Consider the following 115,343-nt stretch of genomic DNA (forward strand, 5'->3'; position numbering starts at 1 on the left):
GTGCGCTTGCACGCCAGCACCTCGGCGACGACGACGCGGCGCTGACCGATTACGCCGACGCATGCCGGCGCGATCCGAATCATGGCGCCGCGCGCCGCTCGGAGGCGTTCTGCCGGCTGCTGACGGGCGATTTCGACGCGGGCTGGCGGCAGCACGAGGCGCGCTGGGAGGCGGCCGACGTGATGCTGCACCGGCGTCATGCGGACCGGCCGCGATGGACCGGCGACGAACCGCTCGCGGGTCGCACGCTGCTGCTGCATGCGGAGCAGGGTTATGGCGACACGCTGCAGTTCTGCCGCTACGCGAATCTGGCGCACGACGCGGGCGCGACCGTGATCGTCGAGGCGCCGGCCGCGCTCGGCGAGCTGCTCGGCACGCTGCGCGGCGTGAGCCGCGTCGTCACCGAAGGGCAGCCTATGCCGGCGTTCGACCTGCACTGTCCGCTGATGAGCCTGCCGTACGCGTTCCGCACGACGCTCGATACGGTGCCGGCCGACGTACCGTACCTGCGCGCCGATGTGTCGCGGCGTGCCGCGTGGGCACGGCGCATCGACGCGATCGCGCCGCCGGGCCGGTTGCGCGTCGGGCTCGCGTGGTCCGGCAACCCGCGCCACTCGAACGACGAGAACCGCTCGATACCGTTCGCCATGCTCGCACCGCTCGTCGCGAGCGAGGCGCTCGACGCGACGTTCGTGAGCCTGCAGCCGCAGGTGCGCGCGCGCGATGCCGACGCATTCGCCGCGAGCGGCGTGCTGTCGTTCGCGGACGCGTTGCACGATTTCGCCGAAACGGCGGCGCTGGTCGACACGCTGGATCTCGTGATCAGCGTCGACACGTCGGTCGCGCATCTGGCCGGCGCGCTCGGGCGGCCGGTCTGGGTGCTGCTGCCGCGCGTGCCGGACTGGCGCTGGCTGCTCGAACGCGACGACAGCCCGTGGTATCCGGCCGCGACGCTGTTCCGGCAGACGCGGCCCGGCGACTGGCCGGCCGTCATCGGCCGCGTGGCCGACGCGCTCGGCAGGGCGCGCCGCGACCGCCCCGCGGCGGCGTGACCGGCCTTCCATGACAAAAGCTACGGACCTTTTCACGGCGGCCGGAATGGTCCGTAACAGTCGCCACGTCGCTGCCATTCGCGCTTCGTATGGTCTTCGGATTCCAGCGGCCCGTTTCGGGCGCAACGACATGTGCGGTGCCGGACCGGCGCCGCGCGCAAATTCCTAGCATCGGGGTGGCAAGAATGGCAGCACGCGCACGTACGGAACGGCAACTTCGCGCAACGGCCTCGCGGTCGGTCCTGAAATCGGAGCTGAGCCCGCTTTACCGGGCGGTCGTGCTGATGCTCGCGGCGGGCGTGTCGGCGCATGCGCACGGGGCCGGCATCATGAACCTCGGGCAGGTCGCACGTGTGTCCGGTGGCGGCGCGGGCGGCGCCGCCGGCATGCCGGGCGTGCCGAATCTCGGCGTGTCGCCGCAGCAGGCGCTGCAGGCGAGCCAGCCGTCGATCCGCAACCTCGGCTATGCCGCGCACGCGATCGCCGCGCAGATCGCCGCGCAGCAGAATGCGGCGGCGGCCGCGGCGAAGTTGCCGTCGACCGTGCCGAACGGGCTGGCGCCGGGCGGGCTGCAGGTGGCGGCGGGCGCGTCGGGCGATACGAACAATCCGGTGCTGTGGTTCAACGCGAATGCGCCGACGCAGAACACCGACGCGAGCGGCCACGTGAACGTCGACGTGAAGCAGACCGGGCAGAACGCGGTGCTGACGTGGGAGACGATGAACGTCGGCCGGCAGACCACGCTGAACTTCGACCAGTCGGGCGGCACGCAGACGAACGGCGCGAACAACTGGGCCGTGCTGAACCGGATCAACGATCCGAGCGGACGGCCGAGCCAGATTCTCGGAAACATCACGGCGCAGGGCGCGGTGTACGTGATCAACCGGAACGGCGTGCTGTTCGGCGCCGGGTCGCAGGTGAACGTGCATTCGCTGGTTGCGTCGTCGCTCGACGTGCTGAACATGAACAATTACAACCAGACCTTCGTCAACAGGGTTCCGGTTGTGACGGACAGCAGTCTTGCGCAGGATGCCGCGGGGATCGTCGCGAGCAACAAGCAGTTCCTCAGCCTGCCGGCCGGGACGACGGGCGGGCTCGCGTATGCGGAGTCGGGCAGTTCGGCCGGGGTGAACGGCAACAGCCGGGTTCCGAACGAGGTGCTCGGCCTGGGCAACCAGGTCAATCTCACGTCTGCCGGCCAGTATCAGCCGTGGGGTGATGTCACCATCGAGCAAGGCGCATCGATCACCACGCACGCGAACGGCAATGTGAGCGATGGCGGCTTCGTGATGATCGCGGCGCCGAACGTGACGAACGCAGGGCATATCAAGGCGACGGACGGGCAGGTGGTGCTCGCGGCGGGTGTCGGCGTAAGCCTGCGACCCAACAGCGGCGCCACGACGAATCCGCAGGTGCTGCTGCCGGAGCTGAGCGGCAAGATCACGCTGCTCGGCCCGAACGGCCAGATGACCGACATCACGCCGGCCGGCACGCTGACCAATACCGGCATCGTGGAGGCCGCGCGAGGCAACGTGAACCTGCTCGGTAGCCGCGTCGCGCAGAACGGCGTGGTGGGCGTGACGACGAGCGTCAATTCGCCCGGCACGATCACGATTTCCACGGTCGACGAATATCAGTCGAACAATCCGAACGGAGTGGCCTATCTCGGGCAGGGGCTTCAGACGACGGACAGCACCGGTGGCGCTAACGACACGCACCGCGCTGGCCTCCTGAGCTTCGGCCCCGATTCGGTGACGACGGTGATGCCGGACGGCAACGGCCAGACGACGCCGTCGACGCCCGGCGCGACCTTCACGCCAGGCAGCATCGGCATGACGGCCGGCTCGGTGTGGTTCCAGGGCGGCTCGCTGATCGAGGCACCCGGTTCGAAGGTATCGGTCGGGGCGCTCGCGCCGTCGGCATCGGGCGCCCAGGCGCCGGCCGGCCAGACCGCCGTGCCGGGCCGGATCTATGTCGACAGCGGCGCGACGATCGACGTGTCGGGTCTCGCGAACGTCGAGGTGCCGATCGCGCAGACGCTCGTGACGGTCGACCGCATCGGCCAGAACGAACTCGCCGATTCACCGCTGCTGCGCAACGGGTTTCTGCTCGGCTACAAAAATCTCGTGTTCGACAGCACGCTGACGGGCGCGCGCAGCGACGGCGTGTCGTGGGTCGGCAGCCCGATCCTGAACCTGTCGGGCTATGTGAACCTGATTCCGCGCACCGTCGACCAACTGCTGACCAACGGCGGTTCGATCATGTTGTCGGGCAACGAGGTGATGACCGCGACCGGTTCGTCGATGAACCTGAACGGCGGCTACGTGCACGTCGACGGCGGCATCGTCAACACGACGCGGCTGGTCGATGCCAACGGTGCAATCGTGCCGATCGACAAGGCGAGCCCGTACGACACCTATGTCGGCATCGCGGGCCAGTTCACCGAATCCCATCCGCGCTGGGGCGTGACGAAGTCCTGGTACAACCCGCTGCAGACGGCGGGCACGTATCAGGGCGACTACATCGTCGGCGGCAACGCGGGCACGCTCGATATCTACGGGCGGCAGTCCGCGGTGCTGGACGGCGACATCAGCGCGCAGGCGTTCGGCGGCGCGAAGCAGATGCAGGGCAACAGCCTGCCGAGCGGCGGGACGTTCAACCTCGGCGCCGATCCGAAGCTTGACGGCGCCGCGCTGGTGCACCTGACGTCGAACAACAACGAGGTTGCGTCGGGCACCGCAGGCCTGGTCGTGCTGCAGGACAAGGCGCCGCAACTCGCCGACATCGCGCCGGGTTTCTCGATCGATACGCCGCTCGACCAGACGGCGCTGCAGGCGCTGCCGGCGACCGATCCGCGCAATGTGCTCACGACCACCGTGGTGCCGGTCGCGACGTTGAACAACGGCGGCTTCGCGAACCTGAACGTGACCGAGGACAAGGCGGGCGGCAAGGGCGTCGTGGTGCCGCAAGGCACGCAGCTGAACCTGCAGCCAGGCGGCTCCATCACCATCAATAGCCCGGTGGCCGGTACCGACGTCAACGTGGCCGGCCGCCTGTCCGTGCCGTCGGGGGTGATTTCGATCACGAGCGGCGGCAACGTGATCGTCGGCCCGCAGGGCGTGATCAGTGCCGCGGGGCAGTGGGTAAACAACGACGTGCAGGCGGCGCCGGGTACGACGCCGGGCAACAGCCAGTTCATCAACGGCGGCAGCATCACGCTCTCCGCGTTGCTCGGATCGAACGTGATCGGCGGCGGGCTGGTGGGCGACACCTCGGGTTCGGTGCTGCTGCAGCCAGGCAGCGTACTGGACGTATCGGGCGGCGGCGAGATGCTGTCCAACGGCCAACTGCTGATGCAGAACGGCGTGCCTGCCGGACGCGGCGGAAATGTGACGTTGCAGGCGTATTCCGCGACACCGCTGAAACAGTTTGGCGGGTCGGACAGCGGGTCGACCTTGCCCAGCGTGCAGCCGACAGCCGGCACGATCGCACTGGGCGGCACGATCCTGAGCGAAGGGTTTTCGGGCGGCGGCACGCTGACGCTGCAGGCGCTCGGATTCCGGATCGGCGGCGCTGAAGCCGCCGCGTCGCCCTGGGACGTCTATCTCCCGGAAAGCTTCTTTGCACGGCAGGGCTTCGGCAAGTATGTGCTGAATGCGTTCTACGACACGACGGTCGCGCCCGGCGCGTCGGTTGCCGTCACGCAATTGAATCGTATTCCGGACATGGTCGCGCTTCAGCAGGCGGCTACGGGTGCGAACCTGGCGGCAGGCGGCCTGACCACGATCGGGCAGCTTGATGCGTATCACCGGCACGCAACGGATCTCGTTTTGACCGCCGGCAACGATACGTCGTGGCGGCAGGGCCAGCTTGCCACCACGCCGTCGTATCCGGGCGTCACCGGCGCAGTCACACTGTCGGAAGGTGCGTCGATCCACGCGGATGCCGGTGCGAGCATTGGCCTTGGCTCACCGGCACAGGTCACGGTACTCGGCTCGATCGTCGCGCCGGGCGGGTCGATCACGCTGAGCGCGGACGGGAACGGCACGAACGCGCAGGCCGGGCAGTTCAGCACGGGTTTCATGAGCGCGAGCCAGTCGGTCTGGCTCGGCGCGGATGCTTCGCTCGACGTATCGGGCACGGCATTGGCCAATCCGCTTGCGGCGCCGGTCAAGATCGGCGCGACGACGGTCGTGCCGAACACGGGCAAGGTGCTGGCGGGCGGCTCGGTCACGATGTCGAGCGATACGGGCTACGTGGTCGCGCAGTCGGGCTCGAAGATCGACGTATCCGGCACGTCGGCGACATTTGACCAGTTGCAGCCCAATGGCACATACGCGTCGCAGCCGGTGTGGAGCGATGCCGGCTCGATCACGCTGTCGGCGGCGAACGGGTTGTTCGCGGATGCGACGCTGGCCGGGCGTCCGGGCGCCGTGCAGGCACGGGGCGGCACGCTGACGATCCTGCCGCGCCAGGCGGACCCGCATAGCAACGGTTCGACCGCCACCGCGCTCGTGGTGCGGCAAGACGGTACATTCGTGCCCGCGGGCCTGATGCCCGGGCAGAGTTTCTCGTCGGCGATCGATTCGACCACCGGCTTGCCGATCGGGCAGTCGAGCGGCGTCCTTCAGTTCGCGGCGGACCGGCTCGACGGGTCCGGCATCGCCAATCTGGTATTGGGCAGCGGCATACCGCCCAACGGTGCGCCATCAATACCGATCCTGTTTGCCGGCAACGTCACGCTGTCGTTGCCGGAATCCGTGACGTTGAACACGGGGCGCGTCGCCGCCATCGGCATGGGGCAACTGTCGTCGCTGCTGTCGACACCCGCGCGCACGGCCGACGGAACGCTTGCGGCGGCCGTCGACGGCTTGCTCGCGCAACCGCAGCCGTCGTTGGGCACGACGGTCGAGATCGATGCGCCGTACGTCGCGTTGTCGGGGCCACCCATCCAGTTGCAGTCGCCGCAGTTCAAGCCGATCGCGGCACTGTCCGACGCGACGCTGAACGTGAACGCATCGTTTATCGATCTGAAGAACCAGGCCCAGCTCAACAATTTCGCTCATGCGAACTTCACGAGCAGCGGCGATATACGTCTGAGTTCGACGAACGCGGGTCAGTCCGCGGCCGGCACCGCGCCGGGGATGCTTTATACGCCGGGCAACCTGACGTTCAACGCGGCGGATCTGTATCCGTCGACTGGTAGCACGTTCGTCGTCGCCGCGGTGGGCCCGACCGATTCGGCAACGGGCAAACCGGCGCCGACGACGGTCACGTTCGCGTCGAACGGCGTATCGGGCACGCCGTTGTCGGCGGGCGGCGCGCTGCTCGTGGACGCGACGAACATCGTGCAGGGCGGTACGGTGCGAGCACCGTCCGGCACGATCGTGTTCGGCGTGGGCGATCCGTCGAATGCGGCGACGCAGGCCCAGTTTGCCGGGTTGCCGCTCGTCGCGACGGATACGGTGAAGCTCGTGAACGGCAGCGTGACGTCGGTTTCGAACGGCGGCTTGGTCATTCCGTACGGCGCGACGATCGACGGAGTCGAGTGGCAGTTCAATCCGCTTGCCGGCAACACGACGTCCGACCTGACCGCACCGCCCGCGAAATACGTGGGCGTGAACGGCAGCAATGTCGCGCTCGACAAGGGCGCGACGATCGACCTGTCCGGCGGCGGCGACCTGCAGGCAATCGAATGGGTGCCGGGTACCGGCGGCACGCGCGACGTGCTGTCGCAATACAACGTGAGCTATGCAAGCGGCAAGGGCGCGACGGCCGTGCCGGTCAACGTCGGAGCCGGCAACGTCTATGCGATCGTGCCGGGCAAGCAGTCACCGGTCGCGGCGTATGACCCGACCCTTGCGCAGACGATACAACCGTCCACCAATGACAACGGCACGGCAACGACTGCGACCGCGACGATGGGCGTCGGGCGGGCGAGCCTGACCGACCCGGTCGGCAAGGCTGTATATCTGTCGGGCGTGCCGGGGCTGGCGCCCGGCTACTACACGCTGCTGCCGGGCAAGTACGCGACGCTGCCGGGCGCGTATCGCGTCACGGTGTCGAACACGGCCGGCAATCTCGTGCCGGGCGCGAACCAGGTGCTGCAGGACGGCACGGTCGTGACGGCCGGCTACTTCGCCGACGCGTTGACGGGCAGCCGAAGCGCGACGCCGACGCTGTTCAACGTGCAGTCGAACGGTGTGTGGCAGCAATACTCGCAATACACGCTGACGGGCGCGAACGCGTATTTCACGAAACTCGCCGCGACGAAGGGCAACGTGACGCCGCCGTTGCCGGTGGACGGCGGTCAACTGGTGCTGGCGGCGACGAAGGCGCTGTCGCTCGGCGCGACGCTGAATGCGGCGGCCGGTGCGGGCGGCGCGCCGGCCCAGGTCGACATCGCGTCGCAGGACATCCAGATCACCGGTAACGGCAGCGCGGCGCTGCCCGGCTATCTGCAGATCGGCAGCGACGCGCTCGATTCGCTGAATGCGGGCAGCCTGCTGATCGGCGGCACGCGCGCGGCGACGACGAGCGGCGTCACGATCACGCCGATCGCGAACAGCGTCGTCGTGTCCAACGACGGAAACACGGCGCTGAAGGGCCCCGAGATCCTGCTCGTCACGAAGACCGACGGCAGCGGCACTGATCCGAACGCGGCGAACGGCCTGCGCGTCGATGCCGGTGCGTCGATCGCCGCGCAGGGCGATTACCCGGCAGCCAAGGATCAGCCGATCGCGATCGCCGGCGACGGTGCGTTGCTGCGCGTGTCGAATGGTGCGATGGCGCCGCTGTCGCGCACCGGAGGGACGGGCACGGGATTGATGACGGTCGGCGCGGGCGCGACGCTCGCGGGCGGCCAGGCGTTGCTGCTCGATTCGTCCGGCGACTTGAAGGTCGATCCGTCCGCCGTGCTGTCGGCCAAGGCGATCACGGCGGACGGCTCCGCGATTACGTTCACCAACGCGAGCGGCGCGTCGGCGGCGAGCCTGCCGGGCTTCGTCGTCGATCCGGCCGGCCTCGCGCAGTTCGCGAACGCGCAGCAGGTCACGTTGCGCAGCTACGGCGCGATCGGTTTCGTCGGCGACGTGAACGCGACGTTCGGCAACAGCGTCGATCTGAGTGCGGGCACGTTCACGAGCGATGGCGGCCACGTCACGCTGAATGCGCAGCAGGTCGCGTTCACGAACGAGATGGGCGCCGCGCCCGGCACGACGACGGCCGGAAACGGCACGCTGACGGTCAACGCGAAGGAAATCGACTTCGGCACGGGCACGAAGGCGGCCAGCGGCTTCGGCTCGGCGGTGATGAACGCGACGGCCGGCATCGTCGGCCAGGGTACCGGCACGTTCGACTTCGGTGCACTGCCGGTCACGCTCAATGCGCCGGTCTACCTGGCCGATACGAGCTCGGCCGCCATCGTGAAGACGACAGGCGCACTGACGCTGAACGGCGCGTCGGGCACGGCATTGAAGCCCGATGCGGTTGGCGGCGCATGGACCTTCACCGGCGGCACCGTCGTCGACAACGGTGCGACGATCAGCGCGCCGGCCGGCAACGTGACGCTCGAGGCGACGACCGGCAACCTGACGATCGGCGGCGGATCGACGGTCAGCGCGGCAGGCGTGTCGAAACAGTTCTTCGACGTGACGCGCTACGCGCCGGCCGGTTCGATTGCGTTGACGGCCGATGCGGGCACGGTCGACGTGCAGGCGGGCTCGACGCTCGATTTCTCCGGCGCCAGCGGCGGTGGCGCGGCAGGCAGTCTTTCGCTGTCGGCGCCGCAACAGGTCGTGAACCTGAACGGCACGATCAAGGGCGGCGCGGCGAGCGGTTATGCGGGCGGGTCGTTCTCGCTGAATACCGGTGGTGCTGCGGACCTCGATGCGCTGTCGAAGACGCTGGCATCGAGCGGCGTGAACCAGGCGATCACCGTCCACACGAAGACGGGCAACCTGACGCTGTCGCCGGGTAACACGCTGACCGCGCACTCGGTGCTGCTGACGGCCGACGGCGGTTCGGGAAGCTCGGCCGATACGGCGAACGGCAACGTGAACGTGCTCGGGACGATCGACGCGTCCGGCAAGGCAGGCGGCGAGATCGACCTGTACGGCCGCAATGGTGTGGACATCGAAGGTTCGCTGCTGGCGCGCGGCTCCGATCCGAACCAGCGCGGCGGCAAGGTCAACATCGGCACGACCGCAATGTTCGATCCGACGATCGTCGACGCAAACGGCAACCCAGTCGCGTACAACGCAACCTATGGGTACGAGAACATCCTGCGTGCGAACGCGGGCGCGATCACGCTCGGCGCGAATGCGCTGATCGACGTGTCGGGCGGGACGGCAGGTGGTTTGTCGGGCGGCACGGTGAATTTCCGTGCGCCGCTGCTTGCCGACAATGGTGTGAAGGTCAACCTGCCGGATACGTTCAACGACGGCAAGGGCATCGTCGGCTCGCGCGCGACGACGCTTGAGGCGTATGCGGTATGGAGCACGACGGACGCGACGACCGGCGCGCAGCACTTCGACGGCGTCATCGACCCCGCGGGATGGTATGACAAGAGCGGGCATCTGCTGGCAGGCACGTTCACGGGGCAGAGCACGTCCGGCACGCCGGCGACGTTCTCGTTCGCACCGGACGGCTCGGGCGGCGGCACGTTGACGAATCAGGCGACGGGCGTGGCGACGAGCGTCACGCAGGTGCAGCTTCAAGGCGGTGATAAAGATATTGGTTTCGGCGGGCTGAACAACATGTACTTCGCGCCCGCGAGCGGCGGCGCGAATACGGATCACCAGACGTTCTACGGATATCAGAACGGCGATGCGTCGACGGCGGCGCCGGGCACGCTGATGGGGTTCGTACAGCACGGGCTCGATACACTGGTCGATCCGTTTGCCGGCAAGAACGTCGCGAACGCACGCATCGTGCCGGGGATCGAGCTCGACAACCCGAGTTCGGCGATCAACGGCGGCGATATTCAGGTGCTGACGAACTGGAACCTCGGCGCGGGTACATCGCCGACGAATCTCGCGTTCCGGTTCGATGGGCAAGCGCCGGTCGTGACGCTGCGCGCCGAGAACAACGTGAAGGTGAAGGCGAGCCTGTCGGACGGATTCTTCCAGATCGCGAACCCGCTGGGCGGCGGGGGGACGATTCCGGTGCCGCCGTTGTCGACGTTGGCTGCGGTACAAGCGATCTACAACATGCCGTCGGGGTATTACGCGAGTATGGGCATTGGACTGTCGTATTTCGCGGGCAATGGCCTGGCTTTTGGTCCGGGGCAAGTGACCGGCGGTACGCCGGACGAGATAGCCGAGTACTACGCGCTATATTCGGCGTATGCGAATTACCTGGTCCAGCCTGCGGGGGGGCTTGCGTCTTCGTTGCAATTGGCGTCTAAGACGAATATCGACACTATCGAGATCATCTACAACTTGCGGGGAACCAACTCGAGCACAATGCAGCCTGGGCAGCCTGTGGCACCGATTGTGCCGACGGCGGCCGAGCAGGCATCGAATCCTGGTTCCTATCTGATCTATCTGAATCAGTACCAGAAGTATCTGTCCGATTCTGTTCAGTATGTTGTCCAGCACAACCAGCAATGGCCGCTAGTGGCGATTCTCGCGGCTCCGGCCGTTCAGCCCGTTTCGGTGATCGCGACCCCGACAATCAGCATTCCTGCCCTGACGGACAATACTCCGTCGCCGACGTCGGTTGCGACCGTTCCAATTCCTCTTGTGTCTGCTTCGCTGACGGGCGGCCCGAGCAGTTCCTTCCGCGTAGTGGCAGGGGCGGATCTGAACAGCACGAATCCGCTGGCGCTTCAGGCGCGGACTGCAGGAAGCGGACCGAACGACAAGAGCGTGACTTTCGACGGGCATACGACGTTCGTCGACAGCAACGGTCTGGCAATTCTGGCGCCGACGATGATACGCACCGGTACCGGTTCGATCGATATCGCGGCAGGCAATGACATCGCGCTATTCGACAGCAGTTCGATTCAGCCGAACAGTCCTGACATAACCGTTCCTGGTGTGATTTACACAGGCGGCGCGCCTGCGACGGGGGCGCCGGCCGGCACGGGTCTTTCGATCATTCATGGCTTGAACAACAATCCGGATATTCTGGTCACGTCCGCCGTCAATCCGGACTCGGCCGGCGATATCACGATTCATGCGCAGGGCGATATCAAGGGCGCGGAGTATCTGATCGACGTGAATGGGACGGTGACCGGGCGGCAAGGCGCCAACATCAGCCCGTTCTGGTGGCAGTGGATGCAGATCGGCAATCCGACCGGGATGGTCGGGGCGACCAATCCCGTATCGCAGACCGTACAGACGTCGATCAACTTCGGCGCATTCGATCAAGGCGTGTTGAGCGCGGGTGGCAACGTGTCCGTGTCGGCTGGCGGGAATATTTCCGACCTTTCGGTGTCGCTGCCGACCACGTGGTATTTGACCGGCGCCAATACCGACAATCCCACGGTCAATACGGTCGGGGGCGGCAACCTGTCGGTGCGAGCAGGACGGGACATTCTGAGCGGAGGCTATTTCGTCGCGAAGGGATCCGGAACGATCACGGCGGGCGGGAAGATCGGGGCGGACATTGCGGTGCCTTCGTCAGTCGACGGCCAGCCTGCCGTCACGATGGATACGCTGCTGGCGACACAGGATGGCGTGCTCGACGTAAGCGCGCGACAAGGCGTCAGCATCGGGCGCGTGTTTGATCCGTCGTATGCGCAGAGCAATGCGCTGTTGAGTGCGTACCAGCAACAGGCCGACATGAAGGGCTATTCGTCGACGTCCGCCGTCAATATTGTGTCGACGACGGGCGACGTCTCAATTGGTACGCTCTCCAACATCAGCCTGATCGGCGGTGGCAATTTTAGCCCGCCAACACCGGGCAAACTCGACCTGTCGTCCATTCTACCGGCGTCGCTAGATCTGACCGCTTTCACTGGCGGCATTACGGTTGCAGCGAGCGGCGAGCTTTACCCGTCGGCATCGGGCAATCTGAATCTGATTGCCGACCAGACCGTCACTCTGTCGACCATCAACGGCATGGGACCGCCTGACGGGCAGCCGTCATTCGGCATGCTCGATGTCGATCCGTCCGCGATGCCGTCACCGGCGAAGCCGAATGTTTTCGTCGTGAACCCGACGACGGCATCGGCGGCGGCGCATGATCCGGTTGCCCTGCATGGCGACGATACCGTACCGGCGCGAATCTACAGTCTGAACGGCGATATTGTCGATAGCGTACCGGGAAATACATCAACCTTTAATGTCGTGGTTCCGGTGGTGATCGACAAACCGGCGTTGATCCAGGCCGGCCGGGATATCGTCAACTTGTCCTTCCTGGGACAAAATCTGCGCAGATCCGACGTGACGCGGATCGTGGCGGGGCGCGACATCTACGATACGCACGCGTCGGGCTTGCCCGCGCTGAATATCGGCGGTCCCGGCACGTTCGACATCGAAGCCGGCCGCAATATCGGACCGTTGACCAATCTGTCGGGCGTAACGAACGCGGCTGGCATAACCACCGGTATCAACGCGATAGGTAACGCAAACAATCCGTATTTGCCCCACGAGAGCGCGAACATCAATGTACTATTCGGTGTCGGGCCGGGTATCGATACCGCTTCGTTCGTCTCGACGTATGTCGATCCGGCGAAGTCCGTACCGGGTGTTTCCAGCGCGACGCCCGCGCTCGTTACGTTCATGGAGCAATACGAGGCGGGTCTCTCGGTCGACACGGGGCTGGTCAACGATCAGCCGGCGATCAAGCCGTTGAGCGCGGACGAGGCCTGGTCGAAATTCAAGGCGCTGCCGCAGTATGTCCAGCAGCTCTTTGCCGAGCAGGTGCTGTTCAAGGTGCTGACCAGCGTCGGTGAGGATTACAACAACCCGGCCAGTCCGTACTATCAGAAATACGCGCGCGGCTACGAAGCGCTCAATACAATGTTCCCGGCTTCGCTCGGCTACACGGCCAACAATCTCGGCGGCGGCAGCAACGGTGCAAACAAGCTTACCGACACGGGCGATCTGGATATTCGCAGCACGACGATCCAGACCCAGCAGGGCGGCAACGTGTCGATCCTCGGCCCGGGCGGGCAGGCGCTGATCGGGAGTACTTCCGCACCGCCTCAGATCGTCGACAGTACGACCGGCAAGACGATTGCCGGGCCCGGAACGATGGGTGTTCTCACGCTCGAGAAGGGTGACATCAATATCTTTACGGACCGCAGCGTGCTGCTCGCCCAGAGCCGGATCTTCACCGAGCAGGGCGGCGACATGACGATCTGGAGCTCGAACGGCGACATCAACGCGGGCAAGGGTGCGAAGTCGTCGGCCGACACGCCGGCGCCGCAATACGTGTGCGACGCGAACCACTATTGCACGGTCGACGCACGAGGGCAGGTCACGGGCGCGGGCATTGCAACGTTGCAAAGCGTGCCGGGTGTGCCGACCGGTACGATCAACCTGATCGCGCCTCGTGGCACGGTCGATGCGGGCGACGCAGGGATTCGCGCGGGCAACCTGAACGTCGCTGCGTTGCGCGTGGTGAATGCCGACAACATTCAGGTGACCGGCAAGGCGACCGGCATCCCGCTCGTGCAGGCGGTGAATACCGGTGCGTTGACGGCCGCGAGTGCTGCTGCATCGGCTGCCACGCAGGTGGCGCAGGATATCGCGAAGAACAACGCGTCCGGCAGTGCGGTGCGGCGCTGGACGATCTCGGTGCAGGTCGAAGGCTTCGGCGATGCGGGTGGCGCCGGCGAGAAGAAGCACAAACAGCAGGTTGGCTACGATTCGTCGAATGCGGTGTCGATTCTTGGTTTCGGTCAACCCGGAGCCACGCAACGGGCCACGTTGACATCCGAGGAGCGGAACCGGTTGGGCAAGATCTGATCGAGGTGAAGCGTGGCTCGACGCGGGCCGCCGGTAGTATCGGCGCTCGCGTTTTTTGTATGGCTGCACGGACCGTTCGATCAAAGATGGAATGAGTGTCCCCCGTGATTCGAATCCTTGCTCTCCGATTGCAATGATGTGGGTCAGGAAGTTACGCGTCACCTGATGAATAGGTTGATGGCTATCAAATAAAGCTGCGCCCCTGGTAACCCTGGGGCGCAGCCAGTTTAGATCTCGGTAGTCAGCGTATCGACTTAGCGACCGACCACCGTGCCCGTGCAGACGCTCGTATTGCCGATGTCGAGGTTCAGGCCGCTCGTGTTGCTCAGGAAGTCAGCCGAAATCGCCGTCTGGAAGTTCGACGGCACGGTGTCAAAGCCGTTGCCATGAACGATCGACGCGAAGCTGGCGTTCGTGTAGTGGCTGTTCAGGAAGTCATGAACGGCGGTCTTGACCGTCGAATCCTTGTAGCACTGGCTCAGGATGATCTGGCTCGTGCCGGAAACCGGATAGCCCGAAACCGGGTTGCCGGCGGCGGGTACCCAGGCTGCCGGGTTGTTAGCCGTGAGCTTGCTCGGGGCTGCAACGGAACCGAGCGCGGTCGTCGCATTCGCATACGTCGGCGCGTAGTACGCGCCGTTCGTCTTGTTCACGAGGCTCGCCACCGGCAGTTGCAGCGCGCCGGCCGGCGTCACGACCGTGCTCGACGGGGCGAGGAACGTGTTTGTGTAATCGGGGCTCAGGTATGCAACGGCGGCACCGGTGGAGGACGACAGCGCATTGCGCACGCCGCCGCTGCCCGAAACGCCGGTGAAGTTCGACGGCACGACGCCGCCCGGGAACGAAGCCGTGAACGTCAGCGAATCGACGAACGTCACGCCCGTGGCCGTGTTGGTGGCCGAGCAGACGGCTGCCAGATGGCGCGTCAGCAGTTCGGTCGTGCCGCTGCCATCCGAGCGGTAGATGACCTTGATCGGCGAGCTGGTCGTCGTGTACGCCGAACCCGTTTGCGGGTTGATGACCTGGTTCCAGTCGGTCAGCTTGCCCGAGAAGATCCCGCACAGATCGTCGTCGTTCAGTGCAATGCTGTGCGCTTGACCCGGCGTCGTTTGCGGCGTCGTCGTGCTCGTCACGGCCGGGCCGTTGACGACCGGCACCGTGATCGGCGTGACGATGTACGGGATCTGGATCAGCGGGCCGTTGGTCGCGCCGAGGCCGGCCTTGTACGACGTGAGCTGGGCGGTCGACAGCGCCGCATCGCTGTTCGCGAAGTGGACCGTGCCCGTGACCGTCGAGCCGAAGAACGTCGGCTGGTTGTTCAGGAATGCGTTCTGGCCGGCGCCCGAGCCAACCGAGTAATACGTGAACGAGCCTTCGGCCGTGCCGAACAGGCCGATTTCGGTCGCGGTGTTGCCGATCGCGCCGATGGTCGGGGCGACGAGCGACGAACCGCCGCCGTGGATGTCCGCGGCCATTGCGGCCGTGGCGCCCAGACCGGAAACAACGAGAGCGAGGACTTGACAGATCTTGCGCTTGCTGGATTTCATGAGAAATTTCCTTGAACGAAGATAAACGGGAACCCCTGCTGTTGCGGTTGGAATGCTTATGGACCGCCGCGTAAATGTAGGGGGTAATTCGAATGACGCGTGTGAATTTTTCATAACGAATGGTGCGTAACATTTTTATCGAGCAAGCCATTGCGTTATTCGAATTGATAAAGTGCGGAGCGGAGCGTCATTCGGCACAGGTTGGAACGTTCAGATATTGAGATTTGGACGGAATCGTTCGGCGGATCGCGCGCGGGAGCCCGCATGAGGCTTGATGGAAGACGTCGACGTAGCATGCGAGCCCGCGCGGCGCTATCCCAACTTCAAGACGGTTTCGTGGCGGATGTTACGGAACATTGTGCACGTCGATGAATATCTTCCGTTTTGACGTATTTCTTCCGTTTTTTTTGCGCGAATATGAAAATTGAAGGCCGATGAAGATCGCGAGTATTTAATGTATGACCGGTTAATTGATTGGGTAAGAATGAAATCGTTCTTGTGTTATAAGAATAACGACGCCGGGTAATAAGATCCGCGAAAAAAGGTAGCCCAACATCCGTCACAAATTTGCGCCGGTTCGCTCCGTAGTCTTCTCCGGCGACTCCGTCCGGCACATCGCGCGCCGTCGCCGAAAAAGTCGCACGCGTGACACGAGGGCACTGACATGTCGGCATTCCGCTACGAAGCGATCGATCTCACCGGCCGCACGCTGAAAGGCGTGCTCGAAGCCGACAGCGCGCGGGCCGGCCGCAGCCATCTGCGCACGCAGGGCCTCACGCCGCTCGTCGTCGAACTCGCCGCGCAGCGCCTGCACGGCGAGCGCCATCAACGCTTGTCGCTCGGGCGCAAGCTGTCGCAGCGCGAGCAGGCGATCCTTACGCGCCAGCTTGCGAGCCTGCTCGTCGCAGGGCTGCCGCTCGACGAATCGCTGTCGGTGCTGAGCGAGCAGGCCGAGCGCGAATACGTGCGCGAGCTGATGGCGTCGATCCGCGCGGAAGTCGTCGGCGGCCATTCGTTCGCGAATGCGTTGAGCCAGCATCCGCGCGATTTCCCCGAAATCTACCGCGCGCTCGTCGCAGCCGGCGAGCACACGGGCAGGCTCGGCATCGTGCTGTCGCGTCTCGCCGACTACATCGAACAAAGCAACGCGCTGAAACAGAAGATCCTGCTGGCGTTCACCTATCCGGGCATCGTCACGCTGATCGCGTTCGGCATCGTCACGTTCCTGCTGAGCTACGTGGTGCCGCAGGTCGCGAACGTGTTCACCAGCACCAAGCAGCAACTGCCGACGCTGACGGTCGTGATGCTCGCGCTGTCGGATTTCGTGCGGCACTGGTGGTGGGCATCGCTCGCGGCGACGGTCGCGATCGCCTATGCGATCCGCAAGCTGCTGTCGCGCGACGCGCCGCGGCTCAGGTTCGACACGTGGGTGCTCACCGCGCCGCTCGCGGGCAAGCTCGTGCGCGGCTACAACACGGTGCGCTTCGCGAGCACGCTCGGCATTCTCACGGCGGCCGGCGTACCGATCCTGCGCGCCTTGCAGGCGGCTGGCGAGACGTTGTCGAACCGCGCGATGCGCGCGAACGTCGACGACGCGATCGTCCGTGTGCGCGAAGGCTCGGCGCTGTCACGCGCGCTGGCCCATACGAAGACGTTTCCGCCGGTACTCGTGCACCTGATCCGCTCGGGCGAGGCGACCGGCGACGTGACGACGATGCTCGATCGCGCATCCGAAGGTGAATCGCGCGAGCTGGAGCGCCGCACGATGTTCCTGACGAGCCTGCTCGAACCGCTGTTGATCCTCGCGATGGGCGGCGTGGTGCTCGTGATCGTGCTCGCGGTGATGATGCCGATCATCGAGCTGAACAACATGGTGCAGTGATGCGCCGCTCAGCGCACGAACGCGTTGGCCTTCTCTGCGGCGGGCAGCGCGATTTCGCGTTGCAGGCCGTTGCGGTCGACGACGATCGAGCGCGCGCGAACCTCGGCGAGCTTCGCGGCTTCGCCGATCGCCGCACCGAGCGACACGACGCGCGATGTCTCACCGCCGACGCTGACGATCGCCGCCGCACGGCGCGCGTCGAAGGCGAGCACGCCGAGCAACTGGATGGCGTCGTGGCCGTCGTCGGGTTTCGCGCCGAATAGCCGTGCGCCGGCCGCCACGTCGATCGGCGCGGGCGGTGGTGCAAGCGCCGCGACCGGCGCATCGGCGGCGCTCAATACGCGCACGGCCCACAGCGACACGGCAGCGAGTGCCGCGGCGGCGGCGAGGGTCGCCGCGAGCGGCACGAGATCGGCGCGGGACGGCGCGATGCGAAGCAGGTCGAGCGGTTTCATGGCGACAGGTCGGTGCGATGGACAGAAGACGTTTTCCATTCTTTGCCGCGAGGGTGAATGCATGATGACGGGCATCAACGAAACCCGAACGTCGTACGCCGGCCAGTCGCGCGGATACGCGCGTCGCCGCACGCAACGCGGTTTCACGCTGCTGGAGATGCTCGTCGTGCTCGTGATCGTCGGGCTGCTGGTCGCGGTCGTGACGCTCGCGCCGTCGCGTAATCGCCGCACCGATCTGGCGGAGGAGGCGCAGCGTCTCGCGAACCTGCTCGAATCGGCCGGCGACGAAGCGCAGGTGCGCTCGATGCCGATCGCATGGCAGCCGGTCGGCGGCGGCTATCGCTTCGTGCAGCGCACCGAAAGCGGCGGCTGGGCGCCGCTGACCGACGACCTTTATCGCGCACGCCGCTGGGGTACCGAGGTAACGGGCGTGTCGGTGCGCTACACCGGCGGCGGCGAAGTGCCGTCGCGCGTGGTGCTCGGCAGCGAAAGCATCGACGTGCCGGTGACGATCACGCTGTGGTCCGGCGACGTGCGGATGGCCGTCGTCGGCACGGGCATCGGCAACTTCGTCGTGCGCCGGCCTTGAGCGGCGCGTGGCGCCGCGCGCGAACACGATGGATGAACACGTCTGGATTGAATCGCGCCGCTGCATGCTTCACCTGACTGTCACACAGCCCGCTCACAATCTGTCGTTCGCTTGCGACGGAGCCGCTCCCGGGGGGGCGCGCTTCGGCACGCGGCGTGCAACTCCACTTCCGTCCAGGGATTCATGACTCGTTCACGGGCGCCGACCGGTGTCCTGGCGCTCGTCGCGTGGCTCGCGCTGGTCGTGCTGTGCATGCGCGGCGTGCACGCGCAGGAGACCGGTTCCATCGGCCGCCAGCCGGGCCGCGCGGTGCATTTCGATCTGCCCGCGCAGCCGCTCGCGAAGACGTTGCAGGATTTCGCGCGGCTCACCGAGCTGATCGTGCTCGCGCCGGCGCCGCTGCTCGACGGGCGCACGAGTGCGCCGGTCCAGGGCGATTTCACGCCGCGCGACGCGCTCGAGCGGATGCTGGCCGGAACGGGGTTGCGTGCGGAATTCTCGCGTCCGGACGAAGCGATCATCGTCGCGCAGCCGGCCGCCGAGACGCCGCCCGCGACGGCCGACACGCCGGCGGATCCGGCGCTGCCGATCGACGGGATCGGCGATTCGGGCGATCGGCGCGCGTTCGCGGGCCTGCTGCAGGCGCATCTGATCGATGCGCTGTGCGCGCAGCCGGCAGCCGTGCCGGGCAGCTATCGACTCGTCGCGCAGGTGCGCATCGACAACAGGGGGGCGGTGGTGGCGGTCAACATGGTGGCATCGAGCGGTTCGGCCGCCCGCGACGCGGCGGTGATGCGCGCGCTGCGCGCGCTGAAGCTGGACGATGGGCCGCCGGCAGACCTGCCGCAGCCGGTCACGATCCTGCTGCGCCCGGCCGGCAACGGCGTGCATTTCCGTTGCCCGGCGCCGCAGCCGGCCGTCCGGGGCTAGGCCGCCATGTCCGACAGCAACCGCTCCGGGCTCAGGCATCTGCTGGCGACGCGCTACGCGTACCTGGTCAGGCGGCTCGAACGCGTGACGGGGTCGAAGGACGGCGCCGCCGATGCGCTGCACGAAACCTGGCTGCGCCTCGAGAACGCGAACGTCTCCACGCAGGTGACGAACGCGGACGCCTATATACTCGGGATGGCGAACAATGTCGCGATCGACCAGCATCGGCGCGAACGGCGGCATCTGCACGACGACGACGTCGAGACGCTGCTGGAGGTGCCCGACGAACTCGCCGATCCCGAGCGCATCGTCGCGGCACGCCGCAAGGTCGAGACGCTGAAGGACGTGCTGCGCGGCCTGCCGCCGCGGCGCCGCGCGATCCTGCTGGCCGCCCGCGTGGACGGCCTGCTGAACCGCGAGATCGCCGAGCATTTCGGTATTTCGCTGCGGCTCGTCGAAAGCGAGCTGAGCGCGGCGATGAAGTACTGCCTGCAGCGCATGCAGGAAGACGGTGATTCGTACACGGGCACGCGAGGCGGCCCGCGCAAATTTTGAGCATCCGGACGATGACGAAAGCCCAGGCCCAACCTGCCCACGACGAACTCGACGAAGCGAGTGCGTGGCTGCTGCGTCTGCGCTCGGGAGAAGCGGGCCAGGCCGAAGCCGATGCGTTCGAGCGCTGGTGTGCCGATCGTCCGCAAGCCGCCGATCTGCTGCGCGATACGTGGAGCTCGCTGCGCACGGCGGCGACCGAACTCGCGCATGAAGAGCGCGCGGCTGCTGCCTGGGCAGATGTTGCAAAGCGCGAACGCACGATGCGCACCGGGCGCCGCGCGTTCATCGGCTTCGCGGTCGCGGCCGGCGCGTCGTGGCTCGCGGTGCGGCCGCCGATGCAGCTGTGGCCGTCGCTCGGCGACATCGCGGCCGATTACCACACGGGTACCGGCGAGCAGCGCAGCGTCGCGCTGTCGTCGCGCGTGACGGTCGAACTGAATACGCAGACGCGTCTCGACGTGCTGCCCGCGAGCGATGCCGCGCATGGCGTCGAAGTCGTCGCGGGCGAGGCCGAGATAGATGCGGCCGCACCGCCGGCCGGCCGTGCGACGCCGATCCAGCCCGTTACCGTGGTGGCGGGCGGCGGCCGCATGCAGGCGACGGTCGCGCGCTTCAACGTGCGGCGCACGGGTACGCAGGTCTGCGTGACCTGCCTGTCCGGCACGGTCGCGCTCGAGCATCCGCGCGGCGCACGCATGCTGAACGCCGACGATCAGGTCGTCTATGACGATCGCGGCGTGCAGCCGGTGTCGCGGATCGATCCGGGCGCCGTCAGCGCGTGGCGGCGCGGGATGCTGGTGTTCAACGGCGTGCCGCTGTCGGACGTCGTCGACGAGATCAACCGCTACCGGCGCGGCAAGGTCATCCTGCGCAGCGCGTCGCTCGGCGCGAACCGGATGCAGGCGCAGTTCCCGATCACGCGGCTCGACGACGTGATCGACATGGTCGGCCGCCTGTACGGCGCGCACATCACGCGCCTGCCCGGCAACATCGTGCTGCTGAGCTGACGAGGCTTCCCGCGTCTTCCGCTTCCTTCCCTTTCCTCCTGTCTCCGCCAGGCGGCGCGTTCGCCTGCTTTCGGGCTACCCGCGCTGCGGGTTACGGCCATTCGATACGACTTTATCCATGAGGGCCGGCAAACGCCGGGCTGTCGTTCGCGACGGCCCGGCGGGGCGTCGTCGGATCCGAGGCGTGGGTGGCAAGCGCCCCGGCCGCGCAGCGATGCGCGGGGTGGGGAAGGTGTGTCGAATGAGCTTCGGGCGGTGGCGTGATCATGAACGAATCGCAACGGGAGTCGGATTCCGGCGACGCGGACACGCGCGCCGATGCGATCCGCGAGGGCGCGGTGCGCTGGCTGCTGTGGCTGCGCGCCGGCGACACGACGGAGCAGGAACGCGACGCTTTCGGGCGCTGGCGCGCGCAGAGCGACGAGCATGCGCGCACGGTCCGCGAACTGATCTGGATGTGGGCCGTGCTGGAGACGGTCGGCCGCCAGGAGCCCGGCGAGCCGGGCGGGTCGACGCGCACGCATTGACCGGGTGCAGGGGCATCGCAAGAAAGTCTGCGGGTTAGCCGGGCCCGCTTCGACCTTGTATACGAGAGAGCGAGGGGGCCGTGCAGAGGGGCCGAGAGGCGGAGACCGGGACCGGAAGCCTGAACGGGCTTCCGGATCGCCGTTCACGCGCGGTGGCCGCCGTGTGCGCCGCTCCAGGCGGCGTCGAGCGGATCGCGGGTGTCGCGCAGCGGCTCGCGCAGAAACGGAAAGCGTTCGACGAACGGTGCGGATTCTTGCAGGGACACGATATGGCCGACCATCCATTGCAGCAGTTCGCCGCCGTGCCGGACCTGTTCCGGGCGCCAGTCCGGCATCGTCGAGAAGAGCGCGGAGAAGCCGCTCCAGCGCGACGGCCGGTCGTTGTCGCCGGGCCGGAGATAGGTGTTCATCGCGACGTCGTGCGCATCGGTCAGCGTGCCGACGAACAGCCCGTGCGGCGTCGGCACGCCGATCTGCTGCCAGCCTTCCGCGAGCGCGAGCGAACGCATCACGCGCGCCGCGACGAACGCGATGCGTGTCTCATGCTCGATTTCCGCCAGCGACATCACGCCGTTGCGCTGCATGCAGCGCGCGACCGCGTGCGGCCGAATCACGTTCGATGCGAAGCTGCGCAGCACGAGGTCGGGCACCGTCAGCTGAAGCTGGAATTCGCGCAGCCCGTGCTCGGCGCTCATCGTCGAGAAATTGACGAACAATCCTTCGGCATGACCGAGCACGCCGACGTACGGTTCGAGCCCGAGGCGCGCGAGCTTCGGCGCGATCTGGCGCTCGAGCAGCCGCATCAGGTTGCGGCGGTTGCGCACGCCCGTGAAATCGTCGATGCCGCGCGTGACGACGTCGCTGATCTCCCAGCGGCGCTCGTCGGCGACGAGCCGCGGGGAGCCGCTCAGGTCGAACCGGGCGCGGCCGTGCGCCACGCGGGGATCTACGTACATGCCGGTGCCTCGTGCATCGATTGCGGGCGGACCGTCGCGACGGCGCGGCGTCGCGCGGATCGGGTCGCCCACGATGCTGCGGTGTCGCCGGCGCGCCGTCAAGAGCGAACGCATCGCGACGCACGCATGCGCATGCCGTCGCGGCGGCCCGCGCGATCAACCAGACAGTGTGGGGTATCCCGATGATGCGCACGATCGTGGAACGCTTTGTCGAGCAGAGCCCGATGACGATCATGGCGCGGCTCGTGCTGCAATGCGCGCTGCACGACGACTGGGTCGGCGCCGCGGCGGATGCCGGCGACGAGCCCGACGGCGAGTCGATCCGCGAGGCGCTGTTTGCCGTCGCCGTCGACGCGATCGCCGCGATTGCCGCGCGGCAGCGGACGCCCGATGCCGCCGCGGCCGTCGCGCCGGGGTTGGGTGCGGCCGTGACGGCGCTGCACGATTGCATGAGCCGGTGGCGCTCGGGCTGGGGGCGCGCGCTGGCCAGGGACAGCGTCGACCTGCTGCTGCCGGTTGCGTCGGTGTGCAGCGTCGACGGCGCGCGCGCAGTCGACGGGATGCGGCTGCGCGTGCTGGACGGGTTCGGCGAGGCCTGCGCACCGCGGGCCGACGGTTGCGGCTGCGGGCGTGCGTGCGACGACCCCGCGCGCGATGCGGCGGCGGGCGGTGTGCGCGTCCTGCCGGTCTACGATCCGGATCTCGGGATGATCGTCGATCTGCTGCCTTGCGAACGCGGCCGGTCGCACGAGCGTGCCTTCGTCGGCGCGCTGCTCGAGACGGTCCGGCCCGGCGAGCTGTGGATCGTCGACGGGCGGTTCGATACGGACGCGATCCTGTCCGGCTGGCCGCGCCGCGGCGGCGCATTCGTGCTGCGCGAATACGGCCGCTCGGCCGCATGCCGGCCGCTTGGCGACTGGCAGGAAGCCGGCGTGTTCGGCGGCGGCTGCGTTCGCGAACAGTCCGTCGGGATGGCCGGCGAAGGTGGCGTGTCGGGCGCGTTTCGGCGGATCGAATGGCACGGTGACGAGACGCCCGGCGACATCGTCACGCTGCTGACCGACCTGCCGGCCGAGCGGTTCGATGCGCCGCAGGTCGTGGCGCTGTCGCGCCGGCGCTGGCGCGACGCGTTGCCGCTGTCGCTCGAGCCCGTCACGGGCGGCGCGCCGTTCGGCGCCGTGCCCGCGCGCGCGGCGCTGCTGGCGTGCGGGATCGCCGCCTTCGCATACAACGCGTTCAGCGTGATGGCGCGCGTGGTCGGCGGTGCGCTCGATCTCGACGCGCGGGACGTCGACCGCCTGCCGTCGCTGATCGCCGACGGCGTGACGGCCACCTATGCGGGCATGATGATCGCGCTGCCGCCGGAGTGGTGGGCGCGCTACGACCAGTTGCCGGCGGCGACGCTGGGGCAGATCGTGCACATGCTCGCCGTGCATGTCGACCCGCGCAGCGAGCGGCGCCGGCGCCGCGACAACCGGCTGTCCGCGAAGTCGCAGGCGTTACTGCGCGCGGCGACGCTCGAGCGCCTGATGCACGACGACGGCGACGATCCGGCCGCGAACGTGTTCAGCCTGCGCACGATCGCGATGGCCACGCGCGACTTCAGCAGCAATCCGTCGAAGGCGCTGCGGCACGCAGGCGAGGCGCTCGTGATGGTCACCAAGTACAACCGGCCGATCGCATTGCTCGTGTCGATCGACGACTGGAACCGGCTGCTCGGCGAAGTGCGCGAGACGAGCTTCACGCGGCTGACGTTCGATGCGGCGGCGCAGGGCCCGCGACCGGTGACGTTGAGTGAATCGTCGCTGAATTAGCGGGCGCCGATCGCACGTTGGCGACCCGGCCCGCAGTTCGAACTGCTTCGGCACAGCCCGCATCCAGCTTCAACTCGTCAGCCGCCGCACCCAGATGACCGACGTCCACGCGAAATTGCCGCTGCCGTAGCGCGCGATCAGCGTGTCGATGCGTGCGTTGATCCGCGCCGAATGCACGCGGCAGTGCACGATGAAATAGCCGCTGTTCACGCCGACGGCCGAGCCGTCCGGCAGCGTCGGGTTGCCGCCTTGCGCGGGCAGCAGGTATTCGGCGATGTCGCCGGTGCTGACGAAATACGCAGTCGCGCGCCGGTCGACGAGCCGCTTGGCCTGGCTCGCCGACAGCGTCGGGATCGCGGCGACGAGCACGGGTTCGGTCGCGGTGTTCGCGTTGACGACGGTCAGGTCGGGCAGGATCGTGACGAACGGCGCAAGCGTGTCGATCGCATGCGCGTCGTAGCCGGGAATGCGGGCGAGATCGTCGACGGACACGAGCTGCAGCGGCCAGCCGCCCGGGCCGTTCGCGTCGCGCAGCGAGCGCAGCATGTAGTCGGCCGTCGGTTGCGCGAGCGCCGGATCGAGCGACAGCTGGACGAGCAGGCGCCGGTACGCCAGTACGCCTTCACCATTGGACTGCCACGGCTTGCCGGGCGCGACGCGCGACACGAGATTCGTCAGGTTGAAGCGCGCCTGCGCGTCCTCGACGCTGCCCGAGATCCACGCGCGCGACAGCTCCGCATTGACCGCCAGTGCGTCGGACGGCAGCAGGTCCGAGAGCGGCACGTCGGCGACCGGCGCCGACCACGGCTGGCCGACGAACGTGACGTTCGACGTCGCGCTTTGCGCGCGCAGCGTCGCGCGTGCCCACTCGACCGCGGCGCGTTCGATCCACATCGTCTGCGTCGCGAGCCGCTGGTTCTCGACGTCGCGTGTCGCGACCTGCTGGCGCCACAGTACGCTGGCCGCGAGCGTGGCCGCCAGCGCGACGACGAGCAGCACCGTCACGATCGCGATGCCGCGTTCGCGCCGTGCGTGCGCCGTCCGTCCTGTCCCGTATCGATGCATCCGCGTGCCCCCGCAGTATCGGCGCGGCGCGCTCACACCTCGAACGCCAGCCACGCATGCGCGATGCTCGCATGCGCAGATGACGTGACGCCGAACAGCGCGGCGAGCCCCGCGACCCAGCACGCGAGCGTCGCGGGCCGCATGCCGTCGGCCGCCAGCGGGCCGACGAGGCCGCCGATCGCGTGCGAGCGCCACAGCAGCAGCACGAACAGCGTGCAGCCGACGGTCATCGCGATCGCGAACATGTGCGCCGCGATCGCGGGGCGCCGCGTGAACGGCGCGCGGTGATGCCGCTGGTTGGTCGCGACGATCGCGACCCCGTTCGCGACGGGCACGATCGCCATCGCGAGCGCCCAGAACAGCGGCTGGTCGCTCGACGAATTGATCAGCAGCAGCGTGCCGATCATCCAGATCGGCGGCGCGAGCAGCGTGAGCACGGACCACGACAGCAGCTGCCACGCGAGCCACGGCGTGCGCCAGCGCAGCGGCGGATCCGACGCGGCATGAGCGGCGCGCGGCCGCAGCCGGCCCGGCATTCCGGCGGCGCCGGCCAGCCGTCCGGCGAGCCACCGTACGAGCATCGTGGCGAATGACATGGCGTGTCCTGTCGTTGACATGTTTCGTTCTCAATAGCTAGGACGAAGCGGACAGCCGAAAACCGCAGGATTTCGCGCGTGCTAGCGATGCCGCGGTGCGGTGTAAACGGTCCCGCGTGGGTTTCGCGCGAACGCGTGCCGTGTTTTCGCGAGCGTTTCGTGAATATCTTCAGCGGAATGTCACAAAAACTTCCAGGTTGAAACCGGAGGATTGTCGGGCCGCACGCTGGCCGGCCGCGTTTTCGCGAGCACGTCGGCCGGGCGACGATACATATACGAAAAAGGGGGCCACGCAAGGTCATGCGCCGCGTCTCGCGAGTCTCGCGCGAGGGAGCGGCTGCGCGCATTGCAGGCCGCTTGCGTCGACCGCTCGCCGGTGCCGGCGGATCGGTCGACGTCACGCGAAAAAAACATTGCGGCAATGCGCGCTTCGTTCCGTCTAGGTAGGTGGGAGCTGCGACTTGGTGCGTCGTGCGCGGCCCCGTTCGCGACCGACGCGCGCGCGTCGGGCCGGCGGGCGGGAGTACGCAAGCGCGCACATTTTTTCTCATCAGGCGGCGTGAAGCCGACAGGTGCATGACAGTGGAACAGTTCGAGGAAACCCGGCTAGCGGGCGAAGGCGTTGCACCGACGGACGACGTATCGGCGCGGCAGGCGGAAGCGCTGTCGCCGGTCATCAACCTGCGCGACACGGGGCGCTTCCTGCAGGTGCTCGAGGCGCTCGAGTGCTCGCTGGCCGTGAGCCGCCGCCCGTCCGGCGTGGCCGTGATCGGCGTCGACGACGGCGTGCCCACGCTGTCCGCGTGCCTGTTGCCGCGCTCGATGGGGATGGCCGTGTCGGGCAAGCGGCTCGCGGTCGCGACGATGCACGAGCTGATGGTATTCGCCAACGTGTCGACGCTCGCGCCGCACTATCCGGCCCGCCCGGATCACTACGACGCGATGTTCGTGCCGCGCATGTCCTACTACACGGGCGATCTCGACCTGCACGACATGGCGTTCGACAAGCACGTGCTGCTCGCGGTCAACACGCGCTATTCCTGCATCAGCGTGATCGACGGCTATTTCAACTTCACGCCGATCTGGCAGCCGCCGTTCGTGACGGAGACCACGCCGGACGATCGCTGCCACCTGAACGGCATGGCGTTCGCCGACGGCAAGGTGCGGTTCGCGACGGCGCTCGGCATGAGCAACGAGCCGTTCGGCTGGCGCAGCGGGATGGCAGGCAGCGGCATCGTGATGGAGGTGCCGTCCGGCCGCGTCGTCGCTTCGGGGCTCTCGATGCCGCACTCGCCGCGTGTGATCGGCGGGCGCCTGCATGTGCTCGAAGGCGGCCGCGGCCACGTGCTTCAGATCGATCCGCAGTCCGGCGCGCGGCACGTGCTCGCGAAGCTGCCGGGCTTTACGCACGGTCTCGCGGCGTACGGCGGCGTGTTGTTCGTCGGGCTGTCGAAGCTGCGCGACAAACGCGGTCCGCAAGGGTTGCCGATCGAAAGTGAATCGGATGGGTTGGTCGCGGGCGTCGCTGCGCTCGACGCGAATACCGGCGACGTGCTCGGCATCCTGCAGTTCTTCAACGGCGTCGACGAAATCTTCGACGTGCAGGTGATCCCCGACGTGCGGCGTGCCGAAATCCTGAGCCCGCACCAATGGGCTGAGACACCGTCGATCATGACGATGCAGGGCGGCTTCTGGCAGACGCGTCCGCGCGAGGACGACGAACCCGCGAAGGCGGCGGAGCACACGTGATGAACGGCGATCGATGCGGGTTTCCAGAGGTCGTTTCGTCCTTATCGGTAGACGTGGCTCGCGCATGGCGGGGCGTGTCGCCGCAACGGGCCGGCGGCGTGTTGTGGCTCACGGGGCTGTCGGGCGCGGGCAAGACGACGCTGGCCGACGCGGTGGCGGCGCGACTGCGCGACCGGCGCGTGCATCCGGTCGTGCTCGACGGCGACCGGCTGCGGACCGGGCTGAATCGAGACCTCGGTTTTACGGTGCAGGACCGTTTCGAGAACGTGCGGCGCATCGCCGAAGTCGCGGCACTGACGAGCGAATCCGGCGCGCTGGCGATCGTCGCGGTCATTTCGCCGCTCGCGGCGATGCGCGATGCGGCGAGAGCGATCGTGGGGCCGGCCTTTCGTGAAGTGTATGTGAGCACGACGCTGGCCTGCTGCGAGGCGCGGGATCCGAAAGGGCTGTACGCGAAGGCGCGACGCGGTGCGCTGCCGGAATTCACGGGCGTTTCGGCGCCGTACGAACCGCCGGTGCGAGCCGATCTCGCGATCGATACCGGCAGTGCATCGCTCGCGACGTGTGTCGATACGCTGATGCAATTCGCGATGGCGCAGTTCGGTTTCCAGGCCGGTGTGCAGGCTTCGCTGACGCATCACGGCTGAGTTCGGATCGGCAGTAGAGGAAAGCATTGCGCAGTTCATGATAAGGATGGCGAATCAATCGTCATCAAAGTGAAACAGGCAACTGATAGCGGAGCGAGCGGCTGGTGCAGTGCGGCTTCGCTGCGATCCGGAACAACAAAGGGGAATGGCGCATGCCGCCGAGAGTAGACCGCAAGTCACGCGAACGATGGCGGCTGAATGGCCGATGCCTGGCCGGCGCCGTGCTGGCCGGAGGGTTGAGCGTCGCGCCGGGCATTCATGCGCAGGAAGCCGCGCCGGCCGCGAAGGCGGCACCGGCCGCGCCGCAGTCGTTCGACGTGAATGCCTTCGTGGTGCGCGGCAATACGGCTTTGCCGACGCTCGAGATCGAGAAGGCCGTGTATCCGTACGAAGGGCCGGGCCGCACGCTCGCCGACGTGAATGCGGCCCGCGATGCGTTGCAGAAGGCGTACCAGGACCGCGGCTACCAGTCGGTCGTCGTCGAGCTGCCGCAGCAGCAGGTGAAGAACGGCGTGATCCTGCTGCAGGTGACCGAGGCGAAGGTCGGGCGCCTGCGCGTGGACGGCGCGAAGTACAACTCGCCGCAGAACATCCGCGACGCGGTGCCCGCACTGGCCGAGGGCCAGGTGCCCGATTTCAACCAGGCGCAGCAGCAGCTCACCGACCTGAACCGCTCGGCGGACCGGCAGGTGATTCCGGTGCTGAAGCCGGGCGCGCTGCCGCAGACGGTCGACGTCGACCTGAAGGTGGACGATCACAGCCCGCTGCACGGCTCGCTCGAACTGAACAACGACAACAGCCCCGGCACGTCGACGCTGCGCACGACCGCGAGCCTCAGCTATTCGAATCTCTGGCAGCTCGGCCACGTGATTTCCGGCACCTACGTGATCGCGCCGCAGCATCCGAACGATGCGCGCGTCTACGCGTTCTCGTATCTCGCACCGATCAAGGATTCGCGCTGGAGCTTCCTCGCGACGGTCGTGCATTCGGACAGCAACGTCGCATCGGTCGGCAACACCAACGTGCTCGGCAAGGGCACCACGTACGGCTTCACCGCGATCTATTCGCTGCCGGCGACGGAGACCTACGCGCACTCGGTCAGCATCGAGATCGACCGCAAGCATTACGACGAAGACGTGTCGCTGCCGGGCCAGGGCGGCTCGACGGCACCGCTCACGTACGTGCCGGTCACGCTGTCGTACAACGGCCAGCTGAGCCTGAAGAATTCGCAGACTTCGTTCTCCGCGTCGCTGACGACGAACATCCGCGGCCTCGGCAGCGACTGGGGCGCATGGGACAACAAGCGCTACAACGCGACGCCCGATTTCGTGTACGGCAAGTTCGACGTGAATCACACGCAGCGCTTCGCGAACGACATGCAGGCCAATGCGCACGTGAACGCACAGATCTCGAACTCGCCGCTCGTGTCGAGCGAGCAGTTCGCCGCGGGCGGGATGAACAGCGTGCGCGGCTACATGCAGGCCGAGAACACGGCCGACAGCGGCGTGATCGCGTCGCTCGAGCTGCGCAGCCCGTCGCTCGCGAAATGGCTGGGCGGCGCGGTCGGCAGCCGCCTGAACGAGTGGCGCTTCCACGCATTTTTCGACGCGGCGCATCTGTGGCTGCTGAGCCCGCTGCCGGAGCAGACGTCGCGCTTCAACCTGATGAGCGTCGGCGTCGGCACGCGGCTGCAGCTGATGAGGTACGCCAGCGCGGATTTCGAGGCCGGCTGGCCGTTGAAGGCGGGCGTCTATACGCGGCAGTACAGCCCGCGGTTCGATTTCTACGTGAGGCTGGGGTTCTGACGGATTTTCTATCGTGGCGGGGCGATGCGACGAGCGCGGCGCCCGCCCATTCGGGGAGTGGATCGTGAAGCGAGTCTTGTTTTTCCTGTTGGCGGTGATGCTCGGCGTGCTGCCCGGCATCGCGAACGCATGGTGGCAGAACGACTGGTCGTACCGGAAGGCGATCACGATCGACGCGAGCGCGAAAGGCGCGAACCTGGCGGAGTCGGCCGGCCGCGTGCCGCTGCTTATCCGCCTGCATTCCGGCAACTTCCAGTTCGACGGGCTGGCCGACAACGGCGCCGACATCCGCTTCGTCGCCGCCGACGACAAGACGCCGCTGAATTTCCACGTCGAGCAATACGATCCCGTGCTCGGCGTCGCATTGATCTGGGTCGACGTGCCGAAGATGCCGGCCGGCGCCGCGGAGTCGATCTGGATGTACTACGGCAACAAGAAAGCGCCGGACGGCGGAAGGCCGGCCGAGACGTTCGATGCCGACTACACGCTCGTCTACCACTTCAACGGCGCGGCCGGCGTACCGCCGAAAGATGCGACCGCGTACGGCAACCACGCGCAGAACGCGTCGTTCCGCACGGTCGAGGACGGCATCGTCGGCAAGGGCGCGCGGTTCGACGGTACGGGCTCGCTGACGCTGCCTGCCAGCGCCTCGCTGAATGTGCCGGCCGGCGGCAGCTTCACGTTCAGCGCGTGGGTGAAGCCGTCGGCGCTGGCCGCGAACACGCTGTTGTACAACCGTCGTGACGGAGCGAACGCGTTGCTGATCGGCCTCGACAACGGCGTGCCGTTCGCGGAAGTCGCCGGCGCGGCCGGCAATCCGGCGCCCGTGCGCACGCCGGCCGCGCCGCCAGTCGCCGCGAACCAGTGGACCTACCTCGCGGTCACGGCCGACGGCAAGAACCTGACCGTCTACGTGAACGGCAAGCAGGCCGCGCAGGTCGCGGCGACGCTGCCCGCGCTGAACGGTGCGGCGACGATCGGCGCGGACGTCGGCGGCGCGCCGGCCGGTTTCGCAGCCTATTCGGGTGCACTCGACGAACTGCGCCTGTCGAAGATCGCACGCTCGCCGGCCGCGATCGCCGTCGACGCGCTCGCGCAGGGTTCGGAATCGAAGCTCGTCGCGTACGGCGCCGACGAGAAACAGTCGGGCTTCGGCTTCGGCTACTTCGGCGTGATCGTGCAGTCGGTGACCGTCGATGCATGGGTCGTGATCACGATCCTGCTCGGCATGGCGCTCGTGTCGTGGATCGTGATGTGGACGAAGGCGCGCTACGTCGGCACGGTCGACAAGGCCAACCAGTATTTCGTGCAGCGCTTTCGCGAAGTGGCCGGCCGCCACCTGGTCGGTCTCGCGCATGTCGACGAAGCGAGCGCCGACGGCCGCCGGCTGTACCAGTCGTCGCTGTACCGGCTGTACAAGGCCGGCGTGCATGAAATCCACAGCCGCGTGGACGGCAACGGCCGCACGGTGATCACGTCCGAATCGATCGAGGCGATCCGCGCGTCGATGGACGCGACGCTCGTGCGCGAGAACCAGCGGCTGTCGAAATCGATGGTGCTGCTGACGATCGCGATCTCGGGCGGCCCGTTCCTCGGCCTGCTCGGCACGGTGGTGGGCGTGATGATCACGTTCGCGGCGATCGCGGCGGCCGGCGACGTGAACGTGAACGCGATCGCACCGGGTATCGCGGCCGCGCTGCTCGCCACCGTCACGGGCCTGTTCGTCGCGATTCCGGCGCTGTTCGGCTACAACTACCTGCTGATCCGCAACAAGAACGTGACGGCGAACATGCAGGTGTTCGTCGACGAATTCGTCACGCGCCTCGCCGAAGCCCATCGCGCGCCCGATCACGCGGTGCTGGCCGACTGACCGCACGCAGGAGACCACCATGCAGGTTCAGGACGACGACAAGCCGTACGACGACATCAACATCACGCCGATGCTCGACCTCGCGTACGTGCTGCTGATCATCTTCATCATCATGACGACCGCGTCGGTGCAGGGCATCAAGGTCGACCTGCCGAAGGCGAGCTCGTCCGCGAGCCTCGCGAAGCCGAAGACGAAAGCGATCACGGTCGCCGATTCGGGGCAGGTGTTCCTCGACGCGTACCCGGTGACGATGGACGAGCTCGAAAGCCGGCTGCGCACCGAGAAGGCGACCAATCCGGAATTCCCGATCGTGCTGAAGGGCGACGCGGCCGTGCAGTACCAGAAGGTCATGGACGTGCTCGACCTGCTGCGCCGCCTCGACCTGTCGCAGGTCGGGCTCGTGACCGGCAAGGCGAAGCAGGGCGGCTAGCGCGATGGAAATGACCTATAACGGCGGCCCGCCGCAGAAAGGCCCCGGCCGCTTCGTGAAGCCGCTGGCGATCGCGCTCGTGCTCGCGGGGCTGGCCGCGCTGATCTGGCATTTCGCTGGCGATACCGCGGGCGTGAAGCGCGTGAGCGCGCCGCAGGTGACGACGGTGATCCCGTTGCCGCCGCCCCCGCCGCCGCCGAAGCAGAAGCCGCCGCCCGAGAAGGTGAAGGAAGAGGTCAAGACGCCGGTCGAGCGGCCGACGATCGCGCCGAAGCCGTCCGAGGCGCCGAAGCCGTCGGACAACCAGCCGAAGCAGATGACGATGAATGCCGATGCGCAGGCCGGCACCGACAGCTTCGGCATCGGCGCGGGCGACGGCTCGGGAATGATCGGCAGCGGCGGAGGCGGCAAGTTCGGCAATGCGAGCTACGCGCAATACATGGTGTACGTGCTGCAGCACGCGATCGAGCAGGACAAGGGCGTGCAGGACGCCGGCGGTGCGCGCTTCGCGGGCAGCCTGAACCTGTGGATGGATGCGTCGGGGCGGATCACGAAGGTGACGATCGCGCAGTCGACCGGCGACGCGAAGATCGACACGGCCGTCGTCGCGGCGGTGGAGGCGCTCGGCCGGGTCGATGAAGTACCGCCGCCGGCGACGACGTATCCGGTGCTCGTCAGGCTCCAGGGCCGCAAGCCGGCATGACGATGCGCGAGAGAGACCACGCAAGAATCATGGGGCAGCGCCGTCGCACGGATGCTGCCGGAAAAGAAACGAAAATTGTTCGGAGTGCTTCGATGATTCGGAAGATGAACGAACGGGGTGGGGTGCCCCGCAACGGCGCGCTGCCCGCGCGCCTGTCGCGTGTCGGCGCGGCGGTGCTGACGCTCGGGCTGACGTGCGCGTCTGCCGCGCACGGGCAATCGCTCGAGGCGCAGGCGGCATCGGGGAAGGCCGCGCCGACGGAAAGCGTGGTGATCAACCTGATCAACCTGCTCGTGAAGCGCGGCGTGCTCACGCAGCAGAACGCCAATGAGCTGATCAGCGAGGCGCGCACGGAAGCCGTGCAGGCGAGGTCGGCGCGCGCGTCGGGCGCACCGGTCATGGCGGGCGGCGTGGTCAACCCGCCGACGCAGCCGGGCGACGTCGCGGTGCCGTACGTGCCGCAGCTCGTGCGCGACCAGATCCGCGACCAGGTGAAGCAGGAAGTGATCGCGCAGGCGAAGGCCGAGAACTGGGCGCAGCCGAACACGTTCCCCGACTGGGTGTCGCGCATCAAGCTCGACGGCGACCTGCGCGTGCGCGACGAATATCACTTCTACGGCAGCCGCAACGCGAACAACGTCACGAATTTCGCGGCGATCAACCAGGGCGGCGGGTTCGACATCAACCCGAACACCAACACGACGCAGCTGCCGACGCAGAACACCACGCAGAACCGCAACAACCTGCTGCGCTACCGCGCACGGCTCGGCGTGACGGCGACGCTGTCCGACGAAATGACGGCCGGCCTCCAGCTCGCGAGCGGCAACGACAACGGCCCGGTTTCCACCACGGGAACGGCCGGCGGCGGCTGGGGCAAGAAGAACATCTGGCTGAACAAGGCGTTCTTCGCGTACAAGCCGACGTCGTGGCTGAACCTGACGGCCGGCCGTTTCGACAACCCGTTCTTCAAGTCGGACCTCGTGTTCTCCGACGACCTGATGATGGACGGGCTCGCCGCGAACCTGCGCCATGCGCTGCCGTGGAATCCGGACGTCACGCTGTTCGGCACGCTCGGCGTGTTCCCGATCCAGTACACGAGCGAGAACTTCCCGTCGAACAGCACCGAAAAGGCCGGCAGCGACACGAAGTGGATGTTCGGCGCGCAGTTCGGCGCGGACTGGAAGATCGACGCGAAGAACCGGCTGCGCGGCGCGGTCGCGTACTACGACTTCCAGAACATGCGCGGCACGCTGTCGTCGCCGTGCGCGCTGGGGCAAGGCCCGACGAGCTGCAGCACCGACAACGAGGCGCCCACGTTCATGCAGGGCGGCAACACGCTGATCGCGCTGCGCAACATCGTGCAGAACCCGAACCTCGCGCCGGGAATGACGCCGCAGCCGCAACTGTTCGGGCTCGCGTACAACTACCGGCTGCTCGACCTGAAGGCGCAGTGGGACACGGTGGTGGCCGACCGCTTCAAGCTGCGGCTCGACGGCGAATACGTGCGCAACCTCGCGTACAACGACAACAAGGCGTTCGCGGCGGCGTCGCTGCCGGTCAACAACTACGAGTCGACGTCGGTGAACGCGACGCGTGCCGACTATCGCAGCGGCCCGAACGGCTTCCTCGCGAAGGCGACGGTCGGCGAGCCGGAGCCGCGCGAGAAGGGCCAGTGGAATTTCTCGATCGCCTACAAGTACCTGCAGCCGGACGCCGTGCTCGACGCGTTCAACGATCCTGACTTCCACCTCGGCGGCACCAACGCGCGCGGCTACGTGATCGGTGCCGCGTATGCGGTCGCGCGCGACACGTGGGTGTCGGCTCGCTACCTGAGCTCGAAGGAAGTGTACGGGCCGCCGGTTTCGATCGACGTGCTGCAGATCGAGCTCAATGCTCGCTTCTGACCGGAGCCGCGAATGAACACCACCACTCGCACGATGCTGGCGGCCGCCGTGGCCGGCGCGCTGCTGTTCGCGGCCGGCGGCGCGCATGCGCAGAGCATCGAGGACAAGCTGCGCAGCCAGTTGCGCTCGACCGTGCAGGAGCTGCGCCAGCTGCAGGACGGCCAGGCGCAGTTGCAGAGCGACAAGGCGGCGGCCGAGAAGCAGCGCGACGACGCGCTCGCGCAACTGAAGGCGATGCAGGGCCAGCTTGCGGCGGCCCGCGGCGACTCGGGCGCCGAGGCGGCCGCGAAGCGTGCGCTCGCGCAGGAGCGGGCGGGCCGCGAGCAGGATGCGAAGTCGCTCGCGAAATACAAGGCGTCCTACGAAGACCTGCTCGCGGTGTCGCGCGCCCGCGATGCGCAGCACACGCAACTGCAGAAGGACGCCGCCGCGCGTGACACGCAACTGAAAACCTGCCAGGCACACAATGCCGAGCTGTATCGCGTGGGACACGAGATTCTCGACGCGTACGAGCATGTCGGGATCGGCACGTTCTTCTCGTCGCGGCAGCCGTTCGCGCAGTCGGCGCGCGTGAAGTACGACGATCTCGCGCAACGCTACGGCGATGCGCTGTATGCGGGCAAGTACGACCCGGCCGCACGTGCGGCCGCCGCGGCACCGGCATCGGCTGCAAGCGCACCGTGAGCGGGCAGCCGGGCACGTCATTGAAATTCATCGATTCGTCGAATACGGGGGGCACCGACATGCAAGACAAGCAACCGAACGCCGGCGACGAACGCACGGCACACGATGCGCCGATCGAAGCGATCAGCGCCGACCGCCTGGCCGACGTGCTGCGCCGCGCGGGCTACCGCGTGACGGCGGCCGAGCAGAACGGCACGGTGCAGCTGATGAGCGCGAGCCAGGGCATCGGCTTTGTGGTGCGCTTCGGCAACCCGGCAGCGCCGCTTGCGCCGCAGGGTGCCGACACGCCGCTCGCCGCACTGCCGTACATCGACTACACGCTGTCGTGCGTGCTGCAGGTGCAGGGCGACCTGCCGGCCGAACTCGTCGCGGACTGGAACCGCACCAAGCGCTTCGCGCGTCTCGCGAGCCACGGGCAGTTTCTCGCGCTGGAGATGGACGTCGTCGTCGCGGGCGGCGTGTCGGAACGCTACCTGCGTTCGACGATCGAGCTGTGGGACCGGCTGATCCAGGAGTTCCTGCTGCACCTGCGCAATCGTCCCGCGATGGCCGAGCAGGAAGCGGCGGCGCGTGCGGCGGCGGGCGAGCGGCGCGGCGAGGCGGCAACTTCCGCCGCGGCCGGGATCGAGGCGGCCGCGCAATCATGATTGTCGCGCGCCGGATCGGCGCCGCGCTGCGCGCGTGGCTGCCGGGCCGCACGCGATCCGGCGCGACGGCCGCGCATGATGCGCCCGCCGCGTGGGGCGACTATGCGCAACATACGGCGCGCTGGTTTCAGACGGCGCTCGATGGCGACGATGCCGCCGCGAGCCGCCTGCGCGGCGATGTCGAGCGTTGGGCCGATGCGCTGGCCGATGCCGGCGACGCCGAGCCCGTGCTGCCGGTGCGTGCGTGGCTCGACCGGCGCGGGCGGGTGACGCGCGTCGACAGCGCGGCGGCCGGGCCGGCGGCGCTCGACGCCGCGCTGCACGCTGCGCTCGTTGGCAGGGCGGTCGGCCTGGCGCCGCCGCGCGGGATGGCGCAACCGCTCGTCCTGCGCGTGACGCTGACGGGCGCGCGCTGATGCGGCGTCTGCATTTCAAGAGAGCAATCCAGAGGGCACTCGAACGATGATGACGAAAATGAAGATGCGGGCGATGGTGGCAGGCAGTCTCGTGCTGGGCGCACCGTTCGTCGCGCATGCCCAGGACGACGTGATCGCGAACGCCGCGCAGGCGTCCGTCACGCAGGCCGACTTCGCGGCGCTGTTGAAGACGGTGAGCCCCGAAGGGCGCGAGCGCCTCGCGGCCGATCCGGCGGCGCTGGACCAGGTCGTGCGTTCGACGCTTGCGCAGAAGGCCGTGCTGGCCGAGGCGAAATCGAAGGGCTGGGACAAGCAGGCGCAGGTGCAGGCGGCCGTCGAGCAGGCGCAGCGCGACATCGTCGTGCGCAGCTATCTGGCGTCGGTGAACACGCCGGCGGCCGATTATCCGTCGGACGCGGAGCTCCAGTCCGCGTACGACAAGAACCGCGCGGCGTTCATGGCGCCGCGCGCGCTGCATGTCGCGCAGATCTACATCGCGGTGCCGCCGAACGCGGACGCCGCGACGCTCGACAAGGCGCGCAAGCAGGCGGCCGATCTCGCGAGCCGGGCACGCAGCGGCGATTTTGCGGTGCTGGCGAAGGCGAATTCGCAGGACAAGGCGAGCGCCGCGAACGGCGGCGATCTCGGCTTCGTGCCCGATCAGCTGATGGTGCCGGCGGTCCGCCAGGCGGCCGACGCGCTGAAGCCGGGCCAGGTCTCCGCGCCGATCCAGACGCCGTCCGGCTTTCACGTCGTGAAGCTGATCGAGATACGCGCGGCCGCGCCGCGCCCGCTGGCCGACGTGAAGGAGCAACTGCGCGCGATGCTGCGCGCGCAGCGCACGCAGCAGAATGCACAGGCGTATCTCGCGAAGCTGGCCGCGAACGCGCCCATCAACGAAGATGCGCTGAAGAAAGCGCTCGCGTCCGCCCGGTAGGCGCGCCCATGGCAACCGTCCGTTCGACGCCGCGCGTCGAGGTGCCCGACGCGCGCACGCCGGGGCGGCGTCGCGCGGCCGCCGCCGACCGTCCGCGCATGCCGAAGGCGAACCCGTGGCCCGGCCGGCCCGGCGAGTGGCCGACGCATTGCCCGCTGTGCTTCGGCGCGCTGGAGCCGCTGCCCGGTGCGGGCGGCTATGCGCGGCACCGGAGCGCGCGCTGTTCCGCGCAGTGCGTGCTCACGACCCGCCAGTATCAACCGGACGAGCTGACGATCCGCGGGGCGCGCGACGTGCAGGTCGCGGCGTTGCATCGCGAGCGTTTCGTCGCGCAGTGGCCGCGTCATTACGCGCTGATGCGGCGCGCGTGGCCCGCGCTGACGATCGGGCGTTTCATCGCGGTGATCGCGTGCGTGGATGTCGCGGATCTCTGGTCGTACCGGATGCTGCGCGACGACGATCTCGCGGCCGTGCTGCTCGTGCTGGCCGGCTTCCTGCGCGTGCCGGAGGTGTCGGGCGCCGCTGCGCCGGTCGACGACGCGCGCGCGCCCACGGTGCGATGGGTGCGGTTCTGGTTCGACGCGAGCGTGCGCGACGTCGGCGATCTGTGGACGGCCGGCAGCACCGCGCCGCCGCTGTTTCGCGTCGACTATCGGGAGCCGCTCGTCACGCCGTATCCGACCGGTGCGCAGGTGCACGCGTGGCAGCCGGTCGACGGCATGCGCGACGCGTGGGCGCAGCACGCCGACGCGCATGAACCGGCCGTCGACGCGGCCGAGCGCGCGGCGTTCGAGCGTTTCCTCGCGCGTGCGCAGGCGCCGGGCGCGAGTGTATGAGTGCGAGTGCGGCCGCCGGCGCGATGACATCACTGAAGGAGGCGCGGATGAAGGTGCGACGTAACGGATTCGCGACGATCGTCTGCCTGCTGCTGGCGGCCGGCGCACACGCGCAGGGCGGCCACGCACCGGCACCGGCCAGTCCCGGATCGGCGGCGAAGCCGGTGTGCGTCGATGCGGAAGTCGACGGCAAGCGCGCGCTGTCGTACGACTGCCTGAGCCAGCAGCTGAAGCCGACGGCCGAGCCGCAGGCGGGCGCATCGCAAACGGATTCGGAGCGGTTGTCGAAGCAGCCGTCGAACCGTCTCGGCACGTTCAACCTATCGACCGAACGGAACCGCTTCGGCACGAACTGGGGCCGGTCGATCACGCCGCAGCGGCCCGATGCGCCGGTCGCGGTGCCGCCGAAGTGATGCCCGCGCCGCGCGATTGGCCGGAACCGACGAGGAACAGCGACATGAGAGCGGTCAGGCAGACGGGCCGGGCGATGGTGCTGCGGGCAATGGCAGGCATGCTCGCATTCACGTGCGCTTGTACTTGTGCGCCGGCACGGTCGGCCGAGCGCGCCGCGCAGCCCGGTGCCGCACCGCCGACCGTCGCGCTGCCGAACTTCGCCGCGCTGGTCCGGCGTGTCGGTCCGGCCGTCGTCAACATCAGCGTCACGCGCGAAGTCACGCAGATGGGCATCCAGTTGCCGCCCGGCATCGCTCCCGATCATCCGCTCGCGCCGTTTCTCGCGCGGCGCGTGATCGGCAACCGTGAGGAAGTGAGCCTCGGCTCAGGCTTCATCGTCAGTGCGGACGGCGTGATCCTGACCAACCGGCACGTGGTCGGCGACGCCGTCGCCATCGACGTGAAGCTGACCGACAAGCGGCAGTTCAAGGGGCGCGTGATCGGCAGCGATCCCGTGTCCGATGTCGCGGTGATCCGCATCGACGCGCACGACCTGCCGGTCGTCGCGACCGGCGACCCCGCGCGCACGGAAGTCGGCGACTGGGTGATGGCGATCGGCTCGCCGTACGGGTTCGCGAACACGGTCACGCAGGGCATCGTCAGCGCGAAATCGCGTTCGTTGCCCGGCGAGCGCGCGATCCCGTTCATCCAGACCGACGTGCCGATCAATCCCGGCAATTCGGGCGGCCCGCTGTTCGACCTCGGCGGCCGCGTGATCGCGATCAACTCGATGATCTTCTCGAAGACGGGCGGCTACCAGGGGCTCGCGTTCGCGATTCCGATCGATATCGCGCTCGACGTGAAGGACCAGTTGCTGCACACCGGCAAGGTCACGCGCGGCCGGCTCGGCGTCGCGTTGCAGGAGGTGAGCCAGGCGCTCGCGCGCTCGTTCGGCCTCGCCAGCCCCGACGGCGCGCTGGTCACGATGGTCGAGCCGGACGGCCCGGCCGCGCATGCAGGATTGCAGGCCGGCGACGTCGTGCTCGCAGTCGACGGCAAGCCGGTGGCCGAATCCGCGGACCTGCTCGGCACGGTCGCCGGCATGCGGGCCGGGCGGCAGGCCGACCTGCTCGTGTGGCGTGCCGGCCGCGCGATGCACGTGATCGCGACGGTCGGCGCATTCGACAGCGGTACGGCGTCGGCAGGCGGCGAACAGGGGCCCGCACGGTTCGGGCTCGCGCTGCGCGCGGCGACCGAGCAGGAGCGCGCGCGGCTCGGCGTCGGCCAGGCGCTCGTCGTCGAACAGGCGAGCGGCCAGGCCGCGCGTGCCGGCTTGCAGCCCGGCGATGTCGTGCTGTCGGTCAACGGCACGCCGGTTGCGAGCATCGGCGCGTTGATGACCGAGATCGACGCCGCGCACGGCAACGTTGCGCTGCTCGTCCAGCGCGGCGGCACGCGGCTGTATGTGCCGATCGAGATCGGGTGAGCGGGCGCGGCCGGGCGGCGCGCGCGTGATTGAAATCGGAGGCGGGATGAAGCGAATGCAGGAGCGGGGCGCAACCGGATGGCTGCGGGGAATCGTCGTGGCGTGTGCGCTGGTCGCGGGGGCCGCGCCCGCCGTCGCGCAAACCGTCGGCGTGCCGGCCACGTGGATCCGTTATGGCCAGCTCGCCGGGCAGCAGTTCCAGGCGTGGCTCGAGGCGGACGGCGCGGCAGCCGACCGGCTGCACCGCTATCTCGAAGCACGCGTGCTGAACGCGCGTGCCGATGCGCCGCCGCCCGCGATCGTCGTGCGCGCGTGGATCGGTGCGAACGGCACCGTCACGCGCGTCGAGTTCGCGTCGCTCGGCGATCCCGATGCGGACGCGACGCTGCGGCAGCTGCTCACGGCCGGCCCGCTGGCGGAACCGCCGCCGCCCGACATGCTGCAGCCGCTGCGCGTGCGCCTGCGGCTTGCGCCGAATCCCGATGCGCAGGCAGTCGATCCGGCGTCGTCACCGGCGGCGGCACGCGCGCCGTAACGAGACGTGACGTGACGCCCGGAGCCTGGTCGACGCTGGTGGATATCGTAATAAGATATGAAGTTATTGCGTTGGCGGGACGATGGTGTCCGTCTTCCTCACAAGGAGCTATCCATGCAACTGACCCAGCTAGGCGGGCATGTCGCCCAATCCGGCCTCGGCGAACGGCAAAAACACGCGCAAGCGCTGATGTTCGGGATGGCCAACATCAACGAGTACGTATCCGGCGGTGTCTGCTATGACGCCGCGGCCTATGTCCGGTATCTGCTGCGCGCCGACGCGCTGATCTCGCCCGGCACGCTGCTCGACACGATCGGCCAGCTGTGGAAGCCGCGCTTCAATTTCGAGACCGGCGATCAGTGGGACGGGCGTGCGAGCATTCCGGCGGGCACCGCGGTCGGCTTCTCCCGGAACGGCAACGTGTTTCATGCCGCGATCGCCGTCGGCGGCAGCCGGATCCGCGCGATCAACGGCGGCCTGCTGGGCAGCGGCTGGATGTATGCGGTCGATCTTGCGCGGGTGCTGGAGCGGGACCCGGCCGGCGGCTTCACGTACGACCGCGCGAACCTTCGCGTCTACCTGTCGCGCCTGTAGGCACACCGGTGCACCGGCGCGCCATGCCGGGCACGGGCCGGCCGCATCGTTCGGCCAGGCGGGCGTCGGCCCGTCGTCCGGCCATTTCCGCATGGCGTCGCGCCGTCCAACGCTGCTATCCTCTCGACCTTGAATGACACCGCATGGCGGCGTGGCAGCGCATGCTGCGTCGCGGCGATGCGTGCCGGTGCGATCCGGCGCGCGCGCTGAGGTAGCATGACTGAATATCCACGATGATCCATGACCTGTTCCGTGACTGATTTCCTTTCGTCCATGTCCACATGGTCAAGACAACGATGAGCGGCGCACCCGATCCGGCGCCGCCGGGCGACGACGAATCGTCCGGCGGCGCGTCCTCCTACCTGGTGCCGGGGCTCGAACGCGGGCTGCGGATCCTCGCCGAATTCTCCGCGCGCGAGCCCGTGCTCGGCGCGCCGGAGCTGTCGAAGCGCATCGGCATTCCGCGCACGACCACGTTCCGCCTGCTGCAGACGCTCGAGGCGCTCGGTTTCCTCGAGCGCGTGAACGGCGACCGCTATTTCCGGCTCGGCGTCGGCGTGCTGCGGCTCGGCTTCGAATACCTGAATTCGCTCGAACTGACCGATCTCGGCACGCCCGTGCTCGAACGGCTGCGCGATGCGACCGGCCTGTCGACGCACCTGCTGATCCGCGACCAGCGCGACGTCGTGTTCGTCGCGAAGGCGCAGAGCAATACGTCGATGTTCGGTTCGGTGAAGGTGCACGTCGGCACGCGCCTGCCCGCGCACGCCACCGTGCACGGCCACGTGCTGATGGGCGACCTGACGCGCGATGCGCTGCGTCAGCTCTATCCGGAGAAAAAGCTCGAGCAGTTCACCGAGCGCACGCCGGGCAGCGTCGATGAATTGTATGAACGCGTGCGCCACTACGCGCGGCTCGGCTACGCGGTCAGCGAGGCGGCGTTCGAGAGCGGCATTTCCGCCGTGACGGCGCCCGTGCGCGATCAGTCGGGCTCGATCGTCGCGGCGATCACCGCGACGGTGCCGCGTTCGGAGATCGGCGAGGCCGGCGAGAAGGAGCGGCTCGTCGAAGCCGTGTGCGGCGCGGCAGTCGACCTGTCGCAGCGGCTGAACTACCGTCCGCTCGAAAGCGACCCGACGTTCGCGCATGCGCGCCACAAGGTCGCGATGTTCTGACGCGCGCTCATCGGACGGGCCGCTGCACGCGGCATCGCAAACGAAAAAGAGCGGCCCGCGGGCCGCTCTTTTCATTTCCGGCATCGAATCCCGGCACCGCTCAGAACGAGTGGTGGATGCCGGTCAGCACGATCACCTGGTTCGCGGTGCTCGACACGCCGGCCGTGAAGAACGCAGCCTTGGCGCCGCCCGAGCCGTGTTCGTAGAGCACGTTCGCATAGAGCTGCGTGCGTTTCGACAGCGCGTAGATGTCGCCGAGCTCGACCTGCGTCCAGCGGCGGCCGGCCAGTGTCGTCGTCGCCGCACCGCCCGCGATCGTGTTGAACGCGCTGCTGCGGTAGTTCACGCCCGCGTCGTAGCTCTGGAACGTATCCGAAAAGCCGTTCGACTGCATCTTCGTGCGCGTGTAGAGACCATGGACGAGGAAGTCGCCGAACTGGTAGGACGCGCCCGCGCCGATGTTCTCGACCTTGCTCGCGAGATAGCCGTTCGCGGTGTTCTGCCCCTGGAACGACGTGATACCGGTCGTGCCGATCAGGATCGAGCGGTCGTGCTCGTTCGAGTACACGGCCGACGCCTTGAACGGCCCGTTCGCGTAGTTCAGCGCGACGCCGACCGACTTGCCGGTCGAGAAGTTCGTCGTGTTGCCGAGCGCCAGCGTGGCCGCGGCCGAGAAGCCCGCGAAGGTCGGCGAACGGTACTTGATCGCGTTGTTGTACGGCACGTTGCCGGTCGCGGCGAGCCCGTCGATGTTGCCGGGGTGGAACGCGTACCAGCTCAACGCGAGATAGGCCGTGCTGAGCGGATCGAGATAGTCGAACGACAGCGGCGTCTGGCGGCCGAGCGTCAGCGTGCCGTAGCGGTCCGAGCTGAGGCCGACGAATGCCGCGCGGTTCCAGATCGTGTTCGCGGTCGCGAACTGGCCGTTGTTCGTATAGAAGCCGTTTTCGAGCTGGAAGATCGCCGACAGGCCGCTGCCGAGATCTTCCTTGCCCTTCAGGCCCCACCGGTCGGGCTGGGTGTTGCCCTGGATCATCGCCCACTTTGCATGGCCGCCGACGTTGTTCACGTAGGCGACGCCCGCATCCAGGCTGCCGTACAGCGTCACGCTGCTCTGCGCCCACGCGCCCGACGCGGCGCCCAATCCGATCACTGCTGCTGCTACCGCATGCTTGATCATTTGATCTCCTGAATCTCCAACCTGATGAAAACGTGCCGTGGCGTCGTGCGCGGGGACGGCCGTCCATTGCGCAGGGATTCGCCACTTGGCGGGCATTTGTTTGTTCCATATAAGGAACAATGTGCCTCTGGTGGAATGAAGTATAGATGCGTCAAGCGCCGGATCAAAAATAATTTTTTCGGGACGGAAGGGTTTCGTGCCGATGCTCGACGGCGGTGCAGCGTGTCTCGAAAAAGACGATAAATCCCCGCCACACAACAAAAAATTACATTCGACAAGGTAGTCGAGAGCGATTGCCGACCGGGTGGTCAGTGTTTTCCCTAGGACATGCAGCTTTTTGTTTTACTCGTGGAAAGTCACTTCTATAATCACCATCCATAAACTGATGTTCCGGATATGGAACAAATCGGAACAAACCGAGAGTCGATCAGAAGGAAGGGTGTGAGATGTCTGAGCAATGGATTTGCGCCGGTCACGCCGGCGCGCTGTCGGAAGACACGCCGATCGAGTTCAAGCGGACCGACGGCGTGGAAATCGGGATCTACCGCGTCGGCGACGACGTGTATGCGCTCGAGAACGTATGCCCGCATGCGTACGCGCTGCTGACGCAGGGCTTCGTCGACGAAGGCACGGTCGAATGCCCGCTGCACGAGGCCGTGTTCGACATCAGGACGGGTGCATGCCTGAAGGGTCCGGGTGGACGCGCGCTGAAGCAGTACGCGGTGCGCCTCGCCGGTGAAGAAATCCAAGTAAAGGTGGAATGACATGAAAGAAGCGACGGTCAACTTCAATCCCTTCCTGAAGCCGTGGGTGGCACCGCAGCCGAACAACGTCGCGGGCAAGGGGCAGATCGAGATCCCCGGCCAGGTCGAGAACCAGGTCTGGCAGAACCGCAAGGCCGCACCGACGCAGTACGAGAACGACCTCGGCGATGCGCTCGAACGCGTGTTCGAGAGCGGCGCAACCGAGCTGGACGATGTCGTCGCGGGCCTGAACCGCATCGGCTTCCGCGCGCCGGACGGCTCGGTTTGGACACCTGAGCGTTTCCGCGCCGAAATGGCCTCGCTCGCGGAATGAGCATACCGACCGCGCCGCGCGCCTGAGCGCCGACCCGACAACCGCATCCGGAGCACACTGATGACGTCCCCCGTAGAACACGCAGTCCAACACGACCCGGTCCGTGACTATCTCGACCGCGGCATCAAGAACTACTGGTATCCCGTTGCACCGAGCTGGCAGGTGTCGAACGCGCCCGTCGGCCTCACGCGCCTGTCCGAGCAGATCGTGCTGTGGCGCGATCACGACGGCAAGGTCCACGCGCTGGAAGATCGCTGCCCGCACCGCGGCGCGCGCCTGTCGCTCGGCTGGAACCTCGGCGGCAACATCGCGTGCTGGTATCACGGCATCGAAGTCGACGGCGGCGGCACGGTCAACCGCGTGCCGGCCGTGTCGAACTGTCCGCTCGAAGGCACGAAGTGCGTGAAGTCGTATCCGGTCGAAGAGAAGGCCGGCGCGATCTTCCTGTGGTTCGGCGATGAAGCGCACGGCGAGCCGGCGCCGCTGAACCTGCCCGAGGAACTGGTCGCCGACGAGTACGGCCACTTCCTGTGCGTGTCGAACTGGAAGTGCAATTACCAGTACGCGATCGACAACGTGATGGATCCGATGCACGGCGCGTATCTGCACGCCACCTCGCACTCGATGGCCGAAGGCGACAAGCAGGCCGACATGCGCGTGCGCAAGACGGAAACGGGCCTGATGTTCGAGAAGATCGGCCAGCGCGACGTGAACTTCGACTGGGTCGAGCTCGGCGAAACGGGCTGCCTGTGGATGCGCCTCGCGATTCCGTACAAGCAGAAGTTCGGCCCGGGCGGCAACTTCGGGATCATCGGCTTCGCGACGCCGGTCGACGGCGACAACTGCCAGGTCTATTTCTGGCGGACGCGCAAGGTCAGCGGCTGGCAGCGCGACGTGTGGCGCTTCATGTACCGCAACCGCCTCGAAGGCCTGCACTGGGACGTGCTCGAGCAGGACCGCTACGTCCTCGAAAGCCTCGCGCCGCACGCGCGCGATCACGAATACCTGTACCAGCACGACGTCGGCATCACGCGCGTGCGCCGGATGCTGCGCCAGCGTGCGCAGGAACACCTGTCCGCACTCGATGCGCATCGCGCGGCACAGGCCGCGTCGGAGCCCGCGAATGGCTGAGCTCGCTCCGGTCGTGTCGCTGCCGGGGCGCCGCGTGCTCGTCACGGGCGGTGCGCGCGGGCTCGGTGCGGCGTTCGTGAAGGCGCTCGTCGAAGCCGGCGCGCAGGTCGCGTTCGGCGACGTGCTCGTCGACGAGGGCCGTGCGCTGGCCGCCGAACTCACGCAAGCCGGCCACGTCGCGCATTTCTTCGCGCTCGACCTCGCCGATCCGGCCAGCATCGACGCGTTCGTCGCGCAGGGCGCGGCGGCGCTCGGCGGCATCGACGCACTGATCAACAACGCGGCGATCACGAACTCGGGCGGCAAGCTGTCCACGGAGCTCGACGTGTCGACGTGGGACGCCGTGATGAACGTGAACGTGCGCGGCGTGTGGCTCGTCAGCAATGCAGCGCTGCCGCACCTCGCGCAGTCGGGCCGCGGCGCGATCGTGAACCTCGCGTCGGACACCGCGCTGTGGGGCGCGCCGAAGCTGCTCGCGTACGTCGCGAGCAAGGGCGCGGTGATCGCGATGACGCATGCGCAGGCACGCGAGTTCGGCGCGCACGGCGTGACGGTCAACGCGATCGCGCCGGGGCTCACCGAAGTCGAGGCGACCGCCTACGTACCGGCCGAGCGTCATGCGTTCTACCTGCAGGGCCGCGCGCTGACACGCGCGCAGGTGCCCGACGACGTTACGGGCCCCGTGCTGTTCCTGCTGTCGGACGGCGCGCGCTTCGTGACGGGTCAATTGCTGCCGGTGAACGGCGGCTTCGTAATGAATTGATGTTTTCACACTGAATGAAGGAGAGGACGATGGCGGACGCCGATCTCGAACGCAAGTCGTGGGACCAGCCGGAAGGCGCAAGCTTCGACGACTGGATGGAAGGGCGCGTCGCGCGTTACGCGACGCGGCGCTACGACTGGGACGCGCTGAAGTTCCAGGCCGACTACGACCCGAAGTACCGCCGTGCGCAGATGCGCTACGTCGGTACGGGCGGCACGGGCGTCGCGAAGGACGTCAACACGGTGCCGGCCGGCGGCTTCACGTTCTCGACGATGGTCATCCCGGCCGGCAACATCGGCCCGAGCCACATCCACATGGACGTCGAGGAAATCTTCTTCGTGCTGCGCGGCAAGATGAAGGTGATCTGCGAGCGCGACGGCGAGACCTGGGAAGCGGTCCTCGGCGAGCGCGACCTGATCTCGGTGCCGCCGGGCGTGTATCGCACGGAAATCAACATCGGCGAGGAAGATGCGCTGATGTGCGTGATGCTCGGTTCGCCGAAGCCGGTCACGCCGACGTATCCGCCCGATTCGCCGCTCGCGAAGATCAAGCGTTGAGACGGAGCCGGTGAAGCAATGAGTGTCATCGACAAACGTGAACGCGACCGCACCGCGGCGTTCGCCGCGCTGCTCGGGCGGTTTCCCGAGCAGCGTTGCGCAACCGGCGCGGCGGGCACGATCGGCTACCGCGAGGCCGGCGCGCAGCATGCGGGCCGTGCGCTGCCCGTCGTGCTGCTGCACGGGATCGGCTCGGGCGCCGCATCGTGGGTCCGCCAGCTCGACACGCTCGGCGCGTCGCGCCGCGTGCTCGCGTGGGATGCGCCCGGCTACGGCGTGTCGACGCCCGTGCACGGCGCGTCGCCGGCCGCCGCCGATTACGCGGCATCGCTTGACGCGTGGCTCGAGGCACTCGGCATCGAGCGTTGCGTGCTGGTCGGTCATTCGCTCGGCGCGATCATTGCGGGCGGTCTCGCCCGCGTGATGCCCGCGCGGATCGCCGGCCTGCTGCTCGTGTCGCCCGCGGGCGGCTACGGCAGCGCACCGGCCGAAACGCGCGAATCGCGCCGCGACGCGCGGCTCGCGATGCTCGCGGAACTCGGCCCGGCCGGGCTCGCCGAGCAGCGCAGCGGCAACATGCTGTCCGGTTTCGCGAACGAGGATGCAAAGGCGTGGGTGCGCTGGAACATGGCGCGCGTCGTGCCGGCCGGCTACGCGCAGGCCACGCATCTGCTCGCGAACGCCGATCTCGCCGCCGATCTCGCCGGCTTTCGCGGCCGTACGGCCGTGGCCGTCGGTGCGAACGACGCGATCACGCCGCCCGCCGCGTGCGAGCGGATCGCCGCGGCCGCGCACGTCGCGCTGCAGGTGATTCCGCAAGCCGGTCATGCCGGCTACGTGGAGGCACCGGCCGTTTATTCCGCGCTGATCGAAACGTTCTGCCGCCAGTGCGACCAACAGCGGGGGCAGGCATGAGCGAACCGCTGGAACAACCGGTTTCCGACAACGCGAAGTCCGACGCCGGCTATGTGGTGCCCGGCCTCGAACGCGGGTTGCGGATCCTCGCCGAATTCTCGCCGCGCGAGCCCGTGCTCGGCGCGCCCGAATTGTCGAAGCGGCTCGGCATTCCGCGCACGACGGTGTTCCGTCTGCTGCAGACGCTGGAATCGCTCGGCTTCCTCGAGCGTGCGGACAAGGATCGCAACTACAAGCTCGGGATCGCCGTGCTGCGGCTCGGCTTCGAATACCTGAGCTCGCTGGAGCTGACCGATCTCGGCCTGCCGGTGATCGAAAGCCTGCGCGATGCGACCGGCTTCACGACGCACATCGTGATCCGCGACGGCCGCGACGTGGTGTTCGTCGCGAAGGCGCAGAGCCAGTCGCCGGTGTTCAGCTCGATCCGCGTGAACGTCGGCACGCGCCTGCCCGCGCATGCGACGACCCACGGCCACGTGCTGATGGGCGACCTGTCGCTGAAGGAGCTGCACGCGCTGTATCCGGAAGGCGCGCTGAACCGGATGACGAACGCGACGCCGGAAACGGTCGACGCGCTGTACGAAGTAATCCGCGAGGATGCGCTGCGCGGCTACGGCGTCAGCAATTCGTCGTTCGAGCGCGGGATTTCGGTGGTGACGGCGCCGGTGCGAAACGAGACGCAGAAGATCGTCGCGTGCATCACGGTGACGGTGCCGCGTCCGGAAATCGACGCGGCGCTGATCGCGGACGGACTGATCGACAAGGTGCAGCGCGCGGCGGCGGAACTGTCGCGGCGGCTCAATTACCGCTCGGATGACGAGCACACGTTTCTGAAAGCATTAGGACTCCGATGATCCAGATCGATCTGACCGGGCAGGTTGCGGTAGTGACGGGCGGTTCGTCCGGCATTGGCCTCGCGACGGCCGAACGGTTCCTGCAGGCCGGTGCGTCGGTTGCCATCTGCGGCCGCGACAGCGACCGCCTTGCACGCGCCGAAGCGATGCTGCGCGACAGGTACGCCGATGCGCAACTGCTGGCCGCACGCTGCAACGTGCTCGACGAAGCCGACGTGACTGCGTTCGCACAAGCGGTATCCGCCCGCTTCGGCCGCGCCGACATGCTGGTCAACAACGCCGGCCAGGGCCGCGTGTCGACCTTCGCGGATACGACCGACGACGCATGGCGCGAAGAACTCGAACTGAAGTACTTCAGTATCATCCGCCCGACGCGTGCGTTCCTGCCGCTGCTGCGCGACGCTCAGGCGCCGACGATCACCTGCGTGAACTCGCTGCTTGCATTGCAGCCCGAGCCGCACATGGTCGCGACGTCGTCGGCGCGCGCGGGCGTGCTGAGCCTCGTGAAGTCGCTCGCGACCGAGCTGGCGCCGCAACGCATCCGCGTGAACTCGATCCTGATCGGCATCGTCGAGTCGGGGCAGTGGCGCCGTCGCTACGAAACGCAGGCACAACCCGGCGAAAGCTGGGAAGACTGGACGGGCGCGCTCGCCCGCAAGAAGAACATTCCGCTGAATCGCTTCGGCAAGCCTGACGAGGCCGCCTGGGCACTGTTTTATCTCGCAACGCATCTGTCGTCGTACACGACGGGCAGCCATATCGACGTTTCTGGAGGCTTTGCACGCCATGTCTAAAAAAACCACGGTTGGCGAGCTGATTGCCGCCTTTCTCGAGCAGTGCGGCGTGAAAACCGCATTCGGTGTCATCTCGATCCACAACATGCCGATCCTCGACGCGATCAACTCGCGCGGCAACATCCGGTATGTCGGCGCGCGCGGTGAAGCCGGTGCGTTGAACATGGCCGACGGCCTGGCCCGCGTGTCGGGCGGCCTCGGCGTCGCGTTCACGAGTACGGGCACGGCGGCCGGCAACGCGGCCGGCGCGATGGTCGAGGCACTGACGGCCGGCACCGCGCTGCTGCACGTGACGGGGCAGATCGAGACGCCTTACCTCGATCAGGATCTGGCGTACATCCACGAAGCCCCCGACCAGCTGTCGATGCTCGACTCGATCTCGAAGGCCGCGTTCCGCGTGCGGACGGTCGAAACCGTGCTGCCGACAATCCGCGAAGCCGTGCGCATCGCGCAAACCGCGCCGACGGGCCCCGTATCGGTCGAGATTCCGATCGACATCCAGGCGGCTGAAATCGAGTGGCCGGAGGACCTCGCGCCGGCGCATGTCGCGGTGCACGAGCACGATTCCGCACGCGTCGCGAAGCTCGCCGACGCACTCGCGGCGAAGCGCCGCCCGCTGCTGTGGCTCGGCGGCGGCGCGCGCCATGCACGCGCGGAAGTCGAGCGTCTCGTGAAGCTCGGTTTCGGCGTTGTGACGAGCGTGCAGGGCCGCGGCGTGCTGCCCGAGGATCACCCGGCGACGCTCGGCGCGTTCAACGTGCATGCGGCCGTCGAAGCGTTCTACAAGACCTGCGACGCGCTCGTGGTCGTCGGTTCGCGCCTGCGCGGCAACGAGACGCTGAAATACAAGCTCGCGCTGCCGCAGCCGCTGTTCCGCGTCGATGCCGACGCGCTCGCCGACAACCGCGGCTATCGCAACGAACTGTTCGTGCATGGCGATTCGAAGCGCGTGCTGGCCGAGCTGGCCGACCGCCTCGAAGGCCGCCTGTCGGTCGAGCCGCAATTCGCGGCCGATCTCGCGGCGGCGCGCGAGCAGGCCGTCGCCAGCGTGGCGGAGGGCCTCGGGCCCTACAAGAAGCTCGTCGACACGCTGCAGGGTGCGATCGGCCGCGACTACAACTGGGTGCGTGACGTGACGATCTCGAACAGCACATGGGGCAACCGCCTGCTGAAGATCTTCGAGCCGCGCTCGGGCGTGCATGCGCTCGGCGGCGGCATCGGCCAGGGCATCCAGATGGGCATCGGCGCGGCGCTCGCGGGCGCGGCCGCGAAGACGGTCTGCCTGGTCGGCGACGGCGGCCTGATGGTCAACGTCGGCGAGCTCGTCACGGCCGTGCAGGAAAACGCGAACGTGATGATCGTGCTGATGAACGACCAGTGCTACGGCGTGATCCGCAACATCCAGGACGCGCACTACGGCGGCCGCCGCTGCTTCGTGCAGCTGCACCAGCCCGATTTCGCGCAGTTCTGCGCGAGCTTCGGCCTCGCGCACTACCGGATCACGTCGCTCGACGACGCAGAAGCGATCGTGCGCGAAGGAATGGCGCAGGAAGGGCCGGTGATGGTCGAAGTCGACATGCTGTCGGTCGGCTCGTTCGCATCGAACTTCGCGGGCCCGCCGGTGAAGAAGGAAGAACCGACGGAGCGCCAGTATGCGTAACGGGCAAAAGCGGGACCACGCACCTGTCGACGTCGCGATGATCGGTTTCGGTGCGATCGGCGCGGCCGTGTACCAGGCGGTCGCTCACGATGCGTCGCTGCGCGTCGCGCACGTGATCGTGCCGGAACACCAGCGCGCGGCGGTGCAGGGCGTGCTCGGCAGCGCGGTGGAGGTCGTGTCGTCGGTCGACGCATTGGCCCGCCGCCCCGAGTTCGCGCTCGAATGCGCCGGTCACGGCGCGCTCGTCGATCACGTCGTGCCGCTCCTGAAGGCCGGCACCGACTGCGCGGTCGCCTCGATCGGCGCGCTGTCCGATCTCGCGCTGCTCGACCTGCTGTCGCAGGCGGCCGAGGAAGGCGGCACGACGGTGACGCTGCTGTCGGGCGCGATCGGCGGCATCGACGCGCTGGCGTCCGCGAAGCAGGGCGGGCTCGACGAAGTGCTGTACGTCGGCCGCAAGCCGCCGCTCGGCTGGCTCGGTACGCCGGCCGAGGCATTGTGCGACCTGCATGCGATGACCGGGGAACAGGTGATCTTCGAAGGCACCGCGCGCGACGCCGCGCGGCTGTATCCGAAGAACGCGAACGTCGCGGCAACCGTCGCGCTGGCGGGCCTCGGCCTCGACGCGACGCGCGTGCGCCTGATTGCCGATCCGGCGGTCGAGCGCAACGTGCACCGCTTCACCGCGCGCGGCGCGTTCGGCGAGATGTCGCTGGAGATGAGCGGCAAGCCGCTGCCCGACAACCCGAAGACGTCCGCGCTGACGGCGTTCAGCGCGATCCGTGCGCTGCGCAACCGCGCGGCCCGCTGCGTGATCTGACCGGGCCTTGGACCGTCCGCCCGCGCCACGGCGAGGGCGGACGCGCAGAGACAGATTTGTGGGACTTGTGACATGACTCCTTTCGATACGAGCCTCGTACCCGACGGCAACATCCTGATCGGCGGCGAGTGGCGGCGCGGCCGTGGCGCGCCCTACGCGAGCATCTATCCGGCCGACCAGTCGCTGAACATGGAAGTGTCGACGGCGAACGCGGAAGACGCGGCCGAAGCCGTCGAGGCCGCCGACGCCGCGTGGCGCCGCGCCGACTGGGCCGGGCTGAAGCCGCACCAGCGCGCGCAGGTGCTGTACCGCATCGCCGACCTGATCATGCAGCGCCACGAGGCGCTCGCGAACCTGCAGCGTCGCGACAACGGCAAGCCGATCGGCGAGACGCGCGTGCTGGTGGCCAGCGCCGCGAACACGTTCCGCTATTTCGCGGCGTGCCTCGAAACGCTCGACGAGGAGCTGACGCCGTCGCGCGGCGACTACCTGACGATGAGCGTGTACGAGCCGATCGGCGTGATCGCGGCGATCACGCCGTGGAATTCGCCGATCGCATCCGATGCGCAGAAGCTCGCACCGGCGCTCGCCGGCGGCAATGCAGTCGTGCTCAAGCCGGCCGAGGTCACGCCGCTCGTGTCGCTCGCGCTGGCGCGCATCTGCGAGGAAGCCGGCGTACCGAAGGGCGTGCTGAGCGTGCTGCCGGGCAAGGGCTCCGTGATCGGCGACGTGCTCGTGCGTCATCCGCTCGTGAAGAAGGTGTCGTTCACTGGTGGTACCGAAGTGGGCCGCGGCATCGCGCGCATCGCGGCCGAGAAGCTGATGCCCGTGTCGCTCGAGCTCGGCGGCAAGTCGCCGACGATCGTGTGCGACGACGCCGATCTCGATCACGCGGTCAACGGCGTGCTGTACGGCATCTTCAGTTCGTCGGGCGAGGCGTGCATCGCAGGTTCGCGGCTGTTCGTGCAGCGCGCGGTATACGACGAATTCATGAAACGCCTGGTGGCCGGCGCCCGCAAGCTGCGCGTGGGCGACCCGACGCGGCCCGACACGCAGATGGGGCCGCTGATCACCGCGAAGCATCGCGAATCGGTCGAGCGCTACGTCGCGCTCGGCCTCGAGGAAGGCGGCCGCCTGCTGTGCGGCGGCGAGCGGCCGTCGGGCGACGGGCGCGAGCACGGTTTCTTCTATCAGCCGACCATTCTCGAAGGCTTGCCGAACAGCGCGCGCATCTGCCAGGAGGAAATTTTCGGGCCCGTGCTCGTCGCGATGCCGTTCGACGACGAAGCGTCGCTGATCGTGCAGGCGAACGACAGTGTGTTCGGCCTGGCAGCCGGCATCTGGACGCGCGACTACAAGCGTGCATGGCGCATCGCGCGCGCGCTGGAGACGGGCACCGTGTGGATCAACACGTACAAGCTGTTCTCGATCTCCACGCCGTTCTCGGGCTGGAAGGAGAGCGGGATGGGGCGCGAGAAAGGGCGCCTCGGCATCCGCGAGTACATGCAGCAGAAGAGCCTCTACTGGGGCTTGAACGACGCGCCGCTGCCGTGGGCGAACTGAGCGAAGGGGAATGACGCAATGAGCATTTTGGGAATCGAGCAGATCACGTACGGCGTCGACGACCTCGCGACCTGCCGGCGCTTTTTCGCCGACTGGGGGATGAAGGAAGTCGCGCACGACGATACGCGCGCGCGTTTCGAGACGCTGAACGGCTGCACCGTACTGGCCGTCAAGGCCGACGATCCGGCGCTGCCGCCTGCATTCGAAGCAGGCCCGACGCTGCGGGAAGTCACGTGGGGCGTCGCGACGCAGGGCGAGCTCGACGCGCTGCGAACGAAGCTCGCCGGCCAGCCCGGCTACTACGCGCAGGACGATGCGGTCGGCTGCATCGACCCGAACGGGATGGCGATCCGCGTCGAAGTCACGCGCAAGCGCGAACTCGACATCACGGGCTCGCCGTCGAACGTATGGGGCCGGACGCTGCGCGTCGACCAGCCGAGCCCGATCTATGCGCGCGCCGAGCCGGTCGAGGTCGGCCATGTCGTGTTCTTCACGAACTGCCTCGACGCGCAGGAAAAGTTCTATCACGAGCTGCTCGGCTTCGAGACGTCGGACCGTTATCCGGGCCGCGGCGCGTTCATGCGCTGCGCGCCGCACGGCGGCCACCACGACCTGTTCCTGCTCGCGCTGCCGAATGGCAAGCGCGGCCTGAACCACGTCGCGTTCACCGTGCGCGACATCCATGAAGTGTTCGGCGGCGGCATGCACATCGACCGCTGCGGCTGGGAAACGCAACTCGGCCCGGGCCGCCATCCCGTGTCGTCCGCGTACTTCTGGTACTTCCAGAATCCGGCCGGCGGCCTGATCGAGTACTACGCGGACGAAGACATGCTGACGCCCGAGTGGCAGCCGCGAGAATTCGAGCCGGGCCCGACCGTGTTCGCCGAATGGGCCGTCGACGGCGGCCTCGACGGCAATACGCGCCGGCAGAAGAACGCGCAGGCGCCGGAAGGCAAGTTCATGACGGAGCGCAAATCGTGAGCGAAACGAACTCGCAGGAATCGGCCGCACCTGGCACGGTCGTCGTGATCGGCGGCGGCCAGGCCGCCGGCTGGGTGCTGAAGACGCTGCGCGCGGAAGGGTTCGCGGGCCGCCTCGTGATGATCGCCGACGAGCCGCATCTGCCGTACGAGCGCCCGCCGCTGTCGAAAGCCGTGCTGGCCGGCGACGCCGACATCGAAACCGTGCGTGTCGTGCGTCCCGACGAATTCGACGCGCTGAACGTCGAAGCGTGGCAGCCGGAACGCGCGGCCTCGATCGATCGCGCACGCCGCGTGGTGACGACCGCAAGCGGTCGCGAGATCGAATACGACCGGCTCGTGATCGCGACCGGCGGCACGTCGCGCCGCTTGCCCGGTGCAATCGTCAGCACACCGAACCTGCATTACCTGCGCACGCTCGACGAAGCGGCCGCGCTCGGCGAAAAGCTGCGTGCGAGCCGGCGCGTGCTCGTGATCGGCGGCGGCTGGATCGGCCTCGAAGTCGCGGCGACCGCGCGCAAGCTCGGCGTCGACGCGGTCGTGGTCGAAGGCGCGCCGCGCCTGTGCGGCCGCTCGGTGCCGCAGATCGTATCGGATTTCCTGCTCGACCTGCATCGTTCGAACGGCGTCGACGTGCGGACGGGCGCGGCGCTCGCGTCGCTCGACGCGCAGCCCGGCGATGCATCGAAGGTGCGCGCGACGCTCGCCGACGGCACGACGATCGACGCAGACTTCGCGGTGGCCGGCATCGGCCTCGCACTGAACGCGTCGCTCGCGAGCGATGCGGGGCTGGCGGTCGACGACGGCATCGTCGTCGACGAATACGGCGCGACCAGCGACCCGGCGATCTTCGCGTGCGGCGACGTCGCGAACCATCACAACGGCTGGCTGAAGCGGCGCGTGCGGCTCGAATCGTGGGCCAACGCGCAGAACCAGGCGATCGCGGCGGCGAAGGCCGTGCTCGGCGTGCGCGCACCGTACGCGGAGATACCGTGGTTCTGGTCCGATCAGTACGACGTGAACCTGCAGATCCTCGGCGATCTGCCGGCCGATGCGCAGCTCGTCGTGCGCGGCGATCTCGCCGCGCGCCGTGCGACGCTGTTTTTTGTGGGCGACGGGCATGTGAGAGGTGTCATCGCCGTGAACAACGCGCGCGAGCTGAAGCTCGCACGCAAGTGGATGAACCAGGGCCGGGCAGTGGATACGGAAGCCCTGGCAGACACGACCCAAGCGCTTGCCTGACCGGCGAAAGACCAGGAGACACCCCGCATGAGCACTTTCGACAATGTCGTGGCCGGTCGCGCCACGATGGAAGCTGCCGCCTCCACGCCCGGCGCGATCATCGCGCGGCTCGAGCGGCTTCCGGCCAACGCGATGCAGATCCGCGCGCGCGTGCTGATCGGCACCGCGACGTTCTTCGACGGCTTCGACGTGATCACGATCGCGGCGACGCTGCCGTTGCTGATCCACAAATGGGGGCTGTCGCCGACGCAGATCGGCATGCTGATCGCGTCCGGCGCGATCGGCCAGCTGATCGGCGCTTTCCTGTTTCCGGCGCTCGCGGAAAAGCACGGCCGCGTGAAGGCGATCGCGTGGAGCTCGGCCGTGATCGGCGTCACGAGCATCGCGTGCGGCTTCGCGCCGACCTTCGAGGTGTTCGTGCTGCTGCGGATCCTGCAGGGGCTCGGGCTCGGCGGCGAACTGCCGGTCGCCGCGACGTACATCAACGAGATCACGCGCGCGCATGGCCGCGGCCGTTTCGTGCTGCTGTACGAGATCGTGTTCCCGATCGGCCTGCTCGTGTCGATGGCGCTCGGCGCGTGGCTCGTGCCGCGCTTCGGCTGGGAAATCATGTACTTCGTCGGCGGGTTGCCGCTGATCCTGTCGCTCGTGCTCACGCACCTCGTGCCGGAATCGCCGCGCTGGCTCGCGTCGCGCGGGCGGCTCCCGGAAGCCGGGCGCGCGGTGGGCGTGTTCGAAGCGTCGGTGCGCGGCGAACTGCCGCCCGTCACGCAGGTGGCCGCGTTCGACGAGATGGTGCGCCAGCATCCGAAGCGCAAGATGAGCGACCTGTTCAGCGCGGCCTATCGCAAGCGTACGCTCGCGGTGGCGACGTTGTGGGCGACCTGCGGGTTCATTCAGTACGGGCTGTCGACGTGGTTGCCGACGATCTACAAGAACTTCTATCACGCGCCGCTGCAGCTCGCGCTGAACCTCGCGGTGATCGGCTCGGTGATGGGCGTGCTCGGCTCGCTGGCGTCGGCGCTGCTGGTCGACAAGCTCGGCCGCAAGCCGGTGATCGTGTGGTCGTTCGTGCTGTGCGCGCTGTCGCTGGCGCTCGCGGGTGTCTATCATGCGTCGTCGGTGTATGTCGTCGCGATCTTCTGCTCGCTGTCGCTCGGGTTGATGGCGTCGGGGTTCATCACCGCGTACGTCTATACGCCGGAGCAGTATCCGACGAGCATTCGCGCATCGGGCTGCGGGCTCGGCAGCGCGTGGCTGAAGATCGCGTCGTTCGTCGCACCGATGGTCGTGCCGCACGCGATCATCGGCGGGAACCTCGCGCCGGCGTTCTACCTGATCGGCATCGTGCCGCTGATCGCGGCGGTGACCGTGCACTTCGTCGGGATCGAGACGAAGGGGAAGGTGCTGGAGGCGCTGGAGGCGTGAGTGTCTTCCGCTGCGGTGGATGGAGTGAACCGAAAGGCCCGGGCGATGCTCTCCAGGCTTTTTTTCGGGGCTGCTCCCGCAGCGGCGCGCAGGGTGCGCGCGATTGTTGGGGCACGGCGGGCGTGTTCTAATGCACGGTCCCGATTTCGTCAGACCATGGCCATGCCCTTGTTCGAACCCGTCACGCTGCATACCTCGCGCCTCGTCCTGCGGCCGCTTCGCGACGCCGACGCACAGGCTTTCTTCGAGATCTGGTCCGATGCGGAAGCGATGCGCTATTTCTCGTTCTCGCCGATGACGCAGATCGAGCAGGCCGAGGCGCGCGTCGCGCGCAACCTGCAGACGTCGGCGACGGGGCAGGACCTGATTTGCGTGCTCGAATTGCGGGAAACCGGCGAAGCGCTCGGCGAATGCGTGCTGTTCCACGCGAACGAGCAATGCCGGCGCGCGGAGATCGGCTTCAGCCTGCGGCGCACGTTCTGGCGCGGCGGATACATGCGCGAAGCGGCGTCGGCCATGATCGATCATGCGTTCGGCACGCTGCGGCTGAACCGGATCGAGGCCGATATCGATCCGCGCAACGTCGCGTCGGCACAGCTGCTCGAACGGCTCGGCTTCGTCCGGGAAGGGCTGCTTCGCGAACGCTGGATCGTCGGTGACGAAGTGTCGGACAGCGCGCTGTACGGGTTGCTGGCGAGCGATCGTCGCTGATGCGGCTGCGGCTGCTGCGAGCTATTTCGCGGCAGGGACGATCACGCACGTGTTGATGCAACTGCACGGGGCAATCGGGTTCGGCTCGAGAGGTTCGATTCAACTGACGGCCGGTGATGGGTGTGCTCACAGCTTCGCGAGCCAGCCCTCGACCTTGTCTTTCCCGCGCAGCGTTGCAACCCAACGTTCAGGTAGCGCATGTTCGCCGTACAGCACGCCGGCGAGGCTGCCTGCGATGGCCGCCGTCGTATCCGTATCGTTGCCAAGCGCGATCGCGCGTTTCACGCAATCCTCGTAGCTGCCCGTCGACAGCAGGCAATGGATCGCCGACCAGAAGCTGTCGACCACATAGCCCGATCCTTGCGGCGCGTCGAAGCGGCCGTCGAGCACGATCTTCAGTTCGATTTCGTCGGCCGTGCCTTCGTGGCGCGCGAGCAGTTCATCCTCGGCCGCGCGGACAGCATCGGGCGCTGGCTGGCCGTCGACGATTCCGAGGGCCGTCAGGCAATAGAGTGCGCAACACAGCTGCGAACGCACGTGGCCGTGCGTGACGATGCTTTGCTTGTGCGCGAGCCGGATCGCGTCGTCGCGCGACGCGGCGACCATCACGACGGGGAAGCAGCGCATCAGCGAGCCGTTGCCGTTGTCGCGCTCGTTGCCGGGCCCGGCCACTGCGGGCGCGGCGCCCGCCGCCAGCGCGTGGAACGCGCGCTGCGTCTGCAGGCCGACGTCGAATACGCGGCCGTCCGGCGTGAATGCGCCGCGATGAAACCAGTCCAGCAGGTTGCCGGCGAACGTATCGAGATTCAGGTCGCGCTCGCGCAGCAGCGCGTCGAGCAGCGCGAGCGCCTGCGCGCCGTCGTCGCTCCAGGTGCCGGGCGGCACGCCGTCGTGTGCGCGCGCGAAGCCCGGCGGCGGGGTCATGTCGATCGCGGCAGGCGGCGGAATCGACGCGGCGTCGTGGAATTCGTACGGCACGCCGAGCGCGTCGCCGATCAGCAGGCCAAGCAGGCCGCCGCGCAGGCGGGATCTTCGGTTCGGAGTCGGTGTCATCAAAGGGAGTTCGGGTTGCGGCGGCTTGCGTCGCGCAAGACCGTGCACAAGACCTTGAGTTGAACTCCGTCATTATGCCGTCGCCGCCAATTGGCGTACTTTCAGACTGTTCGCCGGGCGCCTTCGCGCGGTGGCGGCCGCAGTCGTCGTTGAAACGACCCGCGACGATTACGTCAACGCTCGCCCGGCCGCCACGTCGACAGGCACTTCGCGCTCCAGTGCCTTGGCGGCGAGTTCCCCGACCCAGTCTGCATCGGCGGGATCGACGACGCCATATTGGTCCGGCGGAAAAAAAGCATGGTGGTGGGCCGCCGCAGTCAGGCGTTCACATTCGGCGTGAGACAGCAGGTAGGACGTCACGGTCAATGGCGCCGCCGGTCCACTCCATCTCGATCCGATGCGGATATGGGTGCGTGGCGCAAACGCCATTGCCAATTCTCGCCGCGGGATCAATCGTTTCGTCTCCGAGGGGAACGTTGGCGGCGCGTACCAATTGTCTGCCGCAATTCGATGATCCAGCACCAGCCAATGACCGACGGATGTTCGGGCCAGGATCCACTGCCTGAGTCGGGTCTTGCTGGATTTGAGCTTGCCGTCGATCCATTCCTCGACGTAGAGGGGCTCCGGATCGTAGTCGTCCGACCACACGACGATTGCCGAACATAGCGTATGGCGCTCCAATTCGACATGCCCGTTGGACGGCATTTCGCGCCAGTACCGCTGTCGGGTACCGTACGTCGCGACGCACCAGTTCAGGCCGATCCACGCTGCGATGAAGAGCGCCGTGACCCATATGACGGTGACGGCTGTTTCGCCCACCGCTCGATCCATATCAAAGGCCGGATCGACCATTCCGCGGTAAGCAAGCATACCCAGCAAATACGCGAGCACCGGGATCACCGGCCCGACTACGACCGGCAGCATCAGAATGGCGAGCCAGTTCCGGACATGCACGGTCCCCGCCGACTTGGCGCGTGCACGCTCCTCATCGCTCATCGCCGTGACTTCCCGCGCGGCAATGTCGTCGCTCGGGGTGTGGAACCGCTCATACGTATTCTGGCATGTGGGCATTCGACGGGGCGTGCGATGAAAGGGTGCGATAAAGCAGGGATTTCCTCGAGGAACTGATTCTTGCATACGTTAGGGTCGATTTTCAGACGCACGTGTGCGCGTTCCGTACGTCAACAAACCGATGCGCTGCGGCTGGTACGAAACCATGCCACAGGGGGCCGTATGCGCGGGTGACCCAGAGAGTGGAACGGCAGCGGATGAAACGACGTCCGGAAGACACCGACGCGCGGGGATTATCGAGTGTGGATGACTTGCCGGATTCACGGGGCGAACGTACGCTTGGTCGATACCGCGATCGACCCACAGGTTCTCGACCATGCAAGCCCATCCTTTGCGTCTTTCCCCCGGCGACGATCTGCGCGGCGCCATCGAGGCAGCGCTACACCAGCATGAAGCGCAGGCGGCCTTCGTGATCCAGGGCATCGGCAGCCTGAGCGTCGCGCAGTTGCGCTTCGCCGGCGTCGACCAGCCGGCCGAGCTGCGCGGCGACCTCGAAATCCTGACACTGGCCGGCTCGGTGTCGCCGGACGGCGCGCACCTGCACATGTCCATCTCGGATGCGGACGGCCGCGTGACGGGCGGCCATGTCGCGAGCGGTTGCGTGGTGCGCACGACGGCCGAGATCCTGCTTGCGCTGCTGCCCGCGCATCGCTTCTCGCGCGAACTCGACGCGGGCACCGGCTTCAACGAACTGGTGATCCGCCCCGAGCCGGGCGGCGATGCCGCGTGAGTGTCGCGAAGCAGCGCTAGAATCGCGCGTTATTCGACGCTTTCCGCCATTCACTCTTCTGCAAGGCCGCCGTCCATGGACGATTCCGAAATCGAACCAAAAGTGTGGGAAATCGTGCGTACCTGGCTCGAGGGCGCGACGCCCGAGCAATGGCACCGGTTCGCCGCGCGCTCCAATTACGACGGCAACGGCCGCGCGTTGCGCTGGCTGCTCGACAACCGCAACATCGATCGTGCCACCGCGCTGCTGATCTACTGGAATCTCGGCGCCGCATGGTTCGTGCAGTACGCGAGCGAAAGCGACCTGGGCGACGCGTCATATCAACTGGACACGTTCCGGCTGGTGCGCGAAGTCGAGCAGCGTTACGCGGAAGGCTATTACGCCGATCACGGCATCTGGTTCGACCCGCATGACTTCGAAGGTGCGGGCCCGAACGACTATCCCGATGTACCGGTCGCGCGGCCGGTGCCGGCACTGATGCTACAGCCGACCAACGGCCGCGAGTATGTCGATCTCGACGAGGAAGGGTACGACGAGGGCTTGCCGTTCGAGGTGGCCGAGCGGATTTTCGCGCTTTACGACTGACTAGGCCGCGACGGCCAACCGGCGCCGGATAAAAAAATGGCGTCGCGGGCATTCAGCCTGCGACGCCATTGCGTGGCGCTGCGACGTCGACCACCCGCCGCAGCCCGACTGCGTGCTTACAGCTGCACGGTGTCGGCCACTTCCTTGAAGTCTTCGATCTGGTCGAAGTTCATGTACTGGTAGATCTTGTCGCCGTTCGCGGTGAGCACGCCCATGTCGGCCATGTACTCTTCCTTGGTCGGAATCTTGCCCAGACGCGAGCAGATTGCCGCCAGTTCCGCCGAGCCGAGATACACGTTCGTGTTCTTGCCGAGACGGTTCGGGAAGTTGCGGGTCGACGTCGACATGACCGTCGCGCCTTCGCGCACCTGAGCCTGGTTACCCATGCACAGCGAGCAGCCCGGCATTTCGGTACGCGCACCGGCCGTGCCGAACACGCCGTAGTGGCCTTCTTCCGTCAGCTGCTTCTGGTCCATCTTGGTCGGCGGCGCGACCCACAGCTTGACCGGAATGTCGCGCTTGCCTTCCAGCAGCTTCGACGCGGCACGGAAGTGACCGATGTTGGTCATGCACGAACCGATGAACACTTCGTCGATCTTCGCACCGGCGACGTCGGACAGCGTCTTCACGTCGTCCGGATCGTTCGGGCACGCGACGATCGGCTCGTGGATGTCGGCGAGGTCGATCTCGATGACGGCTGCGTACTCGGCGTCGGCATCCGGCGACAGGAGTTGCGGGTCGGCCAGCCATTGTTCCATCGCCGCGATACGGCGCTGCAGGCTGCGCGGATCCTGGTAGCCCTGCGCGATCATCCACTTCAGCAGCGTGATGTTGCTGTTCAGGTACTCGATGATCGGTTCCTTGTTCAGGTGCACCGAGCAGCCGGCGGCCGAACGCTCGGCCGACGCATCCGACAGCTCGAACGCTTGCTCGACCTTCAGGTCGGGCAGGCCTTCGATTTCGAGGATGCGGCCCGAGAAGATGTTCTTCTTGCCTTGCTTGGCGACCGTCAGCACGCCTTGCTTGATCGCGTACAGCGGGATCGCGTTGACGAGGTCACGCAGCGTGACGCCCGGCTGCATCTTGCCCTTGAAGCGGACCAGCACCGATTCCGGCATGTCCAGCGGCATCGTGCCGGTGGCGGCCGCGAACGCGACCAGGCCCGAACCTGCCGGGAAGCTGATGCCGATCGGGAAGCGCGTGTGCGAATCGCCGCCGGTGCCGACGGTGTCGGGCAGCAGCATGCGGTTCAGCCACGAGTGGATCACGCCGTCGCCCGGGCGCAGCGCGATGCCGCCGCGCGTGCTGATGAAGTTCGGCAGCGTCTGGTGCGTCTTCACGTCGACCGGCTTCGGATACGCGGCGGTGTGGCAGAACGACTGCATCACGAGGTCGGCCGAGAAGCCGAGGCACGCGAGGTCCTTCAGTTCGTCGCGGGTCATCGGGCCCGTGGTGTCCTGCGAGCCGACCGAGGTCATCTTCGGTTCGCAGTACGTGCCCGGGCGCACGCCCTGGCCTTCCGGCAGACCGCATGCGCGGCCGACCATCTTCTGCGCGAGCGAGAAGCCCTTGCCGCTGTCGGCCGGCTGGTGCGGCAGGCGGAACAGCGTCGACGGCGCGAGGCCGAGCGCTTCACGTGCCTTCGCGGTCAGGCCGCGGCCGATGATCAGCGGAATGCGGCCGCCGGCGCGCACTTCGTCGAACAGCACGTCGGACTTGACCTGGAATTCGGCGATGACCTTGCCGTCCTTCAGCGCCTTGCCTTCGTACGGGCGCAGTTCGACCACGTCGCCCATTTCCATCTGCGACACGTCGAGCTCGATCGGCAGCGCGCCGGCATCTTCCATCGTGTTGTAGAAGATCGGGGCGATCTTGCCGCCGAGGCACACGCCGCCGAAGCGCTTGTTCGGGACGAACGGGATGTCTTCGCCGGTGAACCACAGCACCGAGTTGGTGGCCGACTTGCGCGAGGAGCCGGTGCCGACCACGTCGCCCACGTAGGCGACCAGGTGACCCTTTTCCTTCAGCGATTCGATGAACTTGACCGGGCCGCGCTTGCCGTCTTCTTCCGGCGTGATGCCCGGGCGTGCATTCTTCAGCATCGCCAGCGCGTGCATCGGGATGTCCGGGCGGGTGGTGGCGTCCGGCGCCGGCGACAGGTCGTCGGTGTTGGTTTCGCCCGTCACCTTGAACACGGTGATGGTCAGGCTTTGCGGCACTTCCGGGCGGCTCGTGAACCATTCGGCATCGGCCCAGCTCTGCAGCACGGCCTTCGCGTGCGCGTTGCCCTTGTCGGCGAGTTCCTTCACGTCATGGAACTGGTCGAACATCAGCAGGGTTTTCTTCAGCGCGTCGGCTGCGACGGCCGCGACGGCGTCGTCGGACAGCAGTTCGATCAGCGGCTGGATGTTGTAGCCGCCCAGCATCGTGCCGAGCAGTTCGGTCGCGCGTGCACGCGAGATCAGCGGGCAGGCGGTCTCGCCCTTGGCCACGGCGGCCAGGAAGCCGGCCTTCACGCGGGCGGCTTCGTCGACGCCTGCGGGTACGCGATGGGTGATCAGGTCGACGAGCGTCTGCTCTTCGCCGGCCGGCGGGTTCGTCAGCAATTCGACCAGTTCGGCGGTCTGCTGAGCCGTCAGCGGCAGGGGAGGAATACCGAGCGCGGCGCGGGCGGCCACGTGAGCACGAAAGTTTTCAAGCATGGGGAGACCTGCTGATATTGCGTTTGAGGGGAAGGCCTTGCCGGCACTCCGGGGCTATTCCAGGCACTGCTTTGAGCGGGATTCTAATCTCAATGGTCTGGAACGTCAAATGTCTTATGTCTTATATAAGAGTTGGCAGGCGAAGGACCGGGGGCCGTGGCCGCATGGCGGAAGCGGCCTTGTCTGGCGTGGCTCGATGGGCGGGTTGTCGGGGCGGGCTCAGGTTGCCGACGGCGCACATTTCTGCACATGCACGCAGGAAACGGTACACACGCGGCGCTTTCGCGCGTCTACGCTTCCTGCCACGCAGCTTGCGATCGGCGTTCGAAAACGCAGGGCGGGATTTGGCGCGTGCCCGTCGATTCGTCCCGTGCGGCTGCGGTCCTTCTTACTCGGGTGATCAGGAACATGCGATCCAGCGATTCGATTTTCGTGGTGATGGCGCTTGTCGCGTCGTCGGTCGTTCAGGCGGCGACCGCCGGCGACGAAGCGCGTCGCGAGGCCAGCCGGCCCGTCGCGCTGGTCTATCGCGGCCCCGCCGCGTGCGATGGCTGCCCCGAGACGATCGCCAGCCGCCTGCGGGAATCGGACTACAAATTCCGGGTGATCTACGTCGGCCCCGCGGAAAAGCTCAGGATCACGCCCGCGGCGCTGGCCGGTGCCGCGCTCTATGTGCAGCCCGGCGGCGGCCAGGACATTGCTGGCGCGGCAGCCAGCATCGGCCGAAATGAAATCCGGGCCGTGCGGCGATACGTAGCGAACGGCGGTCGATACCTCGGGCTCTGCATGGGCGCCTACCTGGCCGGCGGACAGGGTTTCGGGCTGGTCGCCGGCGAGATCGACTCCGAGGTCGACCGGCCGGGTTCGACGCTTCACGGCATCGCCGACACGGTGACGCCGGTCGTCTGGCGCGGGAAAAAACGCTGGATCTACTATCAGGACGGCGCGAGGCTCCCGGTAGCGCCGATCGGCTCCGGCGGGATCGTGCTGGCGATCTACCCGAACAAGGACATCGCGGCCGCCACGTACCGTTACGGCAAAGGGCGCGTCGGCCTTGCCGGCCCGCATCCGGAGGCCGACGAAAGCTGGTATCGCCAGAATGGTCTCGAGAATCCGGACGGCGTAGTGCCGGACATGGCCTACGACCTGATCAACGCGACGATGAAGCCGTAGCGAAGCGGCCGCGGCGTGCGGCTTATCGCCGTTTGGCGCGATACGCGTCGAGATTTTTCCGTGCCTGCGCGCGGATTGCGCGCTGCACGAATGGCGTCCAGCCGAGCAGCGCGCCCTTCGGCCCGAGCGCCTGACGCGCCCAGCGCCACAGGCCGAAACTGTCGCGATGCTCGACGATGCGCCCGTCGCGAAACCGGAACCGTGCGTCGATCCGGTTGACCACCATGCGGCCTGTCGCGGTGAACCGGTAGTGCGCGATCCACTCCGCGCGGCCGGCCTGCTCGTCGGCGGCGACTTCGCCGAACGTCAACGAGAAATCCTGCGCTCGCGCGACGAGCATGCGCCACATGTCGCGAGCGAGGTCGCCGCGCAGTTCGCCGAACGCGGGATCGCTGAAGACGATGTCGTCGGCATAGCAGGCAAGCATCGCGTCGATGTCGCGCTGCTGGAAGGCCGTGTAGAAACGCTGGATCAGTTCGGTGTTCGGATGGCTCATCTGTTGATTGGCTGTCGTTGTAGATGATGCGGAGTCTCGGCGTTCGGCCGGAGGCCGAAGGACGGGCAAGCCACTGTAGCGGAAATTCGACGCGCCGTGGCCGACGGGCGCGGCTGCGTGCGCCGGACGCTTTCCGGCGGTTCCGCGAACCGGTAGATTGGCGGACAATCGCGCGCTGGAGGCCGGTCGAGCCACGATCCGGGCATGCGTTGACCGTCGAGAAGCCATTCATGAAATTCCACGTAGAAGCGTCACTGCGGCGCACGTTGTTGCCCGTGCTGCTGGCGCATGCATTCCCGGGCGTCGCGGCAGGGCTCGACTGCGCCCAGGCAACCAGCCCGACGGAACAGGCCGTCTGCGCGTCGAACGACCTGCATCTGGACGACGGCAGGCTGTCGGCCTTTTACCGGAAGCTGTCCGGTGCGTTGCCGCAGGATCAGCGCGCGGCGTTGCGCACCGCGCAGCTCGGCTGGCTGAAGACGCGCGATCTATGCGGCGCCGATCATGGCTGTCTCGAGCAGCGCTATCTCACGCGGATCGGCGACCTGCAATCGCAACTGGCCGCGGTGCTCGCCTATCGGCCCGACGCCGAAGACAAGGCTGCGCTCGCGGACTTGCGTTCGCTCGTCGATCAGGCTCGCCGAACGGATGCAGGCTCGCCGGTCGAGAGCGTGATCGAACGGCTGCGGATCAAGACGGCAGTCACGCGGTTCTCCAGCGCGTCCGACGACGGGCAGGGTGCCACGTTTCCGACGGCCCGGCCCGATGGCGTGACGGTCGACGAATGGAACGCGTTGAAGGCGTCGCACGTCGACGGCGACGGTACGGAGACGAGTGCGTCCTACATGCTGATCGATCTCGATGGCAACGGGCAGCGCGATCTGGTGATCGAATCGGCGGCGAACGGAACGGGGTTGTGGTCGTCGGTCGACGTCCTGCGCCGCAACGGCGGCAAGTTCGAGACGCCCGGCGAGTCGAACGAGGCGATCGACCGCAGCGTGTACACGCTGAATGGCCGCGGCGCGAATCAGGCGGCCGACTGGATTCGGCTGCGCGGGCGTGTCTACGCGCTGTATCGCGACAGTCACTACGGTGTGGACGAGTTTTACCTGCTGCGGCCGTTTACCGTCGTCGACCAGGTGCCGATCCTGACCGTGCATTATCGCTACCGCCTGTCGGTGCCGATCGCGCAGCACAAGGAAGGCAAGGCTGCGCCGACGATGCTCGACGGCACACTGCATGCGGCGCTCGAACAGGCGCTGCACGACGTGAGCGACAGCGCCGCGCGCGATGCCGGCGCCGCCCGGCCGCTGTGTCCGATTCCACCGTCGGTGCAGGGCGATGACCGCGACGCGTATTCGAACTATGGCCCCGGTCACTATGCGTACGAGATCGTCGGCGACATGCCGGTTCATGTCGGCGGCACGTGCTACATCGGCCGGTTGATCGACTGGTTCGGCCAGTACGGAAAGGACGGCCTGGCGGCACGGCTGTCGATGCGTCTTCCCGCCAACGATACGGACCGCGAGCAGACGTTCAGCGTGACCGGCGTCCGGACCGTGACGTCCGTCGCGACGTCGATCGGGAAAATGACGGTCAACAGCGGGAATTGAAGCGCACGCATGCGGCTGCGCTCGGCCGCAACGACTTGAACGCGGCCGGCACGCCACCGGATGCGTCACCGGTTCGCCAGCGCGACGTCCTGGTTGCCGCGTCCGGTCACCAGGCAGCCCGACATGAAGGCCTCGCTCTGGCTACCGGCGGCCGCGTCGCCGAAGCCGCGGCCGAGCGCATCGGCCCTGACCTGCGCGGCGCCTTGCTCGCATGCGAGCGGGCTGGCGTCGCGACCCTGTGCATGCAGGATCGCGCGATCGCCGATGAGATAGGCCAGCAGCGCGAAAACAGCGATATGTACGGCTCGTCTCATGATTCGTCTCCTCGTCGCTCAAAGCGTAACGCGGACACGTTCGACGAAGCACTTGGGGCTTCCCCCGGTAAACGTCTGCTGAAAGCGGTGGCGGGGCGCTGGAATCCGACCCGATTATTCGCCGGAACCCGGCACGACGGCGATGCGCGCGAGTTTGACGAATGTCAGGGTCCGGGCGGGAGCGAACGGTCGCGCGACTGCTCGAGGCGATAGCATGAATGCATGATTTGACGGAACGCGATGGCGGATGAACGCATCGGCTCCGGCAAGCAGGTCCGCGATGAATATCGCTGTCGAAATAGTGAGGAATCCAAATGTTGAACGTCTCTTCCGTGCTGATCAGTCTCGCTCCGCTGTGGGCCATCCTGCTGGTGGCGTCGTCGGCGGCCGCCTATTTCGTGTTCTGGCGCAAGGTCATCGACTGAGTGCAGCGCGCCACGCGTGCGCATCGTGCGCATGCACGGCGTGCGATGTCCGTCATTGCACCGCCGTCACCGGCACATTCGAAATCCGCACCAGCCGGCCCATCACGCTGCGGCGAAACACCGACATCAGCGCATGCAGCGGATCCTGGCGCGGCGCGACCACCACGATCTCGTCGCACCCGGTCTCGGCCGCGACGGATGCGATCGTATCGGCCACCGGCCCGACCTTCATCACGACGGTGTATTTCACGCCGGCCTCCCGCAAAATCCGCTCGGCCATGGCCAGATCGTCGGCCGCGAACTTCTCCTCGATCGAGCGCAGTCGCGACAGCGGGTGGTAGGCCTCGAGCCGCGTCGATTCGAGCGGCGCCTGGACGTTGATCAGCACCACCTCCGACGCGCAGCGCTCGCGATACAGGAATGTCGCGTGGCGAACGGCCTGAAGCGAGCGCGGCGAGTGGCCGACCGGAACCAGCAGCTTGAGCATGGACGATGTCCTGGGAACGAGATGCTTCCAGCGTAGCGCGCGGCCGGAGCGGGCAACCTAAAGAGATCGGGCGGTCGCGTAAAAATGTCGTTAACGTGCGCCGCCGCGTGACGCGCCTATTAGAAATATAAGAAATTTAAGTTTATGCGCATAAACGATTTCATCGGCCGGGACGGTGCGAGCGGCCCGGTATGCGTCGCCGCGATTCAGTCGGATCCGCAATGAATCGCGACGGAAAATATCGGAGGTCGCCGATCCGGCGTCGCGTAGAGTAGAGCATCGGCCGCGGCGCGGCCTCTTCCGGCGGGTTCGGGAGCGACTGCAGCCGCCACGCGGCCCGCCATTCCATTTCGAATCCAGGAGACCCCGCATGCCGCACGGCGCCCCGCAGCTTCTCGCTCCCGCTTCCATCTCCGTCGATCCGGTCGTGCGCCTGTCGGCAGGCGAGCTTGCCGGCGCGATCCGCAGCAAGACGGTTTCGTGCGTCGAGACGATGCGTGCGTACCTCGATCACGTCGAGCGCGTGAACGGCGCAATCAACGCGATCGTCGCACTGCGCGACCGTGACGCGCTGCTGGCCGAAGCCGCGGAAAAGGACGCCGCACTGGCGCGTGGCGAGTATCACGGCTGGATGCACGGGATGCCGCAGGCGCCGAAGGATCTGGCGATGACGAAGGGGCTGCGGACGACCTACGGCTCGCCGATCTTCCGCGAGAACGTGCCGCAGGCCGATTCCGTCGGCGTCGCGCGGATGCGCGCGGCCGGCGCGATCTTCATCGGCAAGACCAATACGCCCGAATTCGGGCTCGGCTCGCACACGTTCAACGAGGTCCATGGCGCAACGCGCAACCCGTACGACCTGACGAAGAGTGCGGGCGGCAGCAGCGGCGGCACGGCGGCGGCGCTCGCCGCGCGGATGCTGCCGGTCGCGGATGGCAGCGATTTCGGCGGCTCGCTGCGCAACCCGGCCGCGTTCTGCAACATCTACGGCTTCCGTCCGTCGCAGGGCCGCGTGCCGCGCTGGCCGGGCGTCGACGTGTTCATGCAGCAGCTCGGCATCGAAGGGCCGATGGGCCGCACCGTCGGCGACGTCGCGCAGCTGCTCGCGATCCAGGCCGGCTACGACGCGAACGATCCGCTGTCGCTCGCGGAAGATCCGGCCGTGTTCGCGCAGCCGCTCGACGCGGACCTGCGCGGCAAGCGCATCGCGTGGGTCGGCGACTGGAACGGCTATCTCGCGACCGAGGCCGGCGTGCTTTCGCAGTGCGAGGCGGGGCTCGCGACGCTGCGCGAGATCGGCTGCGACGTCGATGCCGCGTTGCCGGCGTTCGCGCCCGACCGGATCTGGCGCCTGTGGCTCACGCACCGGCACCTGCTGTCGGGCGGCGGGCTGCTCGCGCACTATCGCGACCCGGCGCGGCGCGCGCTGCTGAAGCCCGAGGCGATCTACGAAGTCGAAGGGCTGCTCGCGACGCAGGGTGCGGCGGTGTTCGACGCGAGCGTCGAGCGAACCGCGTGGCATCAGGCCGTGCTGAGCTTCTTCGACCGCTACGACTTCATCGCGGCGCCGACCGCGCAGGTGTTCCCGTTCGACGTCGACCAGCGCTGGCCGAAGGAGATTGCGGGCCGCACGATGGACACTTACCACCGCTGGATGGAAACGGTCGTGCCGTGGACGCTGGCCGGCTGCCCGGTGATCAACGTGCCGGTCGGCTTCAACGATGCGGGGCTGCCGATGGGCATGCAGCTGATCGGGCGCCCGCGTGCCGATCTCGCGGTGCTGCAACTTGCGCGCGGCTACGAGCAGGCGGCCGACTGGGTCAACCAGCGGTTGCCGGCGTGGATGGCCGCATAACGTCGCGGCCAGGCTGGCCAACAAGCCGGTAGCAGGGCGATGAAACGGGCGGCGGCGAGTCGCCCGTTTTGTCTGGCGCGGCGAACGCGACGCGTGGCGGCGCTGCGTTTTGCTGCACTGCATGCAAAGGCCCCACTCAGCCTGCATTGACGCAACCGGAGAACGAATGCCGATACCCGCGTGACATCGCACGGCAAACGGGGACGAATCCACGTGACGACGCCTGCCGGTCGCGGAATTGCAAGCGGCCGCACGCCGTGATTTCGTTTCGATGTGTTTCAGTCGTTGCGGCATCGCGCGACGCGCTTCGACAATATCGGCCTCAATCATTCGGGCACGAGGAAAGCACATGAAGCACATTCGCGCGACGGGCCGTCACCTGGCCTCGGCAGGCATCGCGTTCGGCATCCTGATCAGTCACGCCGCGCACGCGCAGCTCGACTTGCAGTCGCTGGGCGCGTCGCTGCTCGGCGGCGGTCAGCAACAGCAGGCGGCGCCCGCGCAGGGCGGCGGTGTCGCGCAGTTGCTGCAGGCCTATGTCGGCGCGAACCGGCAGGTGCTGACCGGCCAGTCGTCGCTCGCGTCGGCGATGGGGCTGACCGGGGCGGCGGGGCAGGCGCAGCAGGCCGCGAGCCAGCTGTCCGGCGGCGATGCGCTGACGCCGGCCACGCTGTCGCAGATGGGCGGCGCGCAGCAGTCGGTGTCGCAGGCGCTCGGCCAGGCGTTCGCGAGCGGCGGTGCAACGCACGGTCCGATCGACAAGCAGGCGTTCAGCAACGGCCTCGCATCGCTCGGGCAAGGCCTCACGCAGTATTCGCAGCTGCAGTCGGGGCTCGGCAATCTCGGTTCGACGAGCGCGGCGTCGCTGCTGCAATCGGGCCTGAATCCGCAGAACATGCAGGCCGCTTCGTATATCGCGCAAAGCGCGCCGGGCCAGCTGCAGTCGCTCGCGGCGACGCTCAGCCAGGCCGTGCAGTTCGCGACGAGCCAGGGCATTTCGGTGCCGTCGGTCGCATCGTCCGCGCTGAAGCTGCTGCCGTAGCGTCGTGCGGGCGTACGCGCGATGCGGTGCCGGCATCGCGCGCGGCGATGGACAATCGCCCCGCGCAACATGGGGATTTCGCGTGATGCTATCGTGGCGAGTCCCTTTTATCGGTGCAGGTTCATGACTGACTCGTTCGACCTCTCGCGCTATTTCTCCCGCATCGGCTACGACGGCCCGGCCGAGCCGACGCTCGACGTGCTGCGCCGGTTGCATCTGCTGCATCCGCAGGCGATCCCGTTCGAAAACCTCAATCCGTTGACCGGCGCGCACGTCGCGCTCGACCTGCCGGCGCTTGTCGACAAGGTGATCGAGCGCCGCCGCGGCGGCTACTGCTTCGAACTCAACACGCTGTTCTACACCGCGCTCACGACGATCGGCTTTCGCGTGACGCCGATGATCGCGCGCGTGCTCTGGATGCGGCCGCCGGAACTGCCGGCCGCGCCGCATACGCACATGCTGCTGCGCATCGATCTCGACGGCGTGGCGTGGCTCGCGGACATCGGTTTCGGCAGCGCGACGCTGACGGCGCCGCTGCGTTTCGTGCCGGACGAGCGGCAACTGACGCCGCACGGTGCGTTCCGCGTCGTCGCCGCGCCGGTCGGCGGCGAATTCGACATGCAGTTCGAGACGCCGGACGGCTGGCAGACCACCTACCGCTTCCAGCCGAAGCAGGTCGAATGGATCGATTACGATGTCGCGAACTGGTTCACGTCGACCTATCCCGACTCGATCTTCCTGCATGACCTGATTGCGTGCCGCGTGCTGCCGGACGGCCGCGCCGCGCTGCGCAACACCACGCTGACGCTGCGCGACGCGGCGGGCGCGGGGCGCTCCGTCACGTTCGACAGCGCGGCCGAGTGGGGCGCGTGCCTGCGCGACACGATCGGCGTCAATACGGACGGTTTCGATCTCGACGCGCTGTTTGCGCGGCTCGCGGCGCGCGCCGCCGCGCAATAGCGCGAACGCGCGGCAGGCGGCCTGCACGCGGGCCGCACCCGTTTCCCGGCAATCATCCCGCCGCCCCCGCGATTGACTTTTGCTAGATTGCTAGCATACTAGCCATCATGACCGACGAAGAAGTGAAGCAATTCAACGTGTACCTGCCGCTCGGACTGATCCGGCAGGTCAAGCATCGCGCCATCGAGACGGAGCAATCGCTGTCCGCGCTGGTGGCCGATGCGCTACGCGCGTACCTGGCCGCGCCGTCGCCAGGTGCGGAACCGTCCACCAAGGAGAAATGACATGTCATCCGAGCGAATCGAAGCCGTGTACCTGACGACGCACAACTGGGGCAAGTCGGCGAAGTTCTTCCAGGCGCTGGGCTTCAAGCTGGAATTCGAAACCGATCACAACTCGGGCCAGCTGCGCAGCGGCGACGGTCCGTTCCTGTTCATCGCGGAAGTGCCGCCGGGCGAGACGCCGGATATGCAGGTCGTGCTCAAGGTGGCCGACGAGCAGGCGGTGCGGCCGCAGCCGATCGTCGACGTCGTCACGCCGTTCGAGGACACGCACTGGGGCACGCGGGACATGACCGTGCGCGATCCCGACGGCCGTGTGTGGCGCCTGCAGGCGCCGGGCAAGCAGGGCGCGTGAGGCCGGCATGACCGAGATCCGCGAAGACGCCCCCGACAGCACGGCCGCCCGCGTCGCGCTGTGGCGCGCGCTGCACGTCGAACTCGACGCGCCGCCGCACGTGCTTGCCGACGAAGTCGGGCTTCAGTTGCTCGCGCCGCCGCCGGGCTGGCAGCAGCGCGGCGACATGGATCCGCAGTTCACGCGGCCGTTTCGCGCGTCGATCGTCGCGCGGGCGCGTTTCATCGAGGATCTCGTGGCCGAGCAGGCCGCGCGCGGCGTGAGCCAGTATGTGATCCTCGGCGCGGGCCTCGACAGCTTCGTGCAGCGCCGTCCCGACATGGCGTCGCGCGTGACCGTGTTCGAAGTCGACCCGCCCGCGCCGCAGGCATGGAAGCGGCGCCGCCTGGTCGAACTCGGTTTCGGCGTGCCCGACTGGCTGCGTTTCGTGCCGGTCGATTTCGAGGCGAAGCAGTCGTGGCGCGCTGCGCTCGTCGGCGCGGGCTTCGATGCCGGCAGGCCGGCTGTCGTGGTGTCGACGGGCGTCAGCATGTACCTGACGCGCGAAGCGAACGCGGCCGCGTTGCGCGAAGTCGCGTCGCTCGCGCCGGGCTCGACGCTCGCGATGACATTCTTGCTGCCGTTGGAGAACGCGGACCCGGACGTGCGTCCGGCGCTCGACATGGCCGCGAAGGGCGCACGCGCGAGCGGCACGCCGTTCATCAGCTTCTTCATGCCGGCGCAGATCCGGGCGCTCGCGCTGGAGGCCGGTTTTGCGAAGGCCGAGCACGTGTCGGCCGCCGAACTGACGCGTCGTTATTTCGCCGATCGCACGGACGGCCTGCGGCCGCCGAACCACGCGGAAGAGCTGCTGGTCGCGACAGTCTGAACCACGGCGCGCGCGATCCCCGTCACGCGCGTTCGAGCACGGCCATTTCCCGCACGACCACGAGCAGCACCGCCAGGCTCGCGCCGCCCGACGCGCGCAAGTCCGCGAGCAGGTGCTCGTAGCGCGCGAGCGCGGCGTTGCGGCGCTCGCGCCACGCACCGACGATCGTCTCCGGCGTCGTCGAATCCGGCGACTCCGCGAGTGCGCTCGTCGTCAGCGTGCGCTTCAGGCGCGCGACTTCCGCGAGTGCGGCGGCGCGTGCCAGCATGTCCCAGTGCGTCGGCGTCGGCAGCGTCGCCGCGCGCTCGCTGATCCAGCCGTAATTGAGCAGCGTGCCGAGCGAGAAATACACACCCGCGACGAGTTCGAGACTACGGTTGCAGGTCGCGGCCACTTCGGCGATGTCGAGCAGCGCGGCTGAAATGTCGCCGCTCGCGACGCGTACCGCGAGCGCACTGTCGACACCGGCTTCGACCAGCACGCGCTGCCGCTCGGACAGCGCATCGAGATCGTCGGCCGGCAGCAGCGACGGCAGTTGCGGGGCGAGCCGTTCCGCCGCGTCGCGGCAACGCGCGATCAGCTCGGCGACGCCGCCGTCCGCCACCGCACCGGATTGCAGGTGGCGCAGGAACCACAGCGCCGCACGCTCCAGCAGCCGCGCGACGTCGACGAACATGCGCGCCTGCACGTCGTCGGCCACGCGGTTGTCGAGCGCGTCGATGTCGCGCCATACCGCGTCGAGGTCGAACACGTCGCGCGCCATGATGCACGCGCGGACGATGTCGCCCGGCTTCGCGTCGGTTTCCTCCATCAGCCGGTGCACGAACGCGCAGCCGACGCGGTTCACGAGCGCGTTGGTCAGGTGCGTCGCGAGAATCTCGCGGCGCAGCGGATGGCGGCCCATCGGCTCGCTGAAGCGTTGCTGCAGCGGCTTCGGGAAGTAGTCGACGAGCATCGCGGCCACCAGCGGATCCTCGGGCACGTCGGATTCGAGCAGCGCGTCGTAGAGCCACATCTTGCTGTACGCGAGCAGCACCGCGCGCTCCGGCGACGTGAGGCCGGCCTTCGCGGCCTGCCGCTCGGCGACTTCGTCGTCGGTCGGCAGGAATTCGATCACGCGGTTCAGCCGGCCCGCGCGTTCGAGCCAGCGCATCAGGCGCGCTTCGGCGTCGAGCAGCTCGACCGCATAGCGGCCGGCGATCGACAGCGCCTGCGTCTGGTAGTAGTTGTCGCGCAGCACGAGCAGCCCGACTTCGTCGGTCATTTCCGCGAGCAGTGCGTTGCGCTGCTTCTCGGTCATTTCGCCGTCCGACACGACGAGCCCGAGCAGGATCTTGATGTTGACTTCGTGATCCGAACAATCGACGCCGGCCGAGTTGTCGATCGCATCGGTGTTGATGCGGCCGCCGCGCTGCGCGAACTCGATGCGGCCGAACTGCGTGCAGCCGAGGTTGCCGCCTTCGCCGACCACCTTGCAGCGCAGGTCCGCGCCGTTCACGCGCACCGCGTCGTTCGCGCGGTCGCCGACCTGCAGGTGGGTTTCGCGCGCGGCCTTCACGTAGGTGCCGATGCCGCCGTTGTACAGCAGGTCGACCGGCGCCTGCAGGATCGCGCGGATCAGGTCGGTCGGCGGCAGTGCGTGGGCGTCGATGCCGAGCGCGGCCTGCACGGCCGGCGACAGCGGGATCGTCTTCGCGGTGCGCGGATACACGCCGCCGCCCGACGAAATCGCTGCCGGATCGTAGTCGGCCCAGCTCGAGCGTTCGAGCGCGAACATGCGCGCGCGCTCCGCGAAGCTCGTCGCGGGATCGGGGTTCGGGTCGAGAAACACGTGGCGGTGATCGAACGCGGCGACGAGCCGGATATGCGGCGACAGCAGCATCCCGTTGCCGAACACGTCGCCCGACATGTCGCCGACGCCGACCACGGTGAAGTCGGTGGTTTGCGTGTCGATGCCCATCTCGCGGAAGTGCCGCTTCACCGATTCCCACGCGCCGCGCGCGGTGATCGCCATCTTCTTGTGGTCGTAGCCGACCGAGCCGCCGGACGCGAACGCGTCGTCGAGCCAGAAGCCGTATTCGTGCGAGATCGCGTTCGCGTAGTCGGAGAAGGTGGCCGTGCCCTTGTCGGCGGCGACGACCAGGTACGGATCGTCGGCGTCATGGCGCACCACGTCGGGCGGCGGCACGATCGCGTTGCCGACGAGGTTGTCGGTCAGGTCGAGCAGCCCCCGCAGGAAGGTCTGGTAGCACGCGACGCCTTCGCGCATCCACGCTTCGCGATCGCTCGGCGGCGGCGGGTTCTTCACGACGAAGCCGCCTTTCGAGCCGACCGGCACGATCACGACGTTCTTCACCATCTGCGCCTTCATCAGCCCGAGCACCTCGGTGCGGAAGTCCTCGCGTCGATCCGACCAGCGCAGGCCGCCGCGCGCGACGCGCCCGCCGCGCAGATGCACGCCCTCGACACGCGGCGAATATACCCAGATCTCGAACATCGGCTTCGGTTCGGGCAGGCCGGGCACCTTGGCCGGATCGAACTTGAACGACAGGTACGGTTTCGAGTCGCCGCTTGCGTCGACGAGGAAGTAGTTGGTGCGCTCGGTCGCGTTGATCACGCCGAGGAACTGGCGCAGGATGCGGTCCTCGTCGAGGTTCGGCACCTGGTCGAGCGCGCCTTCGATCGCCTTCAGCAGGCGTTCGGCCTGCACGCCGCGCGTGTCGCCGGTGGCCGGGTCGAAGCGCAGCAGGAACAGCTCGACGAGCTGTCGGGCGATCGCCGGATTGCCGGTCAGCGCGCGTTCGATATACGCGTCGCTGAACGTCGAGCCGACCTGCCGCAGGTATTTCGCATACGCGCGCAGGATCGTGACTTCGCGCGCGCTCAGGTGCGCACGCAGCACGAGGCGGTTGAAGTCGTCGTTCTCGATCCGGCCGCTCCAGATCCGGTCGAACGCATCCTCGAACAGGCCCTTCACGCGCTCGATGTCGAACTCGGTATCGTCCGCGAGCTCGAGGCCGAAGTCGTGTACCCATGCGTGCGTCGCGTCCTGCGTCTGGATCCGGTACGGGCGCTCCTCGTCGACGCGCACGCCGAGATGCTCGAGCATCGGCAGGCTGCGCGACAGCGCGATCGGGTCGCCCGCGCGATAGACCTTGAAGCGGAACGCGCGCGGCTCGGCCTCGATCGGGCGGTACAGGTTCATCGCGAGCTGCCCCGTGTCCTTCACGCGCTCGATCAGCTCGATGTCGCGCACGGCCGTGCGGGCCGGGTAGTCGTCGCGATAGCCGGCCGGGAACGAATCGGCATAGCGCTGCAGCAGGCGGTTGCCTTGTTCTTCGCCGAATGCGTCGAGCAGCGCGTCGGCGAGATCGTCCTGCCAGCGGCGCGTGACCTGCACGAGCCGCGTTTCGAGCTCGCGCGTGTCGACATCGGGCATCGTGCCCGGTTCCGCATGGACAACGAAATGAATGCGCGCGATCGCCGATTCCGACAGCAGCGGCGTGAATTCGACGTTCACGCCGTTGTACGCGTCGACGAGGAGTTTCGCGATGCGGCGGCGCAGGTCGGTGTTGTACTTGTCGCGCGGCACGAACACGAGGCACGACACGAAGCGGTCGAACCGGTCGCGCCGCACGAACAGCCGCGTGCGCTGGTGTTCCTGCAGCCGCAGGATGCCGAGCGCGATGTCGTAGAGCTGGTCTTCGTCGGCCTGGAACAGTTCGTCGCGCGGATAGGTTTCGAGCACCGTCACGAGCGACTTGCCGAGATGCCCCTTCGGCAGGAAGCCTGCGCGCCGCACGATGTTCGCGCACTTGCGGCGCACGATCGGGATCTCGGCGCTCGACACCATGTAGGCGGTCGACGTGTAGAGCCCGATGAAGCGGCGCTCGCCGGTGACCTTGCCGTCCGCGCCGACGAGTTTCACGCCCACATAGTCGAGATAGCCCGGCCGGTGCACGGTCGCACGCGAGTTCGCCTTCGTCAGGAAGATCGGCCACGCGCCGGTGATGATGTCGGCGGCGGCCTGCGGCAGCGGCGTCACGTCGGGCGCGCCCGACGTGCGCAGCGATTCGCGCAGGATGCCGTAGCCCGAGCCTTCGACGCCGCGCAGGCCGAAGCCCGTGCCGTGCGACACCAGCGCATAGTCGCGCTGGCCGAGGAACGTGAAGTGGTCGGCGGCCATCCATTCGAGGAACGCGCGCGCCTCAATGTCTTCCGCGGTCGATTCGCGCGCCTTCATCTCCTTGATCGTCGCACGGGCGATGTCGACGATCTTCGGCCAGTCCTCGACCGACGCGCGCACGTCGCCCAGCACGCGTGCGATGTCCTCGCGCAGCGTGTCGAGCAGCGCGGCGTCGCCGCAGCGGTCGACCTCGAAATGGATGAACGACGCGAGCTGCGACTGGCCGTCGCCGGGCGTCGCACCGCCCGCGTCGACGCGCTCGATGCCGCCGCCCGCGCCGCGCCAGATGCGGAACACCGGGTGCAGCGCCGAATGCAGCGCGAGCCCGAGGCGGTTGACGGCCATCGACACCGAGTCGACGAGGAACGGCATGTCGTCGTTGACGATCTCGATCACCGTGTGATCGGAATGCCAGCCGTGCTGTTCGAGGATCGGGTTGTACACGCGCAGCCGCTCGCTGCCGGGCACGAATTTCTGGGCGGTCTGCCAGTGCGCCATCGCGGCGCCGTACAGGTCGGCGATGCTGCGGCTCTGCAGATCGTCGGCGTCGACGAAATCGTAGTAATGACGCAGGAAGGGTTCGACGATCCGGAAGGTGGCTTCGGGCAGGCGCCCGCGTGCGAATTCGACGACATCGGAGAGCAGGTGTGCGACGACTTCCTCGTTCTTCGCTTCCATGGCGGTCTCCTCGTCGGGTGGCCATTGGCTGCTGCGTCTGTCCGGCATTATGGCCCCGATCGCGTGACAAAGCGATGTGCGGGCGCACAACGCGGGCGGCCCGAGGCGGCCGCGTGCGGCGCCCGTCGCGGGCGGCGCGGCGTGGATTCAGCGCGGGGCGGGCGGTGTCGAAGCATCGCCGCCCCTGACGCTCAGCGCTCGTCGCTCCACAGCTTCCCGGCCGTCGCCCAGTTCTCCTTTTTCACGTCGGTCAGGACGATGTCGACCGAGCCCGGCTCGCAGCCGAGCGTCTCGCATGTGACGCGCGTGATCGCTTCGACGAATGCGCGCTTCTGGTCGACGGTGCGGCCTTCGAACAGCTGGATATTGAAAGTCGGCATGGCAATGCTCCGGTTGAGGTTGAACGATTCGGCAGGATGAGGATGAGGACGACGGCGTCAGTCGCGATACGACGGATCGATCCGGTCGAGCCGACGCAGCAGCGCCGGCCATTCCAGTTCGCCTTCGATCGCGCCGCCGTCGCGCAGTTGTGCGGCCGTGCGGTCCGCGATGGCCGGGTCGGGCAGCACGAGCGGCCCGCCGCCTGCTTGCGCGCGCACCTGGATGTCGCAGGCCTTGATCAGCGTATCCATCAGCACATAGGCTTCGGCGACGGTGCGGCCGACCGTCAGCGTGCCGTGATTGCGCAGCAGCATCGCGGATTTCGCGCCGAGGCTCGCGGTCAGTCGCGCGCCTTCGGCCGGCGAGAACGCGAGCGCCTCGTAGTCGTGGTACGCGAGGTCGCCATGAAAGCGCAGCGCGTGCTGCGACGCGGGCAGCAGCCCGTCGCGCTGGATCGACACGGCGATGCCGGGTGTATTGTGCAGGTGCATCACGCAGACGGCATCGGCGCGCGCGGCGTGCACGGCCGCATGCAGCGCGAAGCCCGTCACGTTGACCGCATGCTCGCCGTCGCCGATCCGGTTGCCGGCCAGATCGATCTTCACGAGGTTCGATGCGCGGACCTCGTCGAACGTGAGGCCGAACGGGTTGATCAGGAAGTGGCCGGGCTCGCCGGGCACGGTCGCGGACAGGTGCGTGTAGATCAGGTCGTCCCAGCCGTTCAGCGCGACGAGCCGGTAGGCTGCGGCGAGATCGACGCGCATCCGGCGTTCGGCGTCCGAGATCGGGCCGCCGGGTTTCACGGCATCAGGACGGTGTGCGAATGACGACATCGGGTTCTCCGAGGGTGAAGCGGCGCGCGACGTAGACGGTCGCCCATGATGCGAGTGCGAACGGCGCCGTGAACACGGGGACGTCCGCGCGCATCGCGAGCCACTGGATCAGCGCGGCGAGGGCGGCGGCGGCAAGCGCCGCGCGCGGGCCGCGCGGCATCAGCGCAAGTGCGGCGAGCGCGCCGTTGAAGCCGAGGAGGCCATCGGCGAGCCATGCGCCGTTTGCGCCGAGCGCGACCAGCAGCACGGTCGACACGATCGCACCGCCGAGCGCGAACGCGGCCGCGCGGCGCGACGCGACGGCGAGGCCGGCGACGATCAGTATGCCGGCCCATGCGCCTTGCGCGAAGGTGGTCTGCGCGACGCCCGACAACAGGGCGTCGGCGGTGGAAGCAAGCGTCGGCGCCGCGCCGGCCGTCGAGCCGCTCGCATGCTGCGGCGCGACAAACGGCAGCCACAGCGTGGTGACGGCGAGGCACGGGCTCGAATACGGGCACTGCCGCCAGCGGGCGAGCGGCCCGCGCATCGCACGCTGCACGAGTGCGGCGCCGATCGAGACCAGCGGCACCAGCGCGACGGCTGCGAGTTGATGGGGCGCGAACAGCACGGCGATCAGTGCGGCGAGCGCACCATTGAAGCCGTGCAGCCCCTGTTCGACGTCGCGGCGCTCGGCGCCGGTCAGCACGGCGGTCATGCTGGCGGCGGCCGAGCCGACCAGCGCCGCGCTCGCGAGCCGCAGGTCGGTCAGTGCCAGCGCGGCGAGCAGCAGCGCGCCGGTGAATGCGTTCGCCTGCAGCACGATCTGCCCGATACCGCGCAGCAGGATACGCAGGTCGATCGACGGCGGGACGGGGCGGACGGTAGGCATGATGGCTGCGGAACAGGACGAGCCGCGAGCATAGGACACAATCCCGTGCACCGTAATAGGGAATTCTGGATAGTCAGGATTTGTTCAACGATGCCCCGCATTGGGGAAAACGGAGGCGGAAAGATGCGCGAAGTGCGTTGGGCGTCGCTCGAGGGCGACGGAGTCGAACATCTGACGTTCGACCGGAGCGACGGCGCGATCGTCGTCGAAAGCGCGGTGGTCGGCCAGCGGTACGGCCGCGCATACGGGCTCGCGTATCGCGTCGAGTGCGATCCGCAATGGCGCGTGACCTACGCGGTGCTCAAGGTGATGGGCGGCGGCACGCTCGAGTTGCGCGGCGACGGCGCCGGCCACTGGCGCGATGGCTCGGGCCGCGCGCTGCCGGCGCTCGACGGCTGCATCGACATCGACATCGCGGCGACGCCGTTTACGAATGCGCTGCCGATCGGCCGCCTGGGGCTCGCGCGCGGCGAGCGGCGGCCGATCGACGTCGCGTACATCTCGACGCCGGACCTGAAGGTCACGCCGGTCAAGCAGGCTTATGCGTGCATCGAGCCGGGCCGGCGCTACCGCTACGAAGGGATCTTCCGGAATTTCACGGCCGAGATGGAGATCGACGACGACGGGCTCGTCGTCGACTACGAGACGCTGTTCAGGCGCCTGCCGGCGCCGACTGGGCGCTGAACCGCCGCGCTCGTGGCCGCCGGCCGCTCCTGCGCGGACGCGAAGCGGTCGATCCGCTGCGCGATCATGTCGGGGTGGCGCAGCACGATCCAGTGGCTGCCGTCGATTTCCTCGCGCACGTGGTCGCCGAGCCAGCGGTCGAGGTCGACCGACATCTCGGGCGTCACGTAGCGGTCGCGCACGGGTACGAGGATCTGCACCGGCGCCTGCGCGTACCGTTCGCGCGGCTTGCGGGCCCGCGCAATGAAGTTCGCGCGGTACAGCTGCAGCCCGTTCAGCGCGTTCTTCAACTGCACGGGATCGCGCTCGGCGCGCACGCGTTCGGTGATCTGCAGCCAGCGCGGCCACAGCGCCGCGCCGCCGAGCCGCCACACCAGCGACGGCACGACCGGCAGGTGGAAGAGCGCGATGTACCACGATTTCAGGCTCTGCCTGAGCCGCATCTTCGCGCGGAACACGTGATCGAGGCACGGGCCCGAGATCGACGTGTACGACGCGATGCGGCCGCGGAACGCGGGATCGGTCACGGCCTCCCAGCACTGGATCGAGCCCCAGTCGTGGCCGACGAGATGGAACGGCCGGCCGCCGCAGGTCGCATCGGCCACCGCCTTCAGGTCGGCGGCGAGCCGCTCGAGCGTGTAGTCGGCGCGGCGGCGCGGCGCGTCGGACGCGCCGGCGCCGCGCACGTCGTACGCGATCACGCGGTAGCGCTTCGCGAGCCGCGCGCGGATCGGCGCCCACACGGCCGCGGAGTCAGGGTAGCCGTGCACGAGGATCAGCGGCGGCGCGCGCCGCGACCCGCTCACGTAGACGGCGAGCTTCACGTCGCCGGACTGGACGGTCAGCATCTCGTGGACGCGCGCCATCGCGTCATGCCTGCGGGACCGGGTGCAGCGGCACGCGGCGCGGGGCGGCTTGCGCCGCGTAGCGCGCGTTGGTCGCGTCGATGTTCTCGAGCAGCGTGTCGAGCCCTTGCAGGTACTGGTGGTTGTCGTGATCCCACGGGTGGAAGCCCGGGCGGAAGTAGTCGAGCCATTCGCGTGCGATGCTCGGAAACACGCCGTGCTTCGGGCCGTACAGATACTTGACGAGGCGCCACATGCCGCCGAACCTGCCGTGTTCGCGACGGTGCGCGAGCATCAGGCGCACGTGGAAGTCGAACACGATCGTCCAGAAGAAGACGGTCGTCGTCAGCATCGTGCCGGTGCGCAGCAGGTAGCTGCCGAGGCCCGGTTTCATCACGGTGGTCCACACGTCGTAGGACACCGCCTTGTGCTCGGTTTCCTCCATCGCGTGCCACATCCACATCTGCTGGTAGCCTTCGACCGAGCCGTCGATCCGGTGCTCGTGGCCCGACAGCAGCTGGTTCGCGAGGATCGCCGTGTAGTGTTCGAGCGCGATCGTGATCGCGAGCTGCATCGAATGCGGCAGCGCCTTCTTGAACCAGCCGAGGATCGTCCACAGGCGCTTGTCGAGCTTGTGGGCGGGCAGGCCCGACGACTGCAGCAGGTCGTTGTATTCGATGTGCTCGCGCGTGTGCATCGCTTCCTGCCCGATGAAGCCGATCACCTGCTTCTTCAGCTCGGGATCCTCGATCCGGTCGCGGTAGTTGCGCACCGAATCCATGAAGAAGCGTTCGCCGGCCGGGAACAGCAGCGACAGTGCGTTCATGAAGTGCGTGACCGGCACGCCCTGCACGTGCCAGTCCTTCGCGCGTTCGGGGGGCAGCGCGAAACGGATGTCGCGCCGCACGGGCATCATGTTCGGTGTCGTCATGATTGTTCTCCTCCCTGATTGCCTGCATTGTTGTAGGTGGCGAGCGGTGCGGGCGCCGGCGTGCCGCGTGCGGCATGGCGGCGGGCCTTCGCGGCCTCGCGGCGCGTCGCGAGCACGACGAGCGCCTGGTACGCGGCCGGCAGGATGCGCGCCATCCAGTCCGCACCCTTCGCGTCGCGGCCGATCAGCACGCGGCGCCTGTTCTTGCGCACGCCGGCGAGGATCGTGCGCGCGGCGTCGTCGGCGGTCGTGATGAAGAACTTCTCGAAGCTGTCCTTGCCTTGCTGTTCGCTCTCGACGATGAAGCCGACCATGTTCTTCGCGACGCGGCTCGACTGCGCGATGTTCGTGCGGATGCCGCCCGGATGCACGCAGGTCGCCGACACGCCGCACTTCATCATGTCGAGTTCCTGGCGCAGCGATTCGGTGAAGCCGCGCACCGCGAACTTCGTCGCGTTGTAGCCGCTCATGCCCGGCTGCGCGAAGATCCCGAAGATGCTCGACGTGTTGATCACGTGGCCGTCGCCCGATGCCTTCAGGTGCGGCAGGAACGCCTTCGTGCCGTGCACGACGCCCCAGAAGTTGATGTTCACGATCCACTCGAGATCGCTGTATTCCATCCCTTCGATCGTGCTCGACAGCGCGACGCCCGCGTTGTTGAAGATCAGGTTGACCTTGCCGTGTTCCTTCGCGGTGTCGTCGGCCCACGCGAACATCGCGTCGCGGTCGCCGACGTCGAGTATGCGCGTCGACACGCGCACGTTCGGCGCGATCGCGCTGACGATCCGCTCGGTTTCGGCGAGGCCGACGCCGTTCTTGTCGGCGAGCGACACGTGGCAGCCGGCCTGCGCGAGCTGGATCGCGAGCGCGCGGCCCATGCCCGAGCCGGCACCCGTGATGGCGGCGACCTTGTTGGCGAAATCTCTCATGTCGATGGCTCCTTGTCTGGCTCAGGCCGCTTCGGCGGACGTGGATGCGGAAGCGGCGGGCGCGGCGACGGGCCGCGCGGTCGTGTCGTGTTGCGGCGCGCGATACGCGTGGTAGTCGGCGATCGAGAAGCGCGCGGTGGCCTGGCGGAAGCGCCACGTGAAACCTGGCCACAGCGTCGTGTTCTTGCCGGTGCGCGGGTCGAGATACCAGCTCTTGCAGCCGCCCGTCGACCAGATCGCCTTCTTCAACTTGCCTTGCAGGTCGCTGTTGAACTGCGCCTCGACGAGCGGGCGTACCTCGATCGCATCCGCGCGCTCGCGGTGCATCGCCTGCAGCGCGCCGAGGATGTATTCGATCTGCGACTCGATCATGAACACCATCGAGTTGTGGCCGAGGCCCGTGTTCGGGCCGACGATCATGAAGAAGTTCGGGTAGCCGGGCAGCGTCGAGCCGAGATACGCATGCGCGCCGTCGCGCCATGCGTCGACGATGTCGAGGCCGCCGCGGCCGATGATCGCGCCGCGCGGATACGGGTCGGCCACCTGGAAGCCGGTGCCGTAGATCAGGCAGTCGACTTCATGGCGCTTGCCGTCGGTGGTCACGACCGCGTCGGCTTCGATGTGGTCGATGCCGGTCGTGATCACGTCGACGTTCTTGCGCGACAGCGCCGGGTAGTAGTCGTTCGAGATCAGCACGCGCTTGCAGCCGAGCGTGTAGTTCGGCGTGACGGCCTTGCGCAGCTCCGGGTCGGGAATCTGCTTGCGGATGTGGCGCAGTGCGAGCTTCTGCACGTTCTTCATCAGCGACGGATGGATCGCGAAGCCGAGCACGCGCGATTCGAGCATCCAGTAGATGCCGCTGCGCACGGCCTTCTGCGTGAACGGCAGCGTGCGGAACAGCCATTTCTCGAGCGCGGTCAGGTTGCGGTCGGGCTTCGGCATGATCCACGGCGGCGTGCGCTGGAACAGCGCGAGTGCCTTCACGCGCGGCGCGATCTGCGGTACGAACTGGATCGCGCTCGCGCCGGTGCCGATCACCGCGACGCGCTTGCCTTCGAGCGCGTAGTCGTGATCCCACTGCTGCGAATGGAACGCGCGGCCCCGGAAGTTCTCGACGCCGGGAATCGACGGCAGCGCGGCGCGCGACAGCCCGCCCATCCCCGACACCAGCACGCGCGCGGACAGCCGCTTGCCGTTCGCGAAGGTGAGGCGCCAGCGTTGCGCGGCCTCGTCGTACTCGGCGCGCTGCAGCTCGTGGTTCATGCGCAGGTGCGGGCCGATGCCGAAGCGCTGCACGCAGTCTTCCAGATACGCGCGGATCTCCGGCTGCGGCGCGAACATGCGCGTCCAGCGCGGGTTCGGCGCGAACGAGAACGAGTAGACGTGCGATTGCACGTCGCACGCACACCCTGGGTAATGATTGTCGCGCCACGTGCCGCCGACCGACGCGGCCTTCTCGAGGACCACGAAGTCGGTCACGCCTGTTTGCCGCAGGCGGATCGCCATCCCGAGACCGGCGAAGCCGGTGCCGATGATGGCGATGTCGATGGTTTCGTCCTGGCCGTCGTGGCCGGGCGGACCGAAAGGCAACGTACGAGCATTCATCCGGGTGTCTCCGATTTGGCTCATTTTTGAATGTTACATTGTTTGATGTAACGATAGAGGGTGAGCCTGGAAACCGCAAGGGGCTAGAAGCGGCGCTCTAAGGGCCGGAAGCCAGACGGGAAAAGGCTGAGCGGGGTTTGGAACGGTCCGTTTTCCGCGATGCGGGATGGGCGGGAAGGGCCGTCGGCAGGACGAGACAGGCGATGGACGAGACCGCCGGCATGCGGCGGTCTGTTTGAAACAGTATCAGGGCCGGATCGACCGGGCGGCCGTCTCATGGAAAACCCCGGCCACGATCGTGACCTGCGCGAGCGCGTAGAGGCCCCAGATCAGATAGTCGATGCCCGGAAAACCGCCGAGGAAGCGGCCGACGCCGATCAGCGTGTCCGAGCCGACGAAGATCAGGCTGCCGATCGCGACCAGCGGGCCGTGCGTGCGGGCCGCGAGCGCGAAGCTCGCCATCACGCACAGCACGAGCATGTAGACGGCGACGGGCACCAGCAACTCGCCGAGATGCGGGAAGAACGCCGCGTAGAACGACGGTGCGGCGATCCACAGCCCGATCAGCGCGATGCTGCGCCAGCCGTGCGGCCTCGCGCGCCAGCGCATGAAGATCGCGCAGTAGCACACGTGCGTGAGCAGGAACGCACCGAGGCCGAGGACGAACGACAGCGGCCAGTCGGGCAGCGCGAGCAGCACGTCGCCGAGCACGGCGGTGGCGAGCGCCGCGCACAGCCACGCGCGTTCGCGCGGCGCGCCGCAGGTGCTGCCGGCCGCGAGCAGCAGGATGCCCATCGCGGCTTTCGCGACGGCCTGGCCCGGATAGGGTGCGGCAGCGAGCGACAGCCCGTACAGCAGCGCGGCGGCGATGGCGAGCGGCCAGAGCCGGCGGTAGGTGGCGGGAAGCGTGGCGATCAAGGCGGGTGTCTCCGGTTTGTTGTTGTCTGCGGCGGGCGGCCGGCAGCGGGCGGCCGGCATCGGACGGCGCGCCGTCGAGGGCGCGGCTGCCGGCCATTATCCGGAAGAACGGGCGTGCAAAAACCGGCGAATCCTTCTAGGAATCGATGGCGGCGGAGAGCGGTGGCGCCGGCGGATTTCTCCGCGCGTTGCCCCGGTTGAACCGGGGCAACGACTTCAATTCGGCTTGCTATGATCGCCGCGGTATTGCCGTTGTCGCCGTTGTTGTCATTGTCCCGCCCGGCCGCGCGACTGGATGCGCAAGCCGGTGCGTGCCCCATGTATCCATGCCGTGCCCGGCCCGCGCGCTCGTAGAAGGCGGGGCGGCGCCGGCTCTCCACGAACACAGGCCCGACCCATGACCGAACTTCTCCACGGCGACGGCGCGATCCGTCGCACGACGCCGTACGGCTCGTCGATCGAAAACACCTATGCGGGCGTGCTGTCGTTCATGCGTCGCAATTACTCGCGCACGCTCGACGGCGTCGACGTCGCGATTTCCGGCGTGCCGCTCGACCTCGCGACGACCTATCGCTCGGGCGCACGGCTCGGGCCGGCCGCGATCCGCGCGGCGAGCGTGCAGCTCGCCGAGCTCAATCCGTATCCGTGGGGCTTCGATCCGTTCGACGATCTCGCGGCCGTCGACTACGGCGACTGCTGGTTCGACGCGCACAACCCGCTGTCGATCAAGCCGGCGATCATCGAGCACGCACGCACGATCCTGCGCTCGGGCGCGAAGATGCTGACGTTCGGCGGCGACCACTACATCACGTATCCGCTGTTGGTCGCGCACGCGGAGCGCTACGGCAAGCCGCTGTCGCTGATCCATTTCGACGCGCACTGCGATACGTGGGCCGACGACGAGCCGGACAGCCTCAATCACGGGACGATGTTCTACAAGGCCGTGAAGGAAGGGCTGATCGATCCGGCGACGTCGGTGCAGGTCGGCATCCGCACGTGGAACGACGACTTTCTCGGGATCGAGCGGCTCGATGCCGCGTGGGTGCATGACCATGGTTCGCGCGCGGCGGTCGAGCGGATCGTCGAGATCGTCGGCGCGCGGCCCGCGTATCTGACGTTCGACATCGACTGCCTCGATCCGGCGTTCGCGCCGGGAACGGGGACGCCGGTCGCGGGCGGGTTGTCGTCCGCGCAGGCGCTGGCGATCGTGCGCGGGCTCGGGGCGGTGAACCTGGTCGGGGCCGATGTGGTCGAGGTGGCGCCGGCTTACGATCATGCGGACATTACGGCGATCGCGGCCGCGCATGTCGCCTGCGATCTGCTGTGCCTGTGGCGGCAGAAGAAGGTGGCGGCGTCGGGGAAGTAGGCGAGCGGGTGCGCCGACAGGCCGCGCACCCTGGCGAAAGCCCATCCGGCCGGCTGCAGATTGACGTGGGCGCACACGCGAATCCGACGCCGTCGAGGCGTCGGGGTTCCGGCCGGCCGCGACGTCGATTCACTGCGAAAAAATCTTCGACTCAGCCCGGCATCGAATAGCGAGCGTTCAGATCGGCAAGCAGGTTTTCCCTGGTTGCGTCGTCCGGCTTCATCCAATCGCGCTCGAGCCCGGTCACCACGCTCTCGATGCTGGCGCGCCGCCTCTCCGGGTCGGTCTCCGTGTCGATGTTCTTCAGCTTGGGATGACCCGCGATAGCACCCGTGATCCACGCGTGCAGTGCCGGTGAAACGCCGTTTGCGTTTGGCGCCGCGGGTTTGGCGAACATGCTTGCGCGCTCCGCCAGCGCTGCCGACGACATCGAAGGTGGAATGCGGGCGATGGGAACGAGCCCGACCTGCCCGATTGCGCCCGGCAGGATCTTGAGTTCGCCTTGCATGCTCTCCATGTAGTGGCCGGTATCGGTACTCGCGTGATGTTGCGCCGACGCCCACGCTTTGGACGGACTCGCGTTGCTCTTGTGGAATCCGGTACCGGGCACCACTACCGCAAACATCGTGTCGTGCCCGTCTGCTCTGGCGTAGTCGCTGGTCGGGCGTTCGGAAATATAAAGGCCCGGGCCGTGGATGTTGGTGCCGGCGACCCCGCCTGCTTGCCCTTGATACTTGTCGGCGGAAAAACCCTCTGCCCGAAGCGATGCCACGTTGTGATCGGGTGTCACGTGATAGCCGAGCACCTTGACCGGATGGTTATGTTGCTCCGTGAGTCTGGTTTCTATGTCGTGCTTCACCCGCTGGACTTGCCTGGGATCCCATCGTTCCGGCTGGCCTTGCAGCGTCGGCAGATCAGGCACGTCGATGACCTTGCCCCCCATTTTTGCGGCACTGCCGTGTGACGACGCGACCGCCTGGACGCCTTGCGTGCGAGACGGCCCTGGGCTGTCCGAACCGGAACCGAAGAGTCGATCGGGGCCGTGACTGTCGCTGACATCGGTGGGGGATTGCGCATCGGCGTCGAGCCTGGACTTCTTCGCAGACGCCTGTGGCGTGCTGAACGCGCTCGGCGAAATCGGGCGCTTTTCCACACCCGTGGTGCCCGGTGCACGCGCGCGGCTGCTTGATAGATCCTGAAGTCCGGACAACGCGTGCCCCGGTTGCTGCGGCGATGGCGTGCGCTCCGGCGCCGGCGGCGGGGTGTGCTGTTCGGTGGACTGGACGGCAGTGTCTTTGGGCGAAGCGAGTGGGTTGGTGCGTAGCATCAGCGCTTTCCTGATCGGCGAACGGGTTCCGCCTAATCTTGATGCGCGTGTTCGTGCAGCAGGGCCATGCATGCGAACGCGGGTACGCTCAGCCGAAGCGTTCGGCACCGCGCGAGCCAGCCGGCGCCGGATGCGACGACAGGCTGCCGGTCCGGAACGGCTGACGGCCGACGGCCGACGGCCGACAGGCCGACGGGCTGGGCACCCGTCGGCCTGTCGCTAAAAATATGCGTGTGACGGCCGCGCGTTACTTCGCCGCGAGCGCACCCGCCACGCTTTTATCGATCCACGCATTCTCCGCCACACTCAGCTTCTGCGGAATCAGCTTCGCCGCGTAAAACGCATCGGCAACGCCTTGCTGACCGGCGACGATCTTCTCGTCGATCGGCACCGCACCGAACGGCACGCGCTTGATCCACGTCTCGACGAGCGCCTGCGGCAACCCGACCTTCGGCGCCAGCAGCGCGGCCGTGTCGGCCGGATGCCCGTTGACCCACTGGCCCGTTTCGCGCGCCTGTTTCAGGATCGCGCCGACCACGTCGGGATGCTGTTGCGCGAAACTCCGCGTCGCCTCGTAGAAATTGTTGGTCGCCGCGAGCCCCGTGTAGTCGGACAGCGTACGCACCTTCAACGCGTTATGCGCAGCTGCATAGTACGGATCCCACACGGCCCACGCATCGACATTGCCGCTTTCGAACGCGGCGCGCGCGTCGGCCGGTGCGAGATAGACCGGCTGGATTTCGTCATAGCGCACGCCGGCCTTCTGCAGCGCCTCGAGCAGCAGGTAGTTCGCGCTCGAGCCTTTCTGCAGCGCGACCTTCTTGCCGCGCAGGCCGGCTACCGTCCGGATCGGCGAATCGCCCTTCACGAACACGGCCTCGTTGTGCGGCGCCGGCGGTTCCGCGCCGACATAGACGAACTGCACGCCTGCGGCTTGCGCGAACACGGGCGGCGGCGCGCCCGTGTAGCCGAAGTCGATGCTGTTCGCGTTCAGCGCTTCGAGCAGTTGCGGGCCGGCCGGGAATTCGAACCATTGAACGCCATAGCCGAGCGGCTTGAGCCGCGCTTCGAGCGAGCCCTGCGCCTTGACGATCGACAGCAGGCCGGCCTTTTGATAACCGATGCGCACGATCTTGTCGGCGCTGCCTTGCGCGAAGGCCGACGCGGCAGACAGGGCAACGAGCGAGACGGCGGCGGTGCGGGTGATCCAGCGGGTGAAACGAATCATCGAACGAACTCCATGCGAGACATCTTCGGGGAGCGGCCGGTGCCGCTCGGTTGGAAGAATCGTCGCATGGGCGATCGCGCCGGCAAACGAAGCATTGCCGATATGAATATGACGGCGGCGGCCCTATGCTTTGTCGCCGTCGTCTGCCGGACCGGACGTATCCGGCGTGCCGGACTGGCGCGCCGCTTCGTCGCTGAGCTTCTTGTCGAGGATCGTCGCGACGCGGCCGCCGAGATACGCGCTGGCCGCGGTTTCGAGCGCGCGATTCGTCTCGCCCTCGACGAACACGGCCGCGAGCGGGCGCAGGCGCCAGATCGCGTCGACCAGTTCGGGCACGTCGGTGGCCGGCGGCAGCGTGCCGGCGTCGTAGCGGTCGAGCCGCTTCACGACGAGGTCGACGAGCAGCCGCGCGATCGCGTCGAAATGCGGCCGCGCGAGGCTGATCACGTCGAGCAGCTCGCGCGGCGGGATCCCTTCCTTCGTCATCGCGGCCGCCGCCTCGAGCAGTGCGGGGCTCTTCGCGACGAACGACAGGCCGCGCCGTTCGAGCAGCCCGAGCTCGGTCACGCGCGACAGCTGTGTGGTCGCCTGCGGGCCGAACATCTGCGCGAGCGCGGCGAGCGAATAGGTTTTCGGCAGTTCGTGCGACCAGCGGCCGCCGATCGCGTTTTCGAGACCGAGGATCGAGCGCAGGTCGTGGCCTTCGTCGATCGCCTTGATCAGGTCCTGGATGTTCGACAGCGTGTAGCCGCGCGCAAGCAGGTGGTTGATCAGCTTCAGGCGGGCGACGTGCGTGTCGTCGTAGATGCCGACGCGCCCGCGTTTCTCCGGCGGCGCGAGCAACCCGCGATCCTGGTACGCGCGGACGTTGCGCACGGTGGTGTCGGATACGCGCGCGAGTTCGTCGACCGTGTACTCGTTGCGGGAATCCGGCGCAGCCTCGTCGGGCGTGGAATGAGTCTGTTTTGACATGCGGCCATTCTAGCGCGACGCGGCGGGCTGGCGCGACGCGGGGAGCATGTGCGCGCCGTCGCCGAGCGGCCGTTGCAGCAGCGCCGTGTCGATCCAGCGGCCGTGCTTGAAGCCGACCGCTTTCAGCACGCCGGCCGGCTCGAAGCCGAATGCGCGGTGCAGCGACGTCGAGCCGCCGGTACCGCCGTCGGCGATGACCGCGATCATCTGCCGCCACGGGCCCGCTTCGCAGCGTTCGATCAGCGCGGCGAGCAGCGCGCGGCCGATCCCGCGCCCGCGCTGCGCATCGTCGATGTAGATCGAATCCTCGATCGCGAAGCGGTACGCGCTGCGCGCACGGTACGGCGTCGCGTACGCGTAGCCGGCCACGCGGCCGTCGCATTCGGCGACGAGATACGGCAGCCCGTGGTGCAGCACCGCGTCGCGGCGTGCGCGCAGCTCGGCGACATCGGGCGGCGTTTCCTCGAAGGACGCGACGCTGTGGTGAACGTGATGCGCGTAAATCGCGTGAATCGCATCGAGGTCGGCGTCGGTTGCGTCGCGAACGACGCAGGCGGGAGCGGTAGGCATGGCGGCGGCGGGAGCGAAATCAAATGGATACTATGCCGTCCGCCGGCGCGCGTGGCAAATCCGTCCGGCGAATGGCGCCGCCGGGTGCCTACAGCCGGCCGTCTGCCGCATGAACCGCCTCGGCGATCGCATCGGCGACGCGCTGCACGCGCGGCGACCGGCGCACGTCCGGGTGCACGACTAGCCAGATCTCGCGCTCGATGTCGCAACGAGGCGCGTCGGTCAGCTCGACGAGCGGTGCGCCGGCGTGTGCGGCCGGATCGTCGACGAGAAACCGCGGCAGCAACGCGACGCCCGCTCCGGCGGCGCAGGCGCGATGCTGTGCGGCGAGGTCGTTGGCGACGAACGCGAAACGGCGCCCGGCCGCGAAGCGTTCGAGCCACTGCTGCTGCGGCGTTTGCGCGAGCGCGTCGTCGTAGCCGACGAACGGCCAGGTGTCGGGCGGCGCGTCGGCCCATTCCGGTGCCGCGCACAGCGCGAAGCGCATCGTGCCGAGCCGGCGCGCGGCGAGGCCCGGCTCGCTCGGCCGCGACAGCCGCACCGCGAGATCGGCTTCGCGTGCATACAGGTTCGCCGCATGCATCTCGCCCATCAGGTCGATCCGCAATGCCGGCCACGCGCGCTGTGCACGGGCCAGGCGAGGCGCAAGGAAATGGCTGGCGAACACCGGCGACGCCGACACGCGCACCGCGCCGTCGAGTGCGGCCGCGCCCTGCGCGGCGCGCGCGAACGCATGCGCATCGGCTTCGAGGCGCGCCGCGTGCTCGGCGAGGTGCAGTCCTTCGTCGGTCGGCGGCCAGCCACGCGGCAGCCGGTCGAACAGCCGGATCCCGAGCGCGGATTCCAGCGCGTCGATGCGCCGCGCGACCGTCGAATGCTGGACCTGCAGCGCGCGAGCAGCGGCCGACAGGCTGCCGCCGCGCATCACCGCGAGGAAGTAGCGGATGTCGTCCCAGCTCATCGGCAGCGCGGACGCGGGAACGGGATCCTGATCGGTCGAATTTTGCACAGTAACTGGGCGATTAACGTGAATTCCGCTCGATTATGCACGATGAGATGATCGTGTCACTTCATTCGAGAGCGAGGAACGTCATGACCCAGACTGCCAATGCCATCCGGATCGGGATCGATCGTTACGGCGACGCCGGCGTGCTGCGCCGCGTCGATGCGCCCGTTGCGCCGCCCGGCGCAGGCGAAGTGCGGATTCGCCAGACCGCCGTCGGCGTGAACTTCGTCGACATCTATTTCAGGACGGGCGCACACGCGTTGCCCGCGCTGCCGGACGCGCTCGGCGTCGAAGCGGCCGGTGTGATCGACGCGGTCGGGGCCGGCGTGACGGATCTCGTGCCCGGGCAGCGCGTCGCGTACGCGGGCATGCCGACCGGCAGCTATGCGAGCCTGCGCATGATGCCGGCAACGCGCGTGCTGCCGATTCCCGACGGCCTGAGCGACGAAGCCGCCGCGGCCGGGCTGCTGAAGGGGATCACCGTCTACATGCTGATGCATCGCGTCCGGCAGGTCGGTGCCGGCGACACGGTGCTCGTGCATGCGGCGGCCGGCGGCGTCGGGCTGCTGGCGACGCAGTGGGCACGCGCGCTCGGTGCGCGGGTGATCGGCACGGTCGGATCGGCCGCGAAAGCCGCGCTCGTCCGCACGCACGGCGCCGAGGCGGTCGTCGATTACCGCGAGGAGGATTTTGTCGCGGCGGCGCGTGCGTTCGGCGGCGGCGCGGGCGTCGATTACGCGATCGACGGCATCGGCGGCGACGTGCTGACGCGCACGCTCGGCGCGGTGCGTCCGTTCGGGATGGTCGCGAGCATCGGACAGGTGGCCGCGATCGGTGCGCGGCAGACGTTCGATCTCGACGAACTGGGCCCGGCACGCTCGATCGCGCTCGCGCGGCCGAGCGTGCTCGGCTTCATTGCACGCGACGTCGACGGCTATCGCGACGCCGCGCGCGCGACGCTCGAACGGCTGGCGGGCGGGATGCATGTCGAGATCGGCGCGCGACTGCCGCTCGAACAGGCGGCCGACGCGCACCGCTTGCTGGAGTCGCGCTCGACGACGGGCGCGGTCGTGCTGCTGCCGTAACGGTGCGGGCGGTTGCGGATCGCGACGCGGCCCGGCAGCCGATCAGTTGTGCTTGCGCAGCGGTGCGTCCTCGACGAACCACGCGAGCACGAACGCGATCGCGATCACCGTCGCAGCCGACAGATACACGACATGCAGCGAGCCGGCGAACGCCTGCAGATACGCATCGCGTACCGCATCGGGCAACTGGTGCACGGCGGCCGGGCCCAGCGCGGGCGGCAGCTCGGTGCCGGCCGGCAGCGCGTGCATCATCCGCGACTGCAGCCCGTGCGAGAACAGCGCGCCGAACGCGGCGACGCCGAGCGAGCCGCCGATCGAGCGGAACAGCGTCGCGCCGGACGTCGCGACGCCCATGTGCCGGAATTCGACCGTGTTCTGCACGGCGAGCGTGAGCACGGGCATCACCATGCCGAGCCCGATCCCGAGCAGCGCCATGTAGGCGTACATCGTGTGCAGCGGCGTATCGAGCGTCAGCGTCGACAGCAGCGCCATCGCGACGCCGCCGATCAGCGTCCCCGCGATCGGGAACATCCGGTACGAGCCGAGCCGCGAGATCAGCCGGCCGCTGACGATCGACGTCACGAGCATCCCGCCCATCATCGGCAGCAGCTGCATGCCGGCCTGCGACGGCGTCGAGCCCTTCACGACCTGCAGGTAGAGCGGGATGAACGTGACCGAACCGAACAGCGCGACGCCGACCACGAAGCCGATCAGGCTGACCAGCACGAAGGTGCGATGGCGGAACAGTTCGAGCGGCATGATCGGCTCGGCCGCGAGGCGCTCCTCGTAAATGAAGCCGCCGATCGCGACGAGCCCGAGCACGAGCGTCATCCACAGTTGCGGCGACGTCCACGGCAGCAGCGAGCCGCCTTCGCTCGTGAACAGGATCACGCAGGTGAGGGCGGTCGCGAGGAACGCGGCGCCCATGTAGTCGATCCGGTGCTTCACGTGCGCGGTATGCGGCCGGAACGCCATGCCGATCACCGCGAGCGCGAGAAAGCCGAGCGGCAGGTTGATCGTGAAGATCCAGCGCCACGACAGGTGCTCGACCAGGAAGCCGCCGAGCAGCGGGCCGACGATCGTCGCGAGGCCGTACACGCCGCCGAACATCCCCTGGTAGCGCGCACGGCGATCGGGCGGGACCAGATCGCCGATCGCGGCCATCGTGACGACCATCAGGCCGCCGCCGCCGAGCCCCTGCAGTGCGCGCAGCACGATCAGCTGCGTCATGTCCTGCGCGACGCCGCACAGCGCGGAGCCCGCGAGGAACAGCGCGATCGCGGCCTGCAGCACGATCTTGCGGCCATACAGGTCGCCGAGCTTGCCGTACAGCGGCAGCACGACGGTCGACGACAGCAGGTACGCGGTGACGACCCACGACAACTGGTCGAGCCCGCCGAGCTCGCCGACGATCGTCGGCAGCGCGGTCGACACGATCGTCTGGTCGAGCGCGGACAGCAGCATGACGAGCAGCAGCGCGGCGACGATCAGCCCGGTCGGCGCGTCGCGGCGAGCCGTTTCGGCGGGTGGTGGAGTAAGGAGGGTATCGGTTGTCATCGAGTTGTCTGCCATGGCAGGGAATCGTGTCGAAATATAGTCACGGATGATTGACTAGTCAATTTCTGCCCAGACTCGATATGTTTCAGCGGTAACAGGAGATTGCCGGCGTGAAAAATTGACCGCGATCAGGCGAACAGCGGGGACAGGCTCAAGTTTTTTGCAGGCAAACCGTAATACAGAGTGCCGCGGACCGATTGCCGCGGCATTTTTCACCGCTCACGTGCCGTCATGAACCTGAACGCCCTGTTTTCCCGTTTCTCGATCCGTACGCGGATCTTCTCCACGCTCGGTCTCGTCGCCGTGCTGCTCGTCGTGTCGGGGCTGATCGGCCTCGCCGGCATGCAGAGCTCGAACCGCGCGCTCGACGAGGCTTACACGCAGCAACTGGCTGCGAAGACCGCGCTGTCCGCGGCGAGCCTGAACCTGACGATCGTGCGCACGACGCTCGATCGCGCACTGCTGCATCCGGAAGCGCCGGAAGTGCCGGAGCTCGTCAAGAAGGCCGAGAACTATCTCGCGAAGGCCGACGCGGCCTGGCGCAACTATGCGGCGATGCCGCACGACGGCGACGAAGGCCCGCTTGCGAGCCGCCTCGATGCCGCACGCCAGGCGCTGATCGGGCAGGCGCTGAAGCCGATGATCGATGCGATCCGAGAAGGCCGGCGCGACGAAGCCGACCGGCTGCTGATGACGGTCGCGCCGCCGCTGTCGGTTGCGCTCACGCAAGCGACCGATGCGCTCGACGCGTACCAGGTCGCGCGCGGCAAGGATGTCTACGACACCGCGCAGACCTATTACGGCTGGATGCGCATGGGCGCGATCGCGGGCATCGCGTTCGGCCTGGCCGCGTGCCTGGGTTGCGCGATCGGCCTGCATTTCGCGATCACGCAGCCGGTGAACCGGCTGCTGTCGCATTTCCGCCGCCTGTCGGACGGCGACCTGACGTCGGAAGTGCGCTGGTCGTCACGCGACGAAATGGCCGAGCTGGTGAAGGGCGTGACGGGCATGCAGCGCAGTCTCGCGGATACGGTGCGCCAGGTCAGCCAGGGTTCCGAAGCGATCTCGACGGCGACGCACCAGATCGCGGCCGGCAATACCGACCTGTCGCAGCGCACCGAGGAGCAGGCATCGGCGCTGCAGGAGACGGCTGCGAGCATGGAGCAGCTGACGGCGACCGTGAAGCAGAACGCCGACAACGCGCTCGAGGCACAGGCTTGCGCGGACAGCGCGAGCGAGATCGCGACGCGCGGCGCGACGGTGGTCGGCGAGGTGATCGGCACGATGAACGAGATCGACCAGAGTTCGCAGAAGGTTGCCGACATCATCGGCACGATCGAGGGCATCGCGTTCCAGACCAACATCCTCGCGCTGAATGCGGCGGTCGAAGCCGCGCGCGCAGGCGAGCAGGGCCGCGGCTTCGCGGTGGTCGCCGGCGAGGTGCGCACGCTCGCGCAGCGCTCGGCATCGGCCGCGAAGGAAATCCGCACGCTGATCGGCGAATCGGTCGAACGTGTCGCGACGGGCTCGCGGCTCGTCAGTACGGCCGGCGCGACGATGCAGGACATCCAGCAGGCGATCGGGCGCGTGACGGGCATCATGACCGAGATCGCCGCCGCATCGAGCGAGCAGCGCGACGGGATCGAACAGGTGAACCGCGCGGTGTCGCAGATGGATCAGGTGTCGCAGCAGAACGCGGCGCTGGTCGAGCAGGCGGCGGCCGCGGCTGCGTCGCTCGAGGAGCAGGCGGATGGGTTGCGTCGCGCGGTGGGGGCGTTTCGGGTGGCTTGAGCGGGCTCGAGGTGAGTCGCCGGGGATTTGTCGGTTGAGGCGACCTGTTTTTGCGGGCTGGTCGAACTCGTGTCGTTGATCCGATCGAGCAGTCTGTTGATAAATAAAGCCCCGGTAGCGGGGCTTTATTTATTGCAAATCAAAGTCTTATAGTGCAGCCTCGAAAACAAAGGCAATCTGGCGAGAAGCCAGTCCCACTTGGATGGTGGGATTTTCAGATGTTTCGTGTAATTCGATTCATCGGTCAAGTCGATGTAGCGAACCAGGTTGCCCTCGTAACTCAGGGGCGGGTGGAGGTGCTTTCCATGATGCCAGTTGACCGAGAAGTATCGTCTCGCGAGAAGCTCCCCTTTTTCACTGAAAACCCGTAGCTCTATATTATCGTTCGTCGCGTCTTGGTCATTCCCACCGGTGCCGCACATCTTGAACCGGTACGGAACGCCATTCATGTTTTTTACGCCGCCGTCCATGGTTTCTGGACGATCATAGAAATCGCATCGCCCATAGTCGGGGCGATTGAAATTAATGGCCAGGCCTAAGCTTATAAAAATAATAATAGCTGGGCCGATGTATCCGATGACCATGCATTTCATATATTTAAGAATTTAAGGTGATTTGGTTGGTTAAATTTCCCTGAATACTGGTTGATGTCGCCGGCTATTTTCGATGTCATTGGATTGTGCGTTTAAAATAGGGGGATTCTGGCGCGAAGCCAGTCCCATTTCGTTGGGGGAATCGAGATCGACATCATTGGCTCACTGCTCGAATTGTCGTAATAAATGATTGAATCCATGGTGTCGGCCAAATCTCGCTCGGATGCTGAGTTTATGTAGTAAGAAAAATACCGCCGGGCGAGTAATTTTCCTGCAGAATCAAAAACCTGAATTTCGATTTCGGTTCCTTTTGTGATGTCTGCTCCGCACAACTTAAAAAAATATGTCGTGTCACGTATGTTTTTACTCCCTCCATTTAATTTTTTAGTGTAAAAATCACAGCGACCATAGCTTGGTCGGTTTAGATGGAATAATAATCCGGCTCCAAGGTACACGACAAAGGCTAGGCTAATGTATCTGATGATTCGAGTCTGCATATCTCGCCAAGTTTGAATTCGATTGGTTTTTCTAGCTTCAGATAGACTGGCTTGGAATATACCATGAGGTCTCTACCCCGATGATGTTTTTCGCGCCAGCGACTGTAGTCTGCGTTATAAATTGGAAAATAAACATCTGATTTATTGAATTTTCCAAACAGACTTCTTCGTGTGTCAACTGGCTTGTTGATGCTCTTGACGAAAATATCTATATCCGAGCTGCTCTTTGGGGTGCTGGATCTTGAAAGCAGCGAGCCCGGAGCAATAATAACGCCGTGCTTGTTCCAGTGCCCCAGATATTGTTCTTCATTGAATGAGTAATTGTCTTTTACGTAGGCGTAGATGTGTGTAACTTTTGCGATTGTATCGATGCAGTAGAAATTGCTTGTTTTATCGTATCTAAAATATTTTTCGCCAGATATTTCGACATTTCCTATGGCAACGTAAATGTTGAAATTTGCTAACGCTCCTGTAAGATCAGTGGGGGTTAAGTTTTCCAGGGTGTCCCAGTCGCTTATTGGGATGTATTGAAACTGCCAGTTTATATGAAATTGGAGGATGTTGTTTTCAAGTTGGCTGGTATTGAAATTAAGATTTGCTCCTCTTTTTTCCAGAAATTGGTTTCTGATTCGATTAAGAATCTTCTTTTTTGCCAGATCAGTCGCGGCTTCCCGGTAGATGTCACGGGTGATAAGTTTTTCGAATTTTCTTTTTACGCTTCCGAACTGCAATGCCCAGTCCAGAGTGACGTCGTTAAGACTGATCGGTTGAACCGATATCGGATCATTGTTGTAGGTATGCGCAGAGCCCGCAAACCAGATTCGCGCAAGTTTGGCTGAAACCTTCCAGCCTAAATTGTCCATCGCAATGGGTACGTCCTGAAGATCGAAAGGTGGCGGGTTTTCGCAAACCTCCGATTCCGCTTGCCTTGGCGATTCTTTGGTTACTGCAAGGTCGGCCTGCGGCAGCGGTTGAGGTGCTGAACGGATGGTTTCCGGAGCAGACGGCGGCTTGGAAATCGGTTTGGGCGGCGGTGGCGGCGGCTTTTCCCCTGGTGCAAGCCTGTCGATCGATACGCTTCTTTGAGTATCAAGCGGGATGCATCCTTGGGAGCCCTTGTATTCCTTCAACTCCGATCCGAACACCCCTTTCTTCGGCTTGTAGTAAGGCACCTTTTTTACGTCGACCATCGGCTGTCCCGTTTGCTGCGAATAGCCAGGCATCGTAAAAGCCGGCTGCAAGCGGACAAACCATCAGGTGTTGCCGAAATTCGGCGAAGCGTGAGCGGACAAGGGCCCGGGGCAGATCGAAATGTTCCCGATTGTGTCGACGATCATGATGTCGCAGATCGTCCCGGCCCGGGCGGGCCGTTCCGCCGCGTCAAACCGCCGCGAGTTGCCCGGCCGCGCGCGACGACGCGACGATCAGCAGCTTCATCGTCGCGCGCGTCGCGCCGACGAACAGCTTGCGTGCCGCGCGCGCATCGAGCGTGTCGAAATCGACCTCGGTGAGAATCACGCACGGCGCCGACTGGCCCTTGAAGCGGTAGATCGAATCGAGCAGCACGTCGCCTTCGCGGTATTCGGGGTTGCCGAACAGGTCGTACTTGCCGGTGAAACTCTTGATCCGGTGCGGGCCGAGCTGGTCGAGCGGCGCGAGCACCGAACCTTCGCGGCCGCGATACGACAGCACCGCGATGTCCTGCTTGCGGAAGCCGAGCGACAGCGCCTGCGTGACCGCGCGCTTGGTCGCGTCGATACAGGCTTCCGACAATGCATCCGCCGACGCGCCTTCCTCCCCGTATGCCGAGACCGACGGCTCCGAACCGTCGAACGGGCTGCCCGAGCGCAGTTCGGCCGCAAGCGGCTCGACCCGGCCGACAACGTCGCGCACGAATTCGAGCAGGTCGCGCGGGCTGCGGTAGTTCGTCAGCGCCTTCAGCGTGACCCAGCCTGGCAGGGCGACGGGTTCGCGCATGTACAGGTTCTGCAGCGGATCTTCCAGCCACCACCATGCGCCGTCCGGCGCCAGCAAGCGCTCCAGCGCGGCCGCCCACGGTGCGTGGAAATCCTGTCCTTCATCGACGACCAGCACGTCGAAGCGCCAGCGCTCGGGAATCGGCGCTTGCGCGAAACGCGCCTCGAGCCGCTCGAATTCGCCGGGCACCTGGAAGTCGGGCGTATAGCCGCCGTCGCGCGCGACCCAGTCGCACAGCTGGTGGTAGTTCGCGATCTTCGCGCCGGGCGGCGCGATGCGCGCGATGTAGTCGGCGAGCGGCCGATTGAAGCACACGTACAGTACGCGCTTGCCGGCCGCGACGGCGTCGCGCATCGCCTGCACCGCGAGCTGCGTCTTGCCCGAGCCGGCCGTGCCGGTGACACGCAGCCGGAATGGTGCGAATTCGAGCTGGCGCGCCCACGCGGCGAGCCCGCCCGACAGCCGCGTGACGAGCGTGCCCGCTTGCCCGACGAGCGCGCTCGTGTCGGGCGTGAGCGCGAGCTCGTCCGCGAGGAAGTGGTGGAGCTTCGACGCGTTCGGCAGGTGTTCGTCGTCTTCGGGCAGGATCTGCCGGATCACCTGGGCGAGCTGCGCCTTGCGCGACGCGTCGACGATGTGGTCGGCCGCGACACCCGCGATCGACGCGTCGCGGATCGAGTAGTCGGGGCAGTACAGCAGCGCCTCGACGCCGTAGACGCCCGCGCCGAGCGCGGCCGTCAGGCGCCGGTGCAGCGTTTCCTGCGTACGCGCGAGCTGGATCGGGACATTGCGCTCCTTCTGCAGGTAGACCTTCACGAGCCCCTTCGGCGTTTCGCGCAGGAAGCCGGCTTTCTGCTCGATCAGCAGCACGCGGCCGGCCGGGCTCACGACGACGAACGCTGCTTCGCCGAATACCGAAAACGCCTGGTCGGCGCGTGTCCAGTGGACGCCGTGATACACGGTGTAGCTGTCGGGCAGCGCGTGTTCGAGCGCGGCAAGCGTTTCGCGCTCGCGTTCGGCTGCGCCGGTCGCGGCGAGGCTTTTCCAGTCGTCGGGGATGAGGCGGGCCATGGAGTCGGGCGGCAAGTGCCGGCGTGGGCGTGAACAGGTGCGGCTATTGTACTGAGGAACCTGTTCGTGCCCGCGGCGCCGCGCGTGCATCGGCCGCTCGACGGGCGGCCGGCCCGGCGGACGTTATCCGCGTGCGAGCCGTTTCGCGAGATCGGCGCTGAGGATCGCCATGCGCGCGGGTTTTTCGTAGCAGACGACGTCGAACGCGCGGATCACCTCGCTGATGTCGGCCTCGCTCGCGCGGCCGGTGAGCAGGTCGCCCGTCAGCACGAAGATCGGCGCGCCCGGGTTGTCGGACGTGCGCACGGCCTTGATCGCGGTGGCGGCCGTGCTGTCGTCGAACAGCCATTCGGTCAGCACGGCGTCGAAGGCCTGGCCCTGCAGCGCGTCGACGAACGGCGCGAGGCCGTCGAACGCGGCCGTCGCGAAACCCTGCCGTTCGAGGTAGCGGCACAGCTCGGTTGCGCTCACGCGATCGGGGTCGATCACCGCGACGACGAGCTTGTCGCTCTCGGCGCGGCGCGGATAGATTTCGATCTTGTGTACGTCGTACGCATTCTGATACAGCACGCCGGTGTGGCGCAGCACGCGCCAGCGGCCGTTCTGTTCGTACGCGACGAACTCGGGGCGGGCGCCGGCTTCGAGCGGCGCGCCGATCCATGCGGTGCACGGAATCTCGGCGACGCCCGCATAAAGTACGGCCTCCTGCGAACAGGCGCCGACCATGCCGGGGTCGAGCGTTTGCGCGCCGAACAGCTGTGCGGCGGGTTCGCCGTACGCTTCGGCGACTTTCTTGATCTGCGCGAGCGTCCAGGGACTGCTGCCGCGCAGCTTGCGATGGCCTTGCGAGAAACTCAGGTCGAGGATGCGGCACAGCTCGGTAGTCTGCTGGCGCTTGCCGATACCATTGCGGGTCATCAGCTCGCGCACGCGCTCGGCGACCGCGAGGGAATCCGTGGTGATTGCTTCAGTGGTCATGCTACGGGAACGGATCGTGACGTTCAGAACGATGCCTTGCGGCAATCTCGACGGACAGTCTTCATGACGTCCAGGGGCGAGCCGACCGGCCACGCGCGGAAAAGATAACTTTACCGCAAAATGGTCGTCATTCAGTGTCGCGTAAGGTGCGTTTGTGTGAAAGGTGTGTCACGACGTTACCGCCGCGTACGCATCTCGTAGGGATTAACGCCTGACAGGAAACAATGACGACAACCTATCCGCTGCACGATACCCTGACCCGCGCCGAAACGGCGTTTCCGGCCGAAGCCGATGTCGTGATCGCCGGCGCCGGCATCATGGGCTGCGCGGCCGCCTACTACCTGGGCCTGCGCGGGCTGAAGGCCGTCGTGCTCGACAAGTCGCGCATCGCCGGACAGCAGTCGACACGCGCGTGGGGCTTCGTGCGGCAGCAGGGCCGCGAGTCGGCCGAGGTGCCGCTGATGATGGCCGGCATGCGGATCTGGGAGGGGTTAGAGGAAACCCTCGGTTTCGATCTCGAATGGCGGCAGGGCGGCTGTCTCTATATTGCGGACAACGAAGCGGACTGGTCGTCGTTCAATGCGTGGCTCGCCGTTGCGCGCGAGCACGGGCTCGACACGCGCACGCTGACACGCGCGCAGATCGACGAACGCGTCGGCGGCCTTTCGCCGCAGGCGCGCACGCTCGGCGGGTTGTTCACCGCGACCGACGGGCAGGCCGAGCCGCGTCGGGTGGCCGCCGCGTTCGCGGCACGCGCCGCCGAGGGCGGTGCGCGTTTCTTCGAAGGCTGCGGCGTGACGGCGATCGAAACGGCCGGCGGCGCGGTCGTCGGCGTCGCGACCGAGCGCGGCACGATCCGCACGCGGCGCGTGATCTGTGCGGCCGGTGCGACCAGTTTCCGGCTGCTCGACGGTGTTGGCATCCGGCTGCCGCAACAGGCCGTGCGCGGCACCTGCATGCACACCAATGTGGTGCCGCTGGTGTCGGCGTCGACGGTGTGGGGGCATGGCCTCGGCATCCGGCAGCGCAAGAACGGCGCGATCAATCTCGCCGACGACATGCAGGTCGACGTCGACCTGACGCTCGGCCATCTGCGCGGGTTGAGTCTCTTCTGGCCGGAGTTCTGGTCGCAGCGCGACAAATTCCGGCTGCACGTGAATGCGGCGGCGTGGCGCGATGTGCTCGCACGCATCAACGGCGCGGCGGGCCCGATCGAGCCGCGCGATCCTCAGCCGCAGCCGAATCGCGCGCACGCGCCGCGTGCGCTCGCGAAGCTCAAGGCGATCTTCCCCGCGTTGAAGGACGCGCAGATCGTCGAGGCGTGGGCCGGCCTGATCGATGTGCTGCCCGACGGCATTCCGGTGATCGATGCGCCGGGCACGCCTTCGGGCCTCGCGATCGCGACGGGGTTCTGCGGCCACGGTTTCGCGATGGGGCCGATCGTCGGCCGGCTGCTCGCCGAATGGATCGACACGGGCGCGCCGTCGCTCGACCTGTCGGCGTTTCGTGCGCAGCGCTTCGCCGACGGGACGATGGTGCGGCCGCGCAGCATGCTGTGACGGCCGGGCGCGCGCGTTCCCGTCGTAGAATCGAGCCCGCATTCCTCAGGAGACTTCCCGTTGGCTTCGCCATCCGACCAGCGCCGCTCGTTGCGCTTGCGCCTGCGTCGCGCCCGCAATCCGTGGCAGGCGCCGCGTGCGCGCACGCTGTTCACGCGTCCCGCGACGTCGCCGCGGCGCACGCTGCTGTTCCGCATCGGCGCGGTCGTGCTGCTGTGCACGCTCGCGTTCGTCGTGCTGTATCTCGATCGCGACGGCCTGCGCGATTCGACCAAGAGCACGCCGATGACCGTCGCCGATCTCGTGTATTTCACGATGGTCACGGTCGCGACGGTCGGCTATGGCGACATCGTGCCCGTCACCGCACGGGCGCGCCTGCTCGATGCGTTCTTCATCGTGCCGATCCGCATCGGCATCTGGTTCATTTTCCTGGGCACGGCGTATCAGTTCGTGATCCAGCGCGTCATCGAGGAATTCCGCATGAAACGCCTGCAGAAGCAATTGTCCGATCACATCGTCGTCTGCGGCTATGGCCTGTCGGGCTCGATCGCGGTGCGCGAACTGCTCGAGAGCGGCGTCGATCCGGCGACGCTCATCGTGATCGATTCGCAGCAGCAGGCGATCGAGGCCGCGACATCGCTCGGCGTGGCGGGATTGCTCGGCGATCCCGCGCACGAGGATCTGCTGCAGCAGGCACAGGTGCGTGAAGCGAAGGCCGTGATCATTTCGGTGACCGACGATCCGACCGCGATCCTGCTGACGCTGTCGGTGCGCAGCATTGCACCCGACACGAAGATCGTCGTGCGGATCCAGGAGAACCTGTATCAGCGGCAACTGCGGCAGGCCGGCGCGGACGTGATCGTGTCGTCGACGAAAATCGGTGCGCTGCTGCTCGCGGACGCGGTGCACAGCCGCTACATCGTGCCGTTCGTGAACGACATGCTGTCGACGCGCGGGCGGGCGACGCTGCTGGAGCGCGAGGCGATGCCGCAAGAGGTCGGTTGCATGACGAACGTCGTGCCGGGCGCGATCGTCGTCGGGCTCGATCGCTGCGGGAAGATCTTTTCGTTCTACGAGGATCCGCCGTGCAGGATCGAGGCGGGGGACACGCTGGTGGTGATCCAGTCGGCGCGGATTCCGGACCCGGATGTTTGATATGCCGGGCGGCCTGCCGTTTTCCCGCTTCATGCGCTGGTCCGCCAGTCCGGTCCGGCTCCATCGCGGAGCCGCTCGATCCCGTCGAGCCCGCGACCTCACAGGTCAGCGCACGGGCTTTGCCGACGCGAGCAGACTGCGCAGGAACACCATGATCATGTGCCCGATCGGCACCTCGGACAGGATCGACTGCTGCAGCGACAGCCCTTGCGAAAGCCCCATGAACGACATGGCCAGGACGGTCGGCGATTCGGGCGGCACCTTCTTCATCCTCGCAAAAATCTGTTCGATGCAATAGGCGAGCCCGTCGCGGTGCGTGTCCAGCAATGCCTGCGACGCCTTCGCAAAAGCGGGGTTGCGGCGCCCGTGAAGCTTGAACTCGACGCCCAGCACCGACCACTCGGGTTCCGCGTCGACGGTCTTCGACCATATGTCCAGCGCATGCAGTATGTCCTCGCCGGACGCGGCCGGGTCGCTCAGCACCCGCACGATGTCGGCCACTTGCGTCTGCGAGCGCTCGCGCATCAGTTCGACGAACAACGCCTCCTTGCTCTCGAAATTCGAATAGAACGCGCCTTGCGTGTAGCCGGCCTCGGCCGCGATGTCCCTGAGCGACGTTGCGCCGAAACCGCGATCGACGAAGAGCCGCTTCGCAGCGGCAAGCAAGTGCGCGCGGGTCTGCAGTCGGCTTTCTTCGCGGGTCAGCCGCGGGGGATGAGGCACCGTTGTCATGGCCGGAAGGATATCAGTTGATATTTGAGATAGATACCATTACGATCGCATTTCGGATATCACTTGATATGTGAATTGCGAGGCGCGGCGTCGAGGCAAGCAGATGCGCGCGGATTGGCCAGGGGAGCGGTAGCCGTGACCACGGCTGGAAGAATATCAATTGATATTTGAGATAGACGCCAGTGCGATTGCATCTGCAATTGTGTGTTGATCGCTGAGACGGCAGGCGCGAATGTGCGCCGGAATGTCCGCACCGGGCTTGGGACCGTTGCGGATGATCGTTTCGGTATGAGGGCGTCGATGCGCCGCCAGGGTGCCAGGGACTGCCGCTTTTGCGCGTCGCCTGCCGCTCCGGTGAATGCCGCCCGTGCGGCGTGTGGTGTAACCATCTGTTAGTCATGCGAATCATATCGATCCGCGTGCGGATGCGTGGCAGGAAGCAGAAGATGAGCGTGAGCAAGACCTATGCGCAGCTCGTTGCGGAGCTGGCCGAACTGGATGAGGAGATCGAACGCGCGCGTGCACGCGAACGTGTCGACGCGATCGAGAAGGTTCACGCGTTGATGGACACGTATGCGATCAAGCATCGCGACCTGGTCGGCCGCAACGGCAGTCGCGGCCCGTACATGGTGACAGTATTGCCGGCGCGCTACCGCGACCCCGCGAGCGGGAAGGAGTGGAGCGGGCGCGGTAACGCGCCGCTCTGGATTCGCGGCAAGGACCGCCGCCAGTTCGCCATTTGCAAGCCTCCGTCTGCCGGCAAGAAGGCCAAGCGGGGGTGATGGAACATGAAGGACGGCATGGCCGGCGTGCCGAACCACGGCAACGCCGCCTTCGGCTGCGCGTGACCCGGCGGGCGAGGTCCGGCAGCGTACGCCGGCACCGGCCCAGGCGACGTGCCCCGGCGCAGGCCGCAGCGCGTGCTTATCCGCGCCCCACGAACGGCATCGTGGTCGCCATGATCGTCATGTTCAGGATGTTCGTGTCCAGCGGAAGATTCGCCATCTGAACGGCTGCATTCGCGACATGCGTGACGTCCATGCGCGCCTCGGGCGCGAGGCTGCCGTCCGCTTGCGGGACGCCTTGCGTCATCCGTTCCGTGAGCGACGTCGCGGCGTTGCCGATGTCGATCTGGCCGCAAGCGATGTTGTAGCGGCGGCCGTCGAGCGCCAACGACTTGGTGATGCCGGTCACCGCATGCTTGGTAGCCGTGTACGCGATCGTATCGGGGCGCGGCGCGTGCGCGGAGATCGAGCCGTTGTTGATGATGCGGCCGCCCTGCGGCGTCTGCGCTTTCATCAGGCGCCACGCGGCGCGCGCACACAGGAAGACGCCGGTCAGGTTCGTCGCGACGACGCTGTTCCACACGTCGAGGTCGTATTCGTCGAGGGACACGACAGGCGCATTGCGGCCGGCATTGTTGAACAGGACATCGAGCCGCCCGAACTGCTGCGCGATCTGCGCGAACGCGTGGTCGACCGATGCTTCGTCGGTGACGTCGGCGGGAAACACCTGCGCGTCGCCGCCGGCGGTGCGGATTGCGTCCTGCGTATCACGCAACGATGCTTCGTTGCGTCCGAGCAGCGCGACGGCAAATCCCGCCTGGGCGAGCGCGATGGCTGCTGCGCGACCGATGCCGGAGCCGGCGCCCGTGACGGCAGCGAATTTCTTCGAGACAGACATGGCTTGATTTCCTGCGGGTTGAATGAGGCGCGAGGCGACAGCGGTTCGATGTCGTCGTCACTTCGGCAATGTAGTCGAAATGCTCGGCACGCGGAGTCGGGCGATGTCGCGATTCGCGTGCGACCGCGCGGTGACGGCGACTATTTCTTTCGTCCAGGCACGGCCCTGCGTGCCCGTGTGCCCGTCTCCGCGAACAGGTCGACCACGATGTCGCGCAGCCACCGGTTCCCTTCGTCCTGATCGACGCGCGTATGCCAGCCCGATGCCGGCCGAAAACGGGCGGGGCGATGCCCGCCCGCCGTCACTTCACGCATTCGAGCGCGTACTTCAATCCTTGCCCGAGCAACCCGCGCCACACGTCCCACGTATGCCCGCCGTCGACGATGCGCAGCTCCGCCGGGTTCTGCGCGCGGCGCAGTTGCGTGTACAGCACGCTCGATTCCGCCTGGATCGTCAGGTCGTCGTCGCCGGCCGCGATGAACATCGGCACGCGCCAGGTGCGCGCGAAATAGCCGCGCAGCAGCGCCGGGTAGTTGAGCTCGTGCCACACGCGCGCGTCGAACTGCCGTTCGCCGAACACGCCGACATAGCGCGCGGCGGAATTGAGCGGCGGCTCGTTCGCATAGATCGCGGGGCTCAGCAGCATCGCGCCGCAGAACAGCCCCGGTTCGAGCAGCGAGAAGCGCAGCGCGCCGAACCCGCCCATCGACACGCCGCCGATCGCGCGGCCCGCGCGCTGGTTCGACACCGCGAAGTGCGCTTCGACCTCGGGCAGCAGGTCGTTGAGGAACGCGCTCTGCATCTTCTCCTTGCGATCGACGTACCAGTCGGTGCCGCCCTGCGGCATCACGATCACGACGGGCGGAATCTCGCGGCGCTCGATCAGCGTGTCGGCGGTGGCCTGCAGCCGGCCCAGCGTGACCCAGTCGTTCGCGTTGCCGGCGTTGCCGTGCAGCAGGTACATCACCGGGTAGCGCGCGCCTTCCGGGTTGTAGCCGGGCGGCAGGTAGACCGTGTACGACCAGTCGCGCTTCAGCGACGCCGACCGGAACGTGCGCAGCACGACGCTGCTGCCCGGGTTGACCGGCGGCTCCTGGGCGGTCGACGGCGTCGTCGCGGTCTGGGCGGCCGGTGGCGGCGGCACGGGCGAGACCGGCGGCGCGGCCGGCGTGGCGCGGGCGGCGGCGATGGAGCCGGCGATCAGGGCGAGGGCGAACGGAAGGGCGAGTCGGCGCATGGCGAAGCGTTTCAGGAGAGGCGCCGGCTATCGTAGCAGCGGCACATGACGGCGCGGCGCGTCATCGCCGCGAACGGAACGGCAGCCGCGCGACGAGCGGCCCGTAGAGTTTGGCCACGAGATACAGCAGTCCCATCGCGACGGCGTCGGCGGTCAGGCCGAGCGGCACGTCGAGATAGCCTTCGGTCGCCTGGTACAGCAGCGAATCGACCGCGAGCGAGATGCCGGTGCCCGCGACGAAGCACAGCAGCCCCTGCCGGCCGATCGTGCCGATCCACGGCATCGCGTGCGCGACCTTCTTCATCCAGCCGAGGTGCACGAGCTTCGCGGCCAGCCACGCGATCGCGAGGAAGTTCACGAGGCGCAGCGTGCCGAGGTTCTGCTTGATCGACGGATCGGTCGGGAACGGCTCGATGCGCAGCCGGTAGTACGCGCCGGCCGCGACGATCGCGAGCGACACGGCCGTCAGCAGCCAGCCCTGCGGCTTGGGCGCGAGCGTCTGGTACACGGGCTGGCAGCGGGCGATCACGCCGAGCACGAACAGGAACTGCCACGCGAACGGATTGAAGTCCCACGGCGCGCCTTCGACGGTCGGCAAGAAGCGCGCGACGTGCGGCGCCGCATACCAGAGCGACCCGCTGAACGCGAGCATCAGCCACGGCTGCGTGCGCGCGAGCGGCAGCGCGAGCGGGACGAGCAGCGCGAAGAACGCATACATCGGCAGCACCGACGCGAGGTACGGCTGGCGGCGGAACAGCAGGATGTCGCGCAGCGCGGCGAGCGGCTTGTGCAGCAGGCCGTCGAGGTCGTTGGTCGGCATGTTCGGGCCGTCGATCGCGAACGCGTTCAGCGCTGCCGTGATCAGCAGCATCAGCCCGGCCGTCACGAGGAACGCGCGGTAGATCTCGAACGCGCGCCGGATGAAGCGCTGGCGCGCGGCGGCCTCGTCGTGCCGCTCGGCGAGCGAGTTGTACGCAATGGCGGTCGCGAAGCCGCCGAGGAACACGAACACCTCGGCCGCGTCGCACAGCGCGTACGCGTGCAGCGTCACGCGCGACAGGATGCTGCCGCCGATATGGTCGACGACGATGACGAGCAGCACGAGGCCGCGGAAGAAATCGAGTTCGGCGTAGCGGCCGGCCCGGGCCGGCGCGGTCATCGGACCGCCTCCCGGCGCGGGCCGCGGGCGCAGCCGGCACGTGCCGCGCAGGAATCGGGGTGAAGCATGACTTCTTGAAGAAAAGGCGAACGGATGCGCATTGTGCCATCGATGCGACGCGCATCGGGTTTACGCGGATGGCAGGTCGGCCTGCCGCTGCCGATAAGCCCGGTCAGGCCATCTGCGCAACGGGGCAGTTGGACGAGCGCAACGCTTTGCGCGCGACGACTCGCACCCGATGGACGGACGGTTTGCGTCGTGACACCATTTTGTCCTCACGCGGCCGCACACCGCGTCGTCCGCCCTGCGGGCCACACATACAACAGATCGAACAATTCGCCGGGCGCACGGCCTGCCCGGCCCTCGGCTCCGGAGATCCGTAATGAAGAAGCACGTCATTTTTGCCGCCGCGCTCGCTGCATTCGCCGCGCCGGCCTTTGCCCAGAACAGCGTGACGCTGTACGGCCTGATCGACGAAGGCTTCAATTACACGAACAACGTCAACGTCAATGGGGTCGGAAAGACGAATTACCAGCTCGCGAGCGGCTACGCGCAGGGCAGCCGCTGGGGCCTGAAGGGCAGCGAGGATCTCGGCGGCGGGCTGAAGGCGGTCTTCACGCTGGAAAACGGTTTTGACGTGAACAACGGCCGGCTCGGCCAGGGCGGCCGCATGTTCGGCCGCCAGGCGTTCGTCGGGCTGAGCCAGTCGCGCTTCGGCACGCTGACCTTCGGTCGCCAGTACGACTCCGTCGTCGACTATCTCGCGCCGCTGACCGCGAACGGCAACTGGGGCGGCACGCTGTTCTCGCACCCGTTCGACAACGACAACACGGACAACTCGTTCCGCGTCAACAACACGGTCAAGTACGCGAGCCCCGACTGGAACGGCCTGACGTTCGGCGGCACCTACAGCTTCAGCAACAGCACGGGCTTCTCGAACAACCGCCAGTACAGCATCGGCGCGCAGTATTCGCTGGCCGGGCTGCAGGTCGCGGCCGCGTACCTGCAGGCCAACAACCCGGGTATCGGCAATGCGGGCGCGATCGCGGCCGACGACGCGAACTTCGTCGCCGACCGCCTGCGCATCTTCGGCGGCGGCGTGAACTACACGTTCGGCCCGGCGACGGTCGGCCTCGTCTACACGAAGACGGACGTGAAGAACCCGGTGTCGACCGTCTACCTGCCGGCCTCGACGTTCGCCGGCCTCGGGCTGACGGCGACCAAGTTCCAGAACATCGAGATCAACGGCAAGTACCAGCTCACGCCCGATTTCTATCTCGGCGCGCAGTACGTGTACACGGACGGCAAGTTCGACGCGGCCGCCGGCTCGTTCAAGCCGAAGTACCACACGGTCGGCCTGATGGCCGACTACAGCCTGTCGAAGCGCACCGACGTGTACCTGCAGGGCGCATGGCAGAAGGTGGCCGGCGACAAGACCGGCACGGCGGTCGACGGCGGCTACGTGGTCGGGACCGACGGCCCGTCGGCGTCGTCAAACCAGTTCGCGGTGCGCGCCGCGATCCGCCACAAGTTCTGATTGTTTCGACCGGCCGGCGTCCCGGCGGCCGGCGCCCCGGCGTCGGCCGGTGTCAGTCCGCCCGGTGCATGCCGCCGAGCGTCTCCGCGAGCCAGTCCACGAAGATCCGCACACGCGGCGCCAGATGCCGGCCGGTCGGGAACACCACCGACACGGGCAGCGGCGTCGCATTCCATTCCGGCAGCACCTCGACCAGCGAGCCGTCGGCGAGCAGCGGCGCGAGCCCGTCACGCGGCGCCTGGATCAGCCCGAGGCCCGCGACGCAGCACGCGAGATACGCCTGCGAGCTGTTGACCGACACGACGCTGTGCATCTTCACCGTGTGCACGTCGCCTGAATCCATGTCCGCATATTCCCAGTCCAGCTCGCGGCCCGTGCGGCTCGAGAAATAGCCGACCGCGACGTGGTCGGGCAACTCGTCCGGCGAACGCGGCGTGCCGTGGCGCGCCAGATACGCGGGCGACGCGCAGTTAATCTGCGCCATCTCGCCGACGCGCCGTGCGACGAGCGACGTGTCGGACAGCACGCCGACGCGTACCGCGCAGTCGATGCCGTCGGCGACGAGATCGACGAAGCGGTCGGTCGTGCTGATCACGACGCGCAGGTCGGGGTAGCGCGCGTGGAAATCCGGCAGCGCCGGGATCACCTGGTTCAGCGCGAAACGTTCGGGCAGGTCGACGCGGATCACGCCGCGCGGCGACGTGCCGGCATCCTCGAACAGCGTTTCCGCATCGTCGAGATCGGCGAGCAGCCGCACGCAGCGCTCGTAGTAGGTCGCGCCTTCGGCGGTTAGCGCGACGCGCCGCGTCGTGCGTTGCAGCAGGCGGATCTTCAGGTGCTTTTCCAGATACTGGACCGCGTTGCTGACGGTCGGGCGCGGCAGTTGCAGCTGCTCGGCCGCTTTCGTGAAGCTGCCGAGATGGGCGACGCGCGCGAAGATGCGCATTGCTTGCAGATGGTCCATGCGGGCGGAAGCCTTGGCGGGGAGGGGAACAAGGCTCCATTGTTAATCAGCGTTGAATGGTTTGGTTGGGCGTTTCCCGTTTATCGCGCGGCGTCGCGCGGGCAGAATCCGTTCCATCCACTCACCATTCGAAGGAAACGAACATGGACATGCGTCAACTGGGCCGCACGGGCCCGCAGGTATCGGCGATCGCGCTCGGCTGCATGGGGATGTCGGACTTCTACGGGCCGGCCGACCGCGACGAAAGCATCGCGACGCTGCGCGCGGCGCTCGACCACGGGATCACGATGCTCGATACCGGCGATTTCTACGGCATGGGCGACAACGAGATGCTGATCCGCGATGCGCTGCGCGGCCGTGCGCGCGACCAGGTGCTGATCAGCGTGAAATTCGGCGCGCTGCGCGATCCGGCTGGGGCGTTCGTCGGCTACGACGCGCGGCCCGCGGCGATCCGGAACTTCGTCGCGTATTCGCTGAAGCGGCTCGGCACCGACTACATCGACATCTACCGTCCGGCTCGCGTCGATCCGACGGTGCCGATCGAGGAGACGGTCGGCGCGATCGCCGATCTCGTGCAGGCGGGGTATGTGCGCCATATCGGGCTGTCGGAAGTCGGCGCGGACACGATTCGCCGCGCGGCCGCCGTCGCGCCGATCGCCGATCTGCAGATCGAATACTCGTTGCTGTCGCGCGGGATCGAGGCCGAGATCCTGCCCGTCTGCCGTGAACTCGGCATTGGCGTGACGGCCTACGGCGTGCTGTCGCGCGGGCTGCTCGGCGGCCGCTGGACGGCGGCGCGGCAGGGGGAGCGCGATTTCCGCGCGGCGAGCCCGCGCTTCCAGGGCGAGAACCTCGCGCACAACCTCGCGCTCGTCGACGCGCTGCGCGCGATCGCCGACGAGAAGGGCAGCAATCCGGCGCAGGTCGCGATCGCGTGGGTGCTGTCGCGCGGCGCCGATATCGTGCCGCTGGTCGGCGCGCGCAAGCGCACGCAACTGCAGGACGGTTTGCTGGCGACTAAATTGCAACTAACGGTCAATGATCTCGCTCGCATCGAGGCGGCGGTGCCCGCCGGGGCGGCTGCTGGCGACCGTTATCCCGCCGCACAGATGGCGCACCTCGACAGCGAGCAGGGCCGGGGGTGATACACGGGGCCGGATCGCCGGGCGCCACAGGTCCGTCCGGCGGGCCCTAGCCAGCCTCAGGCAAAACCAGATGGCCGGCAGCATGGCGGGGCGGCACCATCGGCGCCGTACTCAACCGAATGGAACCGCCTCCATGCAAATTCATACGCTGACGATCATCGTGCTGGTGTTCCTGCTGGCCGGCGCGGTCAAGGGAATGATCGGGCTCGGGCTGCCGACGATCGCGATGGGGCTCCTGACGCTCGCGATGCCGCCTTCGGCCGCGGCCAGCTTGCTGCTCGTGCCGTCGTTCATCACCAACGTGTGGCAGTTGTGGCTCGGCCCGTCGTTCGGGCCGTTGCTGCGCCGGCTGTGGCCGCTGCTCGCCGGCCTGGCGATCGGCACGCTCACGGGCGGGCTGCCCGCGCTCGCGGCCGGCAGCACCTGGACGCACGCGGCGCTCGGCGTGGTGCTGATCGTGTACGGGCTGTGGGGGCTGGCCGCCGCACGATTGCCCGCGCCGGGTCGTCACGAGAAAGGGCTGTCGGCCGTGGTCGGCTACCTGACGGGCGTCGTGACGGCGGCGACCGGCGTGTTCGTCGTGCCGGCCGTGCCTTACCTGCAGGCGCTGCGGTTGTCGAAGGACGACCTGATCCAGGCGCTCGGACTGTCGTTTACCGCATCGACGATCGCGCTCGGCCTGCAATTGCACGTGTCGGGCGCGCTGCAGACGGTGGATCTCGGCGTGTCGGCGCTCGCGCTCGTGCCGGCGCTGGCGGGGATGGCCGGCGGCCAGTATGCGCGGCGCGTGATGAGCGAAAAGGCGTTCAAGCGCTGCTTCTTCATCGGGCTGATCGCGCTCGGCGCGTACATGGCGGCGTCGGGGTGGCTGTGAGCGGGTATTGCGGGCGAGGGTGATGCCTGCG

The 115,343-nt window shown here is 67.3% G+C and carries 97 protein-coding genes and 1 pseudogene (1 of these 98 cut by a window edge); 61 read left to right on the forward strand and 37 right to left on the reverse strand.

From position 1 onward, the window contains the following. On the forward strand, positions 1 to 1,052 hold the final stretch of the coding sequence (locus U5798_RS05040; protein ID WP_322081399.1) for a tetratricopeptide repeat protein. It extends 1,216 nt beyond the left edge of the window; only the last 1,052 of its 2,268 coding nucleotides appear in the window; the start codon falls outside the window, past its left edge; the stop codon is at positions 1,050 to 1,052. 284 nt (positions 1,053 to 1,336) lie between these two features. Then, positions 1,337 to 13,972, forward strand: a complete 12,636-nt coding sequence (locus U5798_RS05045) for a filamentous haemagglutinin family protein (protein ID WP_322081487.1) — start codon at positions 1,337 to 1,339, stop codon at positions 13,970 to 13,972. Between the two features lie 254 nt (positions 13,973 to 14,226). Here U5798_RS05045 and U5798_RS05050 read toward each other — a convergent pair whose 3' ends face one another. Beyond that, positions 14,227 to 15,519 (reverse strand): substrate-binding domain-containing protein, encoded by a 1,293-nt coding sequence (locus U5798_RS05050; protein ID WP_322081400.1) that lies wholly within the window; start codon positions 15,517 to 15,519, stop codon positions 14,227 to 14,229. A gap of 664 nt (positions 15,520 to 16,183) precedes the next feature. Between U5798_RS05050 and gspF the strand changes: the two genes are divergently transcribed. Further along, positions 16,184 to 17,401, forward strand: a complete 1,218-nt coding sequence (gene gspF / locus U5798_RS05055) for a type II secretion system inner membrane protein GspF (RefSeq protein ID WP_322081401.1) — start codon at positions 16,184 to 16,186, stop codon at positions 17,399 to 17,401. Positions 17,402 to 17,409: 8 nt separating this feature from the next. Here the strand turns inward: gspF and U5798_RS05060 are convergent, their stop codons facing one another. Further along, positions 17,410 to 17,856 (reverse strand): type II secretion system protein N, encoded by a 447-nt coding sequence (locus U5798_RS05060; protein ID WP_322081402.1) that lies wholly within the window; start codon positions 17,854 to 17,856, stop codon positions 17,410 to 17,412. 61 nt (positions 17,857 to 17,917) lie between these two features. On the opposite strand from U5798_RS05060, the gene gspH reads away from it, so the two are divergent. The 5 genes from gspH (at position 17,918) to U5798_RS05085 (ending at position 21,464) form a co-directional block, all read left to right on the forward strand. Next, positions 17,918 to 18,445: a type II secretion system minor pseudopilin GspH gene (gene gspH, locus U5798_RS05065; RefSeq protein ID WP_415859487.1), complete on the forward strand. Its 528-nt coding sequence runs from the start codon at positions 17,918 to 17,920 to the stop codon at positions 18,443 to 18,445. Positions 18,446 to 18,628: 183 nt separating this feature from the next. Continuing rightward, the gene (locus U5798_RS05070) at positions 18,629 to 19,375 is read left to right on the forward strand and encodes a secretin and TonB N-terminal domain-containing protein (protein WP_124446732.1); all 747 of its coding nucleotides are present in this window, start codon (positions 18,629 to 18,631) and stop codon (positions 19,373 to 19,375) included. A 6-nt stretch (positions 19,376 to 19,381) separates the two neighbouring features. Next, positions 19,382 to 19,930: an RNA polymerase sigma factor gene (locus U5798_RS05075; protein WP_322081403.1), complete on the forward strand. Its 549-nt coding sequence runs from the start codon at positions 19,382 to 19,384 to the stop codon at positions 19,928 to 19,930. A gap of 11 nt (positions 19,931 to 19,941) precedes the next feature. After that, the gene (locus tag U5798_RS05080; protein ID WP_322081404.1) at positions 19,942 to 20,937 is read left to right on the forward strand and encodes a FecR family protein; all 996 of its coding nucleotides are present in this window, start codon (positions 19,942 to 19,944) and stop codon (positions 20,935 to 20,937) included. A 266-nt stretch (positions 20,938 to 21,203) separates the two neighbouring features. After that, positions 21,204 to 21,464 carry a FecR/PupR family sigma factor regulator gene (locus U5798_RS05085; protein WP_124446738.1) on the forward strand — a complete coding sequence of 87 codons (261 nt, stop codon included), beginning with the start codon at positions 21,204 to 21,206 and terminating at the stop codon, positions 21,462 to 21,464. A gap of 143 nt (positions 21,465 to 21,607) precedes the next feature. On the opposite strand, the gene U5798_RS05090 is transcribed toward U5798_RS05085, so the two are convergent. Further along, entirely contained in the window at positions 21,608 to 22,420 is an 813-nt protein-coding gene (locus U5798_RS05090; RefSeq protein ID WP_124446740.1) for a hypothetical protein, read from the reverse strand. Positions 22,421 to 22,602: 182 nt separating this feature from the next. On the opposite strand from U5798_RS05090, the gene U5798_RS05095 reads away from it, so the two are divergent. Further along, positions 22,603 to 24,234, forward strand: a complete 1,632-nt coding sequence (locus tag U5798_RS05095; RefSeq protein WP_322081405.1) for a transposase — start codon at positions 22,603 to 22,605, stop codon at positions 24,232 to 24,234. Positions 24,235 to 24,303: 69 nt separating this feature from the next. On the opposite strand, the gene gspK is transcribed toward U5798_RS05095, so the two are convergent. Both gspK and U5798_RS05105 read right to left on the reverse strand, forming a co-directional pair. After that, positions 24,304 to 25,299 carry a type II secretion system minor pseudopilin GspK gene (gspK, locus tag U5798_RS05100; protein ID WP_124446744.1) on the reverse strand — a complete coding sequence of 332 codons (996 nt, stop codon included), beginning with the start codon at positions 25,297 to 25,299 and terminating at the stop codon, positions 24,304 to 24,306. Positions 25,300 to 25,331: 32 nt separating this feature from the next. After that, positions 25,332 to 25,895, reverse strand: coding sequence for a hypothetical protein (locus U5798_RS05105; RefSeq protein ID WP_322081406.1), 564 nt, complete (start codon positions 25,893 to 25,895; stop codon positions 25,332 to 25,334). Positions 25,896 to 26,471: 576 nt separating this feature from the next. Here U5798_RS05105 and U5798_RS05110 point away from each other — a divergent pair. The 17 genes from U5798_RS05110 to U5798_RS05190 all read left to right on the forward strand — a co-directional run bounded on the left by U5798_RS05110 (position 26,472) and on the right by U5798_RS05190 (position 42,706). Further along, positions 26,472 to 27,644 carry a TIGR03032 family protein gene (locus U5798_RS05110; protein ID WP_322081407.1) on the forward strand — a complete coding sequence of 391 codons (1,173 nt, stop codon included), beginning with the start codon at positions 26,472 to 26,474 and terminating at the stop codon, positions 27,642 to 27,644. Further along, a complete protein-coding gene (cysC, locus tag U5798_RS05115) occupies positions 27,644 to 28,291 on the forward strand; it encodes an adenylyl-sulfate kinase (RefSeq protein ID WP_322081408.1) in 648 nt (215 codons plus the stop codon). Before U5798_RS05110 ends, cysC begins: the two co-directional genes overlap by 1 nt. Positions 28,292 to 28,443: 152 nt before the next feature. Next, positions 28,444 to 30,096, forward strand: coding sequence for a ShlB/FhaC/HecB family hemolysin secretion/activation protein (locus U5798_RS05120; protein ID WP_322081409.1), 1,653 nt, complete (start codon positions 28,444 to 28,446; stop codon positions 30,094 to 30,096). A gap of 64 nt (positions 30,097 to 30,160) precedes the next feature. Beyond that, complete coding sequence (locus U5798_RS05125; RefSeq protein WP_322081410.1) at positions 30,161 to 31,966, forward strand: DUF2341 domain-containing protein; 1,806 nt, start codon at positions 30,161 to 30,163, stop codon at positions 31,964 to 31,966. A 19-nt stretch (positions 31,967 to 31,985) separates the two neighbouring features. After that, entirely contained in the window at positions 31,986 to 32,396 is a 411-nt protein-coding gene (locus tag U5798_RS05130) for an ExbD/TolR family protein (RefSeq protein ID WP_027780971.1), read from the forward strand. 4 nt (positions 32,397 to 32,400) lie between these two features. Next, on the forward strand, positions 32,401 to 33,099 hold the full coding sequence (locus U5798_RS05135) for an energy transducer TonB (protein ID WP_322081411.1): 699 nt from the start codon (positions 32,401 to 32,403) through the stop codon (positions 33,097 to 33,099). Positions 33,100 to 33,191: 92 nt separating this feature from the next. After that, the gene (locus tag U5798_RS05140) at positions 33,192 to 35,003 is read left to right on the forward strand and encodes a putative porin (protein WP_322081412.1); all 1,812 of its coding nucleotides are present in this window, start codon (positions 33,192 to 33,194) and stop codon (positions 35,001 to 35,003) included. A 12-nt stretch (positions 35,004 to 35,015) separates the two neighbouring features. Beyond that, the gene (locus U5798_RS05145; RefSeq protein ID WP_322081413.1) at positions 35,016 to 35,687 is read left to right on the forward strand and encodes a hypothetical protein; all 672 of its coding nucleotides are present in this window, start codon (positions 35,016 to 35,018) and stop codon (positions 35,685 to 35,687) included. 59 nt (positions 35,688 to 35,746) lie between these two features. Then, positions 35,747 to 36,334, forward strand: coding sequence for a YbjN domain-containing protein (locus U5798_RS05150; RefSeq protein WP_322081414.1), 588 nt, complete (start codon positions 35,747 to 35,749; stop codon positions 36,332 to 36,334). Continuing rightward, a complete protein-coding gene (locus U5798_RS05155) occupies positions 36,331 to 36,750 on the forward strand; it encodes a hypothetical protein (protein WP_322081415.1) in 420 nt (139 codons plus the stop codon). The genes U5798_RS05150 and U5798_RS05155 overlap by 4 nt, the downstream gene beginning before the upstream one ends. A 46-nt stretch (positions 36,751 to 36,796) precedes the next feature. Continuing rightward, positions 36,797 to 37,687 carry a peptidylprolyl isomerase gene (locus tag U5798_RS05160; protein WP_322081416.1) on the forward strand — a complete coding sequence of 297 codons (891 nt, stop codon included), beginning with the start codon at positions 36,797 to 36,799 and terminating at the stop codon, positions 37,685 to 37,687. An 8-nt stretch (positions 37,688 to 37,695) separates the two neighbouring features. Further along, positions 37,696 to 38,523 (forward strand): hypothetical protein, encoded by an 828-nt coding sequence (locus U5798_RS05165; protein WP_322081417.1) that lies wholly within the window; start codon positions 37,696 to 37,698, stop codon positions 38,521 to 38,523. Between the two features lie 47 nt (positions 38,524 to 38,570). Continuing rightward, a complete protein-coding gene (locus tag U5798_RS05170) occupies positions 38,571 to 38,936 on the forward strand; it encodes a hypothetical protein (RefSeq protein ID WP_322081418.1) in 366 nt (121 codons plus the stop codon). A 44-nt stretch (positions 38,937 to 38,980) separates the two neighbouring features. Continuing rightward, complete coding sequence (locus U5798_RS05175) at positions 38,981 to 40,402, forward strand: Do family serine endopeptidase (RefSeq protein WP_322081419.1); 1,422 nt, start codon at positions 38,981 to 38,983, stop codon at positions 40,400 to 40,402. A gap of 46 nt (positions 40,403 to 40,448) precedes the next feature. Further along, positions 40,449 to 40,937 (forward strand): YbaB/EbfC family DNA-binding protein, encoded by a 489-nt coding sequence (locus tag U5798_RS05180; protein ID WP_322081420.1) that lies wholly within the window; start codon positions 40,449 to 40,451, stop codon positions 40,935 to 40,937. A gap of 114 nt (positions 40,938 to 41,051) precedes the next feature. Beyond that, positions 41,052 to 41,531 (forward strand): type 6 secretion system effector deamidase TecA, encoded by a 480-nt coding sequence (gene tecA, locus U5798_RS05185; protein ID WP_124446774.1) that lies wholly within the window; start codon positions 41,052 to 41,054, stop codon positions 41,529 to 41,531. Between the two features lie 281 nt (positions 41,532 to 41,812). Then, the gene (locus U5798_RS05190) at positions 41,813 to 42,706 is read left to right on the forward strand and encodes an IclR family transcriptional regulator (RefSeq protein WP_124446776.1); all 894 of its coding nucleotides are present in this window, start codon (positions 41,813 to 41,815) and stop codon (positions 42,704 to 42,706) included. A gap of 100 nt (positions 42,707 to 42,806) precedes the next feature. On the opposite strand, the gene U5798_RS05195 is transcribed toward U5798_RS05190, so the two are convergent. Further along, the gene (locus tag U5798_RS05195; protein WP_124446778.1) at positions 42,807 to 43,886 is read right to left on the reverse strand and encodes a porin; all 1,080 of its coding nucleotides are present in this window, start codon (positions 43,884 to 43,886) and stop codon (positions 42,807 to 42,809) included. 446 nt (positions 43,887 to 44,332) lie between these two features. Here U5798_RS05195 and U5798_RS05200 point away from each other — a divergent pair, with 446 nt between their 5' ends. The 15 genes from U5798_RS05200 (at position 44,333) to U5798_RS05270 (ending at position 58,381) form a co-directional block, all read left to right on the forward strand. After that, the gene (locus U5798_RS05200; RefSeq protein WP_124479326.1) at positions 44,333 to 44,650 is read left to right on the forward strand and encodes a non-heme iron oxygenase ferredoxin subunit; all 318 of its coding nucleotides are present in this window, start codon (positions 44,333 to 44,335) and stop codon (positions 44,648 to 44,650) included. 1 nt (position 44,651) lies between these two features. Beyond that, positions 44,652 to 44,963 (forward strand): recombinase-like helix-turn-helix domain-containing protein, encoded by a 312-nt coding sequence (locus U5798_RS05205; protein ID WP_322081421.1) that lies wholly within the window; start codon positions 44,652 to 44,654, stop codon positions 44,961 to 44,963. 60 nt (positions 44,964 to 45,023) lie between these two features. Continuing rightward, the gene (locus tag U5798_RS05210) at positions 45,024 to 46,094 is read left to right on the forward strand and encodes an aromatic ring-hydroxylating dioxygenase subunit alpha (RefSeq protein ID WP_322081422.1); all 1,071 of its coding nucleotides are present in this window, start codon (positions 45,024 to 45,026) and stop codon (positions 46,092 to 46,094) included. Continuing rightward, positions 46,087 to 46,857, forward strand: a complete 771-nt coding sequence (locus U5798_RS05215; RefSeq protein WP_322081423.1) for an SDR family oxidoreductase — start codon at positions 46,087 to 46,089, stop codon at positions 46,855 to 46,857. Before U5798_RS05210 ends, U5798_RS05215 begins: the two co-directional genes overlap by 8 nt. A gap of 29 nt (positions 46,858 to 46,886) precedes the next feature. Beyond that, complete coding sequence (locus tag U5798_RS05220) at positions 46,887 to 47,414, forward strand: cupin domain-containing protein (RefSeq protein ID WP_124446787.1); 528 nt, start codon at positions 46,887 to 46,889, stop codon at positions 47,412 to 47,414. 18 nt (positions 47,415 to 47,432) lie between these two features. Continuing rightward, positions 47,433 to 48,329: an alpha/beta fold hydrolase gene (locus U5798_RS05225; RefSeq protein ID WP_322081424.1), complete on the forward strand. Its 897-nt coding sequence runs from the start codon at positions 47,433 to 47,435 to the stop codon at positions 48,327 to 48,329. After that, the gene (locus U5798_RS05230; RefSeq protein ID WP_124446791.1) at positions 48,326 to 49,183 is read left to right on the forward strand and encodes an IclR family transcriptional regulator; all 858 of its coding nucleotides are present in this window, start codon (positions 48,326 to 48,328) and stop codon (positions 49,181 to 49,183) included. Before U5798_RS05225 ends, U5798_RS05230 begins: the two co-directional genes overlap by 4 nt. Further along, positions 49,180 to 49,977, forward strand: a complete 798-nt coding sequence (locus tag U5798_RS05235; RefSeq protein WP_322081425.1) for an SDR family oxidoreductase — start codon at positions 49,180 to 49,182, stop codon at positions 49,975 to 49,977. Before U5798_RS05230 ends, U5798_RS05235 begins: the two co-directional genes overlap by 4 nt. Next, positions 49,970 to 51,637 carry a thiamine pyrophosphate-binding protein gene (locus U5798_RS05240; RefSeq protein WP_322081426.1) on the forward strand — a complete coding sequence of 556 codons (1,668 nt, stop codon included), beginning with the start codon at positions 49,970 to 49,972 and terminating at the stop codon, positions 51,635 to 51,637. The genes U5798_RS05235 and U5798_RS05240 overlap by 8 nt, the downstream gene beginning before the upstream one ends. Beyond that, complete coding sequence (locus U5798_RS05245) at positions 51,630 to 52,457, forward strand: aspartate dehydrogenase (RefSeq protein ID WP_322081427.1); 828 nt, start codon at positions 51,630 to 51,632, stop codon at positions 52,455 to 52,457. The genes U5798_RS05240 and U5798_RS05245 overlap by 8 nt, the downstream gene beginning before the upstream one ends. A 72-nt stretch (positions 52,458 to 52,529) precedes the next feature. Beyond that, a complete protein-coding gene (locus U5798_RS05250; protein ID WP_322081428.1) occupies positions 52,530 to 54,020 on the forward strand; it encodes an aldehyde dehydrogenase in 1,491 nt (496 codons plus the stop codon). A gap of 18 nt (positions 54,021 to 54,038) precedes the next feature. After that, the gene (locus tag U5798_RS05255; protein ID WP_124446801.1) at positions 54,039 to 55,001 is read left to right on the forward strand and encodes a VOC family protein; all 963 of its coding nucleotides are present in this window, start codon (positions 54,039 to 54,041) and stop codon (positions 54,999 to 55,001) included. Next, positions 54,998 to 56,242, forward strand: coding sequence for an NAD(P)/FAD-dependent oxidoreductase (locus U5798_RS05260; RefSeq protein WP_322081429.1), 1,245 nt, complete (start codon positions 54,998 to 55,000; stop codon positions 56,240 to 56,242). The genes U5798_RS05255 and U5798_RS05260 overlap by 4 nt, the downstream gene beginning before the upstream one ends. Positions 56,243 to 56,269: 27 nt before the next feature. Further along, positions 56,270 to 57,670, forward strand: a complete 1,401-nt coding sequence (locus tag U5798_RS05265; protein ID WP_124446805.1) for an MFS transporter — start codon at positions 56,270 to 56,272, stop codon at positions 57,668 to 57,670. A 162-nt stretch (positions 57,671 to 57,832) separates the two neighbouring features. Continuing rightward, entirely contained in the window at positions 57,833 to 58,381 is a 549-nt protein-coding gene (locus U5798_RS05270) for a GNAT family N-acetyltransferase (protein WP_322081489.1), read from the forward strand. Between the two features lie 126 nt (positions 58,382 to 58,507). Here the strand turns inward: U5798_RS05270 and U5798_RS05275 are convergent, their stop codons facing one another. Continuing rightward, positions 58,508 to 59,434, reverse strand: a complete 927-nt coding sequence (locus tag U5798_RS05275) for an ADP-ribosylglycohydrolase family protein (protein ID WP_322081430.1) — start codon at positions 59,432 to 59,434, stop codon at positions 58,508 to 58,510. 168 nt (positions 59,435 to 59,602) lie between these two features. Then, positions 59,603 to 60,430 carry a hypothetical protein gene (locus U5798_RS05280; RefSeq protein ID WP_322081431.1) on the reverse strand — a complete coding sequence of 276 codons (828 nt, stop codon included), beginning with the start codon at positions 60,428 to 60,430 and terminating at the stop codon, positions 59,603 to 59,605. 391 nt (positions 60,431 to 60,821) lie between these two features. Between U5798_RS05280 and U5798_RS05285 the strand changes: the two genes are divergently transcribed. After that, positions 60,822 to 61,235 carry a PPC domain-containing DNA-binding protein gene (locus U5798_RS05285; RefSeq protein ID WP_322081432.1) on the forward strand — a complete coding sequence of 138 codons (414 nt, stop codon included), beginning with the start codon at positions 60,822 to 60,824 and terminating at the stop codon, positions 61,233 to 61,235. Between the two features lie 75 nt (positions 61,236 to 61,310). Further along, the gene (locus U5798_RS05290) at positions 61,311 to 61,820 is read left to right on the forward strand and encodes a DUF4274 domain-containing protein (RefSeq protein WP_124446812.1); all 510 of its coding nucleotides are present in this window, start codon (positions 61,311 to 61,313) and stop codon (positions 61,818 to 61,820) included. Positions 61,821 to 61,936: 116 nt separating this feature from the next. Here the strand turns inward: U5798_RS05290 and acnB are convergent, their stop codons facing one another. Next, positions 61,937 to 64,522 carry a bifunctional aconitate hydratase 2/2-methylisocitrate dehydratase gene (acnB, locus tag U5798_RS05295; RefSeq protein ID WP_322081433.1) on the reverse strand — a complete coding sequence of 862 codons (2,586 nt, stop codon included), beginning with the start codon at positions 64,520 to 64,522 and terminating at the stop codon, positions 61,937 to 61,939. 408 nt (positions 64,523 to 64,930) lie between these two features. Between acnB and U5798_RS05300 the strand changes: the two genes are divergently transcribed. After that, positions 64,931 to 65,695 carry a BPL-N domain-containing protein gene (locus U5798_RS05300; RefSeq protein ID WP_322081434.1) on the forward strand — a complete coding sequence of 255 codons (765 nt, stop codon included), beginning with the start codon at positions 64,931 to 64,933 and terminating at the stop codon, positions 65,693 to 65,695. Positions 65,696 to 65,717: 22 nt separating this feature from the next. Here the strand turns inward: U5798_RS05300 and U5798_RS05305 are convergent, their stop codons facing one another. Beyond that, positions 65,718 to 66,191 carry a nuclear transport factor 2 family protein gene (locus U5798_RS05305; RefSeq protein ID WP_322081490.1) on the reverse strand — a complete coding sequence of 158 codons (474 nt, stop codon included), beginning with the start codon at positions 66,189 to 66,191 and terminating at the stop codon, positions 65,718 to 65,720. Positions 66,192 to 66,421: 230 nt separating this feature from the next. Between U5798_RS05305 and U5798_RS05310 the strand changes: the two genes are divergently transcribed. After that, the gene (locus U5798_RS05310; RefSeq protein WP_322081435.1) at positions 66,422 to 67,804 is read left to right on the forward strand and encodes a lysozyme inhibitor LprI family protein; all 1,383 of its coding nucleotides are present in this window, start codon (positions 66,422 to 66,424) and stop codon (positions 67,802 to 67,804) included. A gap of 65 nt (positions 67,805 to 67,869) precedes the next feature. Here U5798_RS05310 and U5798_RS05315 read toward each other — a convergent pair whose 3' ends face one another. Together U5798_RS05315 and U5798_RS05320 are read right to left on the reverse strand one after the other, a co-directional pair. Beyond that, positions 67,870 to 68,118, reverse strand: a complete 249-nt coding sequence (locus tag U5798_RS05315; protein ID WP_124446822.1) for an adhesin — start codon at positions 68,116 to 68,118, stop codon at positions 67,870 to 67,872. A gap of 477 nt (positions 68,119 to 68,595) precedes the next feature. Next, complete coding sequence (locus U5798_RS05320) at positions 68,596 to 69,030, reverse strand: universal stress protein (RefSeq protein WP_124446824.1); 435 nt, start codon at positions 69,028 to 69,030, stop codon at positions 68,596 to 68,598. Positions 69,031 to 69,400: 370 nt separating this feature from the next. On the opposite strand from U5798_RS05320, the gene U5798_RS05325 reads away from it, so the two are divergent. The 6 genes from U5798_RS05325 (at position 69,401) to U5798_RS05350 (ending at position 74,391) form a co-directional block, all read left to right on the forward strand. Beyond that, positions 69,401 to 70,885: an amidase gene (locus U5798_RS05325; RefSeq protein WP_322081436.1), complete on the forward strand. Its 1,485-nt coding sequence runs from the start codon at positions 69,401 to 69,403 to the stop codon at positions 70,883 to 70,885. A 349-nt stretch (positions 70,886 to 71,234) separates the two neighbouring features. Beyond that, a complete protein-coding gene (locus U5798_RS05330) occupies positions 71,235 to 71,927 on the forward strand; it encodes a hypothetical protein (RefSeq protein WP_124446828.1) in 693 nt (230 codons plus the stop codon). A gap of 123 nt (positions 71,928 to 72,050) precedes the next feature. Further along, entirely contained in the window at positions 72,051 to 72,887 is an 837-nt protein-coding gene (locus U5798_RS05335; RefSeq protein ID WP_322081437.1) for an arylamine N-acetyltransferase, read from the forward strand. A 107-nt stretch (positions 72,888 to 72,994) separates the two neighbouring features. Continuing rightward, a complete protein-coding gene (locus tag U5798_RS05340; RefSeq protein ID WP_124446831.1) occupies positions 72,995 to 73,171 on the forward strand; it encodes a ribbon-helix-helix protein, CopG family in 177 nt (58 codons plus the stop codon). Position 73,172: 1 nt separating this feature from the next. After that, a complete protein-coding gene (locus U5798_RS05345; RefSeq protein WP_322081438.1) occupies positions 73,173 to 73,523 on the forward strand; it encodes a VOC family protein in 351 nt (116 codons plus the stop codon). 7 nt (positions 73,524 to 73,530) lie between these two features. Next, the gene (locus tag U5798_RS05350) at positions 73,531 to 74,391 is read left to right on the forward strand and encodes a class I SAM-dependent methyltransferase (RefSeq protein ID WP_322081439.1); all 861 of its coding nucleotides are present in this window, start codon (positions 73,531 to 73,533) and stop codon (positions 74,389 to 74,391) included. Between the two features lie 22 nt (positions 74,392 to 74,413). On the opposite strand, the gene U5798_RS05355 is transcribed toward U5798_RS05350, so the two are convergent. The 4 genes from U5798_RS05355 to U5798_RS05370 all read right to left on the reverse strand — a co-directional run bounded on the left by U5798_RS05355 (position 74,414) and on the right by U5798_RS05370 (position 81,337). Beyond that, positions 74,414 to 79,255: an NAD-glutamate dehydrogenase gene (locus U5798_RS05355; protein ID WP_124446837.1), complete on the reverse strand. Its 4,842-nt coding sequence runs from the start codon at positions 79,253 to 79,255 to the stop codon at positions 74,414 to 74,416. Between the two features lie 191 nt (positions 79,256 to 79,446). After that, a complete protein-coding gene (locus tag U5798_RS05360; RefSeq protein WP_322081440.1) occupies positions 79,447 to 79,635 on the reverse strand; it encodes a 4-oxalocrotonate tautomerase in 189 nt (62 codons plus the stop codon). Between the two features lie 57 nt (positions 79,636 to 79,692). Then, positions 79,693 to 80,469 (reverse strand): class II aldolase/adducin family protein, encoded by a 777-nt coding sequence (locus U5798_RS05365; protein ID WP_124446839.1) that lies wholly within the window; start codon positions 80,467 to 80,469, stop codon positions 79,693 to 79,695. After that, positions 80,444 to 81,337, reverse strand: a complete 894-nt coding sequence (locus U5798_RS05370) for an urea transporter (RefSeq protein WP_322081441.1) — start codon at positions 81,335 to 81,337, stop codon at positions 80,444 to 80,446. The genes U5798_RS05365 and U5798_RS05370 overlap by 26 nt, the downstream gene beginning before the upstream one ends. A 123-nt stretch (positions 81,338 to 81,460) precedes the next feature. Between U5798_RS05370 and U5798_RS05375 the strand changes: the two genes are divergently transcribed. Beyond that, positions 81,461 to 82,021 (forward strand): putative glycolipid-binding domain-containing protein, encoded by a 561-nt coding sequence (locus U5798_RS05375; protein WP_124446843.1) that lies wholly within the window; start codon positions 81,461 to 81,463, stop codon positions 82,019 to 82,021. On the opposite strand, the gene U5798_RS05380 is transcribed toward U5798_RS05375, so the two are convergent. From U5798_RS05380 to U5798_RS05400, 5 genes are all read right to left on the reverse strand, one after another. Next, a complete protein-coding gene (locus tag U5798_RS05380) occupies positions 81,976 to 82,887 on the reverse strand; it encodes an alpha/beta fold hydrolase (RefSeq protein WP_322081442.1) in 912 nt (303 codons plus the stop codon). The genes U5798_RS05375 and U5798_RS05380 overlap by 46 nt on opposite strands. Positions 82,888 to 82,891: 4 nt before the next feature. Then, positions 82,892 to 83,797, reverse strand: coding sequence for a metal-dependent hydrolase (locus U5798_RS05385; protein ID WP_322081443.1), 906 nt, complete (start codon positions 83,795 to 83,797; stop codon positions 82,892 to 82,894). Continuing rightward, positions 83,794 to 84,726 (reverse strand): SDR family oxidoreductase, encoded by a 933-nt coding sequence (locus tag U5798_RS05390; protein WP_322081444.1) that lies wholly within the window; start codon positions 84,724 to 84,726, stop codon positions 83,794 to 83,796. Before U5798_RS05390 ends, U5798_RS05385 begins: the two co-directional genes overlap by 4 nt. A 21-nt stretch (positions 84,727 to 84,747) precedes the next feature. Further along, a complete protein-coding gene (locus tag U5798_RS05395) occupies positions 84,748 to 86,331 on the reverse strand; it encodes an NAD(P)/FAD-dependent oxidoreductase (protein ID WP_322081445.1) in 1,584 nt (527 codons plus the stop codon). A gap of 246 nt (positions 86,332 to 86,577) precedes the next feature. Next, positions 86,578 to 87,249, reverse strand: a complete 672-nt coding sequence (locus U5798_RS05400) for a lysoplasmalogenase (protein ID WP_322081446.1) — start codon at positions 87,247 to 87,249, stop codon at positions 86,578 to 86,580. A 397-nt stretch (positions 87,250 to 87,646) separates the two neighbouring features. On the opposite strand from U5798_RS05400, the gene speB reads away from it, so the two are divergent. Then, positions 87,647 to 88,615 carry an agmatinase gene (speB, locus tag U5798_RS05405; protein WP_124446855.1) on the forward strand — a complete coding sequence of 323 codons (969 nt, stop codon included), beginning with the start codon at positions 87,647 to 87,649 and terminating at the stop codon, positions 88,613 to 88,615. Positions 88,616 to 88,766: 151 nt separating this feature from the next. Here the strand turns inward: speB and U5798_RS05410 are convergent, their stop codons facing one another. The 5 genes from U5798_RS05410 to U5798_RS05430 all read right to left on the reverse strand — a co-directional run bounded on the left by U5798_RS05410 (position 88,767) and on the right by U5798_RS05430 (position 93,673). After that, a complete protein-coding gene (locus U5798_RS05410) occupies positions 88,767 to 89,942 on the reverse strand; it encodes a hypothetical protein (protein WP_322081447.1) in 1,176 nt (391 codons plus the stop codon). Between the two features lie 247 nt (positions 89,943 to 90,189). Further along, positions 90,190 to 91,170 carry a sulfonate ABC transporter substrate-binding protein gene (locus tag U5798_RS05415; protein ID WP_322081448.1) on the reverse strand — a complete coding sequence of 327 codons (981 nt, stop codon included), beginning with the start codon at positions 91,168 to 91,170 and terminating at the stop codon, positions 90,190 to 90,192. A 123-nt stretch (positions 91,171 to 91,293) separates the two neighbouring features. After that, positions 91,294 to 92,142, reverse strand: coding sequence for a MerR family transcriptional regulator (locus tag U5798_RS05420; RefSeq protein WP_322081449.1), 849 nt, complete (start codon positions 92,140 to 92,142; stop codon positions 91,294 to 91,296). A 9-nt stretch (positions 92,143 to 92,151) separates the two neighbouring features. Continuing rightward, positions 92,152 to 92,712: a GNAT family N-acetyltransferase gene (locus tag U5798_RS05425; RefSeq protein ID WP_124446863.1), complete on the reverse strand. Its 561-nt coding sequence runs from the start codon at positions 92,710 to 92,712 to the stop codon at positions 92,152 to 92,154. A gap of 88 nt (positions 92,713 to 92,800) precedes the next feature. Continuing rightward, positions 92,801 to 93,673: a LysR family transcriptional regulator gene (locus tag U5798_RS05430; RefSeq protein ID WP_124447270.1), complete on the reverse strand. Its 873-nt coding sequence runs from the start codon at positions 93,671 to 93,673 to the stop codon at positions 92,801 to 92,803. Positions 93,674 to 93,804: 131 nt separating this feature from the next. Between U5798_RS05430 and U5798_RS05435 the strand changes: the two genes are divergently transcribed. Beyond that, positions 93,805 to 94,803, forward strand: a complete 999-nt coding sequence (locus tag U5798_RS05435; RefSeq protein WP_322081450.1) for a quinone oxidoreductase — start codon at positions 93,805 to 93,807, stop codon at positions 94,801 to 94,803. Between the two features lie 42 nt (positions 94,804 to 94,845). Here U5798_RS05435 and U5798_RS05440 read toward each other — a convergent pair whose 3' ends face one another. Beyond that, the gene (locus tag U5798_RS05440; protein ID WP_322081451.1) at positions 94,846 to 96,360 is read right to left on the reverse strand and encodes an MDR family MFS transporter; all 1,515 of its coding nucleotides are present in this window, start codon (positions 96,358 to 96,360) and stop codon (positions 94,846 to 94,848) included. Between the two features lie 231 nt (positions 96,361 to 96,591). Between U5798_RS05440 and U5798_RS05445 the strand changes: the two genes are divergently transcribed. Continuing rightward, on the forward strand, positions 96,592 to 98,151 hold the full coding sequence (locus U5798_RS05445) for a methyl-accepting chemotaxis protein (RefSeq protein ID WP_124446869.1): 1,560 nt from the start codon (positions 96,592 to 96,594) through the stop codon (positions 98,149 to 98,151). 125 nt (positions 98,152 to 98,276) lie between these two features. Here the strand turns inward: U5798_RS05445 and U5798_RS05450 are convergent, their stop codons facing one another. The 4 genes from U5798_RS05450 to U5798_RS05465 all read right to left on the reverse strand — a co-directional run bounded on the left by U5798_RS05450 (position 98,277) and on the right by U5798_RS05465 (position 103,267). Beyond that, entirely contained in the window at positions 98,277 to 98,735 is a 459-nt protein-coding gene (locus U5798_RS05450) for a hypothetical protein (RefSeq protein WP_322081452.1), read from the reverse strand. Positions 98,736 to 99,207: 472 nt separating this feature from the next. Next, positions 99,208 to 100,464: a DUF6402 family protein gene (locus U5798_RS05455; RefSeq protein WP_322081453.1), complete on the reverse strand. Its 1,257-nt coding sequence runs from the start codon at positions 100,462 to 100,464 to the stop codon at positions 99,208 to 99,210. Between the two features lie 157 nt (positions 100,465 to 100,621). Next, positions 100,622 to 102,289 carry an ATP-dependent helicase gene (locus U5798_RS05460; protein WP_322081454.1) on the reverse strand — a complete coding sequence of 556 codons (1,668 nt, stop codon included), beginning with the start codon at positions 102,287 to 102,289 and terminating at the stop codon, positions 100,622 to 100,624. Positions 102,290 to 102,412: 123 nt separating this feature from the next. Continuing rightward, a complete protein-coding gene (locus tag U5798_RS05465; protein WP_124446873.1) occupies positions 102,413 to 103,267 on the reverse strand; it encodes a helix-turn-helix domain-containing protein in 855 nt (284 codons plus the stop codon). 224 nt (positions 103,268 to 103,491) lie between these two features. Here U5798_RS05465 and U5798_RS05470 point away from each other — a divergent pair, with 224 nt between their 5' ends. Together U5798_RS05470 and U5798_RS05475 are read left to right on the forward strand one after the other, a co-directional pair. Beyond that, positions 103,492 to 104,826 carry an FAD-binding oxidoreductase gene (locus U5798_RS05470; protein WP_322081455.1) on the forward strand — a complete coding sequence of 445 codons (1,335 nt, stop codon included), beginning with the start codon at positions 103,492 to 103,494 and terminating at the stop codon, positions 104,824 to 104,826. A gap of 60 nt (positions 104,827 to 104,886) precedes the next feature. Next, complete coding sequence (locus tag U5798_RS05475; RefSeq protein ID WP_124446877.1) at positions 104,887 to 105,981, forward strand: potassium channel family protein; 1,095 nt, start codon at positions 104,887 to 104,889, stop codon at positions 105,979 to 105,981. A 105-nt stretch (positions 105,982 to 106,086) separates the two neighbouring features. Here the strand turns inward: U5798_RS05475 and U5798_RS05480 are convergent, their stop codons facing one another. Next, positions 106,087 to 106,713 carry a TetR/AcrR family transcriptional regulator gene (locus U5798_RS05480; protein WP_124446879.1) on the reverse strand — a complete coding sequence of 209 codons (627 nt, stop codon included), beginning with the start codon at positions 106,711 to 106,713 and terminating at the stop codon, positions 106,087 to 106,089. Between the two features lie 446 nt (positions 106,714 to 107,159). On the opposite strand from U5798_RS05480, the gene U5798_RS05485 reads away from it, so the two are divergent. After that, positions 107,160 to 107,495 carry an H-NS histone family protein gene (locus U5798_RS05485; protein ID WP_260434775.1) on the forward strand — a complete coding sequence of 112 codons (336 nt, stop codon included), beginning with the start codon at positions 107,160 to 107,162 and terminating at the stop codon, positions 107,493 to 107,495. 142 nt (positions 107,496 to 107,637) lie between these two features. Here the strand turns inward: U5798_RS05485 and U5798_RS05490 are convergent, their stop codons facing one another. From U5798_RS05490 to U5798_RS05505, 4 genes and pseudogenes are all read right to left on the reverse strand, one after another. Further along, positions 107,638 to 108,396, reverse strand: a complete 759-nt coding sequence (locus tag U5798_RS05490; protein WP_322081456.1) for an SDR family oxidoreductase — start codon at positions 108,394 to 108,396, stop codon at positions 107,638 to 107,640. 140 nt (positions 108,397 to 108,536) lie between these two features. Continuing rightward, positions 108,537 to 108,653 (reverse strand): annotated as a pseudogene (locus U5798_RS05495) (LysR family transcriptional regulator); the annotation flags it as partial. Between the two features lie 44 nt (positions 108,654 to 108,697). Beyond that, positions 108,698 to 109,633 carry an alpha/beta hydrolase gene (locus U5798_RS05500; protein ID WP_322081457.1) on the reverse strand — a complete coding sequence of 312 codons (936 nt, stop codon included), beginning with the start codon at positions 109,631 to 109,633 and terminating at the stop codon, positions 108,698 to 108,700. A gap of 61 nt (positions 109,634 to 109,694) precedes the next feature. Beyond that, positions 109,695 to 110,792: an OpgC domain-containing protein gene (locus U5798_RS05505; RefSeq protein WP_124446887.1), complete on the reverse strand. Its 1,098-nt coding sequence runs from the start codon at positions 110,790 to 110,792 to the stop codon at positions 109,695 to 109,697. 382 nt (positions 110,793 to 111,174) lie between these two features. Here U5798_RS05505 and U5798_RS05510 point away from each other — a divergent pair, with 382 nt between their 5' ends. Further along, on the forward strand, positions 111,175 to 112,329 hold the full coding sequence (locus U5798_RS05510; protein ID WP_124446889.1) for a porin: 1,155 nt from the start codon (positions 111,175 to 111,177) through the stop codon (positions 112,327 to 112,329). Positions 112,330 to 112,381: 52 nt separating this feature from the next. Here the strand turns inward: U5798_RS05510 and U5798_RS05515 are convergent, their stop codons facing one another. Beyond that, entirely contained in the window at positions 112,382 to 113,293 is a 912-nt protein-coding gene (locus U5798_RS05515) for a LysR family transcriptional regulator (RefSeq protein ID WP_322081458.1), read from the reverse strand. 143 nt (positions 113,294 to 113,436) lie between these two features. On the opposite strand from U5798_RS05515, the gene U5798_RS05520 reads away from it, so the two are divergent. Next, on the forward strand, positions 113,437 to 114,438 hold the full coding sequence (locus U5798_RS05520) for an aldo/keto reductase (RefSeq protein WP_322081459.1): 1,002 nt from the start codon (positions 113,437 to 113,439) through the stop codon (positions 114,436 to 114,438). Between the two features lie 133 nt (positions 114,439 to 114,571). Continuing rightward, complete coding sequence (locus U5798_RS05525) at positions 114,572 to 115,312, forward strand: sulfite exporter TauE/SafE family protein (protein ID WP_322081460.1); 741 nt, start codon at positions 114,572 to 114,574, stop codon at positions 115,310 to 115,312. Positions 115,313 to 115,343 lie beyond the last annotated feature (31 nt).

It is taken from the genome of Burkholderia sp. BCC1972 (assembly GCF_905339605.1).
Lineage (GTDB): Bacteria > Pseudomonadota > Gammaproteobacteria > Burkholderiales > Burkholderiaceae > Burkholderia.

Bases quoted from the DNA above. Each gene is read 5' to 3' on its own strand.
- U5798_RS05045 (WP_322081487.1), top strand. From the start codon at position 1,337: ATGCTCGCGGCGGGCGTGTCGGCGCATGCGCACGGGGCCGGCATCATG.
- U5798_RS05050 (WP_322081400.1), bottom strand. From the start codon at position 15,519: ATGAAATCCAGCAAGCGCAAGATCTGTCAAGTCCTCGCTCTCGTTGTT.
- gspF (WP_322081401.1), top strand. From the start codon at position 16,184: ATGTCGGCATTCCGCTACGAAGCGATCGATCTCACCGGCCGCACGCTG.
- U5798_RS05060 (WP_322081402.1), bottom strand. From the start codon at position 17,856: ATGAAACCGCTCGACCTGCTTCGCATCGCGCCGTCCCGCGCCGATCTC.
- gspH (WP_415859487.1), top strand. From the start codon at position 17,918: ATGATGACGGGCATCAACGAAACCCGAACGTCGTACGCCGGCCAGTCG.
- U5798_RS05070 (WP_124446732.1), top strand. From the start codon at position 18,629: ATGACTCGTTCACGGGCGCCGACCGGTGTCCTGGCGCTCGTCGCGTGG.
- U5798_RS05075 (WP_322081403.1), top strand. From the start codon at position 19,382: ATGTCCGACAGCAACCGCTCCGGGCTCAGGCATCTGCTGGCGACGCGC.
- U5798_RS05080 (WP_322081404.1), top strand. From the start codon at position 19,942: ATGACGAAAGCCCAGGCCCAACCTGCCCACGACGAACTCGACGAAGCG.
- U5798_RS05085 (WP_124446738.1), top strand. From the start codon at position 21,204: ATGAACGAATCGCAACGGGAGTCGGATTCCGGCGACGCGGACACGCGC.
- U5798_RS05090 (WP_124446740.1), bottom strand. From the start codon at position 22,420: ATGTACGTAGATCCCCGCGTGGCGCACGGCCGCGCCCGGTTCGACCTG.
- U5798_RS05095 (WP_322081405.1), top strand. From the start codon at position 22,603: ATGATGCGCACGATCGTGGAACGCTTTGTCGAGCAGAGCCCGATGACG.
- gspK (WP_124446744.1), bottom strand. From the start codon at position 25,299: ATGCATCGATACGGGACAGGACGGACGGCGCACGCACGGCGCGAACGC.
- U5798_RS05105 (WP_322081406.1), bottom strand. From the start codon at position 25,895: ATGTCATTCGCCACGATGCTCGTACGGTGGCTCGCCGGACGGCTGGCC.
- U5798_RS05110 (WP_322081407.1), top strand. From the start codon at position 26,472: ATGACAGTGGAACAGTTCGAGGAAACCCGGCTAGCGGGCGAAGGCGTT.
- cysC (WP_322081408.1), top strand. From the start codon at position 27,644: ATGAACGGCGATCGATGCGGGTTTCCAGAGGTCGTTTCGTCCTTATCG.
- U5798_RS05120 (WP_322081409.1), top strand. From the start codon at position 28,444: ATGCCGCCGAGAGTAGACCGCAAGTCACGCGAACGATGGCGGCTGAAT.
- U5798_RS05130 (WP_027780971.1), top strand. From the start codon at position 31,986: ATGCAGGTTCAGGACGACGACAAGCCGTACGACGACATCAACATCACG.
- U5798_RS05135 (WP_322081411.1), top strand. From the start codon at position 32,401: ATGGAAATGACCTATAACGGCGGCCCGCCGCAGAAAGGCCCCGGCCGC.
- U5798_RS05140 (WP_322081412.1), top strand. From the start codon at position 33,192: ATGATTCGGAAGATGAACGAACGGGGTGGGGTGCCCCGCAACGGCGCG.
- U5798_RS05145 (WP_322081413.1), top strand. From the start codon at position 35,016: ATGAACACCACCACTCGCACGATGCTGGCGGCCGCCGTGGCCGGCGCG.
- U5798_RS05150 (WP_322081414.1), top strand. From the start codon at position 35,747: ATGCAAGACAAGCAACCGAACGCCGGCGACGAACGCACGGCACACGAT.
- U5798_RS05155 (WP_322081415.1), top strand. From the start codon at position 36,331: ATGATTGTCGCGCGCCGGATCGGCGCCGCGCTGCGCGCGTGGCTGCCG.
- U5798_RS05160 (WP_322081416.1), top strand. From the start codon at position 36,797: ATGATGACGAAAATGAAGATGCGGGCGATGGTGGCAGGCAGTCTCGTG.
- U5798_RS05165 (WP_322081417.1), top strand. From the start codon at position 37,696: ATGGCAACCGTCCGTTCGACGCCGCGCGTCGAGGTGCCCGACGCGCGC.
- U5798_RS05170 (WP_322081418.1), top strand. From the start codon at position 38,571: ATGAAGGTGCGACGTAACGGATTCGCGACGATCGTCTGCCTGCTGCTG.
- U5798_RS05175 (WP_322081419.1), top strand. From the start codon at position 38,981: ATGAGAGCGGTCAGGCAGACGGGCCGGGCGATGGTGCTGCGGGCAATG.
- U5798_RS05180 (WP_322081420.1), top strand. From the start codon at position 40,449: ATGAAGCGAATGCAGGAGCGGGGCGCAACCGGATGGCTGCGGGGAATC.
- tecA (WP_124446774.1), top strand. From the start codon at position 41,052: ATGCAACTGACCCAGCTAGGCGGGCATGTCGCCCAATCCGGCCTCGGC.
- U5798_RS05190 (WP_124446776.1), top strand. From the start codon at position 41,813: ATGGTCAAGACAACGATGAGCGGCGCACCCGATCCGGCGCCGCCGGGC.
- U5798_RS05195 (WP_124446778.1), bottom strand. From the start codon at position 43,886: ATGATCAAGCATGCGGTAGCAGCAGCAGTGATCGGATTGGGCGCCGCG.
- U5798_RS05200 (WP_124479326.1), top strand. From the start codon at position 44,333: ATGTCTGAGCAATGGATTTGCGCCGGTCACGCCGGCGCGCTGTCGGAA.
- U5798_RS05205 (WP_322081421.1), top strand. From the start codon at position 44,652: ATGAAAGAAGCGACGGTCAACTTCAATCCCTTCCTGAAGCCGTGGGTG.
- U5798_RS05210 (WP_322081422.1), top strand. From the start codon at position 45,024: ATGACGTCCCCCGTAGAACACGCAGTCCAACACGACCCGGTCCGTGAC.
- U5798_RS05215 (WP_322081423.1), top strand. From the start codon at position 46,087: ATGGCTGAGCTCGCTCCGGTCGTGTCGCTGCCGGGGCGCCGCGTGCTC.
- U5798_RS05220 (WP_124446787.1), top strand. From the start codon at position 46,887: ATGGCGGACGCCGATCTCGAACGCAAGTCGTGGGACCAGCCGGAAGGC.
- U5798_RS05225 (WP_322081424.1), top strand. From the start codon at position 47,433: ATGAGTGTCATCGACAAACGTGAACGCGACCGCACCGCGGCGTTCGCC.
- U5798_RS05230 (WP_124446791.1), top strand. From the start codon at position 48,326: ATGAGCGAACCGCTGGAACAACCGGTTTCCGACAACGCGAAGTCCGAC.
- U5798_RS05235 (WP_322081425.1), top strand. From the start codon at position 49,180: ATGATCCAGATCGATCTGACCGGGCAGGTTGCGGTAGTGACGGGCGGT.
- U5798_RS05240 (WP_322081426.1), top strand. From the start codon at position 49,970: ATGTCTAAAAAAACCACGGTTGGCGAGCTGATTGCCGCCTTTCTCGAG.
- U5798_RS05245 (WP_322081427.1), top strand. From the start codon at position 51,630: ATGCGTAACGGGCAAAAGCGGGACCACGCACCTGTCGACGTCGCGATG.
- U5798_RS05250 (WP_322081428.1), top strand. From the start codon at position 52,530: ATGACTCCTTTCGATACGAGCCTCGTACCCGACGGCAACATCCTGATC.
- U5798_RS05255 (WP_124446801.1), top strand. From the start codon at position 54,039: ATGAGCATTTTGGGAATCGAGCAGATCACGTACGGCGTCGACGACCTC.
- U5798_RS05265 (WP_124446805.1), top strand. From the start codon at position 56,270: ATGAGCACTTTCGACAATGTCGTGGCCGGTCGCGCCACGATGGAAGCT.
- U5798_RS05270 (WP_322081489.1), top strand. From the start codon at position 57,833: ATGCCCTTGTTCGAACCCGTCACGCTGCATACCTCGCGCCTCGTCCTG.
- U5798_RS05275 (WP_322081430.1), bottom strand. From the start codon at position 59,434: ATGACACCGACTCCGAACCGAAGATCCCGCCTGCGCGGCGGCCTGCTT.
- U5798_RS05280 (WP_322081431.1), bottom strand. From the start codon at position 60,430: ATGAGCGATGAGGAGCGTGCACGCGCCAAGTCGGCGGGGACCGTGCAT.
- U5798_RS05285 (WP_322081432.1), top strand. From the start codon at position 60,822: ATGCAAGCCCATCCTTTGCGTCTTTCCCCCGGCGACGATCTGCGCGGC.
- U5798_RS05290 (WP_124446812.1), top strand. From the start codon at position 61,311: ATGGACGATTCCGAAATCGAACCAAAAGTGTGGGAAATCGTGCGTACC.
- acnB (WP_322081433.1), bottom strand. From the start codon at position 64,522: ATGCTTGAAAACTTTCGTGCTCACGTGGCCGCCCGCGCCGCGCTCGGT.
- U5798_RS05300 (WP_322081434.1), top strand. From the start codon at position 64,931: ATGCGATCCAGCGATTCGATTTTCGTGGTGATGGCGCTTGTCGCGTCG.
- U5798_RS05305 (WP_322081490.1), bottom strand. From the start codon at position 66,191: ATGAGCCATCCGAACACCGAACTGATCCAGCGTTTCTACACGGCCTTC.
- U5798_RS05310 (WP_322081435.1), top strand. From the start codon at position 66,422: ATGAAATTCCACGTAGAAGCGTCACTGCGGCGCACGTTGTTGCCCGTG.
- U5798_RS05315 (WP_124446822.1), bottom strand. From the start codon at position 68,118: ATGAGACGAGCCGTACATATCGCTGTTTTCGCGCTGCTGGCCTATCTC.
- U5798_RS05320 (WP_124446824.1), bottom strand. From the start codon at position 69,030: ATGCTCAAGCTGCTGGTTCCGGTCGGCCACTCGCCGCGCTCGCTTCAG.
- U5798_RS05325 (WP_322081436.1), top strand. From the start codon at position 69,401: ATGCCGCACGGCGCCCCGCAGCTTCTCGCTCCCGCTTCCATCTCCGTC.
- U5798_RS05330 (WP_124446828.1), top strand. From the start codon at position 71,235: ATGAAGCACATTCGCGCGACGGGCCGTCACCTGGCCTCGGCAGGCATC.
- U5798_RS05335 (WP_322081437.1), top strand. From the start codon at position 72,051: ATGACTGACTCGTTCGACCTCTCGCGCTATTTCTCCCGCATCGGCTAC.
- U5798_RS05340 (WP_124446831.1), top strand. From the start codon at position 72,995: ATGACCGACGAAGAAGTGAAGCAATTCAACGTGTACCTGCCGCTCGGA.
- U5798_RS05345 (WP_322081438.1), top strand. From the start codon at position 73,173: ATGTCATCCGAGCGAATCGAAGCCGTGTACCTGACGACGCACAACTGG.
- U5798_RS05350 (WP_322081439.1), top strand. From the start codon at position 73,531: ATGACCGAGATCCGCGAAGACGCCCCCGACAGCACGGCCGCCCGCGTC.
- U5798_RS05355 (WP_124446837.1), bottom strand. From the start codon at position 79,255: ATGGAAGCGAAGAACGAGGAAGTCGTCGCACACCTGCTCTCCGATGTC.
- U5798_RS05360 (WP_322081440.1), bottom strand. From the start codon at position 79,635: ATGCCGACTTTCAATATCCAGCTGTTCGAAGGCCGCACCGTCGACCAG.
- U5798_RS05365 (WP_124446839.1), bottom strand. From the start codon at position 80,469: ATGTCGTCATTCGCACACCGTCCTGATGCCGTGAAACCCGGCGGCCCG.
- U5798_RS05370 (WP_322081441.1), bottom strand. From the start codon at position 81,337: ATGCCTACCGTCCGCCCCGTCCCGCCGTCGATCGACCTGCGTATCCTG.
- U5798_RS05375 (WP_124446843.1), top strand. From the start codon at position 81,461: ATGCGCGAAGTGCGTTGGGCGTCGCTCGAGGGCGACGGAGTCGAACAT.
- U5798_RS05380 (WP_322081442.1), bottom strand. From the start codon at position 82,887: ATGGCGCGCGTCCACGAGATGCTGACCGTCCAGTCCGGCGACGTGAAG.
- U5798_RS05385 (WP_322081443.1), bottom strand. From the start codon at position 83,797: ATGACGACACCGAACATGATGCCCGTGCGGCGCGACATCCGTTTCGCG.
- U5798_RS05390 (WP_322081444.1), bottom strand. From the start codon at position 84,726: ATGAGAGATTTCGCCAACAAGGTCGCCGCCATCACGGGTGCCGGCTCG.
- U5798_RS05395 (WP_322081445.1), bottom strand. From the start codon at position 86,331: ATGAATGCTCGTACGTTGCCTTTCGGTCCGCCCGGCCACGACGGCCAG.
- speB (WP_124446855.1), top strand. From the start codon at position 87,647: ATGACCGAACTTCTCCACGGCGACGGCGCGATCCGTCGCACGACGCCG.
- U5798_RS05410 (WP_322081447.1), bottom strand. From the start codon at position 89,942: ATGCTACGCACCAACCCACTCGCTTCGCCCAAAGACACTGCCGTCCAG.
- U5798_RS05415 (WP_322081448.1), bottom strand. From the start codon at position 91,170: ATGATTCGTTTCACCCGCTGGATCACCCGCACCGCCGCCGTCTCGCTC.
- U5798_RS05420 (WP_322081449.1), bottom strand. From the start codon at position 92,142: ATGTCAAAACAGACTCATTCCACGCCCGACGAGGCTGCGCCGGATTCC.
- U5798_RS05425 (WP_124446863.1), bottom strand. From the start codon at position 92,712: ATGCCTACCGCTCCCGCCTGCGTCGTTCGCGACGCAACCGACGCCGAC.
- U5798_RS05430 (WP_124447270.1), bottom strand. From the start codon at position 93,673: ATGAGCTGGGACGACATCCGCTACTTCCTCGCGGTGATGCGCGGCGGC.
- U5798_RS05435 (WP_322081450.1), top strand. From the start codon at position 93,805: ATGACCCAGACTGCCAATGCCATCCGGATCGGGATCGATCGTTACGGC.
- U5798_RS05440 (WP_322081451.1), bottom strand. From the start codon at position 96,360: ATGACAACCGATACCCTCCTTACTCCACCACCCGCCGAAACGGCTCGC.
- U5798_RS05445 (WP_124446869.1), top strand. From the start codon at position 96,592: ATGAACCTGAACGCCCTGTTTTCCCGTTTCTCGATCCGTACGCGGATC.
- U5798_RS05450 (WP_322081452.1), bottom strand. From the start codon at position 98,735: ATGGTCATCGGATACATCGGCCCAGCTATTATTATTTTTATAAGCTTA.
- U5798_RS05455 (WP_322081453.1), bottom strand. From the start codon at position 100,464: ATGCCTGGCTATTCGCAGCAAACGGGACAGCCGATGGTCGACGTAAAA.
- U5798_RS05460 (WP_322081454.1), bottom strand. From the start codon at position 102,289: ATGGCCCGCCTCATCCCCGACGACTGGAAAAGCCTCGCCGCGACCGGC.
- U5798_RS05465 (WP_124446873.1), bottom strand. From the start codon at position 103,267: ATGACCACTGAAGCAATCACCACGGATTCCCTCGCGGTCGCCGAGCGC.
- U5798_RS05470 (WP_322081455.1), top strand. From the start codon at position 103,492: ATGACGACAACCTATCCGCTGCACGATACCCTGACCCGCGCCGAAACG.
- U5798_RS05480 (WP_124446879.1), bottom strand. From the start codon at position 106,713: ATGACAACGGTGCCTCATCCCCCGCGGCTGACCCGCGAAGAAAGCCGA.
- U5798_RS05485 (WP_260434775.1), top strand. From the start codon at position 107,160: ATGAGCGTGAGCAAGACCTATGCGCAGCTCGTTGCGGAGCTGGCCGAA.
- U5798_RS05490 (WP_322081456.1), bottom strand. From the start codon at position 108,396: ATGTCTGTCTCGAAGAAATTCGCTGCCGTCACGGGCGCCGGCTCCGGC.
- U5798_RS05500 (WP_322081457.1), bottom strand. From the start codon at position 109,633: ATGCGCCGACTCGCCCTTCCGTTCGCCCTCGCCCTGATCGCCGGCTCC.
- U5798_RS05505 (WP_124446887.1), bottom strand. From the start codon at position 110,792: ATGACCGCGCCGGCCCGGGCCGGCCGCTACGCCGAACTCGATTTCTTC.
- U5798_RS05510 (WP_124446889.1), top strand. From the start codon at position 111,175: ATGAAGAAGCACGTCATTTTTGCCGCCGCGCTCGCTGCATTCGCCGCG.
- U5798_RS05515 (WP_322081458.1), bottom strand. From the start codon at position 113,293: ATGGACCATCTGCAAGCAATGCGCATCTTCGCGCGCGTCGCCCATCTC.
- U5798_RS05520 (WP_322081459.1), top strand. From the start codon at position 113,437: ATGGACATGCGTCAACTGGGCCGCACGGGCCCGCAGGTATCGGCGATC.
- U5798_RS05525 (WP_322081460.1), top strand. From the start codon at position 114,572: ATGCAAATTCATACGCTGACGATCATCGTGCTGGTGTTCCTGCTGGCC.